This is a genomic window from Leptospira sp. WS58.C1, from assembly GCF_040833995.1.
In the GTDB taxonomy this organism is placed as follows: Bacteria; Spirochaetota; Leptospiria; order Leptospirales; family Leptospiraceae; genus Leptospira_B; species Leptospira_B cinconiae.
The window spans coordinates 2086967-2202309 of record NZ_CP162137.1 but is presented as its reverse complement, the minus strand read 5'-3'; the positions used below and the strand labels follow the sequence as shown (position 1 = coordinate 2202309).

Below are 115343 nucleotides of genomic sequence, written 5' to 3'. Positions count from 1 at the left end.
GACGAGTGTATCTCTCTCTGCAATGAGATCATTGCAGAAGAACCTGAACAGGAAAAAGAACGCACGGAACTATTGGGAGAAGTCCCGAACCCTGCCGCGATCAAAGCGATCCTAGACCAGTACGTAATCGGACAAGACCATGCAAAAAAAGCTTTGTCCGTCGCGGTTTACAACCATTACAAACGAATTTATCTCAAAGATAAAAAAGCGGATATCGAATTAGAAAAATCGAATATTCTTTTGATCGGACCTACCGGTTCCGGAAAAACTCTCCTCGCTCAAACTCTCGCTAAGATCATTAAGGTACCATTTGCGATCGTGGATGCAACGGCTCTCACCGAGGCAGGATACGTAGGAGAGGATGTGGAAAACATCATTCTCAAGTTGATCCAAAATGCGGACAATGATATCAAAAAAGCCGAGATCGGTATCATCTACATAGACGAGGTGGATAAGATCGCCCGCAAATCGGACAGCGCGTCCATCACAAGAGACGTGAGTGGAGAAGGTGTACAACAAGCGCTTCTAAAAATTATAGAAGGAACCGTAGCAAACGTTCCTCCGCAAGGCGGAAGAAAACATCCTCACCAAGAATATCTGCAAGTGGATACGAAAAATATCCTCTTCATTCTGGGTGGAGCATTCGTTGACCTGGATAATATCATCAAGACCAGGACCGGTGTAAAAACAATCGGATTCGGTAGCGATGAGAAAGACGGCAAAATCCTAAGAGACGAGAGTAAAGGGGAAATCCTGGCTCGAGTGATCCCTGACGACTTAATGAAGTTCGGACTCATCCCTGAATTTATAGGTCGTATGCCGGTAATCGCGACTCTGCAGGATTTGAGCGTAGAAATGCTCAAACGTATTTTCAGAGAGCCTAAAAATGCAATATTACGCCAATATACTAAGATCCTTGAGATGGAAAATGTAAAACTTTCCTTCGAAGAGGGAGCTATCGATAAGATCGCTCAGCTTGCTATCGAAAGAGAGTCAGGTGCCAGAGGTCTACGTGCTATCGTGGAAAATCTGATGTTAGATCTGATGTACGAGATCCCTTCCCGCAAAGACGTAGAAGAAGTGATTATCACAGAAGATGCAGTAAACGGAACCAAACCTCCGAAACTCATTCTGAAAAAAGAACCGAAAATCGCTTAAAGAGACACGGAGTCTGTTGTGAGACTCAGAGAGTTTTTCACACGGAAGCACGGAGCCTCAGAGTTTGGGTCCTAAAAAGCAAATAACTTAGCTACTAGTTCCAGATAACATCTGCGTGCGGGCATTCCTACATTCCAAATCTACGTGACTTTGTGTTTCTGTGCGCAAAAACACTGTGTCTTCTTTTTCCTCTGCATCTTTAATCCCTGACTCTACCCACAGTCAAAATTGCCGCTTTAGAAAGTCCCTTTTTACCGGTTTCCATTTCTAAAAATCTTCCGAAGTCAAGGGTAAGTTCTCTGGAATTCTTATACTCTCTGTTGGAACTCCAATTTTGGAGTTGTACAAGAAGTGGCGCTACACCTGCGGAGCTAGTCAATTCGGTCAACCTATCGCTCAGGAAAACCAAATATTCCCCCGGTTTTACTTGGATCTTTTTGACATCTCTTGTCGTACTTCTGAAATCATAAAATACTTGTTTAGAAATAGGTAATGGAGTCGTTTTACCGGATTTATGTACGAGTGCTGGAAGTTTTTGGAATTGTAGAATACCCGCTTCGCCATTCCTGGTCTCTAAATAAAAGAGCGTAAGGTTTAGATAAGAGATAGGAGTGGATCTAAGTGCCCGATCCATTTTATGGAGTAAATCTTCTCCTCGTAGGCCGGTCGTTTCCTGAGCAAGGGAGATCATACCTTCTATCCTTGCCTTGAGGGAAGATTCGAGTGCTCCGTGGTTGGGAAAACCGGCTAATACTCCGAAACAGCCGTCAGCAGTCGGAATAATATTTGCGTAGTCCGCGTCTCCGCTATCGCTAGAGCGAGGAAAAACGGTGATATCCAGATTTTTGATCTTATGAAGTCTGATCTTATGGAAAAATTTCTGGATGTTATCGGAAAGTTCTCTTTCCTTTTTGTTTAAGGATTCCTGGGAAACAGCTTCTTCTTTTGTCTTTTTTTGGTAGAGAGCGATCCGAAAATGCCTCGCAAGTTCCCCTAATTCGTCCTCTCTTTCGGTTTCTCCTGAATCCTCATATACGTCTTGGGTCCAGTTCTGCAAGAGTTGGGAAATCGATTTAAGGGATTTAAAACTTAAATTCAGAAGATAATAGGTAAGTATTCCGAGCAGAATGGAAAATAAAAGCCCGACCAGCAGTCTGACCCAAACAAATGCTCTTAATTCTTTTCTAATTTCTTCTCCGAATAGGAAATCATCCAAAAGTAGATAAGATAAAAATAATACGAAAGAAGCGGTAAATGAGGCGAACGCTAATTTATGTTTGGATTGAAGATTCGGAAACAACTCATTTCCTCTCTATGATTGCGATTAGTGCGAGTGAGATCCCAAAAAGGAACAGTAAAGGAACGAATAACATCAACATTGATATTACATCTGGTCCCGGGGATAATACCGCTGCCGCAAATGCGATCCCGATAAATGCTTCTCTCCAATGTCTGAGTAAAAAAGAAAGTTTTAATATTCCAACAGCCGCTAGTAACACCATGATGACCGGAAGTTGAAAAGACAATCCGAAGATCAAATGCATATTGAAGAATACATCGTAGTATTCGTCTATGGGAAGTTTTGTCTCTATATCTAGAGGGCGAACAGTCACTAAAAAAATTTTCAGAAAACTTTCGAATGCTTGGGCCCAACAGAGCCAAATTCCCAACCAAAAAAGAACTGTGGAAAATGCGATAAGAGCTTTTCCGAGTCTTGCCGTTCTCGGTTCTAATGCGGGAGAAACAAATCCCCATAAAAAAGCTAGAACAAAAGGGAAAGTGATCAAGATAGAAACCATAAATCCCGTTCGCAAATAAACCATAAAAGGAGCCATGAGTTTGATTTGGTAGAAAGTGGCGGATTCCCCCAGAATGTTCTTGTACGGTTTGATGACTATCTTATGTAACTCTTCTCCGAAATACAAAGCTACCACGAAAAAAACGGTAAAAACCAGAATGGAACGAATTAGAACGGAACGTAATTCCTCTAAATGTTCCCCCAAGGTCATAAATTTTTCTCTGTCATGAGGAAAACTTTCCTCCGAGGCAGAGAGGGAAGGTTGTTTCATTTCATTAGTTGAAAGGTGCTTTTTTTTAGAAGGCATATCGAAAGGTTGGAATTAACATAAGGCTTCGCACAGAGTTCACGGAGAGCACAGAGGTTTAAATACGGAGTACGTTCTCCTAAAACTACCTCGGTGAGCTCTGTGTCCTCCAGTGCGAGAATCGTATGATTAAGCGGATTTTTTGGATTTCTTAGAGGAAGAAGGAGTCGGAGTCGGTTTGGTTTCCGGTTCCTGGATTTTAGCGGATTCAGATTCGGAATCTCCGGAAAGAGACTTACGAAATTGGCGGATTCCGTCCCCTAAATCCTTAGCTAAAGAGGGAAGTCGCTTGCCCCCGAAAAGTAGGAGAGCTAAACCTAGTATGAAAAAGATTTCCCAAGGGCCTAAATTTAAAAATGCGAGTGGTGCGTACATATACTATCTCCTTAGTTAGGATTTTGCCTCTGTAATATATGTCAAATAGTTAGTAGGAACAAGCCGATAATTCTATTGGGACTTCGGTTCTGATAGAAAGGCAAAAACGGAGGAGTTTATGAGAATAGAATCGAATCCCTTAGATTCCCTCTCCGTTCCTCTTCCGGTTCGAGAACCTGGTGGAGAGGAAGAAAAAGAAGTAGATCGGAAAAAAGCGGAGAATACTCCGAATTCCGATTATATGTACGCCCTTTCTGTCGGAAGTTTGATAAATGTGCAGGTGTAATTAATGGCTCTTACCAAGGAACAGAAGCAGGAATTCCAGGAGAAACTGGCGGATTTTCGGGCATTTTTGGAGGATTTGAAGAAGGAAGCGAACCTTCTGAAAGCCCAATCCAGAAAAGATCCCAAAATGGAACCCTACTTTAATGTGGCTCTTTCCTTAAATTCAATTAAAAATATTAACACCTGTCTACTGATCAATGAGATCTCCGTTGCTATTTTGGATCTAAAATCGGATACCTACCTCAACCAAGGGCGAAAAGAAATTTATAGCGCGATCTCTTTTATGGAAAAAGTGGTTGGGACCGACTTCGAGTCAGGTTTAGGAGAAAATAAGGACCTTCTCGCCAAAATCCCTGAATTTAATCCGCTCCAAAGATTGAATTACGTAAAAGGACTCAGGACCAGCACTACAAATACAATCGAAGCATTCGGTTCCAACTCCAAATGGAAATGGAGTTTTCCGGAGATCCATTTCAAAATCGCGATTCTTAGTAAGAATCTTTTTGACTTTCGGGCTTTTGAGAAGGAAAGAGACTTAGAGAATCCCTTTTATTATCCTAGACAGGAACACTATAATTTAATCCTCGAACTTTGTAACTTTGCCGCCCAGGAATATCGAGCCAAATTCGATTTGTCCACCCAGGACGCAGGAGACCTGAAAAAATCCATATCCCTTTTGGAGGTAAACCGTAAAATCCTCCAAACCACGGGCGAAACGGAGGACCTGGGAAAGACAAAAACCTTGATAGAATCCTTAAAAGAAAAGGTTGAGGCGATAGAAGCCGAGAAGGAAAAGAAGAAAAAGAAGAAATAGACCCGTCCAATTTGTTATAAAGAGTGGGAAAAAGATAGGAGAAAATCTAACTCATGGCATTGACCGAAATAAACGATTCAACTTTCAGTTCCGAGATCAACGGGGGCATGGTTCTAGTAGATTGCTGGGCCGAATGGTGCGGTCCCTGTAGAATGGTTTCCCCGGTTTTGGAAGAACTTTCGTCCGAGATGAACGATATCTTAAAAATTAAAAAATTAAACGTAGACGACAATCAGGACACGGCACAAAAATTAAATATTCAATCTTTGCCGACCCTTCTACTTTTCAAAGACGGACAATTAGTGGATAAGATCATAGGAGCACTTCCTAAGGCGCAAATCAAAAGTTTTATCGAAAGACATAAATAAAAAAATTCGATCTCGACTGCGGCGGAATTTTTCATGCTAAAAGAACAAACCAGGGGATACATAGAACTTCCTAGAGGAGGGTATTTAGTCGAAACAAGCGAGGGCTTCTTTCAGATCGGCTCTCCTCCCGAAACCATCAAAGACACGATGGCCGAAAAAAAGACTCCCCTGGTATTCATACTTCCTAATAAATTTTTCCACGTAGAAAAAGGGATCAGTACCGCAGAACTTGAATTCCCGATCTACTTTAACTTCTTCTTAAGACAAAAAAAGACCACGATTATCTGTACCGCCGAGCAAAAAGATCAGCTCATCACAGTACTTAAAGAATCCTTAATGGGTCCGGAAGAGATCAATTTAGAATCCGAATATTTAGACGGTGCGGAATCTTTCGGCTTTCCCGATATGAAAGCGGAGATGGCCTATTTCAGAGGATACAAAGGATTAGATGATGTAGTCGAATTCCAAGTATTCGATAGAGATAATATGGTCAACCTAGGAAAAGTATTGGTACGTAAACTTCCTTCCGGCGATTTTAGGATTACCGATGGAACTAAAGAGACCGAGATCCCTGGAGAAGTCGGATTCAATATTAAATACGAGATCGGTCATCGGTTAAAGGAACCTTTTCAAGCACCTTTACTTGGGATCACTTGCCTCGGACCTTCCCATGGATTCGACCCCGAGGACAACACCTCCGGGTTTATTATCTGGTTGAACCACCAAGGAATTATGGTGGACCCTCCGGTAAATTCTACCGAGTGGCTTCGCATGTCCAATGTGAATCCTAAACTTATCAATCACGTTATTCTCACTCACTGCCATGCCGACCATGACGCGGGAACATTCCAAAAAATTTTGGAAGAGACCAAGATCACAATCCATGCAACTGCGACTGTGATGGAAAGTTTTATCCGAAAATATTCCGCCCTCACTAAAATACCTCGCAGGGAATTGCTCGAACTTTTTCATTTCCAACCGATCATCATCGGAAGACCTCTTATGATCAACGGTGGAGAATTCAATTTTCATTATGCATTACATTCCATTCCTTCCGTAGGATTCGAGTTCTTCTTCCAAGACCAATCCTTTGTGTATACCTCCGATCATTTGAACGAACCGGACGTGCACGATAAGATGTATGAAAAGGGAGTTCTTCCCGAATCGCGCTGGAAATTCTTAAAGGAATTTCCATGGGACAGAAGGATTATTTATCATGAGGCGGGAATTCCTCCTCTTCATACAAGAGTGAGTTATTTAGCGAGTTTGCCTCCAGAGATCCAGGAAAAGATCACCGTTTATCATATAGCGAGAACGGATATGCCTCCGGGAACAAAACTCAAATTGGCCCGTTTCGGAATTGAGAACACAGTTTATCCCGAGATCACACCGCCGAAACACATGGAGGCTTATAATCTTCTCGATATCCTAAGCCAAATCGATATTTTTAGCGGTTTCCCGATAGAAAAAGCGAAGGAATTCCTACTCATTGTCCGCGAAGAAAAATACAAACGTGGAGATCAGATTATCAAGAAGGGAACTCCAGGCGATAAATTTTATATCATCGCTTCCGGGAACGTAAAGTTCGAAGGCCTTTTAGGAGATTCCGATATAGCGCCCATTAAACGATATGGTCAGTATGAATATTTCGGAGAAGCTTCCTTAGTATTGGATCTGCCTAGAGCCGCTGACGTTTTTGCAGAAACGGATGTAGTAGCTCTTACGATCGAGAAGAATAAGTTCCTACAATTTATCAGAAATACGGATTTAAGACAAAACTTAATACGACTGAACAGCATTCGCGACAGTAACTCTTGGAAAACACTGTTAGATTCTCGTCATTTTAAAGGACTTACAAGCCATCAAGTCACTCAATTAGAGATGATCATGAGACTTTCCAAGGTGAACAAAGGTTCAGTGCTTATCGCGGAAAAAGCGTTTTACCACGAAGCATATATCATTCGTCATGGAAAAGTAAGCGTTTATCAACACGGCAAAAAATTAGCCGAGTTGACTGATGGGGATTTCGTGGGAGAGATCTACGCGATATCCAAAAAGCTGGTGTCCAATTACACGTTCCAAGCGGAATCCGAAATGGAGTTGTTCTCTATTTCTCAGAATGAACTCATCCAGTACATTAAACGGAATCCCGGCGTTTACATGAGAATGAATACCGTCTACTGACACGGGAGATATACATGGAAAGAGTCCTACAATTTACCGAAGAGCATGAAGCTTTTCGTGATATGGCACGCAAGTTTTTCGAAACTGAAGTCGTTCCTCATCATCATGAATGGGAAAAAGTCGGAATGGTTCCAAAAGAACTTTGGAAAAAGGCGGGAGCAAGTGGACTCCTTTGCCCTGACGTTCCGGAAGAATTTGGCGGATCCGGTGCGGATTTCTTATATAACGTTGTTGTAATAGAAGAATCTTCTAGATCCGGAAACAGCGGATTTTTCGTATCTTTGCATAACGATGTGATCGCACCTTATATCACTGCGTATGCAAACGAAGAACAAAAAAAGAGATGGTTGCCCGGTTGTTGCAGCGGAGACAGCATTTTAGCGGTCGCTATGACGGAGCCTGGAGCGGGTTCTGATCTTAAAAATATCAGAACGAGCGCCGTGGACAAGGGAGACCATTATATAGTCAACGGTCAAAAAACATTTATTTCCAATGGGCAGCTTGCAAATTTAGTAATTACCGCCGTGAAACATGAAAACGGCACGATTTCGCTTGTTATGATAGAAGAGGGGATGAAAGGTTTCGAAAGAGGCCGTAATCTCGAGAAGATCGGACTAAAAGCTCAGGATACCTCGGAATTATACTTCAACGATGTAGTAGTTCCCAAAGAGAATGTAATCGGAAAAGACGGACAAGGTTTCCGGTATTTGATGATGAAACTCGCGCAAGAGCGTCTTGTATTGGCGATCGCAGCGGTAGAAGCCACAGCACTCGTACAAAGGATGACTCTAAAATATATTAAAGAGAGGATGGCATTCGGGAAAAAAATCGGAAGTTTCCAACACATCAAATTTCAAATGGCGGAAATGGCTACGGAACTGGAAATGTGCCGTACTTTCGTCGACAAAGTGGTTTCGGAGCATATTGCAGGAAAAAAATTAACCGTAGAGGCTTCTATGGCTAAATATTATTCCACCGAAATGCAAAAACGTCATACTGACCTTTGCCTCCAATTCTTCGGTGGATACGGTTATATGATGGAATACCCGATCGCAAGAGCGTATTTGGATGCAAGGATCCAGACGATCTACGCGGGAACCACCGAAATCATGAAAGAAATTATTGGTGGAAGTTTAGGACTCTGAAATAATCTCGAAATAGCCGTCGTCCAAGGGTACAATGGATCGAATGGCTCCTATAGAGAGTAAAATTGGGCGGTGTATTCGATATGCCGCTTTCCTAATCTTATCTTCTTCCGTATATTTTATCCCGGTTTCCTCCGCAGAAGCTCAGGTAACATGTATTCCTCCCGCTTCCGGAAACAATGTTTGTGATCTAATTCCTGCTTCCACCGCGGCTCAGTTCAACGGTTTGGAAGAAACGATCCGCAAGGAATATCTGAACGAACTCACTAAATCCATGGCGGACGCATCCGTTCTGGCCAATATCAACTCTTCCATGATGGGACCCGGAACTATTAACCGTTTTCAAGTGGGAGCGGGCCTTGGAGTTGCCGGAGTCCAAAAGGACGATATTAATATCCAATACAGCGATATTTCGATTCCTAAATTCCCGAATGTAGGAGCTTCGATCAACCCGGGAGCGATGGCGGGTGTGAACTTGGGATGGTTACTCGGTCAGGGACCTGCGGATCAGGCTGATCCTGATGAAAAGAATAAAAATTCGGGCAGATCCTTCCTTCATAGGATCAATATTTATGCACACGGTTTCCAAGGGAATATTTCCAACGGTGATATTAAATCCTTAAGTGACTCGACTTCCAAGGATCTATCCATGTCCGGAAATGTGAACAGTTTCGGAATGACTGTTAGATTTCAGATCGCAAGAGAAAGATATACCAAACTGGACTTCTTCGGATTTACGGGAGTTAGTTTAGGGATCGGCTTCCACAGAAAATGGGAAGAGATCAATATGAATTATCATCCAAGCGGATCCGATGCGGTCAAAGTTGAGTTCGGTCCTGCCACCGGTAGATGGGATGCGGATGTCAACTTCGCTTATCAATCGAAGGTCCAATCCGTTCCGGTGGATATTAGAACCGGTGTTAGGCTATTCTATTTCTTAACCTTGTTTGCGGGAGCCGGTATCTCGAATAATACCGGTTATACAAAATTGAACTTAGGGGTAAGCGGTCCTCTGTATTTGGCCCTAGACCCGAACGCTTCCGGTCTTCCTCCGGAAATTATCCAACAGATGAATGGGAACGCAAGCGGTACATTATCCTTAAGAACTAGCGGATCCGCTGATGTAAGGACCCAAATGAACTATTTTGTCGGTGGTTTTGAATTGAATATATTCATGTTCAAGGTATTGGCAGAAGCAATGGCCACGGACGATAAGATATACTCGGCGAACCTAGGTGTAAAATTCGCTTTATAGCCATCGAGTGACGGCTTCATGAGCGCAAGCGAGTATAAGTCTCCGGAAAGGCCGCTTTTAGGAGTCGGGCTAGTAAAATTGCCGAATCGTGGTTTCAAGAACGCAGTGGTGCCGTTAAAATTTTTCAAAGCCCAGGGAACTCGGCATTAAAATTCTCTTATTTTATTCGGAGAAATACAAAAAAGGCACGCCTTTTGCACTAATTTTAATAGAATGCAAAAGTCTGGAATCCATAGGATAGAATGTTCAGGAATTCAGCATTTAGCATCAAAGGTATCCGATGATCACTACTCCAGGAAAACCTCTACATCTCTCTTGCATTCCTAGGGGCGATGCCTATGCCCTAAAGGTCAATATTTCCAAAAACGAAATAGGGATTATTTATAGGGTAACGGCAGTTCTATACGTCCACGGGTGGAATATAGAAGAAGCGATTGCAGAAACTTCTATGGACGGTTATATCCAGGATATATTCATCGTAAAACGAATAGATTTTTCTCCTATGACGGACGAACATCTAAATGCGATCCATGCGGATCTGCATGAGTTGTTTTACGGCGGAATGTCCGTAATGAACTATTTGGCGAATCATCCTGAAAAGATGGAAAGTTTAAGGGCCAAAGTGGAGAATACTCCGGAAATTTTCCTATTCAATTCGGAGATAAGCGATTCAACGGTAATGGATCTTCGGATGGAAGATAGACCAGGAATCCTATTCGAAATCTCTCAGATCCTGTTCTTATTCGGAGTTGATATTCTTTCCTTTAAAGCGGTAACGGATTCCGGTCAAGTTCGAGATACATTCTTACTCAGATTGGAGAATGGATCCAAGCTGGACGAAAAACTTCATTTCCATAGATTAAAAGAAGCTTTAAACGCAGTTCTTTAAAGCCGCGAATACATCGGCGATCGTCGTATAACTTATTCTTTTTTAATTTTTAGAAGGCGGCTGTTTTACAAATAGAAACAAGCCTAAAAAAAGAAAACTCAAGATCCCTGATACTAAGAAAGAAGTCTGTGGTCCTTTTTGGGAATACACCACGCTGAACAAAATAGGCGAGATCCCTCGTCCGAAAGATCCTAAACTTCTTAATATCCCCAGATTTTTTCCCTGCTCACTCGGAGAGGAAAATAAGGACACCATAGAAGATACGGTAGGATTTAAGAAAGCGCTTCCCAATGCCAAGAATGTCAAAGATACGAATAGTAAGAATGTAGATCGGTCGGAAGCGATGACAGATGTGCTGGAAAAATATAAAAAAGAAAATCCTAATATCAAAAATACGGAAGCGAGAAGCCCCACTTTTTTTTCCGGGACCTTTCCGCTGATCCTACGGATAATCCCTCCTTGTACGAACACTATGATGAGTCCTATATAAACGAAAGTGTAACCGATACTTACAGGTTTATATCCTAAGAACTGATCCAAGTAAAAGTTCAAAGAGAATTCGAACCCGGAGAAGAAGAGAAGAAAATACAAATTTAAAAATCCTAAATACATGATCTCTTTGGAACCTAGGTCAAAAACTCCTAAAGCAGGATGTAACCTCCCTTCCGATTTTTTACGTAAATGATGAGGAAGAGTTTCTCTGAATCTGAAAAGAATTAGGAGTAAATTAACGAAGGAAGCCGCAGTGGCCATCAATGCGACGGAAGGAAAGATCGTCATCTTACCCAAAGGTAAAAAAGGAAGAATGGTTGAAGGATCCGTATGAGCCAAAATTCCACCGATAGAAGGGCCTGCGATAAATCCAAGACCGATCCCGGCGCCTATCATTCCCATTCCTTTGGTGCGATCTTGTTCCGATGTGGAGTCCGCCATCGCTGCAGTCGCGACAGACACATTTCCTCCCATAAGACCCGTAATTACTCTAGAGAGAACGAATAAGGAAAAACTTCCGGAAAATAACCAGACCAAGTATCCTAAAAAACTACCGGTGCATGTAAAAACTAGAACCGGTCGTCTGCCGGTAGCGTCGGAAAGTTTTCCCCAGATAGGAGAGAATAAAAATTGCAGGATAGAGTATAAGCTGGCGACGATCCCGCCGAATAGAGCCACGAAAAGTTTCCAGTCGCTTGTTCTTCCATCCAAAATGCGCGATGTCCAACCGGCCAAAAGATCCAAAACGGGATCTCCAGCCTGGGCTAAGAAATGATTTAATGTTTCCGGAAAAATAGGGAAGATGAGGGAAAATCCCATCATGTCAATGAAGACTGTAAGTATTAATATGAAGGATTGTTTCCTCATCATGAGCGGCCTGAATAAGATCAGGCCTAGTATCCGGGACCCGGTTTGTTTGTCCCGAATTTTTCTAAGCTAGGACTTTTATCAAGTTTTCCGAATTTTATTTTTTAGTAAGCTTTTTCAGCTCTTCTATCGCGGACTTGGCCTTGGCTTTAAATTCTTCCGGAAGTGCCTCGTCAATTTGTGTCGAAATTTTTTCGAAATTCTCTTTAAGCTGATTGATCACCGCCTTAGAACTTTCGTTAGCATTCGATAACTTGTCCTGAGCGTCCATAACCGTCTTTTGGATCAGGTCCCTAAGTCGATTCGCTTGTTCCGATTGATTCTGGGCTCCCTTACTTTTCATATCCTGGTAGGCATGGTCCAGATCGGAAAGGCTTTGTTTTAGTTTATCTTCTCCGGATTGAAATAATGCGATTCCGGCGTTTAGGATGTCCATTAGAGATTTTTCCATGATTGTTACTCCGAGGGAACCAAGGATACAGAAGGAAAGGAAGTAGGTCCAGTATGTTCGGGGGAAAAATCCGATTTTTTACGGAATTGAAAAGAATTTAGGAGGGATTTTCCAGAAGTTTTCGGATCTGGTCCCGGATCTTTGCCGCCGTCTCATAATCTTCCGCTTTTAGAGCATTATCCAGGGAATCCTGTAGGATCTCTAACTGAGACTTGGGCAACTGGGAAATTTTTTCTTTTCCGATTGTTTCTCCAGGGATCTCGTCGTCCTTCATCACGATTCCCGCTTCCTCTATCACTTTTTTTGCCAGATATATAGGAGCGTTTGCGCGAAGTGCCAATGCAATGGAATCACTGGGCCTTGCGTCGAGCACGATCAACTCCTCGTCTTTCCGTAAGGTGATTTTTGCGTAGAAAGTATTGTCTATGATCTCTTCGATCGCGATCTTTACGATCTGCACTCCCAGAGTGGTGAGTAGAATGGTCATCAGATCGTGGGTCATCGGTCTTGGCGGTTTGGTACCTTCTAAAACCGAGGTGATGGAATGTGTTTCCAGAGGACCGATAAAAATCGGAACGACCCTCTGATCCGAATCATCCTTTGCCTTCAAAAATACGGCAAAGCCCACATTCGTGAGAGAGATATTATATATGGTCGCTTCCAAAAGATCCATTTCCTAGTATTTGAACCTATCTTTCGTTTCCCGAAATGTCAAGCGTTCTAAACCTGGGGATCAAGTCGAGTCCAATCCTTTGATCCAGGAGTCGATTTCGGAGCACATTTCCTTTACGACCGGCATGTGGAAAACGATACCTAAGTGACCCTGTTCGTACGAAAGAATCTTATTTTTTTTATGAGGAAGCGCAGCAAGATCGTTCTCGATCGTCTCGCTTGGAACCACTTTGTCCACGGAACCTAAGACGGAAAAAAGTGGGATCTGCAGATTTTTTTGGAGCGCGGTATAATCCAAAGTTCCGTCATAGGAAAGAAAGGATCTATCCTGACTCAATTGAGATCTTAAAAATTGAAGAACTACTTTTGTAGACTCTTCACAAAAAATATCTTCGATCAGAAAATACCATTCTGGAGGAGAGATCTGTTTATAACCCACGAAGTCTCTAAGATTTACAACTTTCGCATGTAGATCGAAAGATACAGCTCTCAAAGAAGAATGTAGTCCCAGAAGAAATTTGAAAAATTTATTCAGATCGACTGTGGGAAGGGTAGTCTGCAAAGAAAAAGAAGTCAGGTCAAAAAGAAAATCGGAGATCGTTTTAGAAGGAACTAATTTTAGTCCCATCTTTAGAATGTCTAGACCCGGAATTTGTGCCTGCAGTCTCACAAAATTCGGAGAGGTGATGGAAACGATCCCGGAGATCAATTCATCCGGACGAGTGAGTGGAACAAGAGGATTCGTTTTTCTTTTTACGATCTCATCATAGGCTGAGCAATAAAAGCGGGGGATCATTCCCCCCATACTGTGGCCGACAACTACCAGCTGTTCGTTCGGAAAATTCTCTTTGATCCAGTTGAGAACCGCCGGAAAATCTTCTTGGATAAAATCGTCCACGGTCCAGCCTTCTCGTATTCCGAAAAGTGGTAAGGTCCTTCTGGATCTTCCCCTCATGTCCATAGAAAAAACCCTATACCCATGGCGGAGGGATAACTCTCTAGCTACTTTGTCCATTACGGACCTTCTGCAAAAAAAGCCGGGGATCAGAAGAAGGTTCTTACCGGTATCATTCCTTTCCTTAGGTTCAAAACGTTTTAAGCTAACCGAATATCCATCGCCGGAAGGAATGAGAAAACTTGCGTCCAATCGATAGGATCTTTGGTAGGTATGAGAATCGAATACGATGGTGGTAACTGGCTCGTCTTGACCGAAACCTCTGGTATAAAATAGATGTTTTGCTCTAGAATGAAGATCCGACTTTTCGATATTCTTACGCGCGTAGTAAGGATCTCCTTTTAGGCCCATTTCCTTGGAGATCACAAAGTCCACTACGTCGTACAAGCTATACAATTGTTGTCGTACTTCTTCCTCTTGTTCGGGACTCATATTGTCCCTACGGATGCCCCATAACATACCTATAGGAGAACCTTTTACGAATAAAGGAATCCCTGCGGCGTAATTCATCGTTTTGGTAAGAAGCTGCTTTAAGTTGGGATGGACCCTTTCATCGTCCAAGCTATGGAAATAAACTTCCGGCCTCGCTTTTTTTTCCACGGAAAGGATCGCTTCTCTCAAATATTTGGCGGAAAGATTTCCAGGATCTTGTATAGAGATCGGGATCGTGTTACGGATGAAATCCTCGATACTCTGAAGGCCGATCCTATCCGTTACCTGCTTCATTCTAAAATGAGTGGCGGATGCTACGATCTTTAGGTTTTTATCTTGGATTGCTTCGAAAACGGAATATTGGAATACCGGTTTTCCGTTTGGAAGGGTCATGGAGACCATCTTGTTTACGAATGCATTCCAAACTTTCTGGAGAAATAAGTTCGTACTTTCGGAAAGCGGAAAGATATAAATATCTTCCGCTCCTACTGCATAAGCGCCCCCTTTCCTCCGGGGCTTAGGGTTGACCTTTCGGGCTAGGGTCTGGTCCATAGATTAAGTTTCCATTTCGCCCTATAGGCTGGCAATCTGGAATTCTGGCTAATTTTGGCCCGAAATTTAGAAAAATTTGGAAGAAATTTCTAAGATTTTGTGAACGAAAATTGATCCGAATGTTCTTGTTTGTTACAGAAGCGGATCGAAACTTCCTTCTCCCCATTCAATTTCCAGTGAATGTTTCCTTTCAACTGATCGACTAACATATTCACAAGTTGTAGTCCGAGTCCCGGAGAATAATCGGTTCGGAATCCTTCCGGGAACGGGACGCCATTGTCCGAGACGATAAGGTTCACCCAAGAATTTTCTTTAAAAAGTCGAATGGAAATTTTTCCCTCCTGTTTTTTAGGGAATGCGTATTTAAAAATATTCGTGACGAGTTCATTCAAGATAAGTCCGAGAGGGATCGCACTTTTTACGTCAATTTCCAGATCGTCCAGGTCTAGTTGAAGAGAGATCCCGCTTGTTTTTTCTTGGAAAGCATTCAATAGATTTTCTGTGATCTTTTGGATATAACGATCCAGACGAACGGAATGAGAATTGTCGGAAGTATACAACATCTCATATAAATTTCCGACGGAATGGATCCGGTTTACCAAATTTTCCAAGGTATTTTTCCGCTTAGGATCGGATGATCTTGCTGCTTCTATTTCCACGATAGAGCTGATCATACTCATGCTGTTTTTGACCCTATGTTGAAGTTCTTTATAGAGATAATCCCTTTCATGAAGATCCTTCGCTAAAGTCTCGATGGCGGCCTTCGCTTCAGTGATATCCACGCAAGAACCGATAAAACCCGTAAAAATTCCGGATTCGTTTGTGATCGGGATCCCGTTATCTTGGACCCATCTCCAGTCCCCGTTTTTATTTTTTAAACGGTAAGTCATACTAAAAGGTTCTCTCTCGTCGAAGTGACTGGAATAGATCTGGATACATTCTTCCAAATCGTTTGGATGAACTCCTTCTGCCCAACCGTCCCCTAACTCCTGCTCCATACTCCTTCCGGTAAAGTTCAGCCAGGTTTGGTTGAACCAGTTGCATTTTTTATCGAGACCGGAAACCCAGATCATTACAGGTGCGGCATTTGCGACGGTTTTAAATCTAGATTCACTTTCTTTAATGTTCTCTAACAAAGTATATTCTTTGGAAATATCCCGAAAGACTAAAACGGACCCTATCGTATAACCTTTTTCGGAACGGATCGGAGCGGAACTTTCTGCGACCCGGTGCTCGGAACCAGATTTAGAAATAAGTAATACTTGGTTTTCCAGGCCCATATTTTTTTCTTTCGGAGTAAGAACATCCAAGGAATTTCTCATTCTCCTTTTTGTCTTAGCGTTAACGATCTTAAAAACTCTTTCAATAGGCTCGCCGATCGCTTCCACTCTGGACCAGCCGGTAAGAGTTTCCGCAACGTAGTTCATATCGGTAATATTTCCCAATTCGTCCGTGGAGATGACACCGTCTCCGATGGACCTTAAGGTTGCTTTTAAAAGTTCTTGGTTTTCTTTTAAGGATTCCTCACTTCTTTTTAACCGAAGATGAGATTCGTAAAGTTTGAATGCCATCTTGATGGAGGCAATGAGAACCGTTTCCCCGGAATTTTTAACTACGTAACCGTAGGAAGTGATTTTCTCCGTTTTTTCAACGATCTCCGGTTCGGTATGACTGGAGAGAAATACGATCGGGATATCCCTTGTTTTTAAGATACGGACCGCGGCATCCGTTCCATCTTCCTCGTTTCCGAGATCGATATCCATAAGAACTAAGTCGATCGTATAATCGTTAGTCGCTATTTGAACGGCTTCCTCAGCTGTGCCGGCGGAGATTACTCTGAATCCGTTCTTTTTCAATCTTTGGGTTTCGGAGAGCGCAATGATTGCCTCATCCTCGACAAGAAGAATGGTTTTTTTTCTTTCTTCCGGGATGGGAAAGTATTCTCTAAAAATTTTTTCTACTGTCTGGATCATCCCGAGTTTCTCCTAATGCAAACTGTGTCAAAGTTTTGGCTAATATGTATATTATGACACAATTTACCCGGTCTCAGTTTCGAGGGCAAGCAAAACCGAAAAATTTAGACTCTCTTCCAATCGCTCTAGTTTGCCTAAAAACCAATTCGAAAGACATAATATTATGATTTCTTTACCTTATTCTGTCTCATTAAACAGTTTATGTCTTGTTGGCGATCAGCTCGTCGAAGATCCTACAGGCGAAATTTCCGGATGGGCGTGAACGCTCTCGCTCAAAAGTTTCAAGTCCTTCTGGGCTTGATTTAAAAGTATGATTTTAAAAAGAAAGGAATTTGGGCCCAGAAGGACTTGCCGTTACGCAGTCTCGCATCCTGCTCGACTAAGCTCCACGGCGTCTTTCTCGCGCCTTCGTCCATCCATGGACTCGGCACGCGTTTATTTACGCTCCCTATGGGTCGCTATAAACGCTCTCGCTCAAAAGCTTCAAGTCCTTCTAGAACTTTATCTTAGAATGTAAGGAATTATTTCTTGGGCCTAGAAGGTCTTGCCGTTACGCAGTCTCGCATCCTGCTCGACTAAGCTCCACGGCGTCTTTCTCGCGCCTTCGTCCATCCATGGACTCGGCACGCGTTTATTTACGCTCCCTATGGGTCGCTATAAACGCTTTCGCTCAAAAGCTTCAAGTCCTTCTAGAACTTTATCTTAGAATGTAAGGAATTATTTCTTGGGCCCAGAAGGACTTGAACCTGTAACCCGGAGATTCTGAATCTGATGTATAAACGATTGATAGGAAAACTTTGGGCCCAGAAGGACTTGAACCTTCGACCCGCAGATTATGAGTCTGCTGCTCTAACCAACTGAGCTATAGGCCCGGAGGCTCCATTTTTTGAGGACCACGCCTCCTAGCAAGTCGATTTTACTGTGGGTTTAGATATCGGTTTGGATTGGAAAACCATTCTTTCAGGTCTTGGCGTTCTTTGTAAAAAGCGATATAGAATGTGTAAGCCTTATCTTCTTTTCGGAGCAGAAAAAAATAGAGTTGGAGTGGGTTTCCACCTGAATTGTCCTCTTTGGACCAGCGTAGGATCTCCGTCCTGTATATGCTGAACTTTTCTGGGGTTGTATTCGGAAATACCGCTTCCAATGCTTTGGTGCCAAGGGTTTCTTCCCCGACTCGGTCCAGTTTTCTCCAGATGACCAGCCAGGGTCTGTCTTTGAGCGGGACAGCTCTCCAACGTTTTCTGGATTCTGTTCGCAGCAGTGTTTTTTCCGGAAAATCGATCCGGATAAAATCTTCGGTGAATGTTTCTCCTGGTTGATAGACTTTTTGGTCCGGATCTAATGGAACAGATTCAACGGAGATGCTTGCGAGTATAAATAAGAACGGAAGGATTTTGGAGAAGGGAAGCCAATTCAAAAGATGATTTCCTCTAAGATCAGTTCTCTGTATTTGACTAGTTGGAAAACAGGAATAGATTGTTTTTCCTTTTTATCGGCCAGAGTATCTTCTCCTTTTTTTTTGAATTTTCGGATGGTTTTATTCTCGAATATGAATACCCCTTGGTATTCTCCCGTGACCTCGTAGGGGGCTCCGGCCGCCAGCCTAGAAACATATTTTTTTAATCTTCTATCGAATTTATTATCTCTATATTTATAATAAAATGTATGTCCGTTCCAATCATAAAAGACTACGTAATTTTCCTTTAAACCTTGGTAATATAGTTTGATTGTTTCGGGATAATTGGGAGAAGAATCCGTTAAGGTTTCTTTGATATCAACCGCTCTTGGTTCTTGTAGAGTGATCGTGCCGCGGTAGGTATTTCCCGCGGGTTCCGCAACCAATCTTCTCCCATCCGATGCTGGTACCAAACAAAGGATCGCGGATAGGAGAAGGAATCGTTTCATACTAATCGTTTTCCAGATCCTCTGATTCTCCACCGGATGGTTTGCCTCCACCAGAAGAACCTCCTGACCCGGAAGATCCTCCCCCGGAAGAAGATCCGCTTCCTTCTCCACTCAATGGAACCGGATTGGAACCTTCTCCGCCTTCGCTACTCGGTCTAGATCTCCTAGTGGAAGAACCGGATCCACTGACTTTTCTTGTGCTAGTATCTTTCGCAGGTTTGGTCTCAGAGCTGGAAGGAACAAAATTCGGATCTAATTTTTTGCGTAGTTGGTCTAAAGCGGTTTGGGCGGCACGTTTTACTTTTTCACTCGGATCTCTTTGTGCCTTGTATTCTAAAATCTCGATCACTGCAGGGTCTTCCGTTTCCGCTAAATGTTTGATGGCTCTAAGTCGGACCATTGCATCGTCGTCTCTTGCAAATGAATATAATTCTTCTATAATTTCCTTATCTCCTAAGGAAACAAGAGCCGTGATCGTGTGTATTTTGAGAGCCTGGTAATCCTGGATATCATTCTTGGATTTTAAGGCCCGGATCTTTTCCAATAGTTCTCTGAGTGGAATGATCGCAGCTTCCGATTTGATCTTTCCGAGTGCGTTTACCGAGTAGGCGCGAAGTGTGATCGGTTCTTTTTCGTCTTTTACAGTTGCGATCAGTACGCTCTCGATCGATGATTTTTTGATTTTTCCGAAATAGAGTGCGATTTGCGCTCTTACTTCAGGATCGTTAAACTTCTCCTGGAATCTTGCTTCTAACACGGAGAATGCATCGCTTGCTTGAGGAAATTCTCCCAGTGTTTCGATGAGTGCGATCAGGAAATTCGAATTTTTGGTGAAGTCCTGGCCTTTGAGTAGTTCCGTCAAAACAGGAATTCCGGAATCGAATTTGAGTTTTTTTACTACATAGACTGCTTCTTTCTGCACGTCTTGTTGGTCATGTTTTAATAATGCGATTATTTTATCTTCGAATTGTGTGAGTTTTAGGATTCCGGAAATCCGAAGTGCATAGATCTTCATGGACCAATCCGGATCCTTGGAAAGGATCACTCCGACTTGGTCATACAGTTCTCCTGCTTCTTCCTTTGGAAAATCTTCTAGTTCTCTGAGAGCGCTTGCTCTTTCTTTTGTGGTCCCGTATTTTAGGATCTTATGGAGAACTTCCTTCTTTTTACGGATCTGCTCTTCCGTATATTTTGGTTTTGGTGGGGCTTCTTTGGAAGAAATTTCGCTGAAGGTAATAAAGCAAAATACCAAGAAAACGGCATACATGCTTCCAAGCGAAATAAATCCTTTTTTGTTTTTGGAAAAGCGGGAATGCTGCAGCTGTTTATTCACCTGTTTGCTGCAGTTTTCGGTTTTCTTCTTCGAGTTCCTTAATTCTTCTGTTAAGCTCATTGACTAAATGTTGATTCTCCAGGTTCTGCCGGAACTTTTCTATCAAAGATCGGATGTCCTTGGTTAGATCCTCTATATTCCAGGGTTTTTCCACGTATCTGCTCAATCCCCCGAAATTTATCGCGTGGATGGCGGAATCCAAACCGGCCTGACCGGTGAGCAGAATTTTGATCGAATCCGGAGACCGTTTGTGGACCGATTCCAGAAAATCGGCCCCTTTCATACCGGGCATCACCTGATCCGTAATGATCACTTCGATCACATAACCGGAACCTTGGATCTCATCCAGTAGGGCAAGTGCTTCCTCGGCGCTTCTTGCGGTTTCGATCTCATGAGTTTTTCCGAACTCGTTATGAAGCTGTTCCTGGAGAGTCTCCAATACCGACACTTCATCATCGACACAAATAATATAACCTTTATTCATAATCCTAGACCGAAAGGTGGCCGGTTTCCCGGAACTAGAGAGTTTTGGAGAATTCTCCCGGAATGTCAAGTAGTAGAATCTTCTTACTGTCGTATCTTCGACTTAAAATTAGGATCTTTGATCTAAGAGATTGGTTTCTCTGGGGAGAAGGATCCGGATCTCATGAGGAAGTTCCGAAATTCCGGAACAGAGTTTTCTCCAATTCTGTCCGGAACCTGGAAAAGAAGAAGGGTAGTCTTCGAGAGAATTTTCCCAATCGGGAAATGATTCAATATTCGAGTCGATTTCGGATAGAATCGGGATAGGACTCCATTTTTGTAATGTTTCTAGGACGCTCGTTCTAGTTCTCCATTTGGACTCAGGTATGTATCTCGAATTATATAGGCTCGTTTTGCGATCGATGAAAAATCTGTCGTATCTTTCATAACCTGTGGATCTACAGTGAGTTTTTCCTCCTTCTCTCTCGAATCCAAATCCTTTCAGTAGAACGGATTCTGCTCCTAAGGATTGGAATAAGGAAACTGCGAGGCCTGCCACATTCAAAGTTGGATTTTCTAGGATCGGTGCCATTGGATAAAATTTAGCGCCCAGGATCTGGTCCAATGGATGAGTGGAAAGATAGATTACTTTCGGATTTTTCAGGTCGAAGATCCGACACGCTCCGCCGAACCAAGTGAAGATCGGAATATTCTCGGGAATTCGCTCAGGAAAATGGTAGAATGTCCCCAGTCCACTGTCTATGGAAAGCACCGCATGAGGTTGGATACCATTCTCTAATAAATATCCGAGTGCGGTATCCGAACTCAGTAGGAATAATTTTTCCTTATTTTGCCGGATCCAATCGATCTCTGATTCTAAATTTGGCGAAGCTCCTACAAAACATCCGATCCTTCCAGGTTTAGGAGCAAGGGATTTTCCCAAGATACGATAGGAATCCGGACTTTCAGAAGACTTTTGCAGATGTTTGAAGAAGTTTCTGACCCAGAGTCTGCCGAATTCCTTCTTCGCGAGTCTGTTTTGAGAGATAGATTCCTTTTTCCGGAAGAAGGAAGAAATCTTTTCACATAGGTCCGGATACCGTCTTGAATAATTCGGGTGAATGAATATTCGCAGGTTCTTGGTCCCAGCCGGCATCCAGTCGGATCTGTCTAAGGTTTCAAATTTTTCCCAACCGTAATAGATTGGAACTTCGCCTAATTTTTCTCTCAATTCGGACCCAACCAAGGATTCTAGTTCGGAGAATGGTTCTATGAGTAGGATTTTTGTAGGTTCTTCGACAGATTTCAAATACGAAATCACATGATACCCGCAACCGATCCCGATGATCACCAGGAATTCGTCTTTTTCAAGTGGGGAAGGAATGGAAAGGGAGATTCTTTCTCCCTCTTTGATCGGATTTTGTGTGGAATGTAGGTGGAAGGAGGAATTTTCCTCCTTCAAATTCAGAGAACCGTCGGATTGCCGGACAAGCTGAAAGATTGTTTAATCCTCGTCTTCTTCTTCCTCATCGTCGTCGGAATCATCGTCATCTTCCTCTTCTTCATCCTCGTCGTCATCGGAATCGTCTTCCTCTTCGTCGTAGGATTCTCCTTCTTCGCCATCTTCCATGTCCATAAGAGGTTTCGCAGCTTCTTCCGGAATGAAATCTTCTTCCATATCTTCTTCAGCGATCGGAGCTTGAGGTGCTTCGAAAAGTCCGTTGAATTGGGAATAAGTGGCTCCGTTGCCTTGTGCTTCCGCCTCGATTGTGGCTCTTTCTTCTTTGGTTACGTATTTATATTGAACTTCTTCGTTTGCGAGTGCAAACATCGCTTGGACGGCAAGTTTGCGTCCTTTGATTTTTTTAGGTAATTCGAGTCTGTCGATTCTATCCAGGATTTGGAAGCCGGCTACGGCTCTTTCGTACTTGTTTTTTTTGGCCAGTTCAATCAAAGTTACAATATCGAATTCTGAGTTCTGGTTCTGGGTCATTTTGTATTCCTGAGAGGGGATAGAGGCCTTTGAAACTACCATCATTCTCAATTTCTCTTCTCTGTCAATCCCTTATATCTTTCGTTTATTCCTTGAATTCTGGGGAGAATCTTCGATTTTGGTAAACGCCCATGGATTCTCAGGCCAACTCCGATTCCAGGCTTAGTTTTCCCTTTTCCAAGGGGATTTTCTTCCGCCTAATCCTTTTATTCATTTCGAGCCTACTTACCGTATGTGCTCCATCAGAACAATCCAATCTAGGTGTCCAAGATTTTGAAGGTATCAGTTTGGATGGAGAGAAGATCCGTATCAGCGATATTGCCGCCGATAGAATTGCTCTGAATGTGTACGGACCAAATTGCCTTCCTTGTATAAAGGAAATTCCTGTTTTAAATTATCTGAATGCAGAATTGAAAAAAACTCCGCATATCAAGTTATATATGATCGTGGATCCGGATATATTTTTCGATAATCCGGAAGCTCTTTCTACGGAACAAAAAATGAAAGAAGCCGCGGTTCTTATGAAAGAAGAAGTTAAAAAATTCGGAATACAACTCCCTGTCCTCATCATGAAGCCCCCGTTTAAAGTGGATCGCACGGAAGGACTTGTAACCGGAACTCCTGAAACACTTCTATTCAAAACAAAACCTTTGATCTTATATTATAATTTTATCGGGCCGATCAGCGAAGAGTCCGATCCGAATAAAATCCCTAAAAATATGAAAGTGATCTTCTTCAAAAGAATGGCCGGCCAATCATGAGATGCCTCATCGTTCGGTTCAAGGACTGCGAAGGTCCCGGAACTCTATTAGATTCTTTGCAAGCTAGGAATTATAGGATTACCTATCATAATGCGTACGATGAACGAGTGCATATCGTTCCGGCCGCTCATCAGATGTTCGATCTTGTTGTATTCTTGGGTGGTCCTCAAACGGTTCACGATCCCGAACAGCATAGATTTTTTAAACCTTGGCTGGAACTTGCGTCTCACTTGGTATCTATGAAAGATAAGAAGGTGATCGGGATCTGTCTTGGTTCTCAAATTTTAGCGACCGTTTTGGGAGCGAAAGTTTATGAGGGGGAGAAGGGTCCGGAAGTTGGTTTCTCTGACGTGAAAGTAGTAAATCCTTCTCATCCCGCATTTTCTAAATTGAACGGAATATCTACCTTTCCTGCATTTCATTTACATGAAGACGTATTCGAGATCCCAAAGGGAGCGGATCATTTATTACAAGGAAGTTTTTATTCTAACCAGATGTTCGGATATAAGAATCGTGTATTCGGTATCCAATGTCATCTGGAAGTGACACAGATAATGTTAGACGTTTGGAAGAAAGTACATTCTGAGTTTATCAAAAAAGCAGGATGGATTCCCGGACCCGAAACGGAAGATCTGAGGTCTCAGATGGAAAGAGCGGGTAGGGCGCTCTTCGAAGGAATTTTGGATTTATAATATTCTACCCAATGTCCCGAAATTCCGGGACTATTATCATAAGACGAAACGGTTGATGGTGCATACATGATTCAGAAATTACTCAGGGTTTTATTCGGAAGTAAATACGAAAGAGACCTCAAAAGACTCACTCCGATTGTAGTTCAGATCAATTCTTTGGAAGAGTCCATGCGCTCTCTTAGCGATTCCGAACTTTCTTCTCAAACTAGAAAGTTCAAAGAAAGACTCGCGAAGGGAGAAACCTTGGATGATATTCTTCCGGAAGCGTTCGCTACGGTAAGAGAAGCCGCCCTCCGAAAATTAGGGATGCGCCATTTCGACGTGCAGATGATGGGAGGGATCGCCCTTCATTGGGGGAATATCTCCGAGATGAAAACAGGGGAAGGTAAAACTTTAACTTCTACCTTGGCCGTCTATCTGAATGCGCTTGCGGGTAAGGGAGTTCATGTGGTTACGGTGAACGATTACCTGGCAAGAAGGGACGCGAATTGGATGAAACCGATTTACGATTTCTTGGAATTATCCGTCGGGATCATCCAGCACGATATGGAGCATGACGATCGTAAGAAAGCGTATTCTGCGGACATCACATACGGAACGAATAACGAGTACGGTTTCGATTATCTGAGAGACAATATGGTTTCTCATATCGATCACAAAGTGCAAAGATCTCATTTTTTTGCGATCGTAGACGAGGTGGACTCGATTCTCATCGATGAAGCAAGAACCCCACTCATCATTTCCGGTCCATCCGACGAATCCACGGACAAATATACTCGTATAGATAAGATCATTCCTAGACTCGTCGAAGGTGAGGATTACGAGAAGGATGAGAAGGCAAAGAACACTCTTATGACGGAAAAGGGTGTTGCCCATGTGGAAGAGATCCTAGGGATCGAGAACTTATACGCTCCTCAAAACGTGGATTTAGTACATCACGTTCACCAAGCATTAAAGGCTCATAAAATATTCCAGAGAGACGTGGACTATGTGGTCCAAAACGGAGAAGTGATCATCGTTGACGAGTTCACCGGTCGTTTGATGTCCGGTCGTAGATATTCGGACGGACTCCACCAGGCATTGGAAGCGAAAGAGGGAGTTCCGATCGCAAGAGAATCCCAGACTCTCGCAAGTATCACTTTCCAGAACTATTTCAGATTGTATGAAAAACTGTCCGGTATGACCGGAACCGCAGACACAGAGGCGGAAGAATTCCATAAGATCTATAATCTAGATGTGATCGTAATCCCTCCGAATGTCCCGGTCCAAAGAAAAGACGCAGCGGATAGAGTGTATAGAACCGAAAAAGAAAAGTTCACCGCTATCTTAAATGAGATCAAAGAATGTAGAGACAAAAAGCAACCTGTGCTTGTCGGTACAATTTCTATCGAAAAATCGGAAGTTCTCGCAAAACTTTTGAGCCAAGCGGGAATTGCGCATAACGTGTTAAACGCTAAGTTCCACGAAAAAGAAGCGGAGATCATAGCAAACGCAGGAAAACCCGCAGCGGTTACCATTGCCACCAATATGGCGGGAAGGGGAACCGATATCGTTCTAGGCGGAGCTCAATTATTTAAGGAAAGTCTGGAATCTTGGAAAGAATCCGATCCAGTGATCACCGAATTTAAGGAAGCTGTAGTTCGTGCTGATTTGGAAAGAGCTGAGTCCATTTCGCAAAGATTGGATTCTCAGGCCAAAAAATCCAAAGCAAACGAAATATTAACTAGCGCCAAAATATGGAGAAAAAATCACGAAGAAGTCCTGGAAGCGGGCGGCCTTCATATTTTAGGAACGGAAAGACACGAGGCGAGAAGGATCGATAACCAGCTTAGGGGTCGTTCGGGTCGTCAGGGAGATCCGGGTTCCAGTAGATTTTATCTTTCCTTACAAGACGATCTGATGAGGATTTTCGGATCGGATCGGATCGCAGGCATCATGGAAAGGCTCAAGATGCCGGAAGGGCAAGAGATAGAACATCCGATGGTATCTAACGCCATTGCCCGAGCCCAAAAAAGGGTAGAAGGTCATAACTTCGATATTCGGAAACATCTTTTGGAATACGATGATGTAATGAACCGCCAACGTATCGTAATCTACAAGATGAGAAACGAGGTCCTGGAAGGGGGAGATGTAACCGGGCAGGCAAAAAGTTTCTTAGAAGAAATGATAGAAGCCCAAGTTGTCGCCACCTGCGAGGGAGGAAATCCAAACGGTTGGGAATGGGATGTTTTAAAAGAATGGTTCGAAAGTCTCGGACTTCCTTGGAAGGTGGACCAAGAAGCGATCAAAAAATCCAAAAATCCACAATTAGCCGTATTCGATTCTTTGAATAATGCCGCACAAACTTTCTACCAAGAAAAAGCGGAGCGTATAGGTTCAGACGTTTGGAAACTTTTGGAAAGAAATATCTTCCTAGATATTCTGGACCATCGCTGGAAAGAACATCTTTACTCCATGGATCATTTGAGAGAAGGGATTTGGACGGTAGGTTACGGAGAAAAAAACCCGCTTGTAGAATATAAACTCCAAGGTTTCCGATTATTCGATCAAGCAATCGAGAACATGAAATATGAGATCGTTAGTTTCTTACTCCGTGTAGAAGTTACCGAAAAAACCCAGTTGCCTGAAGAGAAAAAAGAATATAAAAAAGTTGGACAGGAACTGACTGGAGGCTTCCAGGAATTACAGGGAGCTAAACCTAAAAATCCTATGGCAGAGGCGATGCCTGTCGCTTCCGGAGGCGGTGGTTCCGAAAGAAAAACCAGTCGGAGAAAACGAAAATGATTCTATGGTTAAAGAATAAATTCTTTCAAATCCAAAGAAGGTCTGACCGGTAAGGATTTTTGGTTAATAATTAAATTCAAATACCTTTGTAAAGGCTGCGAAATATTTCGCAGCCTTTTTTATTTTCCTTTTATAAAGAATGAAAACAGAATTGACTCCGATCATATCAAAAGTATGCACTAAGCTCAAATATAGATAGGTGATGACTATGAATGTACCTGAAAAAATTTTGATCTTAACCGGGGTCTTAAATTTAGCGTATGGAAGTTTAACCGGATTTGCGTATGCTTTCGCTAGAATGAAGGCTGAATTTCCTTCTAGGTATTTGCAAGCCGCACATATCGGACCATTGATGCAAGGAGCTATGATACTCGGTCTGGTATTCGCATTTCAATTTGCTGCACTTTCCGAGACGACAGCTTTAGTAGGGGCGATCTCGTTTACTGTTTCTTCCGGTTTTATTGCCTTAAAAGATACTGTGGACTGGCTCCAAGGTATCAAAGACGAATTTAAGGAAAATCCTCCACTTGGAAAGATCCTAGGTGGAATCGGAGTATCTGCAAATCTGGTTGGGATAGCAATTGTCGTGTATGGGGTTTTGGCTGCTTAGCGCACGCGGAGAAAGACCAAGATGTTTGGGCGGTTGCCGGTATCAAAAGTGATCTAATATTCGACGTATAAATCGGAAAAATCTATCTTAGGGAACTACAATTTCAAGGATAGATTTTTGGAATTCCGAACCGAGAATTGACCTGTAGCTAGAAGTTTTTTTACATTTTTTTCGCTCTAAAAATCTTAAAGAGGGTTTGAAGATGAGCGAGCACTTAAAGGCAAAACTGAAAAAAGCAGACGGCGGCTTTTGGAAAAAGACTTTCAGATCTTGCTGGAATGTCCTTCCTCATTCTTTGAGAAGGCAATTGGTTGCCATGTCGGGACAATCCGATCTGGATTTCTAAGATACTTGTATTATTTTTGATGATGGGTTATCCGAAGAGTAAAATTTTATCGTTGTAATCGTCCTAGACTGGATTTCCGCAAAATATTCCGTTTAACAATAAACATTTCCTGAAATATAAGATCCGGTTGAATTTCTGGCTGAAATTTATAAAAAGGAACATACCAGAAAGTAATAAGGTCATAAAAAGTATGAAGCCCCATAAAACCGCCATTTTATATCTCCTTCCCCTCACTCTTTTTTCCGCATGTATGCAGATGAAATACGGGTGGGATGTGAAAACGCCCGAGCAGCTATACTCGGATTGTATGACTACCTTTTCCGACGAAGTAAAATGTAAAGAGTTCGTTTCTAAAGATGCAGTTAAAGCTAAGGCGTCTGAAAGTCAATACCCCGAATTGAGTGAAGAAGAAAGGAGTAAATTACAGATCCGACAGGATTTGAAGGATAGGATACAATTTAAGAATAAACTATTCGTAAAACATCTAATCGGAGAGCCGGATGAGATCCAATATGTGAATAACGTTCATGAGGATTGGATTTATCGGAGACCAGTTTCAGTTTACGAGTTAGGTTACGCTCCTGACAAAGAGATCCGGATCAGATTCCAAAAGGGGATCGTCCAAAAAGTCAATCATAAAGCCCCTAATAAACCTACCAATTAAAGTAATCAAAATTCAGGATCATATACAAATAAAAAAAGGTCTGTTAGAAATTTTCTAACAGACCTTTCAACTTCGACTAACTTAGGTCGTAAGTAAGTTAGTCGCAAGAATTCTATTAATCGAATTTCGCTACGATACCAAGAGTCGCACCAAATTGGCCTTCTGTTGGATTTCCGTTACGATCGATAAATTGTTTTCCTGGACCCTCGTCCCTTCTTAAGTCCAATTTAACAATTACGTTTTCAGACCAAGTGTAGGTTGGAGTGATAGTGTATGTTCTTAACATACCATATCCCGCCGCGGATGCTCTTTGTCCGCTGATATCGGCATATAGGAGGTCAGCACGGGTAAGGCTTGCTACTGCGGCAACATGCTCAGCGCTAGCCGGATTGAAACCGTTAGTCAGGATATCCTGAACGATCGGAGCTTTCCAATCCGATGCACCGTAATTTACGTAAGGGGATACGAAAGTGTTCGGTGCGTTTACGACGAGAGGTCCGCCGTATTTACTGTCATCGATTCTTTCCGCACGGAATGCCAATGCGAAGGTTTCGGTGAAAGCATATTTAATCCAAAGACCGAAGGTGTTGTATACCTGCTTAATTTTGTCTGGTCTTCCGTAAGGATATCCGGAAACATCTGTTCCTGTCAAATCCCATCCGAAAGCAGCTGTATTCGATTGACCGCCTCTTTCTCCGTAAGTCCAGTCGAAATTGATCGTCAGTTTATCAGTCGGAGTAGCAGAAAGGATTAAGTTGTTTACGAACCAGTAGTCAATTTTTCCGTCGGAAGGAACGCTGCAAGTAGTCACCCCGGCAAGATTACAGGAGTACAACTGACCGTTTGTCGGTCTTCCTACAGTGTTGTCGTTTCCATACAATGTGTTCCACACGATATTGAACTTATCTTCAATAACGGTAGCTTTTAATTGAGTACCTACTGCCTTTTGTTCCCTTCTTCCGTCGGAGTAAGGGTGAACAGCGGTATTCGTTAAGCTTGAACCGGTTGCCGGATCTCCATAAGGAGTGATCCCGCTGTAACCGAATTGGTCACCATTAGCAGTGAATCCTGTTCCTTGCGCACTGTTGTACAAATAGAACCCTGCATTCAAACGATCGTTGATCGCTAAGCTAGCTCTTGCACCGGTATGGATAAACGGAACGGTATTGAAGAAGATATACCCGATGGTATAGTTCATGTTATCTTTCGATTCCAATACTTCGTAGCCGATATGTGTAGCCATCTTACCGACGTCTACGGTCAGACCTTTTAATACTGGAAAAAAGAAAGATACATATGCCTGTTGCAACAGGTTCATATTATAAATTCCGTTTGTCGTATAGAAAGGACGTTCTTGGAACATCGCGTTTTGACCGTTCATAAAGTCGATCCTGAATCCCCAGGGACTTGATTTCTCGGCAACCTTTTCAACATCCAACTCGACAGAGTTCACTGCGAACTGCTTGTTATAAGTTTCGAAGGTACGGCTGACGTCCACATCCGAGCCTTGTTTGTTGTTGTTTACATATTGATAGTAAACATCGACAAATCCGGAAAGGTTGATCTTGTCGTACCATGCTTTGCTTTCCTCGACCGGCGGTGAAGCTGGTGCGGCGGCTGGTTTTTCATCTTTCTTCGCTTGGGCAAAAATGGACGAAGAAGATAGTAAAACCAAGGAAGCAATGAGACTAATTGTTTTTTTTCTCATCATTCTCCTAAATCTCCTATGCCTCCATTTATGCAACTAGCGTGCCAACACGATAAAAATAGGCAAAGAGACTAAATCTGGCTTAAAAACGATTCTAAATCGGATATTTGATGCTTATAATTTATAATCTTTTCGGGCTAAATTTCATAGACGCGCAATATGCTTAAAAAATGAGCAAAATCGAATTTGCTGGGGGAATAAACAGAGGAATGGATGTTTTGGCGAAACTGGAGACCAGAGCTGGAAATGAAGAAAGAATTTGTAGTAACTTCGACGGTTTTCCTTTCGGTGATCACTCTAGTTTACAAAGATTTCCGGATCTGATCCAGAAGATAGTCCGCTGAATTTAGATTTGGGTCTTGGAGCACGGACAGTAAGGAAGAACGTAAAGCCTCCCCCAATTTCGGAGCCGGTAGTTCGGGAAATTTTTCCCGGATCAGGTGACCGTCAATGACCAGGTCGGAGAGAAGAAGCGGAGGGTTCTTTTTGGATTCTTCTTCCGCACTTTCGAACCAGAATGCATCTTCATTTAGAGCGGCGGACCAAAGAAGAGAAAGTTCAGAGCACCAGTTCAAAAGTTCTTTTTTTCCCGCATATTGTGCGACCGGATGTAGTAGATGGCTACGAAGCCCTGAAGGAGATCGTAATTTTTCTTTTAGTTGGAAGAGAGAGTATAGAGTTTTTAAGAGAAACTGAGAATCCTTGGTTCGTTGGTTGGAGAATTTCAGTTCTTTAAAGAAAACACTCGAGTCAACAAGCCAGCTTTGTTCGGAAAAACAGGAAAGCAAAAAATAGGCCAATTTGGATCGTTCAGAGGTTTGGAGAAGTTTGGAAAATCCGATTTTACGTTCGTCCCAATCTCCGGAATACAATTTTGTTTTGGTGAATAATTCCAGAGTTTTATGTTTTTTTAATAAATCAAAACCTTCGATCGGATTTTTACTTCTAAGTATTTTTAAAAATTCGTCATGTATTCTTTCCGGAGAAACTTTTGCCGTGACGGATCTACATGTTTCGATCGCTTCTTCGGTATCCGGATGGATCTTAAATCCGAGTGTGGAAACAAATCGAATGGCTCGAACAGGTCTAAGCCCATCTTCGGTAAATCTGGAGACAGGGTTTCCTATGGTCCGAATTAAAGAATTTTGAATGTCTTCTATTCCCGAATGTTCGTCTACTAAGATCTTTTGCCGAAGGTCCAGGGCAAGTGCGTTCATTGTAAAATCCCTTCTATTTAGATCTTCGCTTAGACTGACCCCGAATTGTACTGTTTCCGGTCTTCTTCCGTCTATATAGTCTTCGTCTTTTCTGAATGTGGTCAATTCATAGGATCTGTCATGGAATAATATCGTTATGGTACCGTGTTTGATTCCGGTAGGAACGGTTCTTTTGAAGATCTTCAGAATTTCTTCCGGATGAATGGAAACCGCAAGATCGTACTCATGAGGGATTTTATTTAAAACCAGATCTCGGACACTTCCTCCGACTAGATATGCTTCCCCTCCGTAATTTCGGATGGAAGAGCTGATCTCTAATAAGTCCTCTAAAAAAGGAGAAGGGATTTGCGAGATGAGTTGGCTCGGATCGGGGCTCATCATTCCTGGACGATCTTTTTCCAAATCGGTAGGTAACGGTCTTTCAGTGCGGGGTTTTTGGAAAAAATTTCTTCTATTTGCTTTTTGGTTTTTTCGTCCACGGAAACTCGTAAAAAAGGAAGATCCGCTTGTTGGGAAAGGATCTGGTCGATCCTTTTTCCCGTTTCATCCCAGGCAGAATTGCAGATCTCTTTATATTCTTCGTCCTTATGTTCATTGCAAAGGATCGCAAGATCCAAATACTTTCCTTCTTTTTTCAGATCTTTCATTTTGTCTAGGATACCGGCCTTGCAGGTTTGGATAAAAAGAAGAAGGATCAGGATTAGGATTTTTTTACGGCCCATGCATCAAATTTTTCGGGAGGAATTCCAACGGGAAAAGCTTTTTTCAAGCTAAGTCGCAAAGACCGCCAAGTATTTTCATTTCATAATTCTCCGCGTCTTTGCGCCTCAGTGTAAGTAAACCGCGGCAGGGATACGAAGGGGAAGTCCGAAGGACCGGAGCGATAGCGGAGCCCGCAGTAGCCCGGTCTGAGCGGAGCGAAGAGCCGCCCGAAAATTTAAGCTTCAAAAGCTAGGTTGGCCAGTTTATCTGCCCGCTTGTTTTTCTCTCTGGGAACATGATGGATGGAAAAAAGTTTTAATTTGGAAGTGAGACCTTTGACCTTTTCCTTTGCAACTTGGAGGTGAGGGGATTTGACCTTGTACTCTCCCTTGAATTGTTTTACTACCAGCTCGGAATCCAGATAAGCGGTAACTTCGCTTGCTTTTTGGGAGAGACAATATTCTATTCCTGCTTCTAAAGCCGCCCATTCCGCCATATTATTGGTTCCGTCGGAGATCCTGCTGGAAATAGAATGGACCTCGTCCTCTCCTACGTAAACGGCAACCCCAATGGAAGAAGGCCCCGGATTTCCTTTAGAAGCGCCGTCACAGTATATTTTAAACTTTTTCACTGGTTTATTCTCGGTCTTTAGATCCGAAAACGAATAGGAATGGTCTCCAGAAAATTAGATATCCGATCAGGATGAGTATGGAAAGAAAAAGGGAAAGTGTTCCTAAAATCAATGATTGGCAAGTTCGAAACAAATGATCGAACGTGTGAGGGAAAAAAAGCCCTCCGATCAGACAGAAAAGTCCGGCTGCTAATAAGGCGAACAGAACGAAAGGAAGGGATAAAAAATAAAAAAGATAGCTAAGGATCGTGAATCCAAAAGCCAATCTATATGCGTTCCAACGTGCCGGATGATCCATCATTAAACCAAATACCATCAATAGTCCTATCCTTCGAAGGCTTTGGTTTGGCAATGTAAAAATGGATACCTACCATGGCAAAGATGAGGCTGGATTATTTTACCTTCCTAAATTCTCTTCCGGAAACTCCCGAGTCGGAATGTGCTTATTACCCGGATCGAAATTCCAAGGTGAAAGGTTTCTTTTATAAGGAAAAAATACCTCCTGAAATTTTAGACGATCTTTTTCGTTTCGGTTTCCGAAGGTCCGGTAATTTCTTTTATCGGACGAATTGTTCCGTATGTTCTCATTGCCTGAGCTATCGGGTCATGTTATCCGATTTTTTTCCTTCTTCAAATCATAAAAGGATCATCAAAAAGAATCAGGATCTGACCTTGCAAATTTCTCCTCCTCTTATCAATGATGAAAAAAAGAATTTATACGTGAAGTACCAAAGGTCACGTCACGAGGGAAGTTATGGCGAATCCGAATCTGAAATTTTGGAGAACATGAGATTTCAGATGTATGAGGGTTCTCTGCATTCTAGGGAACTTCTACTTTATAAAAACGATGTACTTTTAGGCTGGATATTATTGGATCTGGGACTTGAAACCGTGTCCGCCGTGTATTCCGTTTTTGATCCGGAAGAAAGGAAAAGGAGTTTGGGAAATTTCCTCATCCTTTCTTCCATTCTTTGGGCCAAGGAAAATAGTTTTAAAGAATTTCAATTGGGTCTTTTCCTTCCGGGACATCCTAAGATGGATTATAAAAAGAATTGGAAACCTTCCGAAATTTTAGATCGTAGTTCCGGAGTCTGGAAAGAGAGCGGAGCCTTTCTATCGGATTATATTTCGGAGAATGGTCCCAACGGAGATCTGGTCCGATGAAAATGTGAGAGCAACTTTCGCAAGGAGATGGAAAGAGACACGAAGTATTTTCGCACAGAGTCGCGGAGCCTCAGAGAATTTATGTTTGTAGGAACTCCTATACATCCCTTAGCGTCTTTGCGCCTCTGCGTGAAATTTTAGAAATCCTACAAAATTGGAAAGGGCTCGGAGAAATACTTTTTCGAACGTTAAACCAGTTGAGAAAAAGACTAATTTTTAGATCGGGATTTCCACCCCGGGATTCTCTCCAAACCCCCCAAATCAGACTTGTCATAACGGCCGTACGTCCCAGAAAGGTTGGTATGGCTAAAAAGATCATCGTAGTAGGCGCATCTAGCGGTATCGGAAAAGAAATTGCATCTCAATTGATCGAACAAGGACATCAAGTCGCGGCTTTTGCAAGAAGAGAGAAGGAGCTGAAAAAACTCCCTTCCTCCTCCAAAGCTAAGAATTTATTCGTTAAACATGACGTTACGGAATATTCCAAGGTCCCGGTAGAATTTGCAAAGGCCGTAAAAGTTTTAGGCGGCTTGGACGAAATTTATTACGCATCCGGTGTGATGCATAGAGTTGGCGCGGACGAGTTTCCTGTCGAAAAAGACCTGGAAATGTTGGAAGTGAATCTTCTAGGTTGTGTGGCTTGGTTGGACTCTGCCGCTACTTATTTCCAAGAGAAGAAGGCGGGCAAAATTATAGGTATCTCTTCCATCGCAGGTGATAGAGGCCGTAGGGGAAATCCTGTTTACAACGCATCCAAAGCCGGAATGTCCACTTACTTAGAGGCTTTACGAAATCGTTTAGCGGTAAAAGGGATCCAAGTAGTTACCGTAAAACCGGGCATGATCCAAACTCCGATGACGGAAGGTTTGTCCGGGCTTCTGTGGCTCATCACAGCCAAGGAAGCCGCTCAAGTTATATTAGAAAAAGTAAATGCAGGTAAAGAGAATTTTTATGTTCCAGCTCGTTGGGCCTTGGTCTCTTTGATCATTCGACTCATCCCTTCTTTTATTTTCAGAAGACTTTCCGTTTAAGGAAAAGGTGATCTACAATGGCAACCGCCTCCAAAAAAAAGACCGTTAAAAAAAGTGCGTCCCCTAAAACGAAAAAAGCGGGTTTCGATCCGAAAGAATTCGAATCCCGTTTAAGTCCTGTCCAAAAGGTGGAAGCTTGGGGAATGAATCATTTCTCCAGTAGTAAGGTATTTTTACCTAGTTCCATACAAGACTTCAAGGATCTATTCTCTTATGCAAGAGATACGAATACAAAAGTCGCGTTTAGGGGTGGTGGTTGTAGTTACGGAGACGCCGCGACGAACGAAAAAGGGATCGTAGTAGATATCCGTAACTTTAATAAGATCTTATCCTTCGATCCTAAAACCGGCATTTTGGTGGCGGAGTCCGGAGTTACTATCAAACAACTTTGGGAATTCGGTATCGAAAGAGGATTTTGGCCGCCTGTCGTAAGTGGAACAATGTTCCCTACATTAGGTGGAGCCCTTTCCATGAATATTCATGGAAAGAATAATTTTGCTGTCGGACCGATCGGAGATCATATCCAAGAATTTACTTTTTTAAGTCCCGACGGAAAAGAATCCGTTTGTTCTCCTAAAAAGAATTCGGATCTGTTTTATTCCGCGATCTCCGGTTTCGGAATGCTCGGAGCATTTCTAACAGTCACTATCAAACTTAAAAAGATCTATTCAGGTAAGATGAAGGTTTGGCCGGTGAATACCGCAAACCTACAAGAGATGTACGATTATTTCGAAAAAGAATACAAACAATCCGATTATCTCGTAGGTTGGGTGGATTCATTCGCTTCCGGAAAAAGTTTAGGCCGCGGTCAGATTCACAAAGCAGTTCACTTAAAAGCGGGAGAAGATCCTGATTTCCCGGAAAATTGCAAATTGGAAAACCAAATCCTTCCAAGCACATTCCTCGGGATCATTCCTAAGTCTTGGATGTGGTTATTCATGTATCCATTCAGCAATAATTTTGGAATGAGATTCGTGAACTTCGGAAAATGGATCTCCGGATTTTTAAATAATAATAAACCGTATCAGCAGGGGCATGCGGAGTATGCTTTTCTTTTGGACTATGTGCCGAATTGGAAATTTATGTACAAACCTGGCGCTATGATCCAATACCAAAGTTTTATTCCAAAAGAGAATGCAGTCAAAGGATTCGAAGAGATCCTAAGTCTTTGTCAAAAAAGAGGGATCATTAACTGGCTTGCGGTATTTAAGAAGCATAGACCGGATAAGTTTTTGCTCACTCATGCGGTAGACGGTTATTCCATGGCCATGGACTTTCCCGTTACCAAAAGAAATAAGGCTAAACTTTGGGAACTTGCCAAAGAAATGGATGAGATTGTCGTAAAGAACGGAGGAAGATTCTATTTTGCAAAAGATAGTACCCTTCGTCCTGAGGTTTACAGAAGATCTATGCCGAAGCAGAACTTGGAAAAATTCAGAGCTATGAAGAAGAAACTAGATCCGAAAAATCTATTAGAATCGGATCTGTTTAGAAGGGTCTGGGGGAAATAGATCTCACTGCGAAGCCGCAGTGTTGGAACTCCCACATCGTGCTAAGGTGATTCGTTTTTCACCATGTCGGAACTCCTACAAAAGAGACTCCGTGTCTCTGCGTGTAAATCCGAGTTTGTGCATTTTCGTTCGCACGGAGGGCACTGAGATCACGGAGGTTAATTCCAATATTTTTTACCTCTGTGTGCTCCGTGGACTCTGTGCGAAACTAATATCACTTGTCTATTTTAGAAAATTCTAAAGTTTCCATATTGATCGACGGGCTTTGGTAGAACGTCCTATTCTTAAATTCGAAATGTTCCGATTTGGGGACCAGAACATCTTTTGGATACGAATCCTTAAATCCGACTACCGTTACTTGAGTTTTTCCGATCCCATACAATTTTTCTAAAAGAGCCTCAAAAGACTCAGTGGAATCGATCTCATATACTTCTCTTTCTTCTCGGAACGAATTGGAAGGTAAGAACACGGAACCTTTTCTGTAGATCACTATTATGGAAGTATGATCGCTGAGTTCTTTTTGTTCGTTCACAACCGATTTTGTGAATTTATAATATAGCCTATCGAATACGATCCCTCCTACAATCGAGTAGGAAAGAAGAAGAATGGCTGTGATCCTGAACGGTTTACTAAGTTTCTCCCAATTTTTTTCTAATACGAAAAATAGGAACAAAAGTAAAAAGGGGAGAATGGTCATTAAGAACCTGGGTCCAAACAGTACACCTTGCCAAAATTTGGTAGAGGTCAAAAGCCCGGATAGAAGTACAAAGATCCCGAGTCCGTATAGGACACGAGTGATCGAATCCGATTTCGGCCTCCATAAAACGATAAATGCCAATGCGGGATAGGCCCCGAATAATCCCAAGGAACCGTTGCCTAAAAACACCAATTGTCCTAAGTAGTAGATCTGAGAAACGAAATCGTAAGAAGAGGATTCTTGCAGATAACCCCGGGAACCTAATGGATGTCCAACTACGGAATAATTGATAAAAGCTTGGGCGATTAAAAAAGTCCCGAAAGTAAAAGGGAGCAATGCCGTTTTTGGATTTCTGAATATTCGAAAAGCATACACTATGGAAAGACTTGCTGCTAACAGAATGGTTTCCTGCCTAAAGAATGCCGCGAATCCGAAAAATCCGCCTGCAAATACAAAATCGGACGATTGAGAAGATCCTTCTTCTTTGAGTAGAAAATAGATCCCTTGGGTCACTCCATAGATCGCCAACACCGTTTCGGATAGGTCCGTGGAGAATAAACTGAATGCGGAACCTAGAAGTAATAAGATCAAATAGAAAAATTTGGATTTTTCCTGTAAGCCTAATATTCCTGAAATCCGGAATAATACTTTGAGTGTTAAAATTCCAAAGAGTAAAGATAGGAAAAAACTTCCGAATCTTCCCATTAGGAGAGCGAAAGGATACTGAATGGCGGTATAATAAAAAGGGAAAACATAATAACATTTTCCATTATAAACATGGGTCATGGTAGACCCTTTTTTCAGATCCAAAGGTAAAAATCTAAACTCAGGATCTATTGCTTTGCCGGCGTATCTGCAGGAAAAATCCGGAAAACCGTTTTGTAGAAGGTCCGCAAGTTGTTGTTGTTTAATTGCACCGTCTCCGACCCGAATTCCTGTTTGGTACTGCCATGCCAAAAATAAAGACAAGAAAACGGTACCGAAAATCAGGAAGCCAGATGGTTTGTCCGTAAAGGAAGAAATCCTGGAAATAAGACGCTGGAACATTCTGCTAAGAAGCTTGAAGAAAATCCTGGGTCAAGAAGAAATCCCGAACGAAAGTTTTGGACCGTTTTTGGTATCCGAATTCTGAATGACACTTGGATTCGGAATGTTTCTTTGGAAGAAGTGTATTCCGTCTTAGAAAAGATCCGGTCCTTCTTCCAAAAACCTCTTCCTAATTTCTTTTTTCCGATCTCCTGTATTTTATTCGCCTATGTGGTGATCGTGAATTCCTGGGTTACGGAAGATGCTTATATCAGTTTTAGAACCGTGGAGAATTTTTTAAACGGACACGGTTTGCGATGGAATACCTACGAACGTGTCCAAGCTTATACGCATCCCCTTTGGTTATTTGGTCTGATCTTCCTTTCCTTCTGGACGATACCAGTATATTATTCTTCTTTAATTCTTTCCTGGATTTGTGTCGGGACGACGGCTTATCTTCTACTTTCTCGTTCTGGGAAAAAAGGAGAAAGTTTGTTCCGTGCTTCTTGGATACTTTTGGTATTATTAATTTCCAGAGCGTTTGTGGATTATTCCAGTTCCGGTTTGGAAAATCCTCTTTCATTTCTACTTATCGTTCTGTTTTTAGATAAGGCATTCGGTCTGGAGAAAAAATGCGGTTCGGCGGACGTTTTTCTTTTCTTTTTGTATCTTTCACTATCCTATCTGAACCGACAAGACACGGTTCTCATAGGACTTCCATTTCTTCTCTATTTGTATAAACCTATAAAAGAGAAAAAAATCCAAGGTAAGTGGATCGGCGCTGCGGTTTTGGGCCTTATGCCGATTATTCTTTGGTCAGCATTTTCATTGGTATATTACGGATATCTGTTCCCGAATACCGCCTATGCAAAATTAAACACGGATCTGACTGTTTTCCATCTCTGGCCTTATGGTTTGGACTATCTGGAGAATAGTTTTCGTTGGGACATTTTCACTTCTCTTTCGATTTTGTTTACGATCCTACTGTTACCTTATTTTATCTGGAAAAGGAAATTTTTGGAGGCGGCTTTATCCGCAGGTGTGGGACTTTATGTTCTGTATGTCTGCTCCATCGGCGGGGATTTTATGGCGGGAAGATTTTTTGCACTTCCGTTTGTGGCCTGCGTATTCTTGTTTTCGGAGATTTCTCCTCCCTATCTTCCTAAGGTGAGCGTTCTATTCTTTGTCGCCTTATTCTTGTTAAATCAAAACTCTAATTTGTATATTACAAAAGATTATATTAGGCTTAGAAACGACGGAGAGATCCAAGACGAAAAAGGTGCTTATTTTAGAAGCACGAATTTTTTACGCTCCTTAAGGTCCAAAGAATTCCCGACTCACGGCTGGGCGGAAGCAGGTAGAAAGTTTAAAAAGACCCCTAAGGACCAAGACAAAGCCTGTGCAACCATCAATGTGGGCTTTTATGGCTATTTTGCTGGAGCAAATCGCAAGATCGTTGATTCTAATGCCTTAACGGACCCTTTATTAAGTAAATTGAAATCAGTCTCTAACTGGAGAGTGGGGCATTTTACTCGCAATATTCCTCTCGGATACTTGGAATCCGTTTCTTCCGGACAAAATCTGATCCATGATCCGGATCTAAAAGTATACTATGATCGATTAAAATTGTTAACCGAATCCGAAGATCTTTTCACAAAAGAGAGATTTATGGAAATTCTCCGAGAAAACTTAGGCGGGAATAGAAATTTAATCCGAAATTCTGGGCCGAGAAGCCCATGGGTCGGTATTCCGGAAGGTTTCGGCTGTGGACTAGGGGTCGGCTATTAGTTTTAGTAGCCTTCATTCTCCTTTTACATTTGGATAAGAACTTTTGATTTTAAATCCTTGATCCTTCCTACAGGGTTTTCATTTTATTGTTAAGAATGAGCGAAGGAAGAACTTCTTGGAGCGCATCCAAATGGCGGGAATGGTTTTCCGAAGGTGAAATTGTTCCGTACTTCCAACCCATTTTGTCGGTGGAAAAAGACTCTATCTTCGGGTACGAGGCACTCGCTCGATGTATAGATAAAGAAGGTAATGTTCACAGTCTTGGGCCGTTCTTCTTAGCCGATATTCCTCATTTTTTCTCCGTTCCTGAAAGAGAAGAATTCAAAAACCTTAAATTAGAAATTGATAGAACCATTCGCAGAAAGGCGATGGAAAAGATCGGCAAAACTCCCGGGCTCGATCCCAAAGCGAAACTTTTTCTCAATATTTCCCCTTCATTCATGCAGGATTACCTTTCCTCCAAAACGGATGAGGAGCCTTATACTCTACAGATCGCAAAAAATTCCGGTCTGGATCCTAAAAGGATCGTAATCGAAATTGTAGAAGAACATTTTTCAGGAGAAATAGACCAGCTTAAACCTCTGATCAATCTGTATAAAAGATCGGGGTTTTTGGTTGCGATAGACGATTTAGGATCTAAATCCTCCAATTTGGATCGGATCGGTGCGTTACATCCGGATATAATCAAAGTGGATCTTGGACTCATCCGCAGTTCCGTAGCTTCCAGGAACTTTCAGGAGATCTTATTCACTTTGTCCAGGCTTGCGGAAAGTTTGGGTTGTTCCCTTTTATTCGAAGGTATAGAAACGGAGACGGAGCTGTACAATGCTCTTACTTACGGAGCCAGGTTTTTACAAGGTTTCTATTTTGCCGAGCCGAGCCCTGATTTGATGGATATCAACGGATTGAGTATCCGATTCTCCCAACTCCATGAATTATTCTTTAATTATAAAAAATACCAGTTATTACGAAGGATCAAAAAGGAAAGGGAGTTGGAAGATCGTTTGGAGTCTTCCGGGATCGAAGTCGTATCCTCCGAAGGTATTGTAACGATTAAATTAAGAAATTCCTACCTTTTGGAAAAGTCGGTCTTTAGAATGTATGTGACCAATCATGAAGGAAGACAACTTTCTCCCAATTATTCGGGGATCTCCGATTCCGGAATGCTGGAAGACGATTCTTTTGTGGGACGGAATTGGAGTTGGAGACCGTACTTCTTAGAACAATTTTATAAAAATGCAAAAGACTCTTCCGGCGGTTGGATCGCAAGTAACCCATACTACGACCTGGAAAGTAATTTACTTCTCGTGACTTATTCCAAAAGAATGGAAGAAGATAATGTTCTATTCGTAGATGTACGAATGTGGGATTTCCCTTAATTTTACTTTGTCGTTCTAAATTGCAGTTTTGAACTAGCCGGTATACAGTAACTATCCGACTTTTGCGCCGGAGTCGGAAAGCATACGGTTAACGTTGTCTATAAAACGTTTTTTCTCCCCGGGTCTTGCGGAGTTTCCTTCCAAAGAAAGTCCAACATACAAATTTCCGTCCGTATCCCTTGCTATGGAGCGAACGACACCGTATGCAGTGATCGGAGATTGCATTTTGAAAAATATATCGAATGTGAATCCTTTCCTTCTAGGAAGCTCGCCGTTCAGATCCGGATGGTTGATCTTTACCCGCAAACCGCCTGTGGAAAGATCTATAACCGCGAATCTTTCTTTGACTAAAATGGTATTGGATTCTCTGATCCGGTCTACCATATCGAATGTGAGTGTTTTTATCTCCATTACTTCGGCGATATCAATTTCTCTATTCTTATTTTGGGCATGCACATATCCTATAGGAATTGCCTGCTCATCATGATTGATATATATAACCGGAACGATAAGTTCCGACCTGATCTTTTGGTTGGCGTATTCTATGATCTTTTTACGAACATCTTCCTCGTCGCCTAGTTCGTGTTCATAATCTATAAATCCGCTCGGATCGGAAGATTTATAGGAATCAGGTTTTTGTGTATTCGGAATATATAATATTTTTCCCGTCTTTTTGACTAGATCGAACTTGTCACCGATAGAGTTGAAAACGTCTATTTTGACTATATCGAATTTAGGTTTGAGAGTCCTTTCCGTATCGGCAAAATTCACTTTGACGGAAGTGGGAATATTGAATAAGTTCGCATCAATTGTAGTCCTACTAGTACGTAGGTTAGTGATCCACACACTTCCATCGGGAGGTTTGATCCGTGTGAATTTTCTTTCTCTGCTTGCAATGGAAACGTGTTCCACTTGCATGATGAATTGGTTATTGGGTTTTTCTTCCAGCACCTCGCATTCTAGTTCGACGTATCTTGCGAGCAGTTTGTACAAAACAATATGAGCATTCAGCTTAAATTGTTCGGCCATCCGACCTTGTACTAAAATTTTTGTGGCGTCTTTATTGACGGAGAGCAGCTGAACGGTATCGTGAGTTTCCGTATCCCTTACGAGTAGATCTGTTTTGAGTAGAAATTTTCCAATGATATGGAGTTTTTTACCAGGATCTGTGATGAACTCTTTGTCTCTTTGTTTCCTTTGAACCTTTTCCATTAAATTCCTAGGTCGATCGGATTCCGGCGGAAAATTATCTTGATTCCAGCCTTTGGCTTCGTTTTGATGTAATAGGTAAGGTACACTAATGTCAAACCAATCTTACCGAGACTCCCAATTTTTAGACGGCCTAGCCGGCGAAGAACTTTTCAGCATGCAAATCGGGCTTACCTATCGGGACTTTTTAGTCCTGCCCGGTTTTATCGATTTCAATCCTTCCGAAGTTGAACTAGAGACTAGATTAACAAAAAAGATCAAACTTAAGAAGCCGTTCGTAAGTTCCCCAATGGACACTGTGACCGAGTCCTCCATGGCTATCGCACAGGCCCTTATGGGAGGGATCGGAATTATCCATTATAATAATTCCGTAGAAGAACAGGTTGCCGAAGTTAGCAAAGTCAAACGTTTTGAAAACGGATTCATTTCCGACCCTGTGGTCCTCGGACCAAAGAATACGATCCACGATCTGGATAGGATTAAAGAAACTTTGGGATTCACCGGGATCCCGATCACGGCGGACGGGACCAGAAATTCCAAATTGGTTGGGATCGTAACCAATAGAGATATCGATTTCGAACGGGATCGTTCTATTCCTGTGGAAAAAGTAATGACAACTGACGTGATTACCGGCAGAGCTGGGATCACTTTAAAAGAAGCAAACGATATCATCAAAAAGGAAAAGATCGGAAAACTTCCGATTATCGATACAGACGGAAAACTTGTCTCTTTAGTGAGTCGTTCCGACCTGAAAAAGAATAAAGAATTCCCCGATTCTTCCAAGGACGAGAACAAAAGACTCCGATGTGGAGCTGCGGTTTCTACCTTACCTGAGTCCAGGGACAGGGTTGCTGCATTGTATGAGGCTGGAGTAGATGTGATCATCATCGATTCTGCCCAAGGAAACTCGATCTACCAAATTGAGATGCTCAAATTCATTAAATCTAATTTCAAAAATCTAGAAGTGATTGGTGGAAATGTGGTCACTCGTGGTCAGGCCGAAAATCTGATCGGTGCAGGAGCAGATGGACTTAGGATCGGAATGGGACCTGGTTCCATTTGTATCACACAGGACACCATGGCTGTGGGAAGAGCCCAAGCCACTGCGGTCTATCAGACCGCAGCCCATGCAGCAAAATATGACGTTCCTGTTATCGCAGATGGTGGAATTTCCAATATCGGAGACATCGCAAATGCTTTGGCAATCGGAGCTTCTGCGTGTATGATGGGATTTATGTTTGCCGGAACGACAGAAGCACCCGGAGAGTATTTTTACGAGAATGGAATACGTCTCAAGAAGTATCGGGGAATGGCAAGTATCGAGGCAATGAAAGCCGGCGGAGATAAACGTTATTTTAACGAGGGCCAAAAAGTCAAAGTGGCCCAAGGAGTCAGCGGTTCCGTTGTGGATAGAGGTTCGATATTGAACTTTATTCCGTATTTAAGCCTTGGACTTAGACTTTCTTTTCAGGATATGGGATTCCGTTCCGTCCAAGACTTACATCAAGGGCTCCGAGACGGGAAACTTAGATTCGAAAGAAGGAGTGAATCCGCTCAAGCCCAAGGTTCCGTTCATAGTCTTTACTCTTATAGTGCACCTAGTTTAAGAGCAGAATAATAGAACCCTTAGATTTGTCGGGAAGGAAAGGTTTTGAAAAAGTTTCATCTTATTTCGATCATCCTATTATTCCCGATCCTGATGACTGGGGAAATTTCCCATGCTCAGGTTCCTCCGGATAAAGCTAGGGTTGCCCAGGAACTAGTCGCAAGATTAGATCAGGCCCTTTTAAAAGCGGACGGTTTAGTTAAAGCGAGCCTGATCCTGATCAAAAAGACAGGAGATTCGTGGACATGGGACATGAGTATTTTCAGAAAGGGAGAAGATTCTCTCTCCCTATTCGAAAGTAAAGGGCGTGGTCTAGAATATAAGATCTTATTTAAAGAAGACGGGGAATTGATCTTCGCCTTCAATGCGCTTTCCAGAAAAATTTTCAAAAAGAACGACGAAGAAAAATACGAGAACCATCTGAATACCGGATTCAGCTTCGTGGATCTAGCGGGAACTTCCTACCAGGCAAATTATAATCCGATCGTACAAAGTGATCTGGATATTGCTGGTAAAAAAATGAAACGAGTGGCGCTTCGGCCGATCGTTCCGTATTTTTATTCCAAACTTATTTTACTTTTGGAACCGGATACATTAAGGCCTGTTCGTTTGGATTTTCATGATAAAGACGGGGTACTTTATAAAACTATGAACATAAAGTACGGTCCTGTTAAGGTAAAAGCAAAACAGAAGGTCTCAAAAGAAGATATAGTCAGTAGATTGGAAATGTTGGATCTGAATACGGGTGCGATCAGCGTCTTGGAATATACGGAAGTGGATCGTGACGTAAAACCGGATCCTTCCTTATTCGAATTGGATAATCTAAATAGACTCTAATGTCCTCGGAAGAGATCGTTTTTTTTCGACCTGGATTTCTGTCTTCTCCCGAATTAAAGTTAGAAGGAGAAGAGATCTCTCATCTAAAAGCATTCAGAATATTTTCGGAAGAAAAAATCGTCATCATCAAGGACGGCGCAGGAGCAGGTTTCGTTTATAACGTACCTTCTTCTTCTAAGATAGGGAGCCTAGTCCGTTCCGAAAAAAAAGAAAGACCGAAAACTTCTGCAAAGATCGCGACAGCTATTCCGAAAGGGAATCGGCTGGAGTGGCTTATCCAAAAAGGAACGGAACTCGGGATTACTGAGTTTAACTTTTTAGTTTTTTCTCATTCGGATCGAAAAGACTTAAATTCGGAAAGATTATTGAAAGTGGCAGCGGAAGCTTCTTCTCAATCCGGTCGGGATTTTTTGCCCGAGATCAAAGGACCGATCTCACTTTCTAAATTTTTGGAAGAGTCCAAATCAAAAAAAGAGGAACTTCTTCTTTTTGACCCAAGATCCGAGATACGGATCAGTCCCGAAAACATACAAAACAAAATCGTTTTGATCGGACCGGAAGGCGGATTTAGAAAAGAAGAATTAGAACTGATCTCTCAATTCGGGATTTTATCCGTGAACGTGGGTGATTCTATTTTGAGAATTGAGACCGCCGGGATTTTTGCGGCCTCTATGTTTAGGTTAGGGAATCTAAATTGATTATTGGCCGAACCCGGTCGCGCTTAAGATCAATACACAGTTGGTCATATAGGAATCGCAATCGCTTTTACAACTTTGAGACAATTGGAAACAAAGAGTAGAAACATTACAGGTCGTATTACAATTGGAAAGGCAGGTATTTAAAGCGGCCAAATTTTCAGTGGTGACCGATGTTCCATATTGATTTTCGCAGGCATTTTTACAGGCCGGATAACTACCACCCGTACAGTTTGCATAAAAAGTTGCGAGGGCGTTCCCTTTAATATCTCTCTCACCGCTATTACAGGATAAAATGCCTAGGAGTACGATTGTTAGAAAAATCGGGAGAAATCGGGTCATATAAGTAAATCGTTTTCGGCCGGGATGGAACGGTAAACTAAAAAACATTCGACGTTAGTGGAGAATACGAAGGAATGAAGTATCTAGACCGAGGTGCATGGAATGATCGTAAACGGTAAGGAATTATCCCTTCGGGAACTTTCTTCTCCGGATTTATTTTCCCTTTTGGAATCCTTAAAATTAAAACCGGAAACGGTAGCGATCCAGAAAAACGGGGAGATCTTAAAAAGAGAGCATTGGAAAAATTCTTCCTTAGAAGAAGGGGATAAAATAGAGATCCTGAAATTTGTAGGAGGGGGTTGAGACTTTTTTGGAATTCCCGCTTAGACCCAGACACAGTATCTGGAAAGCTCCTGGGATTTATCCTATTCTGGATCTGGAATATTGTTCCAAATTTTCCAAGGACCCGGTCCGTCTAGTGGAACTTTGGAGTTACCAAAGAGAATGGATCCCATTCTATCAGATACGCGCTAAAAAGGAGACTCCCGAAACTTTAAAGAAGGTTTATAAAAGTCTGATAGACATATTTCCCGATTTCCCGGTCATATTGAACGATTATTGGGAAGAAGCTTTGGAATGGAAATGTTTCGGACTTCATATAGGAAAAGAGGATTATAGTTCTCTTTCTTTAGAGGATAGAAAGAAGGTCCGCTCCAGCGGATTATATCTTGGCACTTCTTGTCATAATTCAGAGGATATTATAGGATTAGAGCCCGGTTGTTGGGACTATACCGGTCTTGGACCCGTATACTCAACTAGTTCCAAAGATACGGAAGATATTCCGGTGGGTCTTTCCGGCGTTCAAGAAGCCTTACAAATTGCTAAAATACCTGTTACTCCTATCGGAGGGATCGGTCCGAAACAGATTGCCGAATTATCCGAGTTAGGCCCTTTGTCTTATGCAATGATTGCCTCCGCTTCCGAAGAAGACTCTTTTTACGATTGTATTCGTATCCTTAAGGAGATAAAGAATTCATAAAGGAATGGACACCGGAATTTTGGACCTTCTTCGGAACGTCCAGGGCCGTTTGTTTACAGGAACTTAAGTTTTGGGAAGGACTATAAGTTTCAATTGACTCACAAATTATGTCCAATAAGATGATCCCTATGAAACAGCCAGGGGAAATACGCCATTTATCCGCAAAGGATGATCGCGACTACTTACTAGATTACCAGACCCTGAATGTGGACGATTTGGAAAAGGCTCCCATTCTAGGAGTACCTTTTGACAACGCCAGCCTGGATGAGGCAGTAGCAAAAATTTATCATCTCATGGAAGAGAAAGATAAATTCCACCATGTTCTTCTTTTGGATCCGATCAAGACAATGGCGCTTCGTAAAGGAAAGAAGTTACATCGGATCGCTCAAAAAGCCAGCCTGATCTTAGCGGAAGGTGCCGGTCTACAATGGGCCGCTAAAAAATTAGGTGGGGAATTAAAAGAAAGGATTCCCACAATCGCGCTTATGATGGACTTAGTCCGTCTTTGCGAGCTTAGAAATTATTCCATTTTCCTTTTAGGCGGAAAGGAAGAGATCGTCGAAAAAGTGTATTTCAATCTTTCCAGACATTTTCCCGGAGTTCGGATCGTAGGGCGTCATGCCGGCTATTTGAACACACAACGCGAGTTGCTCGTAAAAGAATCCATCCGTAAGACAAGTCCGAATATTATATTTCTTGCAATGGATTTTCCTGACCAAGAGATCTGGGTGGAAAATAATACCGCTTTTTTCGGTCATGCAGTGGTAATCGGAGTCGGTCCGGCAATGGACATTCTTTCCGGAAAGGTAAAAAAGGCACCGAATGTTTTCAAACTGAAAGGACTTACCTGGCTTTGGAGAATTATGGTCCGTCCTTGGAGACTGATCCGCCTAAGCAGAATGTTCGGATTCTTTATCGTAGTAGCGATTAAATCTCTTTTTGTTAAAAAGAAGAAGTAGATTTTTTAGGTTTTTATTTCCCGCAGAGAACACAAAGCTCACAGAGAAGTTTATTAGTTTGTAGGAAGTCCTACACCGCGATCTTAAAAAACTCCGTGTTCTTCGTGCGCTCTGTGCGAAACGAATTATTTACGAACTAGATCCTTAATCGAATCCAATGTCGGAGAAACCCAGTCTTCTAAAAGAGGTTCTCTTTTGAGAGCTTCCTTTTTGAAGAGAAGGTCTTTATTAGAAAGTGCAATTTCACTCGCTTCATTGATCTTACGTGCGGTTTCGATCGCCTTCCAATAATTTTGGAGAGCCTGGGCAGTATAATTTTCCGATTCTTGCGCGTTCGCTTTTTTAGAAAGAGTCTCGTAACAAGCACCAATATTATTATAAGCAGCAGTCAGAGTTTGATACACTTCTTGGTGGTATGGATCTTCCGTTTTAGGAGAACTCATTTGAGGAAGTTTTTCTTCCATATCATCTTTAACTCTTAGGAAATATCCAAGAGCGGTTTTGGTCTGACCGGTATAGAAGAAGGCATTTCCTTTTGCCATGAGAAGGGTTGGATTATAATATTCGTCCTTGTCTTCGAAACCGGTCCAATCCACCAAAGACTTGTCGAAATCTGCATCCATATATTCCACCCAGCCTTTGAAAAATTTCATTTCTCTTAGCATGGACCCAGGAAGTTCTCTTCTCCATTTGCGGACGAGTTCGAATTTGGGTTCTTCCGAATCGACTTTTGCGAATTCTTGGAGAGAATTTCTCAGTTCGTTCCTACGATTTCTTTTCTCTTCCTCTTCCTTTAAGACGGAGAGACTTTTTCCATCCGATTCGGAGCGGGCACGAAACGGATAAATTTTTCGACCGGGGAATTCTTTCAGCGAATCCTTGTCGGAAAGTCCAGCGGATAATAAATATCTGATCTTTCCAAGGTCGAAATGGATACGCGCGGGATTTCCTTCAAATAAGGTTTCGTCCTCGTCTTTGGAGCCGAACCAACGTTCGCTCATTTGATAACGAGCTTCCGCTTCTTTCAAAAGATCTTTTGCTTCTTCAAAATTTCCTACACGAATGGAATGTTCTGCGAGTTCCAGAACTGCAAGCCAATGTTTTGGATCGAGAGTTGCCGCTTTTTCAAAGAACCTTCTTGCCTGGCTATTTTCCTTTTGAGAAAGAAAATATTGGCCTCTTTGGTAATATCCTTCCGCGTAATCTTTTCCTTCGATCTCCACTCCGGTCCTTTCATCTTCCATGGACTTTCTGTAAATCGTATCTAATAGCCTGATCGCACTTTCTTCTATCTCTATTCCGGAGACTTGGTCGACAGGGTTGATATTGTATTTGATCCGAAGTTCTTCCGGATCGATTGCAGCGTAAAAGGATGCAAGTTTTGCCAGAGTGTAGAAGGGGAGTTCGGACTCCATGTCCAGATTGTTCCTAAGCAGACGATGATGATTTAAAACAAATTGAGGATCCCCACTTTCTTTCCACATTTCCAAATACGTGGAAACAAGTCCCGATTGACCGGGAATACTTTTAGGGTTCGCTTCTACAATTCGGTTGTAGAAAGAAGCTGCTTTTCCGAATTCTCTTCTATTATAATATATTTTAGCGATACCTGCGGTGGAATCCTCATCATACGGGCTTTCTCCGTCCGTAAATACCTTGGAATAATAATCAACAGCCAATGCGTCGTTTTTATATTTTCCTTTTTTGCCTTCTGCCGGTTCCGCAAAATCGGGCATGATCTGAGAATGGAACCAACCTAGGTTTCTGTAGGTATTATTATCATGGGTCCTTTCTTTCAGTCTCATTGCGAGAAATGCGCCGGCGACGAGTACTCTTCTAGGCGTTTTTTCCTGGTCTAAAAGGAATTTAATTCCTTCTTTTCCTTGGTTTACGCTCGCGTTGGTTTTTAGTTTTTTATCATTCCAAGATTCTCCTTGGGCCAATCGGACCATAGGAGACTGTTCTCTTTTATTCCAAGAATCTAATGTTCCCATTCCAAGATCCGGCTCTATTTTACCGAATAATTTTTGGAAGGAAAGTTCATATTCTCCTGCTCGGCTGTATTCCACTCCGTACAGGTTCATATATTTTAGATTATAAGGATCGATATCGAATCCTTTATCATAAAAATCTTCTATACGACTAATATATTCGACAGTTTCATTTTTACTTAATGTCCCGGCGAATTTTTTGGCACCCATTTCACGGATCTGTTCTAGACCTGCTTCGTAATTTTGGGCTGCTTGTCTAGGAAGAATGATATGTTTGTACGTGAAATAACTTCCGAATCCGATCAGGATCGCTGCAGCCGCAGCGAAAAATGTCCTACGGATCTTCTTCCGCCTTTCTAAAAGACCTTCTCTTGTATAGATCGGGTCGGAAGAAATAATAGGAACACCGTCCGCCGAATAAGCACCGGTTCTATCCGTAAGAGCAACGGTGACTCCTAACGCGGAAGACAGGAAGGCCGCGATATCCTCGGGGCTACTTTCTATTTTAATAAGTTCTAATAGATCTCTTTGTGCCTTTTTAGAAAGACGATCTTGGACTATGGATTCTATGAGGGTTCTGCGAAGAAGCGGCGGATAACGAAGTATTTCTCTTTGTATGATCGCAAGTTCTTCATCCGTCAGGGACTTATCTATATCGTCCTTATCTTCTCCGCTCAAAGATCGTAAATCTTCTTCGAATGCCGCGGCTCCGATATCCTCATCCCCGGAGTCGGAATCCAGATCAGGGGAGAAGCTCGTAAAATCGGAAGATTCCGGAACCGATTCCATTTCCATCGCCGAAGCCGGTTCTGCTGCGAAATCGGCGAATGGATCCGACTCCGGAACGGATGTAGCTCCGGAAAGATCTGAGAATGGATCGTGGTCTCCACCGGAAACCGGTGCAAAATCTGCAAATGGATCTGAGTCTGTAGGAGCTTCGGCAAAACTATCGCCGCCTCCAAAGTCTCCGGAATCGGAAGGTTCCGAATCAAAACCACCCAGATCTCCGAAATCGGAGTCACCGGAAGTGGGGGAGGCTCCGAACGGATCTCCTTCTTCTAAACCGAATTCGTCCCCTGGGGTATCTTCCATTCCGGAAGCATCGAAAGCAGCAAACGGATCTTCACTGCCTGAGGTTGTAGGAGCTTCGAAGTCTTCAAGACCTGAACCTCCGGGTTCTTCTCCGCCTAAACCTGCGAATGGATCTTCGGAATCCGAGGAAGGTGTCGTACCGAAGTCATCCATTCCGAGATCGGAATCCGCAAATGGGTCGGAACTTGGAGTAGAGCCCAAGTCTTCGTTAGGAGACGTTTCAAAAGGAGTATCTAGTTCAGGAGCAGAATCGAATCCACCGAATGGATCTTCCGATGTAGGAGCTCCGAAATCTTCCAGATCTGCGGAAGGTTCCTCCGCTTCGGGAGCCCCGAAATCGTCCAAACCGGAATCCGCAAATGGGTCCGAATCAGGTTCGGGAGTTGCAAAATCACCGAAATCATCGGTGGCTGTAGGAGCTTCGTCAAATCCACCAAATGGATCTTCTCCGGCATCCGCACTCGGCTCGCCCGTTTGCGAAGGTTCAGTTAATAATTCGTCCAGATCGATATCGTCGTCTTCGGAAAAGGATAATGGCTTTGGCTTTTGGAGAGGTGTAGGAGCTTCGTCCTCGTCGCCTAGATCGAAACTTTCTTCGGAACCTTCTTCCGGTTGCTCCTCGTCGTCGTCCCCGATAGATATAGGAACACCGTATCCCATCTTTTCACGGAAGGTGGAAAGCATAGGATTCAAATCTTCGGAAGATTCCGGATTCTTGTTCAAAGGATCCAAGATGGAGCGGATTTGCTCCAGTTCCTGTTCTGAATAATCAGCCATAAAGTCCTTCCAATAGTATCGGCTGGTCCGTGAAAGAGCAAAGATTTTTTCCTTATGTCGGATCTAGGACAGGCCCCGGAAATACGCTTAGGGTTTCCGGGAAAACCTACGACAATCGGTTTATGGTGCATAAAGCCAAGGCGGTTGCCTTACTTACCTTGATATTGACCTTCGCTCTTGCTGCGGAGGAGGCGGAAGATTGGATTGGAGCCTTCCGGTCCGTGGATTATGAGGAAGGAGAAGAAGCCCTTCCCGAGGAAAAAATTTATTATTTCTGGCAATTGGAGAATTTGAGAAAAGCGGTCCCGCCTAGGTTCATCCGATTTGTGGATACTTTCGCCGCTTTAAAGACCGGGAGATTATTGAACCGCGGAGTTTTATTCAGTTATGAAGGTCTTGCAAACGACGAGGTAAGTGTTTGTGGAGAATTCAGTCATTGGCAATGTGTTTCCTTACAGAAGAACGATAAGGGAATTTTTTACGGGGTCGTGGATATTCACGGAGACCAACTTTACGAAACGAAACCTGCCTACGAATACAAGTTTAAGGTGGACGGTATTTTCACTCATGATCCGGAAAACCCTGACACTGTGGAAGATGGAGAAGGTTCCCTCGTTTCCAGGATTGTATTCCGAGAAGGTGGTCCGAATAAACAGACAAGCACCCGCGTTTTAGAGGATTCTCCTTATGAAGAAAAAGAATTTAGGACCGTGGAATTCAGGATCTATCAACCCCAAGCGGAATCGGTAAGTCTGATCGGAGATTTTAACCATTGGGATCCGGAGTCCGATTTTTTAATCAAAGAAAGAAACGGAACCTTTAGAGTGGTCAAAAAATTAAAACCGGGTGAATACCAATACAACTTCCTAGTAGATGGAAAGATCGTAGTGGATACTTATAATCCTCTTACGGTGTTAAGAGAAGATACAGGAGAGATCTCTTCCGCACTAGTTGTTCCTACCAGAACCGGAGTTTTGGAAAGAAAGAAGATTGACCCCTAAGGTATAGAACGGATTGTTTAGATCCGTTCTATGGAAAAGTTGCGTCTCTCCGTATATTTGGTGATCGGGATCATCATCATCCTGATCGTCTTTACCTTATTGAAAAGTTGGTTTGTATACGATCGAGGGATCGAGCTCGCAAAACATCCGTCTAACAGCATTCAAACGGTATATGTGGAACCTGACGACGATCTGGTGGAACATTCATCCGTAGTTTGGGGAAAATTTTTGTATTACCCCTTGGGTCTAAACAGGGACCGAGAAAACTTCGGTCCCCGTAAAACTTTAAACCACGCCCAAAATCTAGTGTTCGTAGACCTGCAAACGGGAAGGAATCGCAAAGTATTCAATAAGAGCGTATATATCTGGGATTATTTTTACGGCGCGGAACCCGAAAAGCCGAGTTCCAATTCCGAAACACAAGAGGTTTCCGAGGATGTGTTCCTCGGGTTAAAAACGGGAAAAAAATTCGTGATCGTTGGGATGCCCGAGGATACGAATAAAGACGGGTATCTAAATCAAAAGGATTCCAAAAAAGTATTCGTATACGATCCGAACTCCGACGAGTTACTTCCTATACTTCCCAAAAAATTCTATCTAGAAAAGATCTTACCGGACACTCCGGAAAACAAACTTGTAATGATCGTTAAAAGGGAAGAAGAGTCCAGCCCCAACAAAAAAAAGCCGAACCTTCCTACATTATATATTTATGATACTCTTCAAAAAAGAGGTCAGTTGATAGAGCGCCCGTAGGCGCCATCACTGCTTCATTACTCTTCCTGAGCTTCCAGCCATCTTTCCGCTTCGAGAGCCGCCATACATCCGGAACCCGCAGCAGTGATCGCTTGTCTGTAAGTTTTGTCCTGAACATCTCCGGCAGCAAACACACCTTCCACACTGGTGCGTGTCGTGCCGGGAACGGTTTTGATATAACCTGTTTCGTCCAGATCCAATTGACCTTCGAAAATATCAGTGTTCGGCTTATGACCGATTGCGTAGAATAGACCGCCCACAGGAAGTTCTTTCGTTTTTCCGGTAGTCAATTCTTTCACAGAAAGGGAAGTGAGTTGGTTTCCGTTTCCTTGCGCACCTTCTACGGTCGTATTCCAGATAATTTCTATTTTAGGATGGGTTGTGGCTCTTTTCTGCATGATCTTAGAGGCTCTTAAAGAATCTCTTCTGTGGATCAGATATACTTTGGATGCGAACTTAGTTAGGTGAGCCGCTTCTTCTACGGCAGAATCTCCTCCGCCCACAACTGCCAATTCTTTGTTTCTGTAAATTGGAAGCGCTCCGTCGCAAACCGCACAGGCGGAAATTCCTTTTTGCCAATATGAATCTTCACCAGGGATGAACATTCTTTTTGCAGTGGCGCCTGTCGCGATGATCACGGTTTCCGCTTCTATCAATTCATCGTCCGACCAAAGACGGAAAGGTCTTTTGGAGAAGTCCACTTTGGTTATGGTTTGGGTAATAATTTTTGTACCGTATTTTTCGGACTGAGCGCGGAACAGATTTGTGAGTTGGGTTCCATCGATCCCTTCCGGAAAGCCCGGGAAATTTTCCACCTCAGTTGTGGTGGTGAGCTGTCCACCTGCGGCGATTCCCCCCGCCATAAATCCCTCATACATGACAGGATTCAAATTCGCTCTGGCTGCATAGATTGCTGCCGTATGACCCGCAGGACCGGATCCGATGATGACTACTTTATGGGGCATCTCATTTCCTCTAATGATTTAGAATGATTCTAAATTGATTTTATTTTTAGACTGGGAAATTGTAAAGTAGATCTTTTTTTTCGAGACAAAAGAGTCGGAATTCCAACAGTCCCTTTCCTAGATGAATTGTCTTGTCATCCGGGTAGGAATCCAAATGCTATCCAGTATTCATGGATTTCGCCAAAAAATCGTTTTTCGGCCTAGTTTTTTTGATATTCATCTTTCTTGGAACCGAAGCCGGTTTGGTTCTATTACGCAGTCCCTCTCTCCAATACTATAGGGATCTCAAACTCATTCATAGTTTTCATCCGGACTATTACGTGTCCTTGGAACCTGGCGAGTCCAAATATGTCAGCCATTTCGCAGGAAAATGGGAAGGCCAGTTCAGCATCAACTCACTTGGGCTCCGCGGTAAAGAAGAACCTATCCCTGGAAAACCGAAACTTCTCTGCTTAGGGGATAGTTTGGTAATGGGATTCGGAGTAGGAGACTCGGATACATTTTGCCAACTTTTGGATGGGATCGAATTAAAGGGAGAAGCAAGGCAGGCTCTGAACCTGGGAGTAGACGCCTACGGATCCAGAGGTTCGTATTATAGACTCAAAGATATCTCCGCGAAATTGGACAATGTAAAAGAAGTCTTATTCTTTATTTCTCCCAACGATTTCGATATGCCGGAAGCACTTGCAAAAAAAGGAATATTGCCCGACGACCAAACGGATGCGATTCGGGAAAAAGACCCGAACTACGCTCGGAATTTTAAATTACAATTTATTTTAACAAGAATTTCTTATACACTCCAGGCTCTCAAGCTAGCCTACGAGCAGATCCAAGTCACATTCGCAGTCACTAAACTTTCCGTTTGTAAGGAGTTGGATTCTGCTGGGATCTACAAATGTGGATTATTAGTATCTGCGGATGCAGATGCAGATTTGCAATCCGGTTCCAATCGTCCTTCCGGAAATTTAGTTTCCTATTTAGAATCTTCCTTTTTTAGAACCGTAAAAAAACCGAATTGCGATTCGGATATCACACCTACCTCAGCAGTATTCGGAGCAATGTGTCCCGAACCTGTGCCGGCTCATGTGACCTGTGTGGATTCGGCTCCTTCTATCGAAACTCTTCCCGCTTTGCCGGAACTCACGCAAGAATATTACCAAAAGATGATAGATCTTGCCAAAAAAAGAGGATTTAAACTAGTTCCTGTCATTCTTCCGATCCAAATCGAAGAGATCTATTGTTATAATAACGGAAAATATCATCCTTTGGAAAATTACGCGACTCGAGCCTCTACATTCTTCGAAAAACGCGGAGTGAATGTTTTACGTTTCAAAAAGGAAACCGCCTCCATGTGCGGTTTCGATCGGAACGGGAAAAAATTCGGGATCTTGGATCATTATATTCCGGAAGACGGACATTTTACGAAAAGAGGAAATATCTGGGCGGCGGATTCTCTTAAGGCCAAATTGAAGGAGACGGATCTTGCTCTTTAATTCCCTTCATTATTTAATTTTTGCACCCATAGTCATTCTAATTTACTTTCTGGTGCCATCCAGATTCCAAAAACTCTGGTTATTAGTCGCAAGTTTGTATTTTTATGCGGTTTTTAGAGTTCCATTCATCTTATTATTAATCTATTCCATTGCGATTACGTATTTTTGCACGCTTTGGATGGATAAATCCCAATCCCGATTTGGTAAATTATTTTTCCTGAATATTGCGATTTGGGGGAATCTGGCTCTACTCTATTTTTTCAAGTATCTGGATTTCTCTTTTGCGGTTTGGAATACGGTCCTGGGACTTGTGCCTTGTGAGCCTTATTACGCGTATCCGTCCGGCATCCTGTTGCCGATGGGAATTTCTTTTTTTACGTTGCAAGCGATCGCTTATGCGGTGGATGTATATCATAAAAAAGTAAAACGAGCGGAGAACTTATTCCAGTTCGGATTATTTTTAAGCTTCTTTCCTCAGTTGGTAGCGGGACCGATTATTCGAGCCCAGGACATGCTTCACCAATTTTTGGACACATATACGTTCAAAAAAGAAAATCTACTACCGGGGATCAGACAACTTGCCTGGGGACTTTTCAAAAAAACATTCGTAGCGGATCCGATTGCCGCAGTTATCGATCCCGTATTTGCGGATCCTCTTCATTACGGTTGGTTTTCTTTAGCCGTCACAGGTTCCTTATACATCATCCAGATGTATTGCGATTTTTCCGGATATTCGGACGTAGCCATCGGAACCGGAAGGATCATGGGATTCCATATCCCGATTAACTTCAGGCAACCGTTCCTTTCCGAAACGGTTTCGGAATTCTGGAGGCGTTGGCATATTTCATTCAGCTCTTGGTTGAAGGAGTATGTATACATCTTCTTGGGTGGGAACAAAAAAGGAGTCTCCAGGACTTACGTAAACTTATTTCTCACCACATTCGTGAGCGGGATTTGGCATGGGGCGGATTGGAATTTTATCGTTTGGGGATTCGTGCATGCAAGTTTAATGGTCGTCGAAAGATTTGCATTCTCTTTCGAAAGGATCAAAAATTATTGGGACAAGATCCCAAGCACGATCAAAGTAGCGTATCCGTTTACCATCTTCGGGATCTCTATGTATTTCTTCCGAGCAAGACCTGTCGAAGGGATCGGTAATAGCGTCCAAGTAGGCTGGGCAATGGTTAGCAGAATGTTCTCCGGGGTCCAGGGAGACTTTTTGCCTGTGCCGTTATCCGTTCTTGCCACAGTATTTATTCTCATGTTCGGGGATTATCTGATGGAAAAAGAAACTCCTTGGGCCAAAAAACTTTTCGAAAATCGGATCTGGGTCTATGGGATCTCCGCGATCCTGATCTCTATTTGTTTTATCTTATATAGTGTGACTGTAAGCGCACCGTTCTTGTATTTTCAGTTCTAAGACTTGGGTTCGCACAGAGATCACGAAGAGCACAGAGGAGTTAATCCGGGTAGAAACTTCCTCGCGAGTCATTTCTTCTCCGTGGGCTCCCGGGCGAAAATATTTTAGTGAATATCTTTCTTTATCTCGGAAGCTATAAAACGATATAAAGCGGGATTCGGATGTCCGTCTTTCGGAAGAAAAATCTCCTGATTGTTCTTCTTCCAATAATCGTAAATCGATTGTTGGAGGTCCAACACCGGGATTTTAGAATCGATTGCGATCTGTCGAACCTCTTTCACTAGTGCCGAGTCAACAACAGGTTCGTATTTTTCGTTCGGTTCCGGAAGAAACACCAGAACCAGAGGGATCTTTTTCTCTTTGGTAAATTCAAAAAAAGAAATGGCCGCTTTTCTATGAGGGTGATCCGGGCCTAAGACGGAACCGCTAGAGGGAATGACTAAATTTTCCCCGGACTCCGGTTTGTATTTTTCATAAACAATTTTACATGCGTTGAATATTGCGCTGTATTTAGAAAGAAAATAGGAAATTCGAACAAGTGTCTTTTTTGTCCCGGAATTTTGTAATGCTAATTCTCGATAAGAATCCGTAAAATCTGAGATATGATAGATCCAATACGCAACCTTAGGCGGGGGAGAAGTTTTCAAAACTTCTTCTAATCTCTCCTGGATGCCGAAACTTCCAAGTGCGTCCACTCCCAGATTTCGAACAATCTCCGTTTTTTTATCGTTTATCAGTTCATTTTGTAGAGCCCAAGGAAGGCTTTCCTGGTCGGAAACCAAATATCCTAAGGCGACTGAATCTCCTAAGATCCAAATTTCCGGTGCATCCGTCTTGTAGGAGCTCCTACCGGTACTTTCGGCATTGCTCCGCGCATCATCTATACTAACCGCAGAGGTCAGCCTTTCTCCTCTAATATCCGTAGATACATGATAACGAATATTCTTTTCGGGATGAAACAAATCCAAATTTTGGTTCGGACAAAGTCTCATCCAAGGAATCGAGAAAAGATTTCCGGAAGTCTCTACTAAACAATGTAGTTTTTTATCTTCCAGTCTGAATTGAACGGAAGGGAAATAGGGAAGTCTAAGTAGAATTTCTAAAAGTAAAAAAAGAAAAATGGAATATAATAAAAAATGAAAACGGAATTTTCTGTAATAAGGACCTTCTCTCATTTGCCTGAAGTTTCCTCATAGAGCTTTTTTTCGCAAACGGTAAAGAGTCTTTTGGAAGCAGGGTTGGATTCAGGGATCCGATTCTCCAAAAAACGTTTTCTTTCCGAAACATTCTTCTTAGAATCTAAGATACAAGAGGTTAAAAACTTTGCGAGGCTCTCTCTATCCTTGTCCCAGCTTTCCGAAAATCCTCTTAAAACGGTTTCCGTTTCGTCTCTCGACCCAGCTAATAAATAAATTTCCAAAAGATACAGAAGTATCTCCGGATTTTTAGGATCCTTTTTGAGAGCTTTTTCTAGGTAGAGTGCTGCGGATCCGGGTGCTTCTCCGCTTTCCGCCAAAAGAATTCCTAAATTTTTATTCGCAGTAAAATTTTCAGGATTTTCTCGAAGCGCTAAATCGTAATAATATAAAGCCTCGGCAGTGTTACCTTGCGCTTCCTTTTCTCTCGCCTTACTCGCTAGCTCACCCGAGGAATCGCAATTTAAAGCAATTTGGGACATAAGCAAAATTATGGCGTATCGGAACTTCTGTCTCATTTCCATAGTTTTTTTTCCCTTAGGGGATAAGAAAAAGGGCGGTTTTTTGTTATGTCGGCCCGTCGAATTTGTACAATTTACGGGCCACCTCGTGCCGCAATCTTAAAAAAGTTTCAATCTCGAGGGAGAATTTGTCCGAAGGATTTAGTACTGTAATAATCGGAAGCGGGACTAAGAAAGTGACATCTTCTCATAAGAATCTACTCCAAAATTTTCAAGAATACCTCTCGGTTGAGAAGGGTCTGAGCGACAATTCCATTTACTCGTACGGATACGATCTGAACAAGTTTAAGAACTTCCTCGAAAAAGAACATATCGACTTCTTAGAAGTCCAAGCGAACGACATAGTTCGTTTCTTGAACGAAGAAAGGAATCGTAAAATTTCCGCAAAGACAATCGCTCGCGAAGTAGTTGCCATTCGCCAATTTTATAAATTTCTAAAAGATGAAAAGAAGCTGGATTCGAATCCGACGGAGAAGATCGAAACTCCCGAAGTGATGAGATCCATCCCTGATTATTTGACTCAGGAAGAGATCGAAGAATTGTTCACTGTAATCAAAGAGGACAACCTTTACGAACTCAGAGACAAATGTATATTCGAACTTCTGTATTCTTCCGGACTTAGGATCTCCGAAGCTTGTAATCTTAGACTGACCGACATGGATATGTCCGGAATGACCTTGACCGTGGAAGGTAAGGGCGGACGCCAAAGACTAGTTCCTTTCGGTGAAAAGTCATTGGATATTCTGAACCGTTACTTAAAACAAAGCCGACCTTATATTCTGAAAAACAGAAATTGCGATTATCTTTTCGTTTCCAAAAAAGGGTCTTTCATTAATCGAAAATCAGTTTGGAGACTTCTGAACCATTATATCAAAAGAACAGGCATTAAGAAAAAAGTGACTCCTCACACTTTGCGACACTCTTTTGCGACCCACTTATTGGAAAACCACGCGGATCTGAAATCGGTTCAGGAACTTTTGGGACATATCGATATTTCAACTACCCAGATCTATACTCATATGGCGAATAAAACTCTGAAGGAAGTTCATAAGAAATTCCATCCTAGAGGATAATTTCCCCGGACCGAATTTTGGCCGAGATCAAAAAAATCGACTATTCGAATCAGTTTCGGATACAAATTCCTTCCCATCCGCGTTACGTGACAGTGGCGCGGAACTTCGTTTACAACCTAGCTAGAGAATCCGGATTTTCCCTCTACGACGCTGCCGATCTGAAGTTGGCAGTGGGGGAATGTCTTTTGAATGTGATCAAACATGCGTATTTAGGAAAGACGAATTACCCGATCTTTTTAGAAGTTACTGTGCTCGAGAACCGAATAGAAGTCCGTATCCGGGATTTCGGAGTTCAGAAAAATATTTCAGAAATTCGAGGATATGATCCCGGGGATTACAGGGAAGAAGGGATCGGGCTCTACCTGGTCCGAAAATTGACGGACCATTTTTATATAGACCAATCCGGAAAAGGGAATCGTTTGATTCTCACAAAAATGAAATAATTCAAAAAGAACGGCTTGCAGAAAGGTAGAATTGTCCGTCTATTCTGTATAATCCGAGCATATCGTTTCGGTGGTCCAAATGAAATTTATTTCCATTCTGATAGTTTCAATTTTTATTCTTTCCTGCAGAAAAGGTCCTTCCTTATCCAAAGAGGAAGTGAAGGAACTTAGCCAAAACTATATTAAAGAGTTATGTAAAAAAAATTTGGAATGTTCTGCACAATACCTGGAGTCTCTTCCTTCCGGAGAGCAGAATGCCGCCAAGTCCGGATTTTCTTCCCTGGACCAATGTATGGCGGAACAAAGTAACCAGTCCATTCTTCCCGACGACTATGAAAAGGTCACGGACGAGCAGGTTGGAAAAGTGAAACGTTGTATGGATGATCTTCTGAGGACTCCTTGTTCGGAAATGGAACAAGCCGGAGGGATTCCGTCTTGCCGAGAATTATTTCCCGACGGTAACTGAAATCCACTCAAACGTAAGCAAGTGAGTTTGTCGGAAGGCAGAAGGAACTATTCAAATTTTCTTAATCGGTAGAAGATTCCGAATCTAAAAATTCTTCCTGCAAAAGGCCTAATCGTTTCGGTTTTACCTTAGAATGAGCGATCTGTCCGTCTCCTCCCAAATATAGGAAAGAAGGTCCGGGAATTTCTTTTAATTTCACGCTGAACTTTTTATTTCTGCCAAGATTTACTTCCACTCCCGGGAAAATTTCTCTCTCTACTTCCACGAAAGAATTTTTATCGGGATCGAAGGATAGGATAGCGGATTGTTCCTGAGCAAATAGGTTTTCCATGATAGAATTATACTTCTGACGGATCGCCTGTAGTTTCGGGAGACTGTCTTTTTCTTCGGGACTAAGGCTTCTTCTTTGGGAATCGTCGTTTAATTTTTGAATACTAGTATCCACTTTTTTTAATATATCTTGGTTTTTACGGATCTCGGTCTTTAAACCTTCCAATTCGGATAGAAGTTCGGGAGGCATTCCACAACTGAGTATTGTTCTTGTTTCCACAATTGCACCTAACTTCGTACAGGTGATCATTTTACCTGCTACACATTGGCCTCCGATAATTTCTCCTCTGCCACCCCTGACTACTACGGATTCTCCCGCGATCAGTTCGGAGTGCATTGCCGCTTCCTCTATGAAGATGGAATTTTTAGCGATCATCTTTCCTTGTTCTATAAACTTTGCGTAGATGTCGGAGCCTGATTCGATCATTCCTCCGTTTCTTCCCATAAATCCTCCGGAAAGAACGATATCTCCTTTTGCTTTCAGGAATACTTTTCCCACGGATTTTTTGACTATGATAGAACCGTCCGTTTCCAGAGTAAAACCGTCTGCTATGGATTCTTCCACTATGATCGTGCCAGGAAAATTGATATTTCCTGTGGAGAAGTCTACGTTCTCCAGTAAACATACCTCGTCCACACGAATGACACCGAAACGATCGATCAGCGGTCGGCCGTCTATGAGAGACTGGACTATATTTCCATCTTCCGAAATTTTAACGTTCGGACCTAATTTCCATTCCGCTAATTTACCTTCTTCGAATGGAAGAACTTCTCCCTTTACGTTTTTGCCAGGTTTGCCGGGAGAAGGAGAAATTTTTTCCGCGAGTTTTTGATTTTTTTTAACACTTTGGATGATCTGTATGTTTTTGAAATCCACTCTTCCGAATTCGTCTTCTTCTAGAGTAGGAGTGCCTGGGTGTTGGAATAAGATCCGAATGTCTCCGTCTTTTCCCGGGATAGGAGATTCACCTTGGGCGACTAAGATTCTTTTTCCGTAATCCTCCGCTTGGGAAAGTTTGAGGATGGATTCTTCAATAATCCCGAAAACGACCCCGCTTGCTTGCAATTGGGAAAGGATCTCGTCCCTTGTTAATAATTTTCCACCGAATTTTGGCGGATGCAAGATCCCGTAGACCGCCATTTTATCTTCCGAGATTTTCAGGTCCAAGCTGCAGGCTTCCGGTTTGCCCGGCCATTTTCCGATTAGATGCGGTTCCGAGTCTTTGGATTTTAAAACACGCTTAACTTCTTCTTCATTAACTCCTGAAATTTTGAATACGTCCAATCGTTTTAGGATTTCGCGATATTCTACTTCCTTTCCTTTTTTTCCGGCGGGGAAGACGGTGAGGTAGGCGAGCCCATCCAGATTTTCAACTTTGAAAAAACCGTTTTCGTTCTCTTCCAGATCTTTTAATAGGGATTCCGTATAATTGCGGATTGAGTCGCTCATCCTGGGGGGCCGTTGTTGGAGAGTAAGTTCCATCCTATTTTTTACAATCGAAAACCTATAAAAAGACTTAATGCCCAATAAAGGAAAAACTTCAAAAATTCCCTGTTTTCAGACCGGTCAGTTTGTCGAAGTTACTACAACCCTTCCTTTTTTCCAAAATTATGTCCTTGAAAAACCGGGCAAATCGACCGATGATCCTAGGGTAATACTATGGCATTCAACCCGTTCTCCATTTTAAGTAATCTCAGGGTTTCGATAGACCAGGTTCTAGGAAATCTACCTCCTAACGTGGTAAAAACGATCGGCAACGCGGCTTTGGCATTGGCGGTTCTGGTAGCTGTCGTTCTAGGTTGGTTCAGTTTCCAAAAAGGTCTAGCTTTGGCAGGAGAAGAGGACCAAGCCAAGGAACTGGATCGAAAGGCATTATTTTTAGAGGATATAGAAAGGGAGTATAACCGTAAAAGAAAGGATGTTCGATGGAGCGATCCTTCTTATTCGGATTCCGGAAGTTCGTCTTTGGAAATAGAAAGATACGGATGGGAAAAACCGAAGATGGAACCTTCTGCCCCTAAAACCGAATTGGAAGAGTCGGATACGATCCGTAATTCTAAAATGAAGGAGGGGGATCCGAGAGTTTTCTTTCCTACCGAAAACGAAAGGCCTGCTCGCGAGGACCTAACTCCGAGTGATAAAGGTTCCGATTCTCCCCGTTTGGAACCGAGCACAAAACAGCCGAATAAAGAACTTCCTACGGATAAGGAAGAGTCCCGCTTAAGCCGTCCTCCTAGAAAAGAACAAAGGCCTAGGGGAGAATGAAATGAAATACATACTGTTTTCTTTAAGTATTCTTCTTTGTACAAATCAGTTAGCGGCGGATTTTCCTCTGCCGATTCCGGAACCGTTAGAAGAAAGTTTTTCCTCTCAAGGTGTATCTCCGGATCGACCACTTCCTCCGATTGACGCAAGCTCGGTGGTTACGGAACAAAAGTCCGAACAATCGGGATCCGAAGTTGTTTCTGAAAATATGTCCTCTGTCGCCGGCGAGGAAGCGAAGATCTCGGAATCAAAACAAACGGTGACAGAACCTCTAAAAGAGAAAAAAACAAAACTTCCGAATCTAGCGGACAAAAAAGAAAAAAAGAACGGCAAGAAGAAGGAAGCCTCTGATCCGAGTCGGGCCGCTTACGAAAGAGGACTTTTACGACTTCGAAACGGTCAAAAAGACGCAGCCAAAGAAGAATTCGGTAAAGCAGCGGCTACGGAAGGAACCGCAAGTTCCCAAGCAAAATTAGAATTATCTAAATTAGAAAATACGAAGGCTCCGGATTCCACTACTGAATCTCCCGCGGAAGACGATTCCAGATGGAAAACTTCCTTAGAAACCGCAAGATCGCTCAGAGCCCAAGGGAAAAATTCGGAAGCCGAATCCATTCTACTTAGGACCGCAACGGAAGGTGAAGGGGAGTATAGATCCAGAGCTTTATTACAATTAGGTGATATGCTTTTTAGAATGGGTAGATATTCAGACGCTCGCAGTTATCTTATGGATTTTTGGAATCGTTTCGGTAAATCTTTTCCGAATGCTGAAGATACGAATTCCAGAGAATTTAAAAGACAAAGGGAAGAAAAAGAATTAGGGGCTTATTTACTCTTTAAGTCCAGCTATAGAGCCGGAGAAGGGGAATGGGCAAAACGGTTTTTGAAAAAATATTTGGATAAGTCCGTTTCCGAATCCCAGGGAGTATATTCCCCCTTGAGAACGGAGATGGAATCTTTCGCGAGAAGCGATCTTTAAGTTAAGGCTACGTTTACTTCTAATTTTCCGAATTTGGAAAATAAGCTAATCCCTAAAGCTTGTTTTTTAGGGATCTTGATCGTTTCATTTTTTGCATCCACGATATTCGGAGCCGTGATCTCGATCGACTGACCTGCAGTTGCGAAAATATTCATCGCGTTACCTGTGGTCATGTTTGCGATCTCACCCAAGATATCCTTGTATTCGTTCTTGATATCGTCGTCGCTCATGCCTGGCATCAGCTTTTTGGAAATTTTAAAAGCCGCGTCGTAGTTCAGACCGTAGATGACCTCTCCGTTAAACGTTCCTAAAACACCGATGATGATCGCAAGTTCTAGATTGGTTTCCGGAGTATCTTTGATCCCAATCTTTCCACGGATCAGGTCGGTCTGTAATATATCCCGGAAAACGATTGTGGCGGCTTCCAGGAAAGGGTTTACTAACTCGGCGCGGATTTGCATTATTCCTCCGAAACGGATCTAGCGGATGCTCGTTCGACTTTAATACTTTCCTCTAGGGATTGTGGAATTTCCATGAGTATTGCAGTGAGTAAGGAGCCGCTGTCCCTGGTTCTCAAGAATGACGGATCAGGAGTTCCTAATTTGACTCCGGAGAAGGAAACGATCGCGTATTTTTCTCCTTCTCTATAAGGCCCGATGTTTTTCTTTTGGGTCAAACCTGGTAGGCTTAAATCTTGTAAGAATTTTTTGTCGGAGCTTAAGGAGAATACATCTTTACCCACACTGATCTTTTTCAGGTCGGAAAGAGATTTGTTTTTGAGAGAAACGGTCTGTCTTCCTAAAAGTGTGGCGATTTTTTGTAAACCGTCCGGCTCGTTTTGTAGAGCGACTAATTTTGCCTTTAAAGATTCCAGGGAGTTTTTGCGTGCTTCCAATAAGAACTTACTTCTGAGAACGGTCTTTCTTTCCTCGAATGGGATCGGTTTGCCGTCTTTTCCTTTTAAGGTATTCGGATCTAAAGATTCTTTCTCGTAGAGTTCTTTTAATTGTGCGTCCGTAGGTTCCAAATTTCTTTCGGAGGCTTTGACTAGATCTTCTTCCGTATACAGTACTGCGTCCAGATCCACTCTGGCTCCGGAAGCCTCGGAGAGTACGTTTAGTTCTCCGTCCGTGCGTCGGATCTCTGTCGGAAGGAAGTTTTGGAAAAGAGACTGGGACACTTTATAATCGATCCTGAAGCGTAAGGGAGCCTGCTGGAGGAACTGACGATAAATTTCTTCCGGTTTTTTCAGATCTTCTTCGGAATATCCGGCTCCTTGGAGAGAATTTTTAGAGACCTTTTTAGCCTCTTCCCATAGAGCAGAGCGTTCCGATTCTTCCGTGATAGTGAAACCTACCGCATTTCCGATCTTACGGAAAATATATTGTCCTTTTAAAGTTTGGAAGGCACAGTCCGCCCAAAGCGCTTCGGATCCTTGTCCTTGGTACATCTGGATACAAAATCTTTTAGCTGCATTGAATGAATCTATTGGGACACTTTGGTCGTCGATACTTCCCATGGTAATGCTTGCTTTTCCGGCAAGCATATCAATACCTACTTGTTCCACATCCGGCTTTAATAGCATGATGATCAGCATTAGGACTAAAATTCCTAGAAATATAGCCGATCCGACTTTGAATAAAATATCTTTAAGTGAAATTCCGTCTGGATTTGTCATAAAACTACGTTCACAAGGAAGACTCGCCCGCGCCTGGAATCTGTAAAGGAGAAAAACCGCCCGAAAAGTGCTTCAGAAACGGCCGAATTGGATAGATACATATAATGATGCTCTATATTGCCTTAGCACTTATTTTAGTAGGGATCCTCTGCTTTATTTATGTTTCCTTTCAGCCGAATTCTAAAAAGGAATTTGGCTCTAGTCAATTTCAGAAAGGAAATCTGCCTGCAGCGAGAGAGAAAAAAATTTCCCCGGACACTTTAGCTTCTCTAAAAAAACAGGGACGTTCGGAATCCTATTCCCAAATGGATTCGGTATTTGCGGAAGAAAGAAAGATCCGTCCTCTTTCCGAAAGACAAAGAATGGAAACACAAAGGACTGAAGCGGAAGTTTCCGACCAAGAAGAATTCGGAGTTGAAATTTGGGACGAAACAAAAAGGGGAGAAGTTTTGGAAATGGTAACGGAACCGGAAAGGACCCAACCTAAAATCCCTAAAGAAGAAGAATGGTCTATGGAAGGAATACTATTTTTAGATCTTTCCGGAAGATTGCCTTACGAAGCTCTGCAAGAAAAGATCCGGCCTGAGACTCTAAAAGGTTTTAGAAGAATGGGAAAGGGAAGTATTCGAGAGATCCCTGGCGGATTTACTTTTCAGGCCAGAAACTCGGAATTTAGTTATAAATTGAACGAAGTGGAGAAGATCGTTTTTTACGACCAAGGTTTCGCATTACTTCCTTTAAAAAGAGAATACCCAACCCCGATTTTTTTAACCAAAGACGGGGAGAAATTCAAATCTTATTTAGAATATACTGCAAGCTCCTGAGAAGGAGAGAAGGCAGGAAATTATCTGCCTTCTACCACTAACCACTTAGTGGTCTTAACTATCACTCGAACGATCGAATAGAATCCAGCGCCTATTCCGAACGCCCAGATTTGAGGTTCGGTGATCACTGCCCAAGGCTCTTTCCAATCTCCGAATCCTATCTTGAAACTGGCCGCATAATCGAATATTACGAAGATCATTAAGATCCCGAACAGGCTTGGATATTCTCTCTTTAAAATATTTCGGAAAGAGAAGGCTAGTTTCGGTTTTACATAACCGGAAAATTTAGGAATAAATGCAGGGATCTTATCCGCCCAATTTAGGTAGTCCTGTCCGAACTTGTCTCTTAAGAATTTTTCTTCCGCAAACATTATTCTTTCATAATAGAATCCGAAAAATAATGCAAATACCAGAAGTAAAGGGATATCCCTGAAATACAGGACAGGTCCCAAATACATTAGGAAATTTCCAAGGTAAAGAGGATGGCGAACTAAAGAATAAATTCCCTCTTGGTTGACTACATCCGCTACTTGTTCTTTGGTATTTCTACCGGAGGTGCGGGCAGGAGCATAACCGATCACAAAACAACGGACCGCTAAGCCGAGTAAGCTAACTATAAAACAGGCACCTGCATAGTATAAATTGATCTCGTAAGAATCTTCTAAAAATTCGAAACTGCTTAAGGAGTATAGACAAAGAAGAAGAATAAATCCCGGTATATAAGATCTCCAGCGAAATAGAAAATTCCCCTGCTGATCCAATTCTTCGATTAATGCCATACGAATTCCTTATGGTGTGGTATTTAAGGAAGGAAACTTTTATCCCCTTGGAGTGTCAACCATTGATTCAGAGTCGTTCAGGGGGAAGGAAACCTGCTTGAAAAGTCGGCAAGATCCTTTTCTAGAATCCTTTCCAGATTCCAGGGATCCAAGACTAATCTATAACTTAAACCTTCTCTTTGGAAAACATAACTTCCTAACTTGGTCATTCCGATCGGAGAAACTTGATAACGATCCGTAGTAGTGATGATCTCAATTTTAAAATTCCGATCTTTCGGGACTGCGGAAAGTTCTTCCGACTTCTCCAAAAATACTTCGTCTGCACTTAGTTTTTTAATCTCTTCCAAATAATTTTCCACTTCTTCGGTAAAGGCCTGGATCTGCCCGCCGGAAGTTTCTAAGATCCAATTCTCTCCTTGTTTTTTTAAAGTAAAATCCCTAGAAAAAAATCCTAAGATCTTGATCTCTGAAACTTTTTCCCTGGAAGGGAAAGGAGGAACAAGGGATCTACTCAGGAAAAAATCCAGTTTGCCTCCGCCAGTGACCGATTTTAGATTTTCTTTTACTAACCAGATCTGGTTTTTTTCGTCCAGTATATAGGTCCCGGAACCTTTTCGGACAGGAGCACCAATCAAAATTTTTCCAAGTGAATGTCCGGAAACATCTTTGAGCTCTAAGATCGGTTCATCTCCTCCTAATCCGAATTCTTCCTTCGAGACCGAATTGGATTCCGATAACAGAGTGAATTTACGTAGATGCAAGCAGGTTTGGATCAATTCTTCGATCCTGGCAGAATCTCCAGGCAACACAAGCTGAGAAGGTAATTGCACGGTCCAACCGTCCAGATTTCTGTTTAGGATACTTTCTTGTCCTTTACGACCGCTGATAATCGTTTGGATCTCTTCCGATCGAATCTTAAAGAAGCTTTCAGAATTTTGGTAGGTCTTTTTGAACCAGTCCCAAGGATCTTTTGCGATCAATAATAGAATAGCTAAAAGTATATTCCCAAAAAATAATAAGACTTGTGGATTTTCTTTATAAATGCGACGGAGAAGTCGGGAATATTTCGAGAGAACCATTATCCGTTCCTTCTTTTTAATCTTCGGAAAGCATAAAGCGCAAGAAGCCCAGGCACTAATAATAAATGAAATACGCTGATCACAGTTTCTAAGAAGAAGGGTAAAGGTTTTAATTTTAAGACCGCTGATTGTTTCGAGCGAACTTCTAAAAGATCGGTTTCTCCCTTGAGAATATCGATCGTATTTAATAAAAACGGAATATTCGAATTTTTGAGTATTTCTGAGAATTCGGGAAATGCCAAAAGATCGGAAACCAAATAGGGAGAACCGAATACCAGGATCCTTCCCGTTTTTGGAGGCTTGCTTTGAGATTGCAGATCTTGCCCTCGCGGTTTTGTATCCGAGAAATAAGAAGTAAATTTTCCCTCTGCATACACGCCTAAAAGAAAAGGTCCGCCATTTGCTTGGATCGGAGTGGAAAGGAGCTGTTTTTCTCCTAAAGAGACCGGTTCCGTCCTAGATTCCGCCTCTGCTCCACTTTTTGCAAGGATTGTAAACTGCACTTCCTTTTGTTTTTCGGGAAGAATATTCAGACTAGAAGTCCAAGGGATCAAAAGACTTTCCTGATTTTTGGTAAACGGGCTATTTCGATCTAAACTTCCTGATTTTTGGTCCGGAACGATCCAAGGAGGATAAGGATATTTTCCTAGGACTCCAGGTTCAATTTCTATCACGGAACCCATCGGCAAAGAATGATCCGGTTCTAAAATGATATCATAGTTCATTCGAATACCATAATGTTCTAAAAAACGGACCATTTCTTCCGAGTTCGGATTTTTATGCGCTAAACCCGCTCCCAAATCCCCTGAGAGAAGTCCGAAACTACCTCTTTCGGTTTCCGTTTTGAACTCCATTGTTTTGGCGAGAACAAGTAGACTTCCTCCTTCTGAAATGAACTTGTCTAACTTTCTTTCGGTATTTTTAGAAAGAGTGCCGCCACCTATCCAGAGAACTATCTCCGTTTCTTCGGGAAGATTTTCCGTTTCCAGATCCAATTCCAAGATTGGACCGTATTCTCCTCTAAGAACCCGTTTTGTAAAAATTTCGATCCGATCTTTGGGGGAGCCTTGTTCTTGGGGGGAAAAATTTCCCTCTGATTTCAGAAGAACGATGCCGGAATCTTTATCCTGTCTCTGCATTTTGCGGACTGAATTTAGGATCTGGTATTCTAGATCTTCCGTAAAGAATGCGAATGATAAAACTTCCGTCTTATGGCCTAAGGTAAGAATGATTCCCAGAAACGCTTGTTTAACCGAAGCGGAGTCCCTGGAAGTTTGTTGTAGGATCTGAGGTTCCAATCCTAATTCCATGGCCTTTCTTGCATCTTCCTCCGAGGAAGATGGATCATAAAATCGTAAGGAAACATTCTCCTTTCCGATCTTAGAGATCTCTTTTAAAAGTTCCTTACTGAGTTCCACTCTTGCCTTGTATTCTCCCGGAATTTCGGAAGAATAAAATGCGTCTATGTACAGAGGATCATCCAATTCTTTCAGGACTTTTATCGTACTAGTGGTGATCTGAAATCTTCCCGACCTGGAAAGATCCGCCTTACAAGGAATTGTAGAGAAGATCCCGTTCAATAAAATGAAGAGTAAAATACCGTTCGCAAATCCAAACCAAGGGGATTTAGAAATTTCTAATAGAGGACGAAATAACTCTCTCATGGATAATTTCTCCTGAGAAAGAAGACGTTCCCCGCAAGATTCGCCGTGATAAAACTAATAAAGTATAGCGTATCAGAAAGATCTAAGACTCCTAACCGAAAGGATTCGAAATGAGAGGACAATGCGAATAAATACGCAAATGTGGAAGGTCCACCTCCGAAAAATTTTAGAACAGGTTGTGTGCCTAATAGAAAAAAGAAAAGGCAGACAAGAACGGTTAGGATATAAGAACTGATCTGGTCTTTCCCGAAAGAAGAAAGAAAGATCCCGATACTGATGTAGGTCCCTCCAAGTAATAGACAGCCTAAATAACCGGCAAATACGATCCCAAGATCCAGATCTCCGAAAGCCCAAATAAAGAATGGGATACTCAAGCTTAAACAAATAGTGAATCCTAAAAATGCCCAAGCTGCTAGAAATTTCCCTCCGACGATTTCCCATTTAGAAAGCGGCAAAGTGAATAAGATCTCTAAACTTCCTGATCTTTTTTCTTCGGACCAAAGCCTCATGGTGATTGCTGGAATAAACACGACGAATAGGAGAGGCGTCCATACGAAATATTCTTCCATACCTGCAACTTTTCTGTCCCAGAAAGACCCTTCGCCCAAACCGTAAAAGAACAAGAAGGAAGATAAGAATAAGTAGAGGATCGAGAATACATAGCCGATCGGTGTGTTAAAATAGCTGGTCCATTCTTTTTGGAAAACGGCAACTAATCCCGGAGGCAGGTCGGTGAGTTTCATATCTTATCCGGAAACCAGGTCCTGAAAAACGGATTCTAAAGACTTTTGAGAAATCTTATATTCTAAGATCGAAAAAGATTCCTTTCGGATGAGTTCAAAAATTTCTTCCGGTTTTAAGGAAGAAGACTCCAATCTGAATTTGGTATATCCACCTTCCTTTTCGGATGAAAGAATTCGGACATTCTTACCTTCTAAAACTTTTTCTAAGGTTTCCTTTTCGGTTTTTGCGGTTAGAAGTACCGAATCGGATCTTTTGAATTCCGAAACAGGAAGATCTGCGACTAGGTTCCCTTTATGTAAAACCAAAGCATGATCACAGGTCTCTTCTACTTCCGAAAGTATATGAGTGGATAATATAACTATTTTATCTTTTCCTAAATTGCGAATTATTTCCCTGAAATGAGAGATTTGGATGGGATCTAATCCGGAACTCGGTTCATCTAAAACGATCCAATCCGGATCATGAAGTAATGCTCCTGCCAAAGCTAGTCTTTGTCTTGTACCTTTTGATAAAATCCCGGCTAAAGAAAAAGTTTGGGATTTCAGATCACAAATTTCTAATACTTCTTTTTTTCTTTTTTTTAAAAAGGAGGATTCCATCCCTCTTGCATTCCCGATAAAATCCAAATATTCCCCGGCTGTCATGTCGGGATAAATGGCGGAAGACTCGGGTAGATAACCTAATCTTTGTTTTACGGCTCGGGGATCTTTTTTTAAAGAAACTCCGTCTAGGAGAACGGAACCGGAATCAGGTCGAACAAAACCGGTGAGTATTCTGAGCGCAGTCGTTTTACCCGCTCCATTTGGTCCAAGTAAACCTGTGATCCTATTTTTAGGTATGGAAAAATTCAGATTGGAAATCGCGATCTTCCCGAAATAGGATTTGGAAAGTTCGGATACCTGTAGAGAGACCACGAAAGTTATTCTTTCGGGCCTTAAGGCCTATGCAACTTCTTTTCCCGGAGAAATTATGCTCTGATTCTGAGCATTGTATCCACTTTAAATTTACGAAGAACATCCATTAGAGCAGGTTGTAAATTCACCACCTCTAATTTTACTCCGAAATGATCCAAAAGGTTTCTAAGAGTGAGTAATTTTGCGACTCCGCTGGAAGTGATTTTTTTGGTCGGGGTCATGTCCAAGGTCAGGTTTTGGATATGGGCCCTAGAAGCCTGTTCCGAAATTTCATCGAAAACTTTTTCGTATCCGTCCAGAAGTTGATTTTCGAAACGAACGATTCCGTGTTTATTTTGTATCGTTAATTTGGCCATAGCGCAGTTTGTTTAGTGAAATAGACTCCTAAAACTAAGTCATCCCAACAAATAAAAGAGGGAGGAGTGCCGGTCTTACTAAACAAACAAGCGGTTTACATTTTTCGGCATATAAAATTCCAGTAATTCGCTTTCGGTAAAATTTCCCAGGACTCGTAATCGGAGCCGATCCCAAGAATTTCCAGGCCGGAATTTTGTAGTAACTTCGACCAAGTTTCAAGCGGATAGGCCCTATGAAAATGTTCCTCTAACTCTGTAATTCCCGGTCCTGAAAATTCCAAACTGGTTTTTAGCACGGAAGTTTCCGGGTCGAAATCGTTCCTCCAGAGTAGTTTTGTCTTCCCGTGGGTCTCCTGTAGGACCTTATTCTGAAAATTTTTCCGAAAATTTTCGGCAGTGCTTACATCGAAAAAGAAGACCCCGTTCTTCTCCAAGACCGCTGAAACTTGGGTAAATACCTGGGAGAGTTCGTTTTCTCTTTGGAAATAATTCAAAGTGTCGTGAACGGAAAAAACGAGATCAAAAGATTTGTTAAGAGGGGGGAAGGAGAGAAGATCCCCTAATTTCCGAACCCCTCTGATTTGCTCGGAATCGGCGATTTGAAGCATTTCAGGAGAATTATCGATCCCCCAAAGCTCGGTGGAAGGAGGTAAGAATTTCCAGATTTTGCAGGTGCCGCAGCCTAAATCCAAGGCGATTTTGGGATGGATTTTTTGGGTCCCGATCTGGTAAGATTCCAAAATCATCCCAGCCCAGTCTCGATACGGTGCCCGTTTCATGACCCCGTCGTAAATGCCTGCAAATGCGGTATAAGGCCTTTTTTTGGGGATTGGAGAAATAATTCTTGCTTTATTCCCCTGCATACGAGTATTCCTATCCATTTGATGCGACATAATTCTTTGAAGGGTTTTCTTCACAGAATCTTCGTGAAACTCTAAGTATGGGCCTAGAACTACTTTTACCCTTTTTAGCCAGTGTAGGCATTACTATCCTCCTTCGTAGGATGGACAAGTCGAATTATAAGCTCAGCCAGATCAAAAGATACACTGGCAAACTCCAGGAAGAATTACAAGAGATTGCCCTGGAAAAAATCCAATCCGTAAAGGATTCCGGAATAGAACTGGAGATCAGTTTAAAGCAGACCAGAAAACTAGCGGAAGAAGTAAAAGGCCTCAACGAAGAATCCAAACAATTATTGGAAACTATCCGTTCCAATCGGGATTTTTTAAACGCAGTCACTTTAGATCTGAAAGAAGTGGTCCATCTTTCTTCCGATATTCGCCAAGAATCCCAGTCCATCCAAGACGGATTACAAAGACTGGAAATGGGCAAAAAAGAAGTGTACGGGATCGGAAATCGGATCCAAGAACTTCGTTCCGAGGCAGAAGTTTTACTCGAAGCATTCCAAGAAAAATTAAATTTCCGTTCGGACGATATTTTGCAGTCACTCGCTTCCAAAATTGTGGAGCTGGAAGGTCTTTTAGAAGTAAAAGCGGATCGTATCGAATCGGGTTTGGAAGAATTGGGAGAAGCGTTCCGACAAAGATTAGAAGCCCAAACCAAATCATTATACCATGAAACCGTAGGCAAGGTGGATAACGCCCGCGAAGAAGTGCAGTCTCTTCTGGAATCCGTAAAAGTAAAAGAAGAAGACTTGGATGCCAGGACGGATCGTATGCAGACCGCATTTTTATCCGTTTCCGAAAAAATAGATCGATTAGAGACCAGAGTGGATGAGAAGGCCGAGCTTGCGGATCGTAAGTTAGAGGAAACCTTCTCTCGTAACGAATCAGTCATTCGCCAAAAATACGATCAAGTATTAGAACAAGTAGTTCACTCTAAAGAAGCATTCTTAAACGGAGTCCGGATTGAGATCGAGGCCATTCGTAAAGAAATAGAAGGAATGAGCCTGGAAACTCTGACACGTCGCGACGAGATCTTAAACGAGACAAGACGACAAGCGGAAGGGATCAACGACTCCATCAATATCTTCCAAGAAAAATATCTGGAAGCGGAAAACAAACTACTCAAGCAGGCCGATTCTCGCAAAGCGGATCTGATGCGTCAGATCGATTCTTTCGAGGATGAATTCAATCGTATTTCCAGCAGTCTCCGAATAGAAGCGGAAGATCTAAGAAAAGAGATCCTTTCCGGACTGAAAGAATTTCATTCCGCGTTAGAATCTTCTCGTTCCGAAGAGGAAAGAAAGTCCAAACTTAAACTGGACCAAGTTAGAGAATCTTTGGAAGAAGAACTAAAAGTACTGCAAGCCTCTCAGGCGGAAAAATTCCGTGCGGATTGGGAAACAATTAAGGAAAACGTTAAGGAATATTCCTCACAAATCTCTAATCGAATGAAAGAGATAGAAGTTTCCGTAAAAGAATTAAAAGGTTCTTTAGAGGAAGAAGTAAGCGCATTACACGCTTCTCATTCGGAACGTTTCCGTTCGGAATGGGATTCCATTAGAGAAAATGTAAAAATTTTCGACGTCCAGGTTTCTTCTCGGATGAAAGAAATGGATTCGTATGTAAAAGATATCCGGGAAGCTCTCGAAGGAACCGCAGGAGATATTTTAGCCGAAGCAGAATCCAAGGTAAGCGAGATCGGTCTCTCAATCGAAGACGAATTCCGCAAAATGGACAGAAGATTCGAACACTTCTCCCGTTCTTGGGAAGAAGAAGTCCAGTCCCAGAAAAACCATACCATGGACGCGATCCGTGGATTGGAAGAAAGATTGGGCCAGATCCATTTTAAAGGTGCGGAATATCTGGAAGAATTTTCCAAATCTTATGCGGAACAAAAGGATAAGATCGAAGAATTCGTATCCAAATACAAGACGAACTTCCAAAAAGAGGGAGATGAAGTTAGAGACGAACTTGTTTCTCGTTTCAAAGACTTAAAAGCGGAAGCGATCACAAGTGTCGAAAACGTAAAAGTAGAATATTCCGCTGCGGGAGAAAGATTCGAAAATCTTCTGCGCAAAAACGAAAAACTTTTAGAAATGCAAGCGGAGAAGATCCGCACTTCCACCGAATCTCAGCTGGAAAAAGCCGGAGAACAGGCAAGAGTCGTTCTGGACAAATTGAAAGAATCCGGCCAAGATTTCTTCGAAAGACAGGAAGAAAAAATCGATCGTCTAAACGATACGATCGATTCCAAGATCAATAGACAATTATCCGCTCTTCTAGATAAAGGCCAAGTCCAACTGAGCCAGCTGGAAGAAAGGATCGCAAAACATCTAGCGGATGTAAAACGACATCTAGAAGAAGCTTTAGATTCCGGTATCAAAGAAAGCGAAAACCAGATGAAGGAATTCCAAAATCAGGTAAAATTCCTGCTTAAAGAAACCGAAGAATCTTCGGAAGAATTCCTAAAAACCGGAAGAGAAGAATTCCAGAAGGCACAGAAAGAATATCGTGTGCTTCAAATCGATCTTCGCAAAGACTTAGAAGAGATCCAAGATGCAAAACGTTCTCTCTTCTCCGAATTGGAAGAAGAAGCGGAAAAACTACGTTCTTCCGTAGACGAGATCTCTGAGAGGATCCTGGACGCGGAAAAACGTTCCGCACTCTTCTTAGACGTAAAAGAAATTATAGAACGTTCCGAAGAGTTCGTTTCCGAAATGAAAGAAGCTTTGGAAGATGCAAACCAAACGGAAAAAACGTACGAGGATCTGGATCAAAACTTAGTTCGGATCAAAAAAGTCCAAGAAGATCTGGAGAACCGTATTTCTCAAGCAGAGGAGAGAAGTGCAGAAATTCTTTCCATAGAAGAGAAAGCGGAAGTTTTAAAAGAAGAATTCGAAAGGATCATGGAAGAATCCTCTCATTGGAACGATACTCATCGCAAGTTGGTCGAAGCAGGAGAGAGGGCATTCGAAATGGAGTCCCGCTTCTTAGATCTGGAAGATCGATTGGGCAGGGTCGTTTCCGTTAGAGAAGAGATCAAACAGCTTGACCAAGATAGCCAAGGCCATAAGGAAAACTCCTTCAAGCTCGCCCAAAAGATACGCGAGATGGAAAAAGAGATCTCCGTTATCGAAGCGAGAGAAAGAGAAGTCGCCGAAACTCTTCGGAAGACAGACGACAGGCTGGAAACTCTTGCGGGCAGAAAAGAAGAAATACTCTCCGTCGAAGCTAAGTTCGATAAGATAGAAGACCTGATGTCCGAGCTAGGAGAGCGCCATAAACAGATCAGCACTCTCCAACAAAGATTGGATGATATGAAAGAAGGTGCTCTTTCCGTTAAGGACGACTTAGAAGGTCTACTTTCCGAAGCGGAAGATACCTTCGAAAAACTTTCTACATTCATGGATGTGGTCCAAACCAATATGTCTAAGACCGGAGGGGGAAAATCCGGTAAGATGCAAGGTCAAGATCCCCTAGTTGCTCGAAAGAAAGCGACAGTGTTGAATTTATTTCACAATTTCCATTGGCAACCAGAGACGATCGCTGAAAAATTAGGGCTCGAAACTTCTTTAGTCCAGACGATCATTCAAAACGAGACGGTGAAAAAGGGATGATTTTTTTCTTGACCCGAATGTTTTTCCCCAATATGTCTCGTTCCCACTTGTATTATACGACATGCAAAAAATTTCATAGGGAGACCTTTCGTTTTTAATAAAAAACTGAAATTGTAGGGTGGCATTCCGAAAATGATTCCTTTTTTCGGGGCGTCTGGAAACGTATCAAAGTAAATTTGACACGTTCCGGATAAGTCTCGGGATGGAAAAAGGAGAAGCTCCCAAAGCTCGTTCGTATGGTACAAAAAAAGAAAACTACTGTTAAGAGGAAGAATTCCATGGCTCAAAGCGCTGAAAAGGATACCCTCATCGTCGCAAGCAAGGTAAAAGCTTACATCAAATCTAAAGGCTTTATGACTTCCGGAGACGCGGTCGATGGCTTGAATGAAAAGTTATACGGACTGATCGACGATGCTTTAAAACGTACCGAGGCGAACAAACGCACTACGGTTAGACCAACCGACTTCTAATCCATTCTTGATCTACATCAAGAACAAGACTGAAATCGAGAAAATGAGGGCGGCGGGCAAATTAGCCGCCGCGCTTCTGGACTATATCTCCGGGTTCATCCAGCCTGGTATAAGTACGCTTGCGATCAACGATCTCTGCGAAGAGTTCACGAAGAAGCATGGAGGTAAATCGGCACCTTTAGGTTATAAAGGTTTTCCGAAATCTGTGTGTACTTCCGTCAACGAAGTGGTTTGCCACGGCATCCCGAAAGCGATCGATGTTCTGAAAGAAGGGGATATCGTCAACGTAGATGTGACTCCTATCGTGGACGGCTATCACGGGGATAGCTCTCGTACTTTTATTGTGGGCGGTAAAACTTCTCCCGAAGTGGAGCGTCTAGTCAAAGATGCGGAACGTGCCATGTGGGTGGGGATAGAACAGGTAAAACCTGGAAATCGTGTAAGTGATATCGCAAATGCGATCGATGATTATCTGACCCCAAAAGGATACGGGATCGTCAAAGATCTAATGGGTCACGGAATCGGAAGAGGTTTCCATGAAGAACCTCAAATCCCTCATTACCGATCCGGCCGTAAACTGGCGAAACTGGAACCAGGAATGACATTCACTATAGAACCGATGGTGAATTTAGGGACCTGGGAAGTAATTTTTTCTAAAAAGGATGGATGGACTGTGACCACAAAAGACGGAAAATGGTCCGCTCAGTTCGAACACACCATTCTAGTCACCGAAAAAGGCTATGAAATTTTAACCCAAGCATAGTAATCTGTCGTGCATGGATTTCGTTTGGAAATATATTTCTTTACTAGGTAAGGATTTTGCCTTTTTCGTTTTAGGCTTTCTCGTCTTTTACATCGGCAAAAAACTCAAAGACTGGACGGAACCTCGTAAACTTGACGAGGAATTAGTAAAATCCGATAATAGTGCTCTTGCACTCAGTTTATCCGGTTATTATATCGGGGTCATTATACTATTTATCACCATAGTTTCTCACCCCGGAGAAAAAGGGGACCTAATCGGAGATCTTTTTCAAGTTTCTTCCTTCTCTATTTTAGGAGTAGTGCTGCTACTAATTTCCCAAAAGATCAATGATGGATTGATCCTTGGCGGGATCGACGCGATCGAAGAGATCTACGAAAAAAGAAATATAGCGGTAGCTTGCGTATTATTCGGAGGAACGATCGCTAGTTCCTTTTTTATCGCAGCAGCATTGAATGGAGATATAGGAGAGAAGGTATTTCCACAAGGGTTGGGAATTGCAGTTTCTCCGATAGTGGAAAAAACGATTATTGGATCCATTATTTCTGTGATCTTCTTTTCGGTCGGACAGATCGGAATGGTATTATTCTCCGTATATTATAAACTTTGGGTCCCTTATAAACTTAAGAGTGAGTTGGAAGAAAAACAAAACCTGGCGGCAGGAACTGCGTTTGCCGGGGCATTACTTGCGATCGGGATCTTACTTACCAGAGCATTGTTTAGGGAATTCGAATCCTTGTACCAAACCGGAATTTTGTTACTATTAGATCTGGGACTTGCATTCCTTATTATTCCTATCTTGCATTTTTTTGCGGACTGGGTCGTTCTGCCTGGTTCCACATTGAAGGAAGAAATCGAAAGGGATCAAAATTTCGGGGCAGGTCTTTTGGAAGCTGTGGTGCTCGTGTCCTTCTCCGCGATTATATTTTTTGCGGTTTGATTTTAGAATAAATCTTTGGAAGAGTATAATTTCCATTCTAGATGATATACTTTTTTGATCCCGAAGTCGCAAGCGGCTTGTAAAATCATTTTTTCATCCGATTCTTGGGATAGGATAGAATAAGCGTCCGTCAGATCCGAAACGATCTCGGCAAAAATATATGTATGAGTAGGTAAGAATGGAGAAAGTCCTCTCTCCGCAAATCCTCGTAGGGCTCCTAAAAGTCCTGCGAGTAAGATCCTACCTAGTGGTCTTGCTCTTTCTTTCGGAAGATCTAAGCCAGCTTCTTTTGCCGCGCTTAAAAGTTCCTGGAGGGGAATTCCCCCGGATATAGAATATAAGGATATTTCTTCTCCTTCCTGCATAAAGAAAGAATAAGATATGCTTCTCGAAAGTAAAGAACTTCTGGATGAGCTAAGGGATATCGCCGAGGAGACTGGGTTCCAATTATTCGGCGTAGCGCCAGCTTTTGTTCCGTCGGAGGACAAAGAAAATATTCTTCATTGGGTTCGGGAAGGCCGTCATGGAAATATGGATTGGTATCCTAAAAACATGAACCTTCGACTAGAGCTGGAAGGACTCGGGTTCAAACCTGAATCAGTGATCGCGTTAGGCGCTTTATACAATGATCCCGAATATGAGAATTTGGATCTACCTTACCGTTTTTCCAGATATGCAATGGGAGAAGATTATCATTCCGTTCTTCGAAAAAAAGCTTCCGGCTTATTGGAGTTTTTAAGGAAGAAGTATCCGAATCAAAAGTTCCGACAAGGAGTGGATTCCCTTCCCGTTCCTGAAAAGATCCTAGCAAGAGAAGCTGGCCTAGGTTGGATCGGAAAAAATACCAACCTGATCCATGAAGAATACGGTTCCTTCTTTTTTATTAGTTTAATTTTTACGGATCTTCCGATCCGTTTTGTTTCCGTAAAAGCAAAGGATCGGTGTGGGACTTGTACTGCCTGTTTAGATTCTTGTCCAACCAAAGCATTGGAGCCGTATAAAATCGATGCTCGAAAATGTATTTCTTATAAAACGATAGAAGATAGGTCCGAGACTGTGGACTCTTTGTACGGATGGGTGTACGGCTGCGATATCTGCCAAGAGATCTGTCCTTGGAATCAGGTCAAGGCCCGTAAAAAGGGATGGAAAACAGAGATAGATGAATTTAAGATCCGAGATCTATTCAAAAAAGAAAATCTCTCGGATCTGGATGAGAAAGAATTCAAAAACTATTTTCAGGACTCCGCAGTAAATAGGATCTCCTACAAACAGATGAGAAGAAATTTAACTGTTTGGGAAAGAGATTCTTCCAAATCTGGAAGATAGAAGTCTATCCACTAAGGCCAAAAAACCCGCGATCAACAGAAATAAAACGAAAATCCCTATGATATTGATAGCTACTCCCGGATACCCTAAACGAGGAACATCCATGATATCATAAGGATACCATTCCTGAATCGCACCCCTGGTTAACGTGAATATCGCGTACGTGATCGGAAGAAGCCCCGCTAAAAAGATCCTAGGAATGGTTACCGTTTTTGCAGGTCCGAAGATGATCCAACCGGATACAGCAAGTATTGGAGCAAAATCATGTTCTAAGTAACTGGCAGTATCTGCAATGATATCGTTTTTAGGCACAGTCTTTAGTACGAAGTTAAACACGATCCCAGTGATCGTTATATCAATGATCCCGATCAAACGCCAAATATGAAAAGAAGAAGATGTCCGATCCAAATCTATCGCGAGAAGCAAAGTAGTGATCCCTAAGATTAAATTAGACTGAGTCGTAAAAAAAGAAAATTGATTCAGTAAGCCGTCGATACCAGGTCCAAATGTTCGGGTAAAGCCTGCGTTTGGCGGAAGGGAAGAGGTATGACGATAGGCATACCATAGTTCTAATAGAACGCCTATAAAACAAAGAAGAGCTGTGGAAAGGAATACCAAGCGGGCCAGGATAAGATTGAGTTTAGAAGTTTGCATTTGTTTATCTTTCTCTTCATCAAAATGGATCCGCCGGATTCTTATGAGTTTTAGGAACTCGTCAATGCAATTTTTTTTCTTACATGAGAAGCGTCTCTAGCGGGAGAATCTCCGAAAAATCTGGAATATTCCCGATTAAATTGTGTTACACTTTCGTATCCGACTTCAAAGGCGGCTCGTGATGCGGAGTAGGAACTATATACCAAAAGTTTTCTTGCTTCCAGAAGTCTAAGTTGTTTTTGGAATTGGATTGGGCTAAGACCCGTGATCTGCTTGAATTGTCTATGAAAGGTAGTAACGCCTAATCGAGATTTTGCAGCCAGTCGTTTTATTTCCATGGAGGCTGTGTAATTTTCTCGGATCCATCGAATGGCAGGGTATACGTTTGGACCTTTACCTTGGGCTTGGCAGAATTTTCTCAAACGCCATCCTTGCGGACTAAGAAGGACTCTATATAATATTTCCTTTTCATAGATCGGTGCCAGTGCGGGTATATGTTCGGGCGTTTTCAAAAGTCGTAACATTCGGACCCAAGCTTCTAATAATTCAGTGGAAGCTTCGCATGCCATAAATTCGTTATTCGCATATTCTTCCGAGGGATCTTTCGGAAGGTCGTTTAATAAATCCAGGATCGATTCTTGGTCCAGTTCGAGACCCAAGGAAATATAAGGGCCGTTTTTGCCTTGTTGCACTTTTCCGGTCGCCGGGATATCTGAAGATATAACAAAATAAGAAGCCGCATTTAAGTGGATAGTCTGCTCTCCTATAGAGATCGTTTTGCCACCTTGCACTACTAATCCGATCATCGGCTCGTAAATTGCCGCGAGTTGGTGCTCGGCTACCTCTCCTTTTATGAGTAATACTCTCGGCAGAGCCGTTTTAGTCGGTTTTGTAGTCGCCTGGATCGTTAGCTCGGCAATCTCTTTAAGGATTTCCTTCATTCTTCAGCATAATAAAATAGAACCGTATTTTCAAAAGCAAATTCCCGATAATATTTCGATTTTCTTATGATAAGGTAGGATTAGGCAATAAAAAGGTATGATCCGATCTTTACGATTTTTTAAAAACCTCTTACGATCAAAGTATTGGAGGACATTATGAAAGTCGCAATTGTCACAGGAGCAAGTAACGGGATCGGAAAAAATACCGCGATCGAATTAGGGAAACGGGGTATAGGAGTCATTCTTACGTATCATTCGGATAAGAAAGGCGCGGAAGAAGTCGTAAAAGAAGTGGAAAAGAACGGATCGAAGGCGGTCTGTCTAAAGTTAGATCTGAGCCAAAAGTCCTCTTTCGAAACTTTTGCGGAACTTACAAAGAAATACCTGGAAGAGATTTGGAAAAGAAAAACGTTTGATTACTTGGTGAATAACGGAGGTATCGGAGGAGGTATGCCCTTTACGGAGATCACGGAAGAATATTTCGATCAGATATTAAACACAAATTTTAAGGGACCGTTCTTCATCACACAACAACTTGTAAAATTTATGGAGGACAATGGAAGGATCGTGAATACATCCAGTTCTTCCAGTCATGGATCTTTTGTCGGATATTCCGCATACGGAGCCTCAAAGGCAGCATTGACTTCCTGGACAAAGTATTTGGCAAAAGAACTTTCTCCCAGAAAGATCAGAGTGAATGCAGTATCGCCAGGTCCTGTTCACACAAATCTGGGAGGCGGAGTGTTCGATAAACATCCCGAATATATCCAACCCTTAGCGGACCAGACGGCCCTGGGAAGGATCGGAAGCCCGGACGATATCGCCAAGGTGATTGTGAATCTATTATCCGATGAATTCTCTTGGGTAACTGCCCAGGATTTGGAAGTTTCCGGAGGATTTTTACTGTAGGGAGTTCGTGTAGGAGCTCCTACAGAGTTTGCGGTTTAGAATATTACTTGTTGTTTTGAGTTTTTTGTGATACGGCAGGTTGAATAAGAGGAAGTGTGTACCACCGACCGGCCCCCTTCGCAGCGACCCTCGGAGCGAGAAGACGACCGTCTTTGACGAGTCGGTGACCGACAATGTGGAGGTCAACCGAGTAAAAAGATGAAACCGCAGGATTGGTTGGATCGAAGTTTGAAATGTGTACCACCGACCCGGCCCCCGCCCAGAACGGGCGGGGCCCGAACATTTTTGTAGGAATTCCAACAAATCCACTTTGAAAACTCCTTTTCTCCCTGGAGTAAAAGGCTTGGATAGTCAGATACATGCGAGCCGGTCTGAAAGAAAAAGAAATCGATTCTCCAGGCTATGAATTCGATCCTAAGACAAATTTAAAGCTGAGACATTGGTTCCTTAAAGAAAAACGAGACTTGGCATTTCGAAAAAATAGAACTCCTTATTCTACTTGGGTAAGCGAGATCATGCTGCAGCAGACAAGGGTGGCAGCAATGCTTCCTCTTTACGAAAAGTTTATAGAGCGATTTCCAAAACCGGAAGCTCTTGCGATCGCGGAGGAAGAGGAAGTACTTCGTTACTGGCAGGGACTGGGTTATTATTCCAGAGCTAAAAATCTTTTGGCTGGAGTCCGAAAACTCGTGAGCGAGTTCGGTGGGAAATTTCCTAAAAGTTTGGAGGAGGCTCTTTCTCTTCCCGGTATCGGACCTTACACTGCTCGAGCCATTCTTTCTATTTCCTATAATTTACCCTTTGCCGTTTTGGACGGAAATGCAAAAAGAGTCCTCTCTCGTTTAGTAATGTTCAGAGAGTCGGGACCGAAAGCCGATCCAATCCTACAAAAAATCGCGGATTCCTTTTTGAATTTGGAATTTCCGGGAGATCACAATGAAGCTGTAATGGAATTGGGTGCCCGTATCTGTATTCCAAAACCTTTATGTAAGGAATGCCCTCTTCAAGATGACTGCTTGGCCTACCGACATGGTGTACAAGAATCTATTCCGGAAATGGAAAAGAAAAAAAAGGAAATTCCTTTAAACATCCGTTTTTATATCCTAAAGACCAAACAAGGTATACTTCTGGTCCGTTACCCGGAGAGAAGATTTTTTAAAACGATCTATTCTTTGCCTTTTTCTTTCGAAGGCAAACATCCATACGAAGCAGATCCTATATTGGATTGGAATTTAAAACCATCGGATCTAGGGATCAAATTTAAACATACGATCACTCACCATAAGATCCAAGGTTTTGTTTCCGAAACCGATTTGGATTCAAAGTCGGAGAAGAAGATCCTGGAGAATTTCCGCAAAATTCGTCCTTCTATAGAGATCAAATACTGTAACTGGAAAAATTTGGAAACGGAGTTTCCATCCTCCATCGCAAAGAAGATCAAACAAACCCTGGCCAAAGACGGCGCTGTTCTTCCGGGTTTGGAAAATGAAACGAATATTTAAAAGGAAAACTATGAGCATTCGATCTACTTCAGAATTCGTAAAAGAACTTTCTAAACAAGGAGAACTTCTAGAAATAAAGGAAGAAGTGGATCCTATTCTGGAGATCGCAGAGATCCAGAGAAGGGTAGTCGCTAAAAGAGGACCCGCCCTTCTGTTCTCAAATGTAAAAGGATCAAAATTTTCCGTAGCCACCAACCTATACGGATCGGAAAGAAGGATCAGGATCGCATTCGGTGAAGAACCCGAAAAGTTTATTCAAAAAATCGCATATACAGCGAAACATCTGATGCCCCCTTCTCCAAAAAAAGTATGGGAAGCAAGGTCCCTTGCCTGGACCGCTCTAAAGGTTGGACTTAGAAAAGTAAACAAGGCTCCTATTCTGGATTCCGAATTGCAAAGTTTGGATGAGTTGCCCGCATTAAAATCCTGGCCTAAAGACGCAGGAAGATTTATCACATTACCTTTGGTATATACGGAAAGTCCCAAAACCGGAAAAGGAAATTTGGGAATGTATCGTATCCAATTCCATGGACCTAAACTTACCGGGATGCATATACAGATCCATAGAGGAGGGGGGTTTCATTATTCCGAGGCGGAAGAGGAAGGAAATGTATTACCGGCTCATATCTATGTAGGAGGTCCTCCTGCGCTTACCATTTCCGCAGTGGCGCCTCTGCCCGAAGAGATCAGTGAATTTTTGCTCGCATCACTTTTATTAGGCGAAAGGCTGAAGGTTGTCAAAAATAAAAAGGTCAGTCCGCTTCCTATCGTTGCGGATGCAGACTTTGCTCTCATCGGAAAAATCCCTCCGAAGATCAGGAGACCGGAAGGACCTTTTGGAGATCATTACGGATATTACGCATTAAAGCACGATTATCCGGTATTCGAAGTGGATAAAATTTACGCTCGTAAGGATGCGATTTGGCCTGCCACAGTGGTTGGACGTCCTCCACAAGAAGATCATTGGATCGCAGAGTATCTGCAGCATCTATTATCTCCAATGTTCCCGATCGTAATGCCTCAGGTAAAAGGAATTTGGGCTTACGAAGAATCCGGAGTACATTCTTTAGCGGCTGCGATCGTAAAAGAAAGATACAAAAAAGAGGCATTTATGGGCGCTCTTAGGATTTTGGGAGAAGGACAATTATCTCTCACTAAGTTCTTGATCGTGACCGACCAAGACGTTCCTCTGATGGATTTTAAAACTACTCTTCTTGCAGCACTAGAAAGGTTCCAACCGGAGACGGACTTACATATCTTCTCCAATATTTCTCAAGATACATTGGACTATACAGGACCGAAAGTAAACGAAGGAAGTAAGGCGATATTACTAGGAGTTGGACCCAAAATCCAAAAATTAAAACCTAAGATCACTTCTACTTTGAAAAATTCTAAATTCAAAGATCCTAAAGTATATTGTCCTGGGGTCTTAGTGGTTTCCGGACCAAAATACAAAAAAGGGGACGGATCTCTGGAGTTACTTCGTAAAGAAGCGATCACCCAGGGATTTTTATTCGTATTCTTAGTAGATGATTCGGGGGAAGCTACAAAATCCGATCATGATTTCATTTGGAATGTATTTACTCGATTCGAACCTGCTGCGGATATTTTCGGAGACTCTAAAGTCATCCGAAATCATATTTCTTTCCAAGGCCCCATCCTTGTGGATGCAAGATTAAAAACTTGGTATCCTCCCGTTCTGGAAGAAGATCCTAAAATCTCCAAACAAGTGGAGAATAGATTTGGTAGACTTTTGGATTCACTATAGGAACCTGTCTCCAAATGTCTCTAGGCTCTTGATAACTTGCCGAGCGAACTATAACTAAATGGATGAATCGGAATGAAACGAGTAATCGTTACCGGCGGAGCCGGATTGATCGGAAGTAATATAGTCAGACTTCTAAACGAGCAGGGGATTTCTGATATCCTCATCGTCGACCATTTGGGCAAGACTAATAAATGGAAAAACCTAAGAGGTTTACAATATTCTGACTATTCCGAGAAAGAGGAATTCCTAGAAAAAATACAAACCACCGATATCTTAAAAGAATATTCTCATATCTTTCATTTGGGCGCTTGTTCCTCCACAACGGAAACGGATGCTTCTTATCTGATCCGAAACAATTATGAATACACTAAGATCCTAGCGGAAGAATCGTTGCGTAGAAAGATCCAATTTTTATACGCCTCCTCTGCAGCCACTTATGGAGACGGGCAATTCGGATACGACGATAAGGCTCCGATCCATTCTTTAAAACCCCTTAATATGTACGGATACTCCAAACAAATGTTCGATCTATATGCCTTAAAAAAAGGATTCTTAGATAAGATCACCGGAGTGAAATATTTCAATATATTCGGATTCGGAGAGGCTCATAAGGGAGATATGAGATCCGTAGTGTTAAAAGGATACGAGCAGATCTCTTCCGAAGGAAAATTAAAATTATTCAAGTCTTACCGTCCGGATTACAAGGACGGGGAACAAAAAAGGGACTTCTTATACGTTAAAGATGCCGCCAAGATCAGCCTCTATCTTTTAGAAAATCGTAAATTCGGTTTATATAATGTAGGAAGAGGACAAGCGGAAACCTGGAAATCGCTCGCTTCCGCATTATTCAAGGCCATGGGAAAACCGGAAAATATAGAATATATGGAAATGCCGGAGAGTTTAAAGGCAAAATACCAGTATTACACAAAGGCTGAGACCCAAAAATTGATCTCCAGCGGTTTTAAAGAAGGATTTACTGATTTGGAAACTGCGATTGCGGATTACGTGGATCTGATCCGAAAAGAAGAAGAATAATGGGGGTCCCTTAAGAGAACCCCCAATTATTAATTACCTAGAAAAAATCTGAAGTAAAGATTTCGCAAATGCTTTAAATTTTGCGTCTTTGATGGAGTAGAATACTTGATTGGAAACTTTTTTGCTTCCTAAGTATCCTGCTTCTTTCATTTTGCTTAAGTGCTGGGAAGCAGCTGATTGGCTGATACCAAGTGCGTCTACAAGTTCTCCTACGCTGTGTTCCTTTTTAGAAAGGTGGAGAAGGATTTTTAATCTATCAGGATGCGCTACTGCTTTAAGTCCGCGGATAGTAGAATCCAGATGAGTTTTTTTAATGTCTAACTTTTGGGCTGCCATAATCTGCCTTCTGTTGTATTTGAATCCACTCTAACATAACCTTTGAAATTTACAAGGATTTACGAAAACTATCTCTATTTTTTGTAAAATTATAAATCGTGTAAATTATGATATAATTATGTAAATAAAATGGAAAATAATTTATTACCAAATGTAGGATTATTAACCTCTAAAACTTACGTATATTGAATATTATAAATTTCAATCCTTCGAATATTAGAAGCCTCTTACGTTTAGAAGATCCCAAAAACTCAATATTCCAATTTAACAATAAACGAAAAATGTACTATTATAATCTTCGAATTTGCCGGAATTCTAATTCAGGAAAACGTTTATTAGATGAACAAGCTTTCAGCCTAACTAAGATAGGCGAAATGGGAGTATTGAGGGCAAAAGTGTGGAAGAATTAAGGAAAACTAATGGATTAAAGATAGGGTGAAAAGAAACAAAGGGGTCAAATTTTGACCCCTCCTGAAATTTCCAAAACGACTCCATCTACCAGATCGTTTTGAGCGATAAATACCGCAGTGTTAGCGATTTCATCCGGTCTCCCCAATCTACCGATCGGGATTTGGGACTCCCATTTTTTAAGGGCTTCCGGATTCATATCTTTCATTACCATTTCGGTAGCGATAAATCCGGGTGCAATTCCCGCGACACGGATACCGTAGCGGCTGAGTTCCTTCGCCCAAAGCCTTGTCATGGCAGCTACGCCTGCCTTAGCCGCGGAATAATTGGTCTGACCGGGATTCCCGTGCATAGAAACGGAGGCGATCGGAATGATCACTCCTTTGGTACCGTTATTTACCATTTGGACTGCCGCCTCTCTACCGGTTAAAAATACTCCGGTTAGATTTACGTCGATTACCGCCTGCCATTCCGCCAAAGACATCTTGGAGGCAACCTTACCTGTTTGTTTGTCCGCCTTGATCAAAAGACCGTCTCTTAATATCCCGGCATTTAAAACCGCAATATCCACGGATCCGAATGCCGAAACCGCTTTTTCCATGAGTTCAATTGCGTCTTTTTCCTTGGAAACGTCCGTCGGAACTGCGATGACCTTAGCGCCAAGTGCTTCGATCTCTGTTTTGGCTACTGCAAGTTTATCGGCGGAGATATCCGATAGAACGATATTGGCTCCCAATTTCGCAAAATGAATGGCCATCTCTTTGCCTAAACCTCCGGCGGAACCGGTGATCACGGCAGTCTTATTTGTTATTTCCAACTTGGTTGATTTCCTTACTTCTAATGGTTACGTAATCGTCGGTGAAAGGGATCTCTACTCTGGCGATCGTTTCGGAGGAATCCGTGTGGATCCTGAATAAGTTCGGATCTATATTTTCACTTTTGAGAAGGATCATAATTAGGGCAATCCCAAGACCTGCTCCCTCCGTATTGTCCATATTGTCCATATAGAACTCGGCGATATCGTTATATTCCATCGCCTTTCTCATCTTCTCTCTCATCCGGGTTTCTTCGATATCGATCACAGGAGTATTGTTCACGACTTCAACCACTAAACCCTCGGAAGTGTAGGTGACCGTAATTTTGACAAAAACGCCTCTGGCAAGACAACGTTTCCCGTATTCGTCGGCCATTTTTTCGGAGAAGTTCTGTTTAAATTGAGCTAAACCCTGGTCGTAATGTTCGAGATTCCGGATATCCAAACCCAGATCTTCGAAAAAAACCCGCTTTTGGTTGGCCTTTACTCCATTGATAGCCATTTCCTTGGTGATCGTATACAACATCTCAATGTATCTTGATTGTCCTAATTTTTCCAGAACCTCTGTTAGGATACGCAGAACATATTTTTCCAATTTAGAGTTCATTCTGGAAGATTGAACGGAGATGCGGGAGCGGCTGAGGATGTATTCGGAGAGCTGGGCGTCTAGATCTTTGAAACTTTTTGCCATGCTCGTTCAATCCTCGACAGAGAGAAAAATCGATACCCAGTGTTTCCGCTAGGACGATTCATGCAATCAAAAATCGGCGCATTCCAGATCTCAAAAAGGATACAAACGGTTCGGGCAGGCCGCGTCCGATCCGGACTACATCCGGCTCGGACCATGCTCTCACCTCCTGCTAAGAAATTGCGGCACGAATTTTTGACCTATCGAGCGACCTATAGGGAGCGAAGATAGCCGCAATGCAAGCGAAGCGAAGCACAAGGTGAGCCAAACGAACACGCGGGTTTCTAAAAAAGAGATCTTCTATTCTTTGCGGCTTCGAGTGATAATTATTATAATATGATTTGTTCACGCAAAGACCTGTAGACGCTAAAAGGATCCGTGATTAGTGAACTTCTATCGGTTTCATTTTCGAAATATTACTAAATTCTTATATGTCCTGAAATTGGATCTCAATAGACAATTCTTCCATATATTCTCTAAAAATCTCCAAATTCTCTTTTTCGTGTGACTTTTAAAATTTTTAAAATACTATACAAAAAAATAGTTTACAAAAGTATATAAACGCACGAATAGTATATTGTTGCCGGGAGGACAAATTCATGCTTCAAACAATTACAATTCGAGACTTCGCATTAATTGAATCTGCTCAAATCGACTTAAGTAAAGGGCTGACTGCGATTACGGGAGAGACCGGTTCCGGAAAATCTCTCTTACTAGATGCTCTTTCTTCCTTACTTGGAGGCAAGAGTAGCACTATGGATATCCGAACAGGCTCGGATAAATATTGTTTAGAAGCGGAATTCGATATTTCCCAAAATCCTGCTGCCAAAACTTGGATGCAGGAACATGGATTCCGACTCGATGGGTCCGTGGTCGTGATCCGAAAAGAGTTCACTCGGGACGGAAAAACTAAGATCCAGATCAATCATTCACTTTCTTCCGCTCAGGTGCTTCGCGGTCTAGGAGAGATTTTATCCGAAGTCCATAATCAGAACGACCAGATCTTACTTTTGGACAAGGCGCAACAGTTGGATATCCTAGACAGCTTTGCCGGTTTACATACTCTACGAGGAGAAGTGAAGGAAGGGTTTTTAACCTATAAAAGTCTTAAAAGAAGATTAGAAGAGATGGAACTATCCCATGCAGATCGGAATCGGAAAAAAGAAATCCTCCAATACCAGATAGAAGAGATCCATTCCGCCAATCTAAAACAGGGGGAAGAGGAAGAGCTGAGTAAGGAAGAGAACTTGCTCGTCCATGGAGAAAAACTCGCCGAGAATCTGGATATTATCACCGGTTACCTACATGAAAGCGAATCTTCCGTTTTAGGGATTTTTCCCAAGGTGCTTGCCGCATCCGACAAGATCAAAGTTTTAAACGAATCATTAAACGAAATGGATGCCGCCCTCAGAGAGGCGTACGTTACGATCCGTGAGATCAATACTACCGCCCAGGACCAAAAGGAAGAGGTATTCTTTTCTCCGGAAAGATTATCCCATGTACAATCCAGATTGGATCTGATCCAAAAGCTCAAGAAAAAATACGGAAATTCTATTTCTGAAATTTTAGAAACAAAGAAGAAGGCGGAAGACGAACTTGCCGCCTTGGAACAAAATTTAGATTCTAAAACCTCTTTGGAAAAAGAAAAGAAAAAGGCTGCCGATAAATTGACCCAAGCCTGCTTACAGCTTTCCAAATCTAGACGAGAAGTATTGAACAAATTCGAGTCCAAACTCAAATCCGAGTTGGAAGTATTAGGAATGAAAGGAGCAGGTTTACAGGTAGTACTTCGCTGGGAAACAAGTCCTGAGGGAGAGGTGGAGGCCCAGGGAAAATCCTATTTGGTAAATGAATTCGGATTGGATCAGGCGGAATTCTATTTTAGTCCGAATCCTGGAGAGAAGCCAAGACCTCTTCGTAAAATCGCTTCCGGAGGAGAAATTTCCAGAGTGATGCTGGCGATCAAAAGTGTACTAGGTTCCAATTTTGATGGAAAAGTTTTAGTTTTCGACGAGATTGACTCCGGTCTGGGTGGAGAGATCGCTTCGGATGTAGCAAAAAAACTAAGAACTCTTTCTAAAACTCACCAGATCATTTTGGTCACACATTTGCAGCAGATTGCAGCTGCGGCAGACCATCATCTTCTTGTGAGTAAACGATTAAAAGAGGGAAGGACAGTCTCTGAAACTGAATTTCTAGGAATGGAGGAGAGAACCATGGAACTTGCAAGAATGATTGCGGGTCAAAATATCTCCAAAGGCGCTCTCCATCACGCGAAGGAATTGCTCAAAAAGAAGGCGGTATAATCCTCCTTCTTGGGTTCCCATTTTTTTACCGGGGCAGAATTTGCTTCCGGTAAAAAGGAATACTTCCTTTTAAAAATCGTTTGGCAGGGATAGCCGAGTTGGAAACCCTACTCCTTGGAGAACCTCAAGCCGATATGATCCTTGCCAAAACAGATTCTTTGGTTTCCATTATTCCACCGGAAACTGTACCTATTCTGATCCTTCTCGTTTCCATAGTAGGGTTTACAATCATCATAGAAAGGCTGATCTTCTTCTCTCGTTGGAAATCTATTAGCCCGGACGATTGGAGAAGGGTAAAAGATCTACTCAGAGAGAAAAACTACGACTCTGCTTCCGATTTAATAAGAAGCCTCAGCCAAGGACCTGTATCTCAGGTGTTACAGGCAGGTATCACACAGTTTAAAAAAAATTCGTCTTCCGTTGACGATGAGATCCTGACCCAAGGATTAAATCAGATCCAAAGAATGGAAAAATTCCTTTCTCCGTTAGCTACGATTGCTACGATTTCCCCCCTTTTAGGGGTATTAGGAACGGTTCTGGGGATCATTCGTTCCTTTGCAGAAGGTTCCGGAACCAGGGGAGCGGAAGTGGGGATCAGTGAGGCATTGATCACCACGGCTATGGGACTTGCGGTTGCGATCCCAGCTTATATTTTCCACAATTTCTTCCAAAAGAAAAAAGAAGATGCGATTTCCGAAATGGAAAGTCTTTCCGAGCAGGCGCTTAGGTTTTTAAAATAAAATGAAATTCAAAAAATGGAATCGGGGCGAAAGCGGAGGTTTTAAGGCAGGGCAGATTGAGCTCGCACCTATGATCGACGTTATCTGCTTCATTGTAATTTATTTTTTGATGAACGCTACTTTGGAAAAATCCACAGTCGTAAAAATTGAACTTCCTAGATCTTCCAGTACCGCCCAGGAAAAGAAAAAGGATGAACTTGTAATCACCGTCAATAAGGATGGAAAAATTTTCTTAGATAAAGATACGGAACCTGTACCTTTGGAAAAACTGACTGAAAAGATCAAATTGTTCAATGGCCAGAACCAGGGCGACGACAAAGATAAAAAAGAGCCAAGTAAAAATCGGGTGATTATCAGAGGGGATGGCGGGGCAAGTTACCAAACCATCGTCAAAGTGATCGATAAAGTGAACGAAGCCGGAGTAACAAGATTCAATCTTGCAATGGTTCGGCAACCGGGAGGTCAGTGATCCTCTTCGGTGGATCTAAAGACTTATTTCGAGAAGGTTCTTTGCTTTCTTGATTTTAAATAAAGCCTTAAGGCGATTCCAAAAAGACCCTTGAAACGAAAAGTATCTATATATAAATCCTTTGCCGTTATTTTTGTAAGCGGATTCTTTTTTTACTCCGGCGAGATCTCTCAACTTTTCTCCAAAAAGAGCGATTATTTCGGAAAGATCGTAAAAGAAATAAAATTTAACGGAAACAAGAACACATCCGATTCGGATATCAGCTCTCTTTTGGAATTGAGAACAGGGAAACTTCTCACCAAAGGGATCATAGACCGAGATTTAAAGGCCTTATTCGCATCCGGATTCTTCTACTTTATTGATATAAAGGCGGAAGATGTGGAAGGAGGCGTCCGTGTCATTTTCGACCTTAGGGAAAGACCTCGGGTTAAGGAGATTGAATTTATCGGAGCGGACGAGGTTTTTCCTGCCGACCTCAGGGATAAGATGCCCCTTAAAGACAATGAGGTGATCACTCCGCAGAAAGTTACCAAGTCTAGGGATGTTATATTACAAAAATATAAAGATGAAGGATTTTTCCTTGCTTATGTAAAAGTGGAACTCGGGAAACCGGATGCTAAGACGAACTTAGTAAAGGTCCGTTTTATCATAGACGAGGGAGAAGAGATCCCGGTTGCAAAGATAAATATCTACGGAAACGAGACCATTGAAACTTCGGAACTACTTGGGCTCATGGAGTTAAAGGAAGAAGGTCTATTCGAAGGTGGTAATTTTAAAGAGAGTTCCTTTGAAAAAGATAAGGAAGTTATCCAAGCTTACTTAAGAAGTAAAGGTTACTTGGATTCAGAGTTGATCCGAGAAGGTACCAATTGGGAGATCCACTGGGAAAACGCGGAAAAGAAAAACAGAAGAGTCATCATAGTCAATATCAAACTTTATGAAGGTCAGGTGTATTATTTTAACGGATACACGGTCGCTCATGATATGAGTACGGACGGGGAAGGTAGACCTATCTTCCTAAATAAAGAGAATAATCCTCCTGAAACTCCTAAGGATAAATTAAAACCCTTATTCACAGTCTCGGAGATAGAAAAGTCCTTGGATTACAGTTCAAAGGATGCAGGAGAAGTTTTCGATGAGTCCGTATTTTCCAGGGATAGGGCAACAGTAAACGAGCTCTACGGTTCCAAGGGTCATATTTTCGCCCAGGTGATTCCCCGAAGAAAGATCGTTTCTTTGGATTCGGAAAGTTTAGAATATTATGAAAATTGCGCCACCAGAAGGACCGAACTGGAGAGAAAGACATGCGAGGAAGAATATAAACAATTAAATATACGTAAATTACGAGAAATTTATAGAGATAGTCCGGAACTGAGAGGACGTAAATTCGTTCACGTGGATTTTACCATTCGCGAAAACAATCTGGCGCAGATAGAGAATGTAATCATTAAAGGAAACAAGAAGACCCAGGACAAAGTGATCCGTAGGGAGTTACTATTCAAACCGGGAGATTTATTCGATTCCGGATTAGTAAACCGTTCTAGAGAGAGAATCTTTAACCTAGGATATTTTAAAGAAGTAAACTTCAACATGAGACCCGGTTCGGACGATACAAAGATGAACCTTGTCATCGAAGTATTGGAACAACCTACCGGAACGGTTTCCATGGGCGGGGGTTATGGAACCATCACAGGATTTACGATCTTTACCGAGATCGGAGAAAATAACTTAAACGGTACAGGGCAAAAAGTGTCGGGACGTTTGGAGTTCGGACCTTATCGTAGATCCTTCCAGATCTCTTGGACGGAACCTTGGATGTACGATACCCCTTGGTCTCTTTCACTTTCCATGTTCTATTTTTCTCGGTCGATATTCCTGGGATCCACTTCTACGATCTCCATTTCGGATAGTACAACTGCTCCTACGGTGGAGAACGCCACCTATGATAATAACGGTTTAGGGGTTACGATGGGAGTAGCCCACAGGCTTGGAACCAACTGGACTCACTTCCACCGATATACACCCGCTTTTTATTCTTATTCCAATCCGACAGCCCTTGTGTCCGATGCGGTTTTGGCTAACGTAAGAAGAGGATGGCAGTTCCGTTCCCAAATCACAAACGGTATAGCTTACGATGTACGAGATAACGTATTTGCTCCCACTCGCGGATACGATCTGCTTTTCCAAGTGGATAATGTAGGGCAGTATTTGGGTGGAACTTCCCACTTCGATCAATATAGGATCTTAGCGGAATATTATCATACTTGGTTCGACTTTACTTTCGGAGGTTTGATCCGAAATAATGCCCTTCGTAGATGGAGAGTGGTCCAGGAGTTTAGGACTTCCGATACTTTCATTTTCCAAAGATCTCCGGCGGGGGGATCTCAAAATCAGGACCCGATCCAGGACCCTTATATTCGTCCCCAGGATTTACTTATTATCGGCGGTTACGAATCCTTAAGAGGTTGGTTTTATAACGACCAGAAGTATCCAGTGGAATGGAGAGACGGTGCCCAACATCGTCTCCTCTTCGATACGGAACTCCGTATTCCGATAGAACCGAGCTTACTATGGCTTGTCGTATTCTTGGACGGAGGAGCACTGTACGAACAGGTGAACCGTGCAGTAGGTAACAAAAAAGATTATTTCGAATCTTACGATAAAAATAAAGCGGATCAGATTGCTGCGAACCCGCTTGGCTGGTACATTCAAAACAATTTCAATTTGCAGAATGGACGTAAGGCCGACGTAACCTATGACGAATTGAACAATCCGGGAAGATTGATCCTATCCTCGGATAATGTTGCAATGGATAGAATGAGATATTCTTGGGGTATAGGTCTTAGGGTCCAGATCCCTGTTCTTCCGCTTCGTATTTACTTTGCCCAAAAGTTAAAACCTACCGGAAATTTCTGGGCACCTTTCGAAAGATATGAATCGGATAACGCATTCCAGTTCGTTTTCGGTATCGGCGACTACCGATTCTAGGGGATTTTGTTTTGTCAGTTGATCTAGTGCAAGGCTTGAACGATCCGCAGAAAGCCGCAGTCGAAAGATTGGAAGGTCCTGTTTTAATATTAGCGGGCGCAGGTTCCGGAAAAACCAGGGTAATCACCCATAGAATCGCTAACCTGATCCTGAATAAAAGAACGGATTCGATATGCGCTCTTACTTTTACCAATAAGGCCGCTGCGGAAATGTTGGAAAGGGTAGCGAAGTTAGTTCCATCCATTCCTTGGAATGTACAGATCAAAACATTTCACTCACTCTGTTTGTATATTTTACGAAGGGAAACTTCTTACCTTGGAATGCCTTCCGGATTTACGGTTTACGATTCCGTATTACAGGAATCCTTAATCAAACAAGTGATCAAGGATCTACATGAGGATCCGAAACAATACAAACCTTCTTCTTTGACAGGTATCTTTTCCTCTTGGAAGGACGGACTCTCCGATTCGGATTCTTATATTCGGAAAGAAAATTTTTCTCATCGTTCTCAGATGATCTCAAACATCTATGAGGAATACGAAAAACGTAAGAAAAAAAACCAAGCCCTGGATTTCGGAGACCTGATCCAAAAAACCGTGGAGTTGTTCAAAGAAAATCCCGGTGTCCTAAAGTCCTACCAAGATAGATGGAATTATATCATGGTGGACGAGTATCAGGATACGAACAAGGCTCAATATACATTAGTACGTTTACTTTCAGGGGAGCGCGGAAATCTTTGCGTGGTGGGCGACGACGATCAGTCCATCTATTCCTGGAGAGGAGCGGATATTTCGAATATTTTAAATTTCGAAAGTGATTTTCCGAACGCGTATGTAGTGAAATTGGAGGAAAATTACCGCTCCACTTCCAGGATTATTCGTGCCGCTTCTAAGGTGATCGCAAATAATAGCGGCAGAAAAGAAAAAGAATTATTCACAAATAACGAATTAGGAGAACCTATCTCCGTTTCCCAATTCGAAAATGAAACGGAAGAGGCCTATGATATAGTTAAGAAGATCCGGGCAGGGTCGTCCCGAGGTGCGGATTACAAAGATTTCGCGATCTTCTACAGAACAAACGCACAATCCAGATATTTTGAAGAAGGACTCAGATCTTCCGGGATACCTTACAAAATTTTCGGTGGTTTCCGATTTTTTGATAGGGCCGAAATCAAAGATATGATCGCATACTTGAACGTGATCGCAAATCCAATGGATTCCACTTCTTTATTAAGAATTGTGAATACACCTCCCCGAGGGATCGGAGAAGCCAGTATAGAAAAGATCAGGACTTTTTCTCTGGATAAAGGGATCTCTTTTTTAGAAGCGATTGGACATCCGGATCTTCCCTTAAAAAAAGCAAGTTTAGGAAAAGCAAAAGAACTTTATCATCTATTCGAGGACCTGATCGATCGCAAAGAAAAAGGGGAATTACCTTCTAAGATCGCCTTAGAGATCGTGGAAAGATCCGGTTGGGTGGATTATATGGAACGAAATTTACACGATGAAGAAGCCGTTTCTAGGGTAGAGAACGTTCGTGAGTTTGTGAACTCCATCGAGGAATACGAATCCAGGGAAGATTCTCCCAACTTGGAAGAATATCTGAATCAGATCAGCCTTCTCACTTCCGAGGAGGATTCCGCCCAGCTCACGGATTATGTTCATCTCATGACTGTCCATAATGCAAAAGGATTGGAATTCCGGACGGTATTTATAACCGGTTTGGAAGAGGGAACTTTTCCCCATTTCATGAGTTTGGAAGAGCCGAACGGTCAGGAAGAGGAAAGAAGGCTTTTTTACGTGGCTTTAACCCGGGCTAGGCAGAAATTATACCTGAGTTATTCCAGGACCTCCCGAAAATTCGGAAAAGTAGAAGACCGAATTCCGTCTCGCTTCCTTCCGGAAATACCCTCGGAATGTTTTGGAGAAGAAGGTATTCTGGCCCAAAAAGGGGTCCGAAGACCGCAAGGGCCTCCGGTTGCTTCTTCTGGGGCTTACAAAATCCCGGAAACTTCGAGAGAAACTCGGGAAAGCGAAAATTCTTCCAAACCATTGGGCGAAGAAGCGGATATTCGGGAAGGGGACAGGGTAAAACATGCCCAATTTGGCCTCGGACATGTGATTTCCATCCAGGGCACGGGCAAAAACCGTAAGGTAAAAATCAAGTTCGGAAGCCTAGAGAAGAACTTTTTCCTTGCCTATACTCCCTTAGAGAAATTATAACGAGGGGGAAAGTTCACCCCCTGAAATACCGATATTATTCATAGGACATAGGAGAAACAATGAAACGGATCGTGATACTCGCCTTGGCTATCTGCCTTGGGACCCCATTGTTTGCTGGAAAAGTCAGCGGTTTAGTAGAAGAATTTAATAAAGTAGAAGAATTTAATAAGAATCGAAAAGTTTCTGAAGCGGCTAAAAAAGCTACCTTAGAAAAAAATCTTCTATCCGCTTTAAAATACAGCCTTCATCGTAAATACCTGGATTATAAGGAATATACAAAGGACTTAAAAGCCGATTCTATTTCGTATGAGCCCCAAAAAGGGACTTTCGGGGTGTATGTTAAATACAAAACATATATCGTATTTTACAGTTATCTAATGGATCCGGAAATCTATCTCCAAACTCCTATCAACGAAGTGTTCTATGTTCGTCCCGATAATTTGGAAGAGGAGCCTCATAAGGAAGATAAACAACCGACTCAGCCGACTTCCGGTAAATAATCCCTTTTCATGCGATTTCCGGAAGAAGCGGAATTAGTTTCAAAACTTGTTCTGGAAGCCGCAGACCGGATCTTTTCCATCTATGGAACAAATTTCCAGGTGATGGAAAAATCCAAAGGTGACCCTCTTACGGAAGCCGACCTGCAGGCAAACGAGATCATCGCCGGCGGCATCCGCAAAATCCTAAACGACAAAGTATACTCCGAAGAGGATTCCGATTTTTCACATTCTTCTCTACAAGGGGAAAGAGTTTGGATCTTAGATCCTATCGATGGGACCAGGGAATTTGTGGCTAAAAATCCTGAGTTTGCGATCAGTTTGGGACTTTTGGAAGATGGTAAACCTGTTTTTGGGATCGTAATGAATCCTGCAACGGGTGAATTCTTTTGGGGTGCGGAAGGTAAGGGAGCATATTATAATATTCTAAAGTCCCCTTATGTTGAAAATAAGATCGATTGGGAGAATACTTTTTATCTGCAAAAGGGTGAGTCTCCCGAACTTCCTAAGATACTTGTTTCCATTTCGGAAACGAAAGCCGGACTTTTTAAAAATTTTAATTATGGAAATGATTATGTTTTGGCGCCGAAAGGTTCCATCGCTTATAAACTCGCCTTAGTCGCGGTGGGGAAATATCCTTTAACACTTTCTCTTCGGCCTAAAAACGATTGGGACGTGGCTGGAGGGATTGCGATCCTGAGAGCTTCTCAAGGCAAAGACTTGGAGATACGATCCGGAAAAGAGTATCCATTTTTAACTTCCAAACTTGGAATAGGATTGCTTGCCGGTGAATCAGAATTAGTTACCCAATTTTGGGAAAAGTTTAAAACTTCTCTCCAAGGTTCCGTTAGGGATCGTTGGTAAATCAATCTTTTAAAAGGCAAGTTCTTACTTTGTCCAATATCGATAGAAAAAAATACAAGATCGCCTTGGATGCAAGGCCATTGTCCACTCCTGTTTCAGGTGTGGGACGGCTCATCGAATCGGTACTAAAAGGTTTCGATCAAGATCCCGATTTCGAATTTTATCTTTTTTCGCATAAGCCGATCCACGAAGGTTATTCGGATCTATTCAAAAACCCGAATATAAAGCCTGTAATAGGACAGGGTCTATTTTCTAAAAAAGGAGGGATTTACTTCGCTTTCTATCTTCCTTTTCAACTAAGGAAATATGAGATCGATTTATTTTGGGGAACTCAACAGGTATTTCCACTTTTCCTTTCTAAAAATATTCCCGGGGTTTTAACATATCATGATTTTGTAGCCTATCGTTTTCCGGAGACTATGAGACCGATTGCAAGATTTCAGCAGCTTTTTTATTTAAGAAGAAGTATCCAAAGAGCGGATTATATTCTTGCTAACTCGGAATTTACTCGTTCAGAGATCTTAAAGTATTCCTCTTTCCCGAAAGATAAAATAGGTATTATTTATCCCGGTTACTCTCCTAAAGAGATTCGAAAGATTAAAACTCCGCCTACAAAACGAATCGGCAAATTGCCTAAAAAGTTTTTCTTGACCGTTTCCACTTTAGAACCCCGAAAAAATTTCGGAACTCTTCTAAAAGCCTATCGAAATGCAAAAAAAGAAGGATCGGACCTAGTTTGGGTGCATGCAGGGAAAGAAGGTTGGGAATCTCCCGAGTTCCTCTCAAAATTCAAACATTCGTCCGCAGCGGGAGAGTTATACTGGTTCGATTTTGTAAATGAGGAAGAACTAAAATATCTCTATTCTCAAGCGAGCTTATTTGTTTTTCCGTCCATCTACGAAGGATTCGGGATACCACTTTTAGAGGCTCTTGCTTATTCTCTACCTTGTATCGTTTCGGATCTTGAAGTTTTTAGAGAAATAGGAAAAAGATCCTGTGTGTATATTTCTCCGGAATCGGAGGAAGATTGGAAAAATGCGATTTTGGATTTCCAAAAGAAGAAGTTCAAGTTCCCGAAGCCGGATCTGAAACGATTCGAACGACTGAAGTCTGCCGCACTCGTAAAAAAAATTTTTAGAGACCTAGTTTCTTATAAACGGACTTAAAATCTTTTGGAAAAGAGATTTTGTTCCTACTTCTATCGTTCCTGAAAAAAGAATATCATTGGAAGATTTCCAATGGATATGGATGCGGTTTCTGTCCAGTGCCTGGAAATAAATTTGCTCCGTTGGACTTACGTTCCAAACGAATAGATCTTCTTTCCTGGTCCAAAAATTGTCCGTCCAATCGGTACATATCCTCTCTAAAGTTTTGCCGGCTTTTAATTGTAGAATAAATCCTTTTTTAGGATCTAAAAAAGCGGAGAGAATCGGAGGTTTGACAGATCTTTCCGAGGATCCGGAATCAAAATGGATCCCTTGCCCTTGGAACCTTTTTCCTTCCAAATAGGATTGGAATTCCGAAAATTGGAAAAAATAATTATAGATCCTGGTTTCTTCCAAGGCTAAAAACCTTGTACAAGTTTTTGATCTCCTCTCTTTAAAGCAAGGTGGAATTGGAAGGAAATGACTTGTAGCTTATATTCTAATTTGTATTCTGGAAGTATGGTTTTTAGAAAAGCCTCGCCTTTCTTTTTACTTCTTTTATCCGTTTTATTCTTAAATAATTGCAGATCGGATGAGCAACCTTTGCTCTACCAAATTACTCTTCAGGATTGGGATGGGAATTCCCATAAATTTTCGGAGGACAAGGGAAAGTTAGTGGTCTTGGATTTTTGGGCGAGCTGGTGTGAGCCTTGCAAAAAAGCGGTGCCAGTGGTGGAAAAACTGAGAGAGAAATTGAAAGATTCTCCTGCCGTTGTGTTAGGCGTGAATACTGAAGATGATCTCAGTTTGGAAGAAATCAAAAAAGCCGCTTCCGATTTCGGGATGTTGTATCCGAGTCTTTTAGATCCGGAATGGAAACTTGTGACCCCTCTGAAAATAGAAGGTCAGCCCGCATTATTCGTGTTTAGCAAATCCGGAAAGAAACTTCATTCCCAATACGGAATTTCAGAGAAAGACCTGCCGGTATTGACCGGAAGACTAAAAAACTGGCTCGAATCTCCGTAAAATTCGCTTCTATCCATAACAATCGTGCAATAATAATCCAAACTCGGACTCGTTTTAAAAAAAAGGATTTATCTTTCAGCATTTCCTTGGAATCTGGAATCAGATCCCCGGTAGGTGCTGCCGGACATCATCCATCTTTCCATTTCATTTCAGGAGAATTTCCATTCATGGCTGAGAATCTCGCCCAATTATTCCGTGAGTCGGCAGAAAAATTTAAAAATAAACCGGCTTTCTTATACAAAGATGCGCAAAAGAATTATTTGCCGATCACCTATTCAGAGTTATACGAGGCAGGTCTGAATCTTGCCGAGGCTTTGATCGATCTAGGCATCCAATCTAGAGACCATGTAGCGTTACTCGCCGATAACCGTGTAGAATGGATCATCGCGGATTACGGTATCATTATGACCGGTGCGGCTGACGTTCCGAGAGGAACGGACATCACCGATTCCGAAATCGTTTATATCGTTAGCCATTCCGAATCAGAAGTGGTATTCATAGAAAACGATAAAATGTTGGAAAAATTCAACAGAAACAAATCCCAGCTCGGAAAAGTAAAAACAGTCATTTTAATGGACAAAGAATCCGAAGCTCCAGGCGTTCTGAAAATGTACGACCTGATCGAAAAAGGAAAAAGTTTAAGAGCTTCCGGATCCCGTAAGGTAGAAGATAGAGTAGCAGCTATCAAACCGGAAGACCTTTTCACCTTGATCTATACTTCCGGGACTACCGGTCTTCCTAAAGGTGTTCAACTAAGACATTCCAATATGATGCATCAGGTATTGGAAGTCACTCCAATGTTGAAAATAAGTGCGGAAGCAAGATTACTCTCCATTCTTCCCGTATGGCACGTATTCGAACGGGTTGTGGAATACGTTTGTATCAGCATCGGTGCAGCTACATATTACACAAATGTTAGGGACCTTCGCCAAGACTTAGCGACCGTAAAACCGACATTCATGGGCTCTGCTCCTCGTCTTTGGGAAAATATCTACAACGGTATTTATACAAGGATCAATGATCCAAGCCAAACTCCTGCAATCCGCCGCGGTTTATTCAAACTCGCTTATTTCTTCTCCGATAAGAAAAACGCCGCAGTTCGTTTTATTACGGGCAAGGAAGTGGATTATCACGGAAGAAATCCGATTCTCTCCTTATTTTACGGGATTTTAATGTTCATCCAGTTGATCCTGACGGGACCTTTCACTTTGACGGTAATCTCTTCGGTTGCGGCTTATCTGCTTTCTTCCACAGAATTTTCCTTCTTAAGTCTTCCCTTATATATAGTGGCTGCTCTTGCTGCGTTTTTGAACAGCGCAACTTTGGATAAGATCGTTCTTTCTAAGATCAGAACTGCCACCGGTGGAAAATTGAAGGCTTCCATCTCCGGAGGAGGAGCTCTTCCTCGTCACGTAGACGAATTTTTCAACAATATCGGTATCAACGTGCTGGAAGGATACGGTATGACCGAAACTTCTCCGGTTCTTTCCGTGAGAACGTTCCAAAAGTTAATCATCGGTTCCGTAGGTTCGATCGTTCCTAAAACCAATCTGCAGATCAGAAACGATAATAACGAAGTTCTTACCGAAATAGACGAGAACGGAAAAGTAATCAAAGGAAGATTAGGTAAGAAAGGTGTTGTATTCGTAAAAGGTCCTCAGGTCATGAAAGGTTACTTCAAAAATGAAGAAGCGACTTCCAAAGCTCTTGTCGACGGATGGATGAATACCGGCGATATGGGAATGATCAACTTCAAACATACCTTAACATTGACCGGTAGAGCAAAAGACACTGTGGTATTGTTGGGCGGTGAGAACGTTGAGCCGGTCCCGATAGAGAATAAACTCCAAGAATCTCCGTATATCAGCCAATGTATGGTAATCGGGCAAGACCAGAAAAACTTGGGAGCCATTATTGTTCCTGACTTCGAAAAATTGGAAGAATGGGCAAAAGAGAACGGAGTGGACACGTCTAACAAAGAAACTTTGATCGAGAACGCTAAAGTATTGGATCTTTATAGAAAGGAAATCAAAGCACTCAACAACGCGAAAAACGGGTTCAAGTCTTTCGAACAAGTTACTCCATTCTTCATAGTTTCCAAACCTTTCGAGGTAGGGGACGAGTTGAACAATATGTTGAAGATGAAACGTCACGTAATTGCTGAAAAATACGCGGATAAGATTAAAAAAGTCTATTCAGGTAATTAAATTATCCTCTTTAACATATCAAAAAGGTAAAAAGAAGCCTCGGTTGCAAACCTGAGGCTTTTTTTTTACCCTGATGGGAATTTTCTAAGCCGCCGATATGTATTCTATATGGCGAAAACGATCCTCTCCAAACCTAGTATTTTCGAACCTTACGGTCATTCGGACCTATATGCTTTGGATAATTTATATTTTTCTCCGCTAAGAGAAAGAGAAGTCTGGGACTTTTCCAGAGTAAGGGAATTTTCCGCCTTAAATTTAGGGTTCATTTTTGCCAGAGCGGAACTTGCTTGGAAAAAGTTACACGCAGAATTGGAAATCAAAAATTTAAACCCAAGTTTTAAGAAGGGGATCTGCTTAAGTGAAGGCTGGGAAGAAGCTCCCGGACTTAAAATTGATTCCTTTTTGCCGAAAGTATTCGGCACCGAAGCGACTTTTCAATATTCCAGATTGGAAAATCTTTCGGAAAAAATCCCGTTTCGGGAATTTTTCTCCTCGGAAGGATTTGTTTTCAACGGGAATTGGAAGGAAAAAAATTATTTAATCTTATTTTCAAAGCTACATTCGGAAGAAAGAAATTTACCTTCCGTGATCAAAAAGATCTCTCATTTCCATACCGAACAAAAATCAGAAGGGAATTTTTTCCTCAGAACGGAAAAACAATCTTATTTGAATTTTCTGAAGCCGAAAGAATCTTTGGGTCCTTTATTTTTACAAGAAAAGAAAATCGACCAAGATCCGTTCTTATTTTTAAGTTTGGAATATTCGGATATTATTAAGTAGGAATTACAGTAATTGGAAATGTAGGAGCTCCTACATTTGCGTTCCTTCTCGATCTTTGCGACTTTGTTTGAAAATTGCGATTTATATTTAGTTCCGAGAAAAGGCGCTGGATAAAAACGTTTTTAAAGTACGAGTTTAAATAAGATTTTCTTTCATTTACTCCAAGTGTTTACTGAATAAAAACGCCTCAATCGCTTCGTAGTCCTCATTTTCGGAAAGTTCCAAAATTTTTTTCAAAAGAAAATTCGCCTGTTTTAAACTTACGGATCCTAAAATTTTACGGATCGGTCCTACGAACGGAATGGAGATCGAAAGTTCCCTAAATCCCATACCCAAAAGTAGGATCGTAAAATTCGTATCGGAAGCGATCTCACCACAAATACTCAGTGGTCTTTCGTATTTCCAAGCTGTTTCTACTATCTGTATAAGAGTTCTTAAAAATGAAATATGGAATGGATTATATAAGGAGGAAACATTCACGTTATTTCGATCCACAGCCATCAGATACTGCAATAGATCGTTTGTTCCGACGGAGAAAAAATCCACTTCTCTTGCAAGTACATCCATAGAAGATACAGCGGAAGGAGTTTCCACCATCACTCCAAGTTTGATTTTTTTATTGAACTTTTCCTTGCTGGCAGTAAGTTCTTTTTTACATTCTTCTAATATTTCTTTTGTTTTTTTGATCTCTCCCAGATTGGTAACCATAGGAAGCATGATGCTTAAATTTCCATAAGCAGAAGCTCTAAGTATTGCGATTAATTGTTCTTTAAACCAATCTGGATTTTGAAGGCTGTATCGAATCCCTCTATTTCCTAAGAATGGATTCTCTTCGAATTCTCCCGTGGAAAATTTATCCGCGCCTATATCGAAAGTCCGTATGTAAACCGGGTTCGGATCCATTCCTTCCGCGATCCTTTTATAGGCTAAAAATTGTTCTTCTCCGGAAACGTTTTTGTCCTGGTATTTTAAGAATAACGACTCCGAGCGGAAAAGCCCCACACCGTCCACATCCGCTTTCCTTGCAATTTCACAGTCGGTATCCGATTCTAAATTACATTTTAACCGTATCTTGACTCCGTCTTTTGTAACCGCCTTTTTCGGTTTTATTACCTTTGTCTCAAAACTTAAAGGAGAAGAAGCTCCGTAATATTTTACTTCTTCGATGGTTGGGTTTCTTACGATCTGGCCTGTGTCAGCATCCAAAAAAACATATTCAAAATCGTTAATATTTCTATAAAATTCCTTTAAGCCTACGATTGTTGGGATACCATAATTTCGGGCAAGGATTGCCATATGACCGGTTTTTCCTCCCAAATCGGTGGCAATTCCTCTGATCCTACTCTTGTCCATGAGTATCATCTGAGAAGGAGTCAATTGTCTAGCGACCAAGATCACGTCCTCGGATTGGTCGGCTAAGAAGGAGACTTCTTCTTTTTTGTCTAAAAGGTTTTCTAAAATACGGTTGGAGATGTCCTGAAAATGGTCCGATCTTTCTCTGAAGAACGGATTATCCATACGAGTGAACTTGTCGGTGAGTTCGTTGATCGTATTCTGGACCGCTAAAAATGCGTTTTCGTTATATTCCTTAATACGATTTCTGAATGAATCTTGTAAGCTCGGATCTTCCGTGATCGTGACCTGAGTCTCTAAAATTTCTTTTAGTTCTTTATCTTGTTCTCTTGTTTTGAGTCCGGAAATGATCGATTTTAATTCTATTTTGGAAGAATCGAGAGCATTAGAAAGTTTTTTCAGCTCTTCTTGTTTTTGGCTCTCATGGATATAGGCTCCGTGGGCGAGATGTCTTCTCTTCGTCCCGACTTTTACGCATCGACCGTAAAATCTGCCGGGAAAAGCGACTATCCCCATGTATGTAGTTCTCTTCCCACCGCCATTCATTGAATGAATATCCGCTGGTAGAAATACAGTAGTTTAGTGAATCGACAAGTCTTTTATAAACCGATGTGGTCCCGCCCGGATTAGAGGCGGGAAATCCGGAATATTTAGACCATCGCAGCTTTTCTGTTGAAAAGTGGGATCCGACGGCTTTTGTATTTACCCAGTTCGTTTCCTGTTACTGAACTCATGACTAATTTAGCCATGGAAACGTCCAATGCATGTCCCGCCTTGGAAGCTAGATAATGTCCGATAATCGGTCTGCCTGCGATGGAAAGATCTCCTACCAGGTCCAAAATTTTATGTCGGACACATTCGTTTTCGTAACGAAGGGATTCGTTTAAATATCCGTCTTGGGTGAGGACGATCGCGTTATCTAAGGATCCTCCCATAGCAAGTCCTCTCGCTTGGAGAGCTTCCACGTCTTTTAGGAACCCGAAGGTTCTGGCAGGTAAAATTTCGTTTTTGAGAATGTCGCGGTCCAGATCGATTGTGATGTTCTGGCCTTTTAAGAGCGGATGGGGGAAGTCGATTGTGTAGGTCACTTTCCAGGTTTCGCTTGGTAGAATAACCAGGTATTTGTCCCCATCTACCACCCACATAGGATTTTTTACATAAATAGGTTCTATTCTTTCTTCGAATTCGGTATAACCTGTGCTTTCGAATGCTTCTAAGAATGGAAGGGAAGATCCGTCCATGATCGGAACTTCTACGGAGTCGATTTCTAGGGTCATATCCGTAATTCCTACGGAGAATACCGCTGCCATCAGGTGCTCTACGGTTTGGATACGATGCAGCCCGTCTCCCAAAGTGGTAGCATTACTGGTATCTACCACATTACTTAGTTCTACAGGGATGGATGCCTTATCTTCTCCCTTTCTATATTCAAAAACTATGCCTGTCCCTACAGGAGCAGGGTGCCCGATCAGATTTACTTCCTTGCCGGAATGTAATCCGATCCCCTTAATTCTAACTGTTTCTTTAAGAGTTTTTCTATGTTCTGTGAAATTCATCATTTCCTACCCCGGAAACTTTCGGATCCGGAATCCATTCGCTTTGCACCGGGCTTCACTCTATTGGACGTTTGCAAGATCCAAATCAAAATTAACCCTTTAGGACTATGAAAGCAATATCCATGCCAGGTGCAGTGCAAAAAGATGATTTTAGACGGGCATTATAGCTCGGTACAGAGATAACTAGACATAATTTGAAAGAAATTTCTGTACTTCTGTCTCTTTTTTACAACAGTGTTGTTTTAGGGAGACAGAATCCATTTACCATGGTAACTCTTCCCCGTTTTGATGAAAGAATCTTCCGGATCGTTCTGGGGACAGTTTTTCGATTTGATGGAAGAGTCCCTGGGCCGCATCCTTTGGTGGAATTCCTTGTCTGCCGGTCATTTCCGTAGCTACCATTCCAGGGTGAAATATACCTACGGAGATCTTTTTAGGTGCAAGATCCCGAGCGAGACTAACAGCTCCGGCATTCAAGGCAGCTTTGGACATTCTGTATCCGTAATAGGCTCCGGAAGTATTGTCCGCGATTGAGCCCATTCTGCTCGTGATAAAGACCAGTTTAGAGTTTGGACCAAGTTTAGGAAGAAGAAGTCGGCTTAGCCGTATAGGCCCGATCGCATTTACCAAGATCTGGGTTTCCAATTCCTTAAAATCCACACTTTCCAGATTATCCGGGATCAGGATCCCTGCGTTATTGATCAGTATGTCCAGTTTGATCCCTGTCAAAAAACCGGATAAAGTTTCGAAACTTTGGCTTTGGGTCAGGTCCAGTCCCTCGAAAATTTTCACTCCCAGCCTACGTAAGGTTTCCGAACTTTTTCGGCAAGCCGCATAAACCGTATAACCTTTCTCGGAATATAAATTAGCAAGCTCCAAACCGATCCCTCGATTGGCGCCTGTGATTAAAACTTGTTTCATTCTGAATTTATTTGGAAAAGAAGAAGTCTAGAAAGAAATACTTGAAACCGGGAATCGATTGACGTTTTGGAAAATATTTTCCAAACTTTCCCGCGTATGCAATTCCAGATCTCTCATAAACCTTCCTTCTCCTTATTGAAACTTAGATTAGGCCCCGGTCAATCGATTAAATCGGAAGCCGGAGCCATGGTGTACATGAGTTCCCGAATGGGCGTGGAAACCAAAATGGGGAGCGGATTTCTTTCCGCACTTTCCAGAAAAATTTTCGGTGGAGAATCATTCTTCTTCAATACCTACACTGCTCCTGAAACGGGAGGGGAGATCGGACTCGCACCTGAACTTCCCGGCGATATCATAGATCTAGACCTCGTCGGAAAAAGTATCTTTGTCCAGTCCGGATCTTATCTGGCTTCCGATCCTGGTATCCAAGTCGTTTCCAAATTCGGCGGACTCCGTTCCTTATTCGGTGGAGAAGGTCTGTTCTTATTGGAAATTTCCGGAACCGGAAAAGTTTTCTTAAGTTCTTATGGAGCCATTGTTCCAATCAGAGTAGAAGGAAATTATACGGTTGATACTGGTCATATAGTCGCATTCGAAAATTCCCTACAATTCAAAGTAGGAAAGGCGGGAGGGAATTGGAAATCCACACTCCTAGGCGGCGAAGGTTTAGTCGCGAATTTCTCGGGCAACGGAACTCTTTGGATCCAATCTAGAGTGCCTTCCGGATTTATCAGCTGGCTTACCAAACTTCTTCCCGTTTAACAAACATTAGGAATTAAAATGAATATCCAAGTTTTATACAAACCATCTTATTCCGTAGCGAAAGTAAACTTAAGCTCCGGAGAATCCATCAAGGCGGAAGCGGGAGCTCTTATGAGTATGAGTTCTCATATCCAAATGCAAACAAGTAAGGCGCAACAAGGAGGATTATTTAAATCTTTGAAAGCGGCTTTCTTAGGAGGTGAATCTTTCTGGATGAATACCTTCTCCGCATCGCAACCTGGAGAGGTTTTACTCGCTCCCACACTTCCCGGCGATATTGAAAAACTGGATTTGAACGGTACGGTTTTTATCCAGTCCAGTTCCTTTCTCGCGGCAAAACCCGAGATAGATATAGATACTAAATTTCAAGGTCTAAAAGGTTTTTTCAGCGGAGAGTCTTTATTCTTCTTAAAACTTTCCGGAAGCGGTCCGGTTCTCATCTCCAGTTACGGCGGGATCGAAGTATTGGACGTCGAAGGTGAATTTATAGTAGATACAGGCCATATCGTAGCCTTCGAAGAAGGTTTACAATACGAGATCACTAAGTTCGGAGGTTGGAAGTCCTTCTTTTTAGGTGGAGAAGGTTTAGTCGCTAAATTTAAAGGAAGAGGAAGGCTCTGGCTCCAATCCAGAAATGTGCCGACACTCGGCGCTTGGTTCAGATCCGAATTACCACCTAGAAAGGAATAAACTATGAAATTTGAAATATTAGCAAAACCTGATTTTCCCATATTAAAAATTGATCTAAATTCCGGAGAATCCATCCGTGCAGAATCAGGAGCTATGGTTGCCATGTCCGCTCAGGTAAAAATGGAGACCAAAGCCCAGGGTGGAATATTCGCATCCGCTAAAAGAGCCTTGTTTAGCGGCGAGTCCTTCTTCCAAAATACGTTTACTGCCGAGGGTGGAAATGGCGAGTTATTCTTGACCTCCGCGACCCAAGGAGATTTGGAACATAGAGCTCTTAAAAACGAAGAATTGATCTTGAGTAGAGGAGCCTATGTTGCCGGAGGAACGGAACTTGTGATCGACAGCAAATGGGGAGGTTTCAAAGGATTTTTTGCGGGAGAAGGTTTATTCTTCCTGAAAGTTTCCGGAACTGGGGACCTTTTTTTCTCAAGCTTTGGAGCGATACATGAAGTAGATGTGGATGGAATGTACATCGTGGACACAGGTCATATCGTAGCATTCGAACCTAGCCTAGAATATCATATCGATAAGGTAGGAGGATTAAAATCTCTCTTCTTATCCGGTGAAGGGCTGGTCGCAAAATTTTCCGGTAAGGGAAAACTGTATCTCCAAACTAGGAATCAAAACTCTTTTGCTTCTTGGGCAAATACTTGGAGAAGGGTCCAAAGGTCTTCAAGCGTTGGAGGAGGGGACTAAGCCCTTCCTGAATAACCGATCACATCCATAAAGGCGGAAACGGAGAATACCGCCTTTCCTGGTCCCGGTTCTCCATACCCGGGAGGCGTAGGAAGATTATATTTTTCGAATGTAGACTTCCATACGGTTAATAACTCGCAAAAATATTCCAATGGAGGACCGGCTTGTGTCCCAAGAGTTGTATAAGGTTCCGGACACCAAGCTGTAAACCTAGGCATGATCCCTTTTGACATGAAGAAGTCCAAACCTTCTCCCGTAGATTTGATCGCTTCTGCGACCGTTGCAAATCCCCAAGGCTGAGAAAGTTCTACTCCACCCACGAAGTTCGGGATCACATAAGAAGGTCCGAAAATTTCCGCAGAGTCGACGATCCTTCTGATCCAAGTATCTCTACCGATATAGGCTTCTTTTCCCGGACAGATTTTTCGGAATAGTTCGGGTTCCCAGACTTCGTAGTTGGGATGATAGACTTGGATGCCTGCGTCTTTGAACTTTTTGCAATCCTCATTCTCCCAAGCTTGGGAAACGATCTTACCCATCCATCGTCCAGGGAATTTTTGCTCGATTGCTTGGGCGTATTCTAAATAAAAATCGATTTCGTTTTTCTTTTTGAGAGAAGTGATTACGGAACCGCCGGTGATCGTGTACACTTTTGCGATCTCGTCTTCCGCATCGATCCAAGAAAGTACTTCTAAAATATCTTCGATATCTTTAACGCCTGTATATGGTCTACCTGCATTCTTCTGTTGTCTGTAGTTATGATTGATATCGCAGTATGCACATTCTTCGTCCTTACCGAAATACTGGCAATTACGGAAAACGGTTAGGTAGATGAGATATCCCCATTCGATAACGGGTGCGATCTCTCCCGGGATTTTTCCTGATTTGGTTTTGTGTCTGTACCAAGCAGGCTTAGGTGGATATTCTAGTTTTCCTAAAAATGTTTCGTTAAGATAGAGACCAGGTCTGCCTTCGTCTTTTTCTCCGGCAGGGATACGTTTTACTTTATAAGGTGAGTTCGGGTTATTACGAGTAGATACTATAGTGGGTAATAAATTAAAATATCCGCCTGTGATCTTGATTTCCTCGGGAGCCTTGGAGTCGGTACCTTCTTTCATATCCGCAAGTGGAATATGGTCGAAGGAGAAGATGAAATAATCCTTGGTTTTATAATCTTCCCCCACTTGGAAAGATTCCGGAAGAAAATGGATGCCCTGTCTTAGAATGTCCTGCTTCAGAATTGCTTCGAACGGGATCTGTTTATATTTTCTTTCCATCTCCTCCAATAAGGCTATCGAAGATTCGGGGCGAAGGGTACTCGTGCTCATCTTAGCTCCAAACTGGTTTGTGGGTAAGTTTTGGCATCTAGTTTTTGGCTTTTTCATCCTTGACTGAGAGCTTTCAAACTGTATTTTTTTCTGTCAGAATGAGACGATTTCGCAATAGGTTCTTACTATTCTCTCTATTTCTGGGACTCTTCCTTTTTACAGGAGAGGATACCCATCTTCTCTCTAAAACGAAAAAACAAAAACCGAAACAACCAGGGAAGAAGTTGGAATCCGTTTTTGGCTGGACCCAAGTGGCTTCCGGCTTTAAGGAGATCACCGATATACAATTTCATCCAAGTCTTCCTGGAGAGATGCTCGTATTAGAGAAGAAGGGAAAAGTCCATCTCTGGAATTTCACAAACAAAGAATCCAAACTTATCGCGGATTTTACGGGGAACGTAGAGACAAGATCGGAAGAAGGTTTGCTCGGCCTCGCATTTCACCCTAAGTTTTCGGAAAATAAACTCTTTTATATCAATGCCGTTTCCAAAGAAGCAGGCAAGGACCAGACATTCATCTTAGAATTTCGTTATGATGATTCTAAGGTCATCCATTGGCAGGATCGTAAAAGGATCTTACTCAGAGTGGATCAGCCTTATTCGAATCATAATGCCGGTCAGTTAAGTTTTGGTCCGGATGGAAAATTGTACATCGGCTTTGGGGATGGAGGTGCCGGAGGAGACCCATATAAACACGGACAAAATACTTCTACTTACCTAGGAACACTGATCCGGATTACTCCGAACCTGGAATCAAATGCTCCTCCCTATAAGATCCCGGAAGACAATCCCTTCAAAAACTCGCCCGGCTTTCTCCCTGAGATCTGGGCGTATGGATTTAGAAATCCATGGAAGTTTTCCTTCGATACTAAGACAGGAGATCTCTATCTGGCAGATGTGGGACAGGATGATTGGGAAGAAGTAGATCTGGTTCTAAAAGGTAAAAATTACGGCTGGAATATAATGGAAGGATTTCACTGTTTTTTACCCAAAGAAAATTGCGAAAAGCAGGGATTGACCGATCCCATTCTGGAGTATGATCATAAACTGGGTCGCTCCATCACCGGCGGATATGTGTACAGAGGGAAAAATCTTTCCAAATACTATGGATGGTACATTTTCGCTGACTTTGTTTCCGGAAAGATCCTTGGATTCCCCACTGAAGTGGAAGGTAAAAGGAAACTAACTGTATTAGGGGATACTCACTTCCTAATCAGCACATTTGGGCAAGATTCCACGGGTGAGCTGTATTTTGGCGATTTTAGTTCAGGAAATATCTTCCAAATTGGAAAAAAAAATTGAAATAAATTGAAAATCCCAGATCCATAGGTGTTAACCCAATATAGATCGGACTGCCTCCACCGCGGTTCAGATTAATCTCGATCAAAGAAGGATAGGGGTATGAATAAAGTCATTTCCGTTGCATCAGCCGTCCTACTGGTCGGTCTGTTGACATCCGGAGCTTGTAAAAAGCCTGCGGAGAACGCGGATTCCGCGAACGCAAAACAGAGCCAACCATCGGCAATCGTAGTATTTAGCGTAGGGGAAGCAAAAATCCAACACGCTGATTTAACTGAAGACAAAGCTAGTCTTGGAACAGTCCTGAAAGAAGGGGACAAGATTGAAACTAAGGCAAAAGCGAAAGTCGATATCCAATTCTCCGACGGTTCCGCCATTCGTTTGGCTGAAAAGTCCAGCATGGAATTCTCCGCTCTCGCTTTGAATACCCAAGGAAACACCGACACTAGATTGTCCTTAGTTTCCGGAAAAGTTTTCGCTAAAGTAAATAAAGCAAGCAAAGACGATCAGTTCTCCGTAGTAACTCCGACCGCAATCGCGGGAGTTAGAGGAACTTCTTTCGTTGTGGATCGTACTAAAAACGACAGATCCGTCGTAAAAGTATTGGAAGGATCCGTTGCAGTATCTCCAAGAGTTCGTGCTCTGGAAGGTGCAACTGCTGAAGAGATCTCTGCAAATGCAGAACTTCAAAAGATCAAAGCTTCCTTGGACAAAGCAGAAGTTATTTTAGAAAAAGACGAGTCTTCCATAGTAAAAGCTCCTGATAAAAAATTCGGTGAGAAAGAACTTACTAAGCTAGACGCTACTTTGGAAAAAGATATTCCGAAAGCGGTTACCAAACTGACCGGTGCTGGAGTTTCCAAAACCGAAGAAGAAGAGATCAGAACTATCGTTACTCTGGATAAAGACACTACCGATAAATTAGTGAAACTAAATATCGATCCTAAGTCCGGAAAAGTAGACGAAGCTACTAACGCAGCTAACGAAGCTGAGAGAAAGAAAATCGAAGAAGATTTAGCTAAGCGTCAGGCTGACGAGCTGAAACGATTCAAGAACGTTCTTGTTTCCGCTCCTAAAAACCTGAAAACGAATAAAGACTTAGTAAACTACTACGAAAAACTGGAAAAAATCGTACTGGCTGACGGTAAAACTACCATCATCGGAGCGATCGTAGACCAGCAAGGTAGTACAATGATCGTCCATACCGAAGACGGTATTAAGAAGATCAACCAGGATGACGTAAAAGAAGTTATCTACGACTTCCAAACTAAATCCGAAAACTAATCCACAGGCTTAAATAGGTGGAAAAACCCCGGGTTGTCGAAAGACAGCTCGGGTTTTTCTATTTAGAGGCAGCGGTTTATTTCGCACAGAGCTCACGGAGAACACAGAGTTTGGTCTCACGCTAAGTCGTAAAGAACGCTAAGGGACTAAAATAAAAATGAACTGGTGTCTTCGTACGTACCTTTGCGTGCGAAATCCTCTGTGAACTCTGTGGTCTCCGTGCGAAACTATTTTGCTTTATGATGCGGATGTGTATCTAAGTAATGATCCCAGAGTTTTAGGATCATATTCGAAATTTCTTCTAGATCTAAAACTAAAACCTTATCTTTAT

The 115343-nt window shown here is 42.2% G+C and carries 108 protein-coding genes and 1 tRNA gene (2 of these 109 running past the window's edge); 60 read left to right on the top strand and 49 right to left on the bottom strand.

Annotated features, from left to right (window positions below; translation table 11 throughout):
• A protein-coding gene (clpX, locus tag AB3N61_RS10115) for an ATP-dependent Clp protease ATP-binding subunit ClpX (protein ID WP_020770752.1) crosses the window boundary here: on the top strand, positions 1 to 1158 show its 3' portion. The gene continues 114 nt to the left of window position 1, outside the view; the window shows 1158 of its 1272 coding nt (coding positions 115–1272); its start codon lies beyond the left edge, outside the window; the stop codon is at positions 1156 to 1158.
• Between the two features lie 199 nt (positions 1159 to 1357).
• On the opposite strand, the gene rktP is transcribed toward clpX, so the two are convergent.
• From rktP to AB3N61_RS10100, 3 genes are all read right to left on the bottom strand, one after another.
• Positions 1358 to 2458, bottom strand: a complete 1101-nt coding sequence (gene rktP, locus AB3N61_RS10110) for an Arg-Lys translocation region protein phosphatase RktP (RefSeq protein ID WP_367897501.1) — start codon at positions 2456 to 2458, stop codon at positions 1358 to 1360.
• Position 2459: 1 nt separating this feature from the next.
• Entirely contained in the window at positions 2460 to 3263 is an 804-nt protein-coding gene (gene tatC, locus AB3N61_RS10105; RefSeq protein WP_036090295.1) for a twin-arginine translocase subunit TatC, read from the bottom strand.
• 129 nt (positions 3264 to 3392) lie between these two features.
• Positions 3393 to 3638 carry a twin-arginine translocase TatA/TatE family subunit gene (locus tag AB3N61_RS10100; RefSeq protein ID WP_020770667.1) on the bottom strand — a complete coding sequence of 82 codons (246 nt, stop codon included), beginning with the start codon at positions 3636 to 3638 and terminating at the stop codon, positions 3393 to 3395.
• 118 nt (positions 3639 to 3756) lie between these two features.
• Between AB3N61_RS10100 and AB3N61_RS10095 the strand changes: the two genes are divergently transcribed.
• The 7 genes from AB3N61_RS10095 (at position 3757) to AB3N61_RS10065 (ending at position 10578) form a co-directional block, all read left to right on the top strand.
• Positions 3757 to 3924, top strand: a complete 168-nt coding sequence (locus AB3N61_RS10095; protein WP_020770762.1) for a hypothetical protein — start codon at positions 3757 to 3759, stop codon at positions 3922 to 3924.
• Between the two features lie 3 nt (positions 3925 to 3927).
• On the top strand, positions 3928 to 4737 hold the full coding sequence (locus tag AB3N61_RS10090; protein WP_367897500.1) for a hypothetical protein: 810 nt from the start codon (positions 3928 to 3930) through the stop codon (positions 4735 to 4737).
• A 53-nt stretch (positions 4738 to 4790) separates the two neighbouring features.
• The gene (gene trxA, locus AB3N61_RS10085; RefSeq protein ID WP_008592903.1) at positions 4791 to 5105 is read left to right on the top strand and encodes a thioredoxin; all 315 of its coding nucleotides are present in this window, start codon (positions 4791 to 4793) and stop codon (positions 5103 to 5105) included.
• Positions 5106 to 5138: 33 nt separating this feature from the next.
• Positions 5139 to 7289: a cAMP/cGMP-dependent 3',5'-cyclic-AMP/GMP phosphodiesterase gene (locus AB3N61_RS10080; protein WP_020770598.1), complete on the top strand. Its 2151-nt coding sequence runs from the start codon at positions 5139 to 5141 to the stop codon at positions 7287 to 7289.
• Between the two features lie 14 nt (positions 7290 to 7303).
• Complete coding sequence (locus AB3N61_RS10075) at positions 7304 to 8434, top strand: acyl-CoA dehydrogenase family protein (RefSeq protein WP_020770806.1); 1131 nt, start codon at positions 7304 to 7306, stop codon at positions 8432 to 8434.
• Between the two features lie 34 nt (positions 8435 to 8468).
• Positions 8469 to 9689: an Lsa36 family surface (lipo)protein gene (locus AB3N61_RS10070; protein WP_367897499.1), complete on the top strand. Its 1221-nt coding sequence runs from the start codon at positions 8469 to 8471 to the stop codon at positions 9687 to 9689.
• Between the two features lie 280 nt (positions 9690 to 9969).
• The gene (locus AB3N61_RS10065) at positions 9970 to 10578 is read left to right on the top strand and encodes a hypothetical protein (RefSeq protein WP_020770809.1); all 609 of its coding nucleotides are present in this window, start codon (positions 9970 to 9972) and stop codon (positions 10576 to 10578) included.
• A 42-nt stretch (positions 10579 to 10620) separates the two neighbouring features.
• On the opposite strand, the gene AB3N61_RS10060 is transcribed toward AB3N61_RS10065, so the two are convergent.
• The 12 genes from AB3N61_RS10060 to AB3N61_RS10005 all read right to left on the bottom strand — a co-directional run bounded on the left by AB3N61_RS10060 (position 10621) and on the right by AB3N61_RS10005 (position 22710).
• Positions 10621 to 11937 carry an MFS transporter gene (locus tag AB3N61_RS10060; RefSeq protein ID WP_367899081.1) on the bottom strand — a complete coding sequence of 439 codons (1317 nt, stop codon included), beginning with the start codon at positions 11935 to 11937 and terminating at the stop codon, positions 10621 to 10623.
• Positions 11938 to 12034: 97 nt separating this feature from the next.
• On the bottom strand, positions 12035 to 12388 hold the full coding sequence (locus tag AB3N61_RS10055) for a phasin-related domain-containing protein (protein WP_020770647.1): 354 nt from the start codon (positions 12386 to 12388) through the stop codon (positions 12035 to 12037).
• A gap of 97 nt (positions 12389 to 12485) precedes the next feature.
• Positions 12486 to 13061 (bottom strand): bifunctional nuclease domain-containing protein, encoded by a 576-nt coding sequence (locus tag AB3N61_RS10050; RefSeq protein WP_008592198.1) that lies wholly within the window; start codon positions 13059 to 13061, stop codon positions 12486 to 12488.
• A gap of 60 nt (positions 13062 to 13121) precedes the next feature.
• Positions 13122 to 14999: an alpha/beta hydrolase gene (locus tag AB3N61_RS10045; RefSeq protein WP_020770804.1), complete on the bottom strand. Its 1878-nt coding sequence runs from the start codon at positions 14997 to 14999 to the stop codon at positions 13122 to 13124.
• An 89-nt stretch (positions 15000 to 15088) separates the two neighbouring features.
• On the bottom strand, positions 15089 to 16972 hold the full coding sequence (locus AB3N61_RS10040) for a PAS domain S-box protein (RefSeq protein WP_367897498.1): 1884 nt from the start codon (positions 16970 to 16972) through the stop codon (positions 15089 to 15091).
• 798 nt (positions 16973 to 17770) lie between these two features.
• Positions 17771 to 17844, bottom strand: a tRNA-Ile gene (locus tag AB3N61_RS10035).
• A gap of 44 nt (positions 17845 to 17888) precedes the next feature.
• Entirely contained in the window at positions 17889 to 18389 is a 501-nt protein-coding gene (locus AB3N61_RS10030) for a hypothetical protein (RefSeq protein WP_367897497.1), read from the bottom strand.
• Positions 18386 to 18877 carry an LIC_11959 family protein gene (locus tag AB3N61_RS10025; RefSeq protein WP_367897496.1) on the bottom strand — a complete coding sequence of 164 codons (492 nt, stop codon included), beginning with the start codon at positions 18875 to 18877 and terminating at the stop codon, positions 18386 to 18388. The genes AB3N61_RS10030 and AB3N61_RS10025 overlap by 4 nt, the downstream gene beginning before the upstream one ends.
• Position 18878: 1 nt before the next feature.
• Complete coding sequence (locus AB3N61_RS10020; protein ID WP_367897495.1) at positions 18879 to 20270, bottom strand: HEAT repeat domain-containing protein; 1392 nt, start codon at positions 20268 to 20270, stop codon at positions 18879 to 18881.
• Complete coding sequence (locus AB3N61_RS10015) at positions 20203 to 20694, bottom strand: response regulator (protein ID WP_036091112.1); 492 nt, start codon at positions 20692 to 20694, stop codon at positions 20203 to 20205. Before AB3N61_RS10015 ends, AB3N61_RS10020 begins: the two co-directional genes overlap by 68 nt.
• A 108-nt stretch (positions 20695 to 20802) precedes the next feature.
• Complete coding sequence (locus tag AB3N61_RS10010) at positions 20803 to 22134, bottom strand: 6-hydroxymethylpterin diphosphokinase MptE-like protein (RefSeq protein ID WP_367897494.1); 1332 nt, start codon at positions 22132 to 22134, stop codon at positions 20803 to 20805.
• Between the two features lie 42 nt (positions 22135 to 22176).
• Positions 22177 to 22710, bottom strand: a complete 534-nt coding sequence (locus tag AB3N61_RS10005; protein ID WP_036091116.1) for a hypothetical protein — start codon at positions 22708 to 22710, stop codon at positions 22177 to 22179.
• Between the two features lie 86 nt (positions 22711 to 22796).
• Between AB3N61_RS10005 and AB3N61_RS10000 the strand changes: the two genes are divergently transcribed.
• From AB3N61_RS10000 to AB3N61_RS09975, 6 genes are all read left to right on the top strand, one after another.
• Entirely contained in the window at positions 22797 to 23426 is a 630-nt protein-coding gene (locus AB3N61_RS10000) for a TlpA family protein disulfide reductase (RefSeq protein WP_020771631.1), read from the top strand.
• Positions 23423 to 24118, top strand: a complete 696-nt coding sequence (locus AB3N61_RS09995) for a type 1 glutamine amidotransferase (RefSeq protein ID WP_367897493.1) — start codon at positions 23423 to 23425, stop codon at positions 24116 to 24118. The genes AB3N61_RS10000 and AB3N61_RS09995 overlap by 4 nt, the downstream gene beginning before the upstream one ends.
• 66 nt (positions 24119 to 24184) lie before the next feature.
• Entirely contained in the window at positions 24185 to 26902 is a 2718-nt protein-coding gene (gene secA, locus AB3N61_RS09990) for a preprotein translocase subunit SecA (protein ID WP_367897492.1), read from the top strand.
• Between the two features lie 208 nt (positions 26903 to 27110).
• On the top strand, positions 27111 to 27512 hold the full coding sequence (locus tag AB3N61_RS09985) for a hypothetical protein (protein WP_367897491.1): 402 nt from the start codon (positions 27111 to 27113) through the stop codon (positions 27510 to 27512).
• A 202-nt stretch (positions 27513 to 27714) separates the two neighbouring features.
• The gene (locus AB3N61_RS09980) at positions 27715 to 27858 is read left to right on the top strand and encodes a hypothetical protein (protein ID WP_020771630.1); all 144 of its coding nucleotides are present in this window, start codon (positions 27715 to 27717) and stop codon (positions 27856 to 27858) included.
• Positions 27859 to 28165: 307 nt separating this feature from the next.
• The gene (locus tag AB3N61_RS09975) at positions 28166 to 28522 is read left to right on the top strand and encodes a hypothetical protein (RefSeq protein WP_036091120.1); all 357 of its coding nucleotides are present in this window, start codon (positions 28166 to 28168) and stop codon (positions 28520 to 28522) included.
• A 115-nt stretch (positions 28523 to 28637) separates the two neighbouring features.
• Here AB3N61_RS09975 and AB3N61_RS09970 read toward each other — a convergent pair whose 3' ends face one another.
• From AB3N61_RS09970 to AB3N61_RS09950, 5 genes are all read right to left on the bottom strand, one after another.
• Positions 28638 to 30233, bottom strand: a complete 1596-nt coding sequence (locus AB3N61_RS09970) for an outer membrane beta-barrel protein (protein ID WP_232421133.1) — start codon at positions 30231 to 30233, stop codon at positions 28638 to 28640.
• Between the two features lie 299 nt (positions 30234 to 30532).
• A complete protein-coding gene (locus AB3N61_RS09965; RefSeq protein ID WP_367899080.1) occupies positions 30533 to 31828 on the bottom strand; it encodes a CCA tRNA nucleotidyltransferase in 1296 nt (431 codons plus the stop codon).
• Positions 31825 to 32169, bottom strand: a complete 345-nt coding sequence (locus AB3N61_RS09960) for a hypothetical protein (RefSeq protein WP_367897490.1) — start codon at positions 32167 to 32169, stop codon at positions 31825 to 31827. Before AB3N61_RS09960 ends, AB3N61_RS09965 begins: the two co-directional genes overlap by 4 nt.
• Before the next feature lie 215 nt (positions 32170 to 32384).
• Positions 32385 to 32780 (bottom strand): ribonuclease HI family protein, encoded by a 396-nt coding sequence (locus AB3N61_RS09955; protein WP_020771592.1) that lies wholly within the window; start codon positions 32778 to 32780, stop codon positions 32385 to 32387.
• 4 nt (positions 32781 to 32784) lie between these two features.
• Positions 32785 to 33096, bottom strand: a complete 312-nt coding sequence (locus AB3N61_RS09950) for a hypothetical protein (protein WP_367897489.1) — start codon at positions 33094 to 33096, stop codon at positions 32785 to 32787.
• Positions 33097 to 33152: 56 nt separating this feature from the next.
• Here AB3N61_RS09950 and AB3N61_RS09945 point away from each other — a divergent pair, with 56 nt between their 5' ends.
• The 3 genes from AB3N61_RS09945 to AB3N61_RS09935 all read left to right on the top strand — a co-directional run bounded on the left by AB3N61_RS09945 (position 33153) and on the right by AB3N61_RS09935 (position 36486).
• On the top strand, positions 33153 to 33944 hold the full coding sequence (locus AB3N61_RS09945) for an arginyltransferase (protein ID WP_367897488.1): 792 nt from the start codon (positions 33153 to 33155) through the stop codon (positions 33942 to 33944).
• Between the two features lie 302 nt (positions 33945 to 34246).
• Positions 34247 to 34975, top strand: coding sequence for an SDR family NAD(P)-dependent oxidoreductase (locus tag AB3N61_RS09940; protein WP_367897487.1), 729 nt, complete (start codon positions 34247 to 34249; stop codon positions 34973 to 34975).
• Positions 34976 to 34992: 17 nt separating this feature from the next.
• On the top strand, positions 34993 to 36486 hold the full coding sequence (locus tag AB3N61_RS09935) for an FAD-binding oxidoreductase (protein ID WP_020771589.1): 1494 nt from the start codon (positions 34993 to 34995) through the stop codon (positions 36484 to 36486).
• Between the two features lie 214 nt (positions 36487 to 36700).
• Here the strand turns inward: AB3N61_RS09935 and AB3N61_RS09930 are convergent, their stop codons facing one another.
• A complete protein-coding gene (locus AB3N61_RS09930) occupies positions 36701 to 38230 on the bottom strand; it encodes an LA_3751/LA_3752 family putative glycosyltransferase (protein WP_367897486.1) in 1530 nt (509 codons plus the stop codon).
• Positions 38231 to 38350: 120 nt separating this feature from the next.
• On the opposite strand from AB3N61_RS09930, the gene AB3N61_RS09925 reads away from it, so the two are divergent.
• Together AB3N61_RS09925 and AB3N61_RS09920 are read left to right on the top strand one after the other, a co-directional pair.
• Positions 38351 to 39997 (top strand): hypothetical protein, encoded by a 1647-nt coding sequence (locus AB3N61_RS09925; RefSeq protein ID WP_367899079.1) that lies wholly within the window; start codon positions 38351 to 38353, stop codon positions 39995 to 39997.
• 95 nt (positions 39998 to 40092) lie between these two features.
• Positions 40093 to 41376: an EAL domain-containing protein gene (locus tag AB3N61_RS09920; RefSeq protein ID WP_367897485.1), complete on the top strand. Its 1284-nt coding sequence runs from the start codon at positions 40093 to 40095 to the stop codon at positions 41374 to 41376.
• 51 nt (positions 41377 to 41427) lie between these two features.
• On the opposite strand, the gene AB3N61_RS09915 is transcribed toward AB3N61_RS09920, so the two are convergent.
• A complete protein-coding gene (locus AB3N61_RS09915; protein WP_020771616.1) occupies positions 41428 to 42588 on the bottom strand; it encodes a DUF1577 domain-containing protein in 1161 nt (386 codons plus the stop codon).
• Between the two features lie 88 nt (positions 42589 to 42676).
• On the opposite strand from AB3N61_RS09915, the gene guaB reads away from it, so the two are divergent.
• The 3 genes from guaB (at position 42677) to AB3N61_RS09900 (ending at position 45726) form a co-directional block, all read left to right on the top strand.
• Entirely contained in the window at positions 42677 to 44203 is a 1527-nt protein-coding gene (guaB, locus tag AB3N61_RS09910) for an IMP dehydrogenase (protein WP_020771544.1), read from the top strand.
• 81 nt (positions 44204 to 44284) lie between these two features.
• Positions 44285 to 45028: an outer membrane lipoprotein-sorting protein gene (locus AB3N61_RS09905; protein WP_052005259.1), complete on the top strand. Its 744-nt coding sequence runs from the start codon at positions 44285 to 44287 to the stop codon at positions 45026 to 45028.
• Positions 45028 to 45726, top strand: a complete 699-nt coding sequence (locus AB3N61_RS09900; RefSeq protein WP_367897484.1) for a 16S rRNA (uracil(1498)-N(3))-methyltransferase — start codon at positions 45028 to 45030, stop codon at positions 45724 to 45726. The genes AB3N61_RS09905 and AB3N61_RS09900 overlap by 1 nt, the downstream gene beginning before the upstream one ends.
• Here AB3N61_RS09900 and AB3N61_RS09895 read toward each other — a convergent pair whose 3' ends face one another.
• Entirely contained in the window at positions 45727 to 46065 is a 339-nt protein-coding gene (locus AB3N61_RS09895; RefSeq protein ID WP_367897483.1) for a hypothetical protein, read from the bottom strand.
• A gap of 102 nt (positions 46066 to 46167) precedes the next feature.
• Here AB3N61_RS09895 and thiS point away from each other — a divergent pair, with 102 nt between their 5' ends.
• The 3 genes from thiS to AB3N61_RS09880 all read left to right on the top strand — a co-directional run bounded on the left by thiS (position 46168) and on the right by AB3N61_RS09880 (position 48003).
• Complete coding sequence (gene thiS, locus AB3N61_RS09890) at positions 46168 to 46368, top strand: sulfur carrier protein ThiS (RefSeq protein WP_020771611.1); 201 nt, start codon at positions 46168 to 46170, stop codon at positions 46366 to 46368.
• A gap of 7 nt (positions 46369 to 46375) precedes the next feature.
• Positions 46376 to 47044, top strand: coding sequence for a thiamine phosphate synthase (locus AB3N61_RS09885; protein WP_367897482.1), 669 nt, complete (start codon positions 46376 to 46378; stop codon positions 47042 to 47044).
• 128 nt (positions 47045 to 47172) lie between these two features.
• Complete coding sequence (locus AB3N61_RS09880; RefSeq protein ID WP_020771613.1) at positions 47173 to 48003, top strand: WecB/TagA/CpsF family glycosyltransferase; 831 nt, start codon at positions 47173 to 47175, stop codon at positions 48001 to 48003.
• A 125-nt stretch (positions 48004 to 48128) separates the two neighbouring features.
• Here AB3N61_RS09880 and AB3N61_RS09875 read toward each other — a convergent pair whose 3' ends face one another.
• Positions 48129 to 51863 (bottom strand): tetratricopeptide repeat protein, encoded by a 3735-nt coding sequence (locus tag AB3N61_RS09875; protein ID WP_367897481.1) that lies wholly within the window; start codon positions 51861 to 51863, stop codon positions 48129 to 48131.
• 122 nt (positions 51864 to 51985) lie between these two features.
• Here AB3N61_RS09875 and AB3N61_RS09870 point away from each other — a divergent pair, with 122 nt between their 5' ends.
• On the top strand, positions 51986 to 52864 hold the full coding sequence (locus tag AB3N61_RS09870; RefSeq protein WP_036091134.1) for a carbohydrate-binding protein: 879 nt from the start codon (positions 51986 to 51988) through the stop codon (positions 52862 to 52864).
• Between the two features lie 30 nt (positions 52865 to 52894).
• A complete protein-coding gene (locus tag AB3N61_RS09865; RefSeq protein ID WP_020771620.1) occupies positions 52895 to 53617 on the top strand; it encodes a hypothetical protein in 723 nt (240 codons plus the stop codon).
• A 17-nt stretch (positions 53618 to 53634) separates the two neighbouring features.
• On the opposite strand, the gene trxB is transcribed toward AB3N61_RS09865, so the two are convergent.
• Positions 53635 to 54582, bottom strand: coding sequence for a thioredoxin-disulfide reductase (trxB, locus tag AB3N61_RS09860; RefSeq protein ID WP_367897480.1), 948 nt, complete (start codon positions 54580 to 54582; stop codon positions 53635 to 53637).
• A 170-nt stretch (positions 54583 to 54752) separates the two neighbouring features.
• On the opposite strand from trxB, the gene AB3N61_RS09855 reads away from it, so the two are divergent.
• Both AB3N61_RS09855 and AB3N61_RS09850 read left to right on the top strand, forming a co-directional pair.
• Positions 54753 to 56075, top strand: coding sequence for an LA_2490 family SGNH/GDSL-type esterase (locus AB3N61_RS09855; RefSeq protein WP_020771626.1), 1323 nt, complete (start codon positions 54753 to 54755; stop codon positions 56073 to 56075).
• Positions 56065 to 57495 carry an MBOAT family O-acyltransferase gene (locus tag AB3N61_RS09850; protein WP_020771625.1) on the top strand — a complete coding sequence of 477 codons (1431 nt, stop codon included), beginning with the start codon at positions 56065 to 56067 and terminating at the stop codon, positions 57493 to 57495. The genes AB3N61_RS09855 and AB3N61_RS09850 overlap by 11 nt, the downstream gene beginning before the upstream one ends.
• Positions 57496 to 57599: 104 nt before the next feature.
• Here the strand turns inward: AB3N61_RS09850 and AB3N61_RS09845 are convergent, their stop codons facing one another.
• Both AB3N61_RS09845 and AB3N61_RS09840 read right to left on the bottom strand, forming a co-directional pair.
• The gene (locus tag AB3N61_RS09845) at positions 57600 to 58670 is read right to left on the bottom strand and encodes an LA_2486 family SGNH/GDSL-type esterase (protein ID WP_020771670.1); all 1071 of its coding nucleotides are present in this window, start codon (positions 58668 to 58670) and stop codon (positions 57600 to 57602) included.
• Positions 58667 to 59215: a tetratricopeptide repeat protein gene (locus AB3N61_RS09840; RefSeq protein ID WP_367897479.1), complete on the bottom strand. Its 549-nt coding sequence runs from the start codon at positions 59213 to 59215 to the stop codon at positions 58667 to 58669. Before AB3N61_RS09840 ends, AB3N61_RS09845 begins: the two co-directional genes overlap by 4 nt.
• Positions 59216 to 59388: 173 nt before the next feature.
• Between AB3N61_RS09840 and xerD the strand changes: the two genes are divergently transcribed.
• The 3 genes from xerD (at position 59389) to AB3N61_RS09825 (ending at position 61194) form a co-directional block, all read left to right on the top strand.
• Positions 59389 to 60285 (top strand): site-specific tyrosine recombinase XerD, encoded by an 897-nt coding sequence (gene xerD / locus AB3N61_RS09835; RefSeq protein WP_036091195.1) that lies wholly within the window; start codon positions 59389 to 59391, stop codon positions 60283 to 60285.
• Between the two features lie 17 nt (positions 60286 to 60302).
• Entirely contained in the window at positions 60303 to 60728 is a 426-nt protein-coding gene (locus AB3N61_RS09830; protein ID WP_020771543.1) for an ATP-binding protein, read from the top strand.
• 79 nt (positions 60729 to 60807) lie between these two features.
• Complete coding sequence (locus AB3N61_RS09825; RefSeq protein WP_020771607.1) at positions 60808 to 61194, top strand: LA_2478/LA_2722/LA_4182 family protein; 387 nt, start codon at positions 60808 to 60810, stop codon at positions 61192 to 61194.
• 61 nt (positions 61195 to 61255) lie between these two features.
• Here AB3N61_RS09825 and AB3N61_RS09820 read toward each other — a convergent pair whose 3' ends face one another.
• A complete protein-coding gene (locus AB3N61_RS09820) occupies positions 61256 to 62974 on the bottom strand; it encodes a DUF342 domain-containing protein (protein WP_367897478.1) in 1719 nt (572 codons plus the stop codon).
• A gap of 210 nt (positions 62975 to 63184) precedes the next feature.
• Between AB3N61_RS09820 and AB3N61_RS09815 the strand changes: the two genes are divergently transcribed.
• Both AB3N61_RS09815 and AB3N61_RS09810 read left to right on the top strand, forming a co-directional pair.
• On the top strand, positions 63185 to 63790 hold the full coding sequence (locus tag AB3N61_RS09815) for an LIC_11485 family protein (protein ID WP_367897477.1): 606 nt from the start codon (positions 63185 to 63187) through the stop codon (positions 63788 to 63790).
• Between the two features lies 1 nt (position 63791).
• Positions 63792 to 64769, top strand: a complete 978-nt coding sequence (locus AB3N61_RS09810; protein ID WP_367897476.1) for a tetratricopeptide repeat protein — start codon at positions 63792 to 63794, stop codon at positions 64767 to 64769.
• On the opposite strand, the gene AB3N61_RS09805 is transcribed toward AB3N61_RS09810, so the two are convergent.
• Together AB3N61_RS09805 and AB3N61_RS09800 are read right to left on the bottom strand one after the other, a co-directional pair.
• Positions 64766 to 65230 carry a chemotaxis protein CheX gene (locus AB3N61_RS09805; protein WP_020771594.1) on the bottom strand — a complete coding sequence of 155 codons (465 nt, stop codon included), beginning with the start codon at positions 65228 to 65230 and terminating at the stop codon, positions 64766 to 64768. The genes AB3N61_RS09810 and AB3N61_RS09805 overlap by 4 nt on opposite strands.
• Positions 65230 to 66447, bottom strand: a complete 1218-nt coding sequence (locus AB3N61_RS09800; RefSeq protein WP_036091138.1) for a hypothetical protein — start codon at positions 66445 to 66447, stop codon at positions 65230 to 65232. The genes AB3N61_RS09805 and AB3N61_RS09800 overlap by 1 nt, the downstream gene beginning before the upstream one ends.
• A gap of 104 nt (positions 66448 to 66551) precedes the next feature.
• Here AB3N61_RS09800 and AB3N61_RS09795 point away from each other — a divergent pair, with 104 nt between their 5' ends.
• A complete protein-coding gene (locus tag AB3N61_RS09795) occupies positions 66552 to 67271 on the top strand; it encodes an LIC_11490 family protein (protein ID WP_367897475.1) in 720 nt (239 codons plus the stop codon).
• A gap of 20 nt (positions 67272 to 67291) precedes the next feature.
• On the opposite strand, the gene lmtA is transcribed toward AB3N61_RS09795, so the two are convergent.
• From lmtA to AB3N61_RS09760, 7 genes are all read right to left on the bottom strand, one after another.
• Positions 67292 to 68050, bottom strand: coding sequence for a lipid A Kdo2 1-phosphate O-methyltransferase (gene lmtA / locus AB3N61_RS09790; RefSeq protein WP_367897474.1), 759 nt, complete (start codon positions 68048 to 68050; stop codon positions 67292 to 67294).
• A gap of 77 nt (positions 68051 to 68127) precedes the next feature.
• Positions 68128 to 69129: a DUF4340 domain-containing protein gene (locus AB3N61_RS09785; protein ID WP_367897473.1), complete on the bottom strand. Its 1002-nt coding sequence runs from the start codon at positions 69127 to 69129 to the stop codon at positions 68128 to 68130.
• Positions 69129 to 70793 carry a Gldg family protein gene (locus AB3N61_RS09780; protein WP_367897472.1) on the bottom strand — a complete coding sequence of 555 codons (1665 nt, stop codon included), beginning with the start codon at positions 70791 to 70793 and terminating at the stop codon, positions 69129 to 69131. Before AB3N61_RS09780 ends, AB3N61_RS09785 begins: the two co-directional genes overlap by 1 nt.
• Positions 70790 to 71536 carry an ABC transporter permease subunit gene (locus tag AB3N61_RS09775; RefSeq protein ID WP_367897471.1) on the bottom strand — a complete coding sequence of 249 codons (747 nt, stop codon included), beginning with the start codon at positions 71534 to 71536 and terminating at the stop codon, positions 70790 to 70792. Before AB3N61_RS09775 ends, AB3N61_RS09780 begins: the two co-directional genes overlap by 4 nt.
• A 3-nt stretch (positions 71537 to 71539) precedes the next feature.
• Positions 71540 to 72451, bottom strand: a complete 912-nt coding sequence (locus AB3N61_RS09770; RefSeq protein ID WP_020771552.1) for an ABC transporter ATP-binding protein — start codon at positions 72449 to 72451, stop codon at positions 71540 to 71542.
• Positions 72452 to 72504: 53 nt separating this feature from the next.
• A complete protein-coding gene (locus AB3N61_RS09765; RefSeq protein ID WP_020771596.1) occupies positions 72505 to 72807 on the bottom strand; it encodes an STAS domain-containing protein in 303 nt (100 codons plus the stop codon).
• A gap of 95 nt (positions 72808 to 72902) precedes the next feature.
• The gene (locus AB3N61_RS09760; RefSeq protein ID WP_367899078.1) at positions 72903 to 73688 is read right to left on the bottom strand and encodes a class I SAM-dependent DNA methyltransferase; all 786 of its coding nucleotides are present in this window, start codon (positions 73686 to 73688) and stop codon (positions 72903 to 72905) included.
• A gap of 59 nt (positions 73689 to 73747) precedes the next feature.
• On the opposite strand from AB3N61_RS09760, the gene AB3N61_RS09755 reads away from it, so the two are divergent.
• The 4 genes from AB3N61_RS09755 (at position 73748) to AB3N61_RS09740 (ending at position 79499) form a co-directional block, all read left to right on the top strand.
• Entirely contained in the window at positions 73748 to 77329 is a 3582-nt protein-coding gene (locus AB3N61_RS09755; RefSeq protein WP_036091142.1) for a SpiroCoCo family coiled-coil protein, read from the top strand.
• Positions 77330 to 77565: 236 nt separating this feature from the next.
• Positions 77566 to 77799: a hypothetical protein gene (locus AB3N61_RS09750; RefSeq protein ID WP_010515511.1), complete on the top strand. Its 234-nt coding sequence runs from the start codon at positions 77566 to 77568 to the stop codon at positions 77797 to 77799.
• 43 nt (positions 77800 to 77842) lie between these two features.
• Positions 77843 to 78562 (top strand): type I methionyl aminopeptidase, encoded by a 720-nt coding sequence (gene map / locus AB3N61_RS09745; RefSeq protein WP_020771561.1) that lies wholly within the window; start codon positions 77843 to 77845, stop codon positions 78560 to 78562.
• Between the two features lie 13 nt (positions 78563 to 78575).
• Positions 78576 to 79499, top strand: coding sequence for a DUF350 domain-containing protein (locus tag AB3N61_RS09740; RefSeq protein ID WP_020771617.1), 924 nt, complete (start codon positions 78576 to 78578; stop codon positions 79497 to 79499).
• 2 nt (positions 79500 to 79501) lie between these two features.
• On the opposite strand, the gene AB3N61_RS09735 is transcribed toward AB3N61_RS09740, so the two are convergent.
• Positions 79502 to 79864 (bottom strand): LIC_11502 family protein, encoded by a 363-nt coding sequence (locus AB3N61_RS09735; RefSeq protein WP_367897470.1) that lies wholly within the window; start codon positions 79862 to 79864, stop codon positions 79502 to 79504.
• Positions 79865 to 79880: 16 nt separating this feature from the next.
• On the opposite strand from AB3N61_RS09735, the gene queG reads away from it, so the two are divergent.
• Positions 79881 to 80825, top strand: coding sequence for a tRNA epoxyqueuosine(34) reductase QueG (gene queG / locus AB3N61_RS09730; protein WP_367897469.1), 945 nt, complete (start codon positions 79881 to 79883; stop codon positions 80823 to 80825).
• On the opposite strand, the gene AB3N61_RS09725 is transcribed toward queG, so the two are convergent.
• Positions 80784 to 81479: a Pr6Pr family membrane protein gene (locus tag AB3N61_RS09725; RefSeq protein WP_367897468.1), complete on the bottom strand. Its 696-nt coding sequence runs from the start codon at positions 81477 to 81479 to the stop codon at positions 80784 to 80786. The genes queG and AB3N61_RS09725 overlap by 42 nt on opposite strands.
• A 50-nt stretch (positions 81480 to 81529) precedes the next feature.
• On the bottom strand, positions 81530 to 82420 hold the full coding sequence (locus tag AB3N61_RS09720) for an AraC family transcriptional regulator (RefSeq protein ID WP_036091147.1): 891 nt from the start codon (positions 82418 to 82420) through the stop codon (positions 81530 to 81532).
• Between the two features lie 156 nt (positions 82421 to 82576).
• On the opposite strand from AB3N61_RS09720, the gene AB3N61_RS09715 reads away from it, so the two are divergent.
• From AB3N61_RS09715 to rfaD, 4 genes are all read left to right on the top strand, one after another.
• Entirely contained in the window at positions 82577 to 83329 is a 753-nt protein-coding gene (locus AB3N61_RS09715; RefSeq protein ID WP_020771575.1) for an SDR family NAD(P)-dependent oxidoreductase, read from the top strand.
• A 359-nt stretch (positions 83330 to 83688) separates the two neighbouring features.
• The gene (locus AB3N61_RS09710; RefSeq protein WP_020771612.1) at positions 83689 to 84831 is read left to right on the top strand and encodes an A/G-specific adenine glycosylase; all 1143 of its coding nucleotides are present in this window, start codon (positions 83689 to 83691) and stop codon (positions 84829 to 84831) included.
• Positions 84832 to 84841: 10 nt separating this feature from the next.
• Positions 84842 to 86599 (top strand): UbiD family decarboxylase, encoded by a 1758-nt coding sequence (locus tag AB3N61_RS09705; RefSeq protein ID WP_367897467.1) that lies wholly within the window; start codon positions 84842 to 84844, stop codon positions 86597 to 86599.
• Between the two features lie 66 nt (positions 86600 to 86665).
• Positions 86666 to 87634 carry an ADP-glyceromanno-heptose 6-epimerase gene (gene rfaD / locus AB3N61_RS09700; protein ID WP_367899077.1) on the top strand — a complete coding sequence of 323 codons (969 nt, stop codon included), beginning with the start codon at positions 86666 to 86668 and terminating at the stop codon, positions 87632 to 87634.
• A gap of 33 nt (positions 87635 to 87667) precedes the next feature.
• Here the strand turns inward: rfaD and AB3N61_RS09695 are convergent, their stop codons facing one another.
• The 3 genes from AB3N61_RS09695 to AB3N61_RS09685 form a co-directional block, all read right to left on the bottom strand.
• Complete coding sequence (locus tag AB3N61_RS09695) at positions 87668 to 87970, bottom strand: ArsR/SmtB family transcription factor (protein ID WP_020771579.1); 303 nt, start codon at positions 87968 to 87970, stop codon at positions 87668 to 87670.
• Positions 87971 to 88424: 454 nt separating this feature from the next.
• Positions 88425 to 89195 carry an SDR family oxidoreductase gene (locus AB3N61_RS09690; protein WP_367897466.1) on the bottom strand — a complete coding sequence of 257 codons (771 nt, stop codon included), beginning with the start codon at positions 89193 to 89195 and terminating at the stop codon, positions 88425 to 88427.
• On the bottom strand, positions 89179 to 89883 hold the full coding sequence (locus AB3N61_RS09685; RefSeq protein WP_020771582.1) for a hypothetical protein: 705 nt from the start codon (positions 89881 to 89883) through the stop codon (positions 89179 to 89181). The genes AB3N61_RS09690 and AB3N61_RS09685 overlap by 17 nt, the downstream gene beginning before the upstream one ends.
• A 596-nt stretch (positions 89884 to 90479) precedes the next feature.
• On the opposite strand from AB3N61_RS09685, the gene recN reads away from it, so the two are divergent.
• The 8 genes from recN (at position 90480) to AB3N61_RS09645 (ending at position 101132) form a co-directional block, all read left to right on the top strand.
• Entirely contained in the window at positions 90480 to 92186 is a 1707-nt protein-coding gene (recN, locus tag AB3N61_RS09680) for a DNA repair protein RecN (RefSeq protein WP_367897465.1), read from the top strand.
• 134 nt (positions 92187 to 92320) lie between these two features.
• The gene (locus tag AB3N61_RS09675; RefSeq protein WP_367899076.1) at positions 92321 to 92926 is read left to right on the top strand and encodes a MotA/TolQ/ExbB proton channel family protein; all 606 of its coding nucleotides are present in this window, start codon (positions 92321 to 92323) and stop codon (positions 92924 to 92926) included.
• Position 92927: 1 nt separating this feature from the next.
• Positions 92928 to 93395, top strand: a complete 468-nt coding sequence (locus AB3N61_RS09670) for an ExbD/TolR family protein (protein WP_020771597.1) — start codon at positions 92928 to 92930, stop codon at positions 93393 to 93395.
• 129 nt (positions 93396 to 93524) lie between these two features.
• Positions 93525 to 96383 (top strand): outer membrane protein assembly factor, encoded by a 2859-nt coding sequence (locus AB3N61_RS09665; RefSeq protein ID WP_412758408.1) that lies wholly within the window; start codon positions 93525 to 93527, stop codon positions 96381 to 96383.
• An 11-nt stretch (positions 96384 to 96394) separates the two neighbouring features.
• On the top strand, positions 96395 to 98605 hold the full coding sequence (locus AB3N61_RS09660; protein WP_367897463.1) for an ATP-dependent helicase: 2211 nt from the start codon (positions 96395 to 96397) through the stop codon (positions 98603 to 98605).
• Between the two features lie 59 nt (positions 98606 to 98664).
• Positions 98665 to 99105: an LIC11625 family surface-exposed protein gene (locus tag AB3N61_RS09655; RefSeq protein WP_020771622.1), complete on the top strand. Its 441-nt coding sequence runs from the start codon at positions 98665 to 98667 to the stop codon at positions 99103 to 99105.
• Between the two features lie 9 nt (positions 99106 to 99114).
• Positions 99115 to 99966 carry a 3'(2'),5'-bisphosphate nucleotidase CysQ gene (locus AB3N61_RS09650; protein WP_367897462.1) on the top strand — a complete coding sequence of 284 codons (852 nt, stop codon included), beginning with the start codon at positions 99115 to 99117 and terminating at the stop codon, positions 99964 to 99966.
• Positions 99967 to 99995: 29 nt separating this feature from the next.
• Positions 99996 to 101132 (top strand): glycosyltransferase family 4 protein, encoded by a 1137-nt coding sequence (locus AB3N61_RS09645; protein ID WP_367897461.1) that lies wholly within the window; start codon positions 99996 to 99998, stop codon positions 101130 to 101132.
• Here AB3N61_RS09645 and AB3N61_RS09640 read toward each other — a convergent pair.
• The gene (locus AB3N61_RS09640; RefSeq protein ID WP_020771604.1) at positions 101109 to 101528 is read right to left on the bottom strand and encodes a hypothetical protein; all 420 of its coding nucleotides are present in this window, start codon (positions 101526 to 101528) and stop codon (positions 101109 to 101111) included. The genes AB3N61_RS09645 and AB3N61_RS09640 overlap by 24 nt on opposite strands.
• 102 nt (positions 101529 to 101630) lie before the next feature.
• On the opposite strand from AB3N61_RS09640, the gene AB3N61_RS09635 reads away from it, so the two are divergent.
• From AB3N61_RS09635 to AB3N61_RS09625, 3 genes are all read left to right on the top strand, one after another.
• Positions 101631 to 102137: a TlpA family protein disulfide reductase gene (locus AB3N61_RS09635; RefSeq protein WP_020771581.1), complete on the top strand. Its 507-nt coding sequence runs from the start codon at positions 101631 to 101633 to the stop codon at positions 102135 to 102137.
• Positions 102138 to 102304: 167 nt separating this feature from the next.
• A complete protein-coding gene (locus tag AB3N61_RS09630; RefSeq protein WP_367897460.1) occupies positions 102305 to 104344 on the top strand; it encodes an AMP-dependent synthetase/ligase in 2040 nt (679 codons plus the stop codon).
• A 108-nt stretch (positions 104345 to 104452) separates the two neighbouring features.
• Positions 104453 to 105124 (top strand): LIC11631 family protein, encoded by a 672-nt coding sequence (locus AB3N61_RS09625; RefSeq protein WP_367897459.1) that lies wholly within the window; start codon positions 104453 to 104455, stop codon positions 105122 to 105124.
• A 156-nt stretch (positions 105125 to 105280) separates the two neighbouring features.
• Here the strand turns inward: AB3N61_RS09625 and ptsP are convergent, their stop codons facing one another.
• From ptsP to AB3N61_RS09610, 3 genes are all read right to left on the bottom strand, one after another.
• Positions 105281 to 107023 carry a phosphoenolpyruvate--protein phosphotransferase gene (ptsP, locus tag AB3N61_RS09620; RefSeq protein WP_036091152.1) on the bottom strand — a complete coding sequence of 581 codons (1743 nt, stop codon included), beginning with the start codon at positions 107021 to 107023 and terminating at the stop codon, positions 105281 to 105283.
• A 104-nt stretch (positions 107024 to 107127) separates the two neighbouring features.
• On the bottom strand, positions 107128 to 108033 hold the full coding sequence (gene lpxC / locus AB3N61_RS09615) for a UDP-3-O-acyl-N-acetylglucosamine deacetylase (protein WP_367899075.1): 906 nt from the start codon (positions 108031 to 108033) through the stop codon (positions 107128 to 107130).
• A gap of 261 nt (positions 108034 to 108294) precedes the next feature.
• On the bottom strand, positions 108295 to 108954 hold the full coding sequence (locus AB3N61_RS09610) for an SDR family oxidoreductase (protein ID WP_367897458.1): 660 nt from the start codon (positions 108952 to 108954) through the stop codon (positions 108295 to 108297).
• A gap of 96 nt (positions 108955 to 109050) precedes the next feature.
• On the opposite strand from AB3N61_RS09610, the gene AB3N61_RS09605 reads away from it, so the two are divergent.
• Genes AB3N61_RS09605 through AB3N61_RS09595 form a run of 3 tightly spaced genes read left to right on the top strand, consistent with a single transcriptional unit; the run spans position 109051 to position 111102 of the window.
• Positions 109051 to 109716, top strand: a complete 666-nt coding sequence (locus AB3N61_RS09605; RefSeq protein ID WP_036091155.1) for a TIGR00266 family protein — start codon at positions 109051 to 109053, stop codon at positions 109714 to 109716.
• 18 nt (positions 109717 to 109734) lie between these two features.
• A complete protein-coding gene (locus AB3N61_RS09600) occupies positions 109735 to 110406 on the top strand; it encodes a TIGR00266 family protein (protein ID WP_020771588.1) in 672 nt (223 codons plus the stop codon).
• 3 nt (positions 110407 to 110409) lie between these two features.
• Positions 110410 to 111102: a TIGR00266 family protein gene (locus AB3N61_RS09595; RefSeq protein ID WP_020771577.1), complete on the top strand. Its 693-nt coding sequence runs from the start codon at positions 110410 to 110412 to the stop codon at positions 111100 to 111102.
• Here the strand turns inward: AB3N61_RS09595 and AB3N61_RS09590 are convergent.
• Entirely contained in the window at positions 111099 to 112430 is a 1332-nt protein-coding gene (locus tag AB3N61_RS09590) for a radical SAM protein (protein WP_020771659.1), read from the bottom strand. The two genes, AB3N61_RS09595 and AB3N61_RS09590, sit on opposite strands and share 4 nt — an antisense overlap.
• Positions 112431 to 112528: 98 nt before the next feature.
• Here AB3N61_RS09590 and AB3N61_RS09585 point away from each other — a divergent pair, with 98 nt between their 5' ends.
• Together AB3N61_RS09585 and AB3N61_RS09580 are read left to right on the top strand one after the other, a co-directional pair.
• Positions 112529 to 113731: a PQQ-dependent sugar dehydrogenase gene (locus tag AB3N61_RS09585; protein ID WP_367897457.1), complete on the top strand. Its 1203-nt coding sequence runs from the start codon at positions 112529 to 112531 to the stop codon at positions 113729 to 113731.
• A gap of 99 nt (positions 113732 to 113830) precedes the next feature.
• Positions 113831 to 115012 carry a lipoprotein LipL45 gene (locus tag AB3N61_RS09580; RefSeq protein ID WP_020771585.1) on the top strand — a complete coding sequence of 394 codons (1182 nt, stop codon included), beginning with the start codon at positions 113831 to 113833 and terminating at the stop codon, positions 115010 to 115012.
• Between the two features lie 227 nt (positions 115013 to 115239).
• On the opposite strand, the gene AB3N61_RS09575 is transcribed toward AB3N61_RS09580, so the two are convergent.
• On the bottom strand, positions 115240 to 115343 hold the 3' end of the coding sequence (locus tag AB3N61_RS09575; RefSeq protein WP_020771671.1) for a hypothetical protein. Its footprint extends 232 nt past the window's final position; the window shows 104 of its 336 coding nt (coding positions 233–336); the start codon falls outside the window, past its right edge; the stop codon is at positions 115240 to 115242.

What these genes read in the sequence shown, in the direction of transcription:
- AB3N61_RS09865 (WP_020771620.1), top strand. Translation starts at nt 52,895, where the DNA reads ATGGAAAAGTTGCGTCTCTCCGTATATTTGGTGATCGGGATCATCATC.
- AB3N61_RS09675 (WP_367899076.1), top strand. Translation starts at nt 92,321, where the DNA reads ATGATCCTTGCCAAAACAGATTCTTTGGTTTCCATTATTCCACCGGAA.
- AB3N61_RS09585 (WP_367897457.1), top strand. Translation starts at nt 112,529, where the DNA reads ATGAGACGATTTCGCAATAGGTTCTTACTATTCTCTCTATTTCTGGGA.
- AB3N61_RS09965 (WP_367899080.1), bottom strand. Translation starts at nt 31,828, where the DNA reads ATGATGAGCCCCGATCCGAGCCAACTCATCTCGCAAATCCCTTCTCCT.
- AB3N61_RS10020 (WP_367897495.1), bottom strand. Translation starts at nt 20,270, where the DNA reads ATGAGCTTAACAGAAGAATTAAGGAACTCGAAGAAGAAAACCGAAAAC.
- AB3N61_RS09720 (WP_036091147.1), bottom strand. Translation starts at nt 82,420, where the DNA reads ATGAAGGAAATCCTTAAAGAGATTGCCGAGCTAACGATCCAGGCGACT.
- AB3N61_RS09755 (WP_036091142.1), top strand. Translation starts at nt 73,748, where the DNA reads ATGGGCCTAGAACTACTTTTACCCTTTTTAGCCAGTGTAGGCATTACT.
- AB3N61_RS09935 (WP_020771589.1), top strand. Translation starts at nt 34,993, where the DNA reads ATGGCAACCGCCTCCAAAAAAAAGACCGTTAAAAAAAGTGCGTCCCCT.
- ptsP (WP_036091152.1), bottom strand. Translation starts at nt 107,023, where the DNA reads ATGAATGGCGGTGGGAAGAGAACTACATACATGGGGATAGTCGCTTTT.
- trxB (WP_367897480.1), bottom strand. Translation starts at nt 54,582, where the DNA reads ATGCCCCATAAAGTAGTCATCATCGGATCCGGTCCTGCGGGTCATACG.
- AB3N61_RS09750 (WP_010515511.1), top strand. Translation starts at nt 77,566, where the DNA reads ATGGTACAAAAAAAGAAAACTACTGTTAAGAGGAAGAATTCCATGGCT.
- AB3N61_RS09805 (WP_020771594.1), bottom strand. Translation starts at nt 65,230, where the DNA reads ATGCAAATCCGCGCCGAGTTAGTAAACCCTTTCCTGGAAGCCGCCACA.
- AB3N61_RS09875 (WP_367897481.1), bottom strand. Translation starts at nt 51,863, where the DNA reads ATGGCTGATTATTCAGAACAGGAACTGGAGCAAATCCGCTCCATCTTG.
- AB3N61_RS10065 (WP_020770809.1), top strand. Translation starts at nt 9,970, where the DNA reads ATGATCACTACTCCAGGAAAACCTCTACATCTCTCTTGCATTCCTAGG.
- AB3N61_RS10005 (WP_036091116.1), bottom strand. Translation starts at nt 22,710, where the DNA reads ATGATGGTAGTTTCAAAGGCCTCTATCCCCTCTCAGGAATACAAAATG.
- AB3N61_RS09995 (WP_367897493.1), top strand. Translation starts at nt 23,423, where the DNA reads ATGAGATGCCTCATCGTTCGGTTCAAGGACTGCGAAGGTCCCGGAACT.
- AB3N61_RS09915 (WP_020771616.1), bottom strand. Translation starts at nt 42,588, where the DNA reads ATGGAAAAGGTTCAAAGGAAACAAAGAGACAAAGAGTTCATCACAGAT.
- AB3N61_RS09655 (WP_020771622.1), top strand. Translation starts at nt 98,665, where the DNA reads ATGAAACGGATCGTGATACTCGCCTTGGCTATCTGCCTTGGGACCCCA.
- AB3N61_RS10050 (WP_008592198.1), bottom strand. Translation starts at nt 13,061, where the DNA reads ATGGATCTTTTGGAAGCGACCATATATAATATCTCTCTCACGAATGTG.
- AB3N61_RS10025 (WP_367897496.1), bottom strand. Translation starts at nt 18,877, where the DNA reads ATGAAACGATTCCTTCTCCTATCCGCGATCCTTTGTTTGGTACCAGCA.
- AB3N61_RS09980 (WP_020771630.1), top strand. Translation starts at nt 27,715, where the DNA reads ATGAGCGAGCACTTAAAGGCAAAACTGAAAAAAGCAGACGGCGGCTTT.
- AB3N61_RS09815 (WP_367897477.1), top strand. Translation starts at nt 63,185, where the DNA reads ATGGCATTCAACCCGTTCTCCATTTTAAGTAATCTCAGGGTTTCGATA.
- AB3N61_RS09825 (WP_020771607.1), top strand. Translation starts at nt 60,808, where the DNA reads ATGAAATTTATTTCCATTCTGATAGTTTCAATTTTTATTCTTTCCTGC.
- AB3N61_RS09870 (WP_036091134.1), top strand. Translation starts at nt 51,986, where the DNA reads ATGGTGCATAAAGCCAAGGCGGTTGCCTTACTTACCTTGATATTGACC.
- queG (WP_367897469.1), top strand. Translation starts at nt 79,881, where the DNA reads ATGCTTCTCGAAAGTAAAGAACTTCTGGATGAGCTAAGGGATATCGCC.
- AB3N61_RS09610 (WP_367897458.1), bottom strand. Translation starts at nt 108,954, where the DNA reads ATGAAACAAGTTTTAATCACAGGCGCCAATCGAGGGATCGGTTTGGAG.
- AB3N61_RS10100 (WP_020770667.1), bottom strand. Translation starts at nt 3,638, where the DNA reads ATGTACGCACCACTCGCATTTTTAAATTTAGGCCCTTGGGAAATCTTT.
- AB3N61_RS10000 (WP_020771631.1), top strand. Translation starts at nt 22,797, where the DNA reads ATGGATTCTCAGGCCAACTCCGATTCCAGGCTTAGTTTTCCCTTTTCC.
- AB3N61_RS09725 (WP_367897468.1), bottom strand. Translation starts at nt 81,479, where the DNA reads ATGCAAACTTCTAAACTCAATCTTATCCTGGCCCGCTTGGTATTCCTT.
- AB3N61_RS10090 (WP_367897500.1), top strand. Translation starts at nt 3,928, where the DNA reads ATGGCTCTTACCAAGGAACAGAAGCAGGAATTCCAGGAGAAACTGGCG.
- lmtA (WP_367897474.1), bottom strand. Translation starts at nt 68,050, where the DNA reads ATGGCATTAATCGAAGAATTGGATCAGCAGGGGAATTTTCTATTTCGC.
- map (WP_020771561.1), top strand. Translation starts at nt 77,843, where the DNA reads ATGAGGGCGGCGGGCAAATTAGCCGCCGCGCTTCTGGACTATATCTCC.
- AB3N61_RS09630 (WP_367897460.1), top strand. Translation starts at nt 102,305, where the DNA reads ATGGCTGAGAATCTCGCCCAATTATTCCGTGAGTCGGCAGAAAAATTT.
- AB3N61_RS09785 (WP_367897473.1), bottom strand. Translation starts at nt 69,129, where the DNA reads ATGGTTCTCTCGAAATATTCCCGACTTCTCCGTCGCATTTATAAAGAA.
- AB3N61_RS09975 (WP_036091120.1), top strand. Translation starts at nt 28,166, where the DNA reads ATGACTACCTTTTCCGACGAAGTAAAATGTAAAGAGTTCGTTTCTAAA.
- AB3N61_RS10055 (WP_020770647.1), bottom strand. Translation starts at nt 12,388, where the DNA reads ATGGAAAAATCTCTAATGGACATCCTAAACGCCGGAATCGCATTATTT.
- AB3N61_RS09930 (WP_367897486.1), bottom strand. Translation starts at nt 38,230, where the DNA reads ATGTTCCAGCGTCTTATTTCCAGGATTTCTTCCTTTACGGACAAACCA.
- AB3N61_RS09900 (WP_367897484.1), top strand. Translation starts at nt 45,028, where the DNA reads ATGTCCTCGGAAGAGATCGTTTTTTTTCGACCTGGATTTCTGTCTTCT.
- AB3N61_RS10095 (WP_020770762.1), top strand. Translation starts at nt 3,757, where the DNA reads ATGAGAATAGAATCGAATCCCTTAGATTCCCTCTCCGTTCCTCTTCCG.
- AB3N61_RS09765 (WP_020771596.1), bottom strand. Translation starts at nt 72,807, where the DNA reads ATGGCCAAATTAACGATACAAAATAAACACGGAATCGTTCGTTTCGAA.
- AB3N61_RS09635 (WP_020771581.1), top strand. Translation starts at nt 101,631, where the DNA reads ATGGTTTTTAGAAAAGCCTCGCCTTTCTTTTTACTTCTTTTATCCGTT.
- secA (WP_367897492.1), top strand. Translation starts at nt 24,185, where the DNA reads ATGATTCAGAAATTACTCAGGGTTTTATTCGGAAGTAAATACGAAAGA.
- AB3N61_RS09775 (WP_367897471.1), bottom strand. Translation starts at nt 71,536, where the DNA reads ATGAAACTCACCGACCTGCCTCCGGGATTAGTTGCCGTTTTCCAAAAA.
- AB3N61_RS10045 (WP_020770804.1), bottom strand. Translation starts at nt 14,999, where the DNA reads ATGGACCAGACCCTAGCCCGAAAGGTCAACCCTAAGCCCCGGAGGAAA.
- AB3N61_RS09840 (WP_367897479.1), bottom strand. Translation starts at nt 59,215, where the DNA reads ATGGAAATGAGACAGAAGTTCCGATACGCCATAATTTTGCTTATGTCC.
- AB3N61_RS09920 (WP_367897485.1), top strand. Translation starts at nt 40,093, where the DNA reads ATGAGCGAAGGAAGAACTTCTTGGAGCGCATCCAAATGGCGGGAATGG.
- AB3N61_RS09820 (WP_367897478.1), bottom strand. Translation starts at nt 62,974, where the DNA reads ATGAGCGACTCAATCCGCAATTATACGGAATCCCTATTAAAAGATCTG.
- AB3N61_RS09895 (WP_367897483.1), bottom strand. Translation starts at nt 46,065, where the DNA reads ATGACCCGATTTCTCCCGATTTTTCTAACAATCGTACTCCTAGGCATT.
- AB3N61_RS09580 (WP_020771585.1), top strand. Translation starts at nt 113,831, where the DNA reads ATGAATAAAGTCATTTCCGTTGCATCAGCCGTCCTACTGGTCGGTCTG.
- AB3N61_RS09945 (WP_367897488.1), top strand. Translation starts at nt 33,153, where the DNA reads ATGGCAAAGATGAGGCTGGATTATTTTACCTTCCTAAATTCTCTTCCG.
- AB3N61_RS09855 (WP_020771626.1), top strand. Translation starts at nt 54,753, where the DNA reads ATGGATTTCGCCAAAAAATCGTTTTTCGGCCTAGTTTTTTTGATATTC.
- AB3N61_RS09905 (WP_052005259.1), top strand. Translation starts at nt 44,285, where the DNA reads ATGACTGGGGAAATTTCCCATGCTCAGGTTCCTCCGGATAAAGCTAGG.
- AB3N61_RS09795 (WP_367897475.1), top strand. Translation starts at nt 66,552, where the DNA reads ATGATGCTCTATATTGCCTTAGCACTTATTTTAGTAGGGATCCTCTGC.
- AB3N61_RS09740 (WP_020771617.1), top strand. Translation starts at nt 78,576, where the DNA reads ATGGATTTCGTTTGGAAATATATTTCTTTACTAGGTAAGGATTTTGCC.
- tatC (WP_036090295.1), bottom strand. Translation starts at nt 3,263, where the DNA reads ATGCCTTCTAAAAAAAAGCACCTTTCAACTAATGAAATGAAACAACCT.
- guaB (WP_020771544.1), top strand. Translation starts at nt 42,677, where the DNA reads ATGTCAAACCAATCTTACCGAGACTCCCAATTTTTAGACGGCCTAGCC.
- AB3N61_RS10070 (WP_367897499.1), top strand. Translation starts at nt 8,469, where the DNA reads ATGGATCGAATGGCTCCTATAGAGAGTAAAATTGGGCGGTGTATTCGA.
- thiS (WP_020771611.1), top strand. Translation starts at nt 46,168, where the DNA reads ATGATCGTAAACGGTAAGGAATTATCCCTTCGGGAACTTTCTTCTCCG.
- AB3N61_RS09780 (WP_367897472.1), bottom strand. Translation starts at nt 70,793, where the DNA reads ATGAGAGAGTTATTTCGTCCTCTATTAGAAATTTCTAAATCCCCTTGG.
- AB3N61_RS09670 (WP_020771597.1), top strand. Translation starts at nt 92,928, where the DNA reads ATGAAATTCAAAAAATGGAATCGGGGCGAAAGCGGAGGTTTTAAGGCA.
- AB3N61_RS09760 (WP_367899078.1), bottom strand. Translation starts at nt 73,688, where the DNA reads ATGGATAGGAATACTCGTATGCAGGGGAATAAAGCAAGAATTATTTCT.
- AB3N61_RS10040 (WP_367897498.1), bottom strand. Translation starts at nt 16,972, where the DNA reads ATGATCCAGACAGTAGAAAAAATTTTTAGAGAATACTTTCCCATCCCG.
- AB3N61_RS09845 (WP_020771670.1), bottom strand. Translation starts at nt 58,670, where the DNA reads ATGAGAGAAGGTCCTTATTACAGAAAATTCCGTTTTCATTTTTTATTA.
- AB3N61_RS09685 (WP_020771582.1), bottom strand. Translation starts at nt 89,883, where the DNA reads ATGGCAAAAAGTTTCAAAGATCTAGACGCCCAGCTCTCCGAATACATC.
- AB3N61_RS10060 (WP_367899081.1), bottom strand. Translation starts at nt 11,937, where the DNA reads ATGAGGAAACAATCCTTCATATTAATACTTACAGTCTTCATTGACATG.
- AB3N61_RS10015 (WP_036091112.1), bottom strand. Translation starts at nt 20,694, where the DNA reads ATGAATAAAGGTTATATTATTTGTGTCGATGATGAAGTGTCGGTATTG.
- AB3N61_RS10075 (WP_020770806.1), top strand. Translation starts at nt 7,304, where the DNA reads ATGGAAAGAGTCCTACAATTTACCGAAGAGCATGAAGCTTTTCGTGAT.
- AB3N61_RS09715 (WP_020771575.1), top strand. Translation starts at nt 82,577, where the DNA reads ATGAAAGTCGCAATTGTCACAGGAGCAAGTAACGGGATCGGAAAAAAT.
- AB3N61_RS09970 (WP_232421133.1), bottom strand. Translation starts at nt 30,233, where the DNA reads ATGATGAGAAAAAAAACAATTAGTCTCATTGCTTCCTTGGTTTTACTA.
- AB3N61_RS09800 (WP_036091138.1), bottom strand. Translation starts at nt 66,447, where the DNA reads ATGACAAATCCAGACGGAATTTCACTTAAAGATATTTTATTCAAAGTC.
- AB3N61_RS09950 (WP_367897489.1), bottom strand. Translation starts at nt 33,096, where the DNA reads ATGGTATTTGGTTTAATGATGGATCATCCGGCACGTTGGAACGCATAT.
- AB3N61_RS09960 (WP_367897490.1), bottom strand. Translation starts at nt 32,169, where the DNA reads ATGGGCCGTAAAAAAATCCTAATCCTGATCCTTCTTCTTTTTATCCAA.
- AB3N61_RS09595 (WP_020771577.1), top strand. Translation starts at nt 110,410, where the DNA reads ATGAAATTTGAAATATTAGCAAAACCTGATTTTCCCATATTAAAAATT.
- lpxC (WP_367899075.1), bottom strand. Translation starts at nt 108,033, where the DNA reads ATGAATTTCACAGAACATAGAAAAACTCTTAAAGAAACAGTTAGAATT.
- AB3N61_RS09695 (WP_020771579.1), bottom strand. Translation starts at nt 87,970, where the DNA reads ATGGCAGCCCAAAAGTTAGACATTAAAAAAACTCATCTGGATTCTACT.
- AB3N61_RS09625 (WP_367897459.1), top strand. Translation starts at nt 104,453, where the DNA reads ATGGCGAAAACGATCCTCTCCAAACCTAGTATTTTCGAACCTTACGGT.
- AB3N61_RS09735 (WP_367897470.1), bottom strand. Translation starts at nt 79,864, where the DNA reads ATGCAGGAAGGAGAAGAAATATCCTTATATTCTATATCCGGGGGAATT.
- AB3N61_RS10080 (WP_020770598.1), top strand. Translation starts at nt 5,139, where the DNA reads ATGCTAAAAGAACAAACCAGGGGATACATAGAACTTCCTAGAGGAGGG.
- AB3N61_RS09650 (WP_367897462.1), top strand. Translation starts at nt 99,115, where the DNA reads ATGCGATTTCCGGAAGAAGCGGAATTAGTTTCAAAACTTGTTCTGGAA.
- AB3N61_RS09985 (WP_367897491.1), top strand. Translation starts at nt 27,111, where the DNA reads ATGAATGTACCTGAAAAAATTTTGATCTTAACCGGGGTCTTAAATTTA.
- AB3N61_RS09590 (WP_020771659.1), bottom strand. Translation starts at nt 112,430, where the DNA reads ATGAGCACGAGTACCCTTCGCCCCGAATCTTCGATAGCCTTATTGGAG.
- AB3N61_RS09940 (WP_367897487.1), top strand. Translation starts at nt 34,247, where the DNA reads ATGGCTAAAAAGATCATCGTAGTAGGCGCATCTAGCGGTATCGGAAAA.
- AB3N61_RS09710 (WP_020771612.1), top strand. Translation starts at nt 83,689, where the DNA reads ATGCGAGCCGGTCTGAAAGAAAAAGAAATCGATTCTCCAGGCTATGAA.
- AB3N61_RS09605 (WP_036091155.1), top strand. Translation starts at nt 109,051, where the DNA reads ATGCAATTCCAGATCTCTCATAAACCTTCCTTCTCCTTATTGAAACTT.
- AB3N61_RS09705 (WP_367897467.1), top strand. Translation starts at nt 84,842, where the DNA reads ATGAGCATTCGATCTACTTCAGAATTCGTAAAAGAACTTTCTAAACAA.
- AB3N61_RS09810 (WP_367897476.1), top strand. Translation starts at nt 63,792, where the DNA reads ATGAAATACATACTGTTTTCTTTAAGTATTCTTCTTTGTACAAATCAG.
- recN (WP_367897465.1), top strand. Translation starts at nt 90,480, where the DNA reads ATGCTTCAAACAATTACAATTCGAGACTTCGCATTAATTGAATCTGCT.
- AB3N61_RS09880 (WP_020771613.1), top strand. Translation starts at nt 47,173, where the DNA reads ATGAAACAGCCAGGGGAAATACGCCATTTATCCGCAAAGGATGATCGC.
- AB3N61_RS09600 (WP_020771588.1), top strand. Translation starts at nt 109,735, where the DNA reads ATGAATATCCAAGTTTTATACAAACCATCTTATTCCGTAGCGAAAGTA.
- trxA (WP_008592903.1), top strand. Translation starts at nt 4,791, where the DNA reads ATGGCATTGACCGAAATAAACGATTCAACTTTCAGTTCCGAGATCAAC.